The organism is Novosphingobium lentum NBRC 107847 (assembly GCF_001590965.1).
GTDB lineage: Bacteria > Pseudomonadota > Alphaproteobacteria > Sphingomonadales > Sphingomonadaceae > Novosphingobium > Novosphingobium lentum.
This window is the reverse complement of sequence record NZ_BCTW01000004.1, coordinates 57,672-173,014: the sequence shown is the minus strand read 5'-3', so window position 1 is coordinate 173,014 and position 115,343 is coordinate 57,672. Positions and strand designations below refer to the sequence as shown.

General features: G+C 64.8%; 103 protein-coding genes and 2 tRNA genes (2 of these 105 cut by a window edge). 40 read left to right on the top strand and 65 right to left on the bottom strand.

Translation table 11 applies throughout. The features are described 5' to 3' along the window. Window positions 1-385: the end of an aldehyde dehydrogenase gene (aldA, locus tag NL2_RS04795; RefSeq protein WP_068072332.1), read on the top strand. It extends 1,055 nt beyond the left edge of the window; the window shows 385 of its 1,440 coding nt (coding positions 1,056-1,440); its start codon lies beyond the left edge, outside the window; the stop codon is at window positions 383-385. A 41-nt stretch (window positions 386-426) separates the two neighbouring features. Here aldA and NL2_RS04790 read toward each other — a convergent pair whose 3' ends face one another. Continuing rightward, window positions 427-1,428, bottom strand: a complete 1,002-nt coding sequence (locus tag NL2_RS04790) for an AraC family transcriptional regulator (protein ID WP_169799468.1) — start codon at window positions 1,426-1,428, stop codon at window positions 427-429. A gap of 417 nt (window positions 1,429-1,845) precedes the next feature. Then, window positions 1,846-3,978: a molybdopterin-containing oxidoreductase family protein gene (locus NL2_RS04785; protein ID WP_068072327.1), complete on the bottom strand. Its 2,133-nt coding sequence runs from the start codon at window positions 3,976-3,978 to the stop codon at window positions 1,846-1,848. Here NL2_RS04785 and NL2_RS04780 point away from each other — a divergent pair. Genes NL2_RS04780 through NL2_RS21375 form a run of 3 tightly spaced genes read left to right on the top strand, consistent with a single transcriptional unit; the run spans window position 3,968 to window position 5,914 of the window. Beyond that, window positions 3,968-5,059 carry a hypothetical protein gene (locus NL2_RS04780; RefSeq protein WP_169799467.1) on the top strand — a complete coding sequence of 364 codons (1,092 nt, stop codon included), beginning with the start codon at window positions 3,968-3,970 and terminating at the stop codon, window positions 5,057-5,059. The two genes, NL2_RS04785 and NL2_RS04780, sit on opposite strands and share 11 nt — an antisense overlap. 4 nt (window positions 5,060-5,063) lie before the next feature. Continuing rightward, window positions 5,064-5,645 (top strand): cytochrome c oxidase subunit 3, encoded by a 582-nt coding sequence (locus NL2_RS04775; protein WP_068072322.1) that lies wholly within the window; start codon window positions 5,064-5,066, stop codon window positions 5,643-5,645. Beyond that, window positions 5,555-5,914: a cytochrome C oxidase subunit IV family protein gene (locus NL2_RS21375; protein ID WP_369405437.1), complete on the top strand. Its 360-nt coding sequence runs from the start codon at window positions 5,555-5,557 to the stop codon at window positions 5,912-5,914. Before NL2_RS04775 ends, NL2_RS21375 begins: the two co-directional genes overlap by 91 nt. A gap of 56 nt (window positions 5,915-5,970) precedes the next feature. On the opposite strand, the gene NL2_RS04765 is transcribed toward NL2_RS21375, so the two are convergent. Genes NL2_RS04765 through NL2_RS04755 form a run of 3 tightly spaced genes read right to left on the bottom strand, consistent with a single transcriptional unit; the run spans window position 5,971 to window position 9,524 of the window. Then, on the bottom strand, window positions 5,971-6,735 hold the full coding sequence (locus NL2_RS04765; RefSeq protein ID WP_068072316.1) for an SDR family NAD(P)-dependent oxidoreductase: 765 nt from the start codon (window positions 6,733-6,735) through the stop codon (window positions 5,971-5,973). A gap of 1 nt (window position 6,736) precedes the next feature. Continuing rightward, window positions 6,737-7,168 carry an ester cyclase gene (locus NL2_RS04760; protein ID WP_068072313.1) on the bottom strand — a complete coding sequence of 144 codons (432 nt, stop codon included), beginning with the start codon at window positions 7,166-7,168 and terminating at the stop codon, window positions 6,737-6,739. Window positions 7,169-7,202: 34 nt separating this feature from the next. After that, window positions 7,203-9,524: a TonB-dependent receptor gene (locus tag NL2_RS04755; protein WP_169799465.1), complete on the bottom strand. Its 2,322-nt coding sequence runs from the start codon at window positions 9,522-9,524 to the stop codon at window positions 7,203-7,205. A gap of 316 nt (window positions 9,525-9,840) precedes the next feature. Here NL2_RS04755 and NL2_RS04750 point away from each other — a divergent pair, with 316 nt between their 5' ends. From NL2_RS04750 to NL2_RS04720, 7 genes are read left to right on the top strand one after another with little or no spacing between them, the layout of a single operon-like run. Continuing rightward, window positions 9,841-10,257, top strand: coding sequence for an ester cyclase (locus NL2_RS04750; RefSeq protein WP_068072307.1), 417 nt, complete (start codon window positions 9,841-9,843; stop codon window positions 10,255-10,257). A 7-nt stretch (window positions 10,258-10,264) separates the two neighbouring features. Then, on the top strand, window positions 10,265-10,579 hold the full coding sequence (locus NL2_RS04745) for a Rieske (2Fe-2S) protein (protein ID WP_068072304.1): 315 nt from the start codon (window positions 10,265-10,267) through the stop codon (window positions 10,577-10,579). Continuing rightward, the gene (locus tag NL2_RS04740) at window positions 10,576-12,003 is read left to right on the top strand and encodes an FAD-binding oxidoreductase (protein WP_218006093.1); all 1,428 of its coding nucleotides are present in this window, start codon (window positions 10,576-10,578) and stop codon (window positions 12,001-12,003) included. The genes NL2_RS04745 and NL2_RS04740 overlap by 4 nt, the downstream gene beginning before the upstream one ends. Continuing rightward, on the top strand, window positions 12,003-12,710 hold the full coding sequence (locus tag NL2_RS04735; RefSeq protein WP_068072298.1) for a glutathione S-transferase family protein: 708 nt from the start codon (window positions 12,003-12,005) through the stop codon (window positions 12,708-12,710). Before NL2_RS04740 ends, NL2_RS04735 begins: the two co-directional genes overlap by 1 nt. Beyond that, window positions 12,703-16,170, top strand: a complete 3,468-nt coding sequence (locus NL2_RS04730; RefSeq protein ID WP_068072295.1) for an indolepyruvate ferredoxin oxidoreductase family protein — start codon at window positions 12,703-12,705, stop codon at window positions 16,168-16,170. The genes NL2_RS04735 and NL2_RS04730 overlap by 8 nt, the downstream gene beginning before the upstream one ends. Window positions 16,171-16,181: 11 nt before the next feature. Next, window positions 16,182-17,315, top strand: coding sequence for an SDR family oxidoreductase (locus NL2_RS04725; protein WP_157083031.1), 1,134 nt, complete (start codon window positions 16,182-16,184; stop codon window positions 17,313-17,315). Further along, window positions 17,303-18,058 (top strand): EthD domain-containing protein, encoded by a 756-nt coding sequence (locus NL2_RS04720; protein WP_068072289.1) that lies wholly within the window; start codon window positions 17,303-17,305, stop codon window positions 18,056-18,058. Before NL2_RS04725 ends, NL2_RS04720 begins: the two co-directional genes overlap by 13 nt. A 194-nt stretch (window positions 18,059-18,252) precedes the next feature. Here NL2_RS04720 and NL2_RS04715 read toward each other — a convergent pair whose 3' ends face one another. From NL2_RS04715 to NL2_RS04705, 3 genes are all read right to left on the bottom strand, one after another. Beyond that, window positions 18,253-20,232, bottom strand: coding sequence for an oxidoreductase (locus NL2_RS04715; protein WP_068072286.1), 1,980 nt, complete (start codon window positions 20,230-20,232; stop codon window positions 18,253-18,255). Window positions 20,233-20,314: 82 nt separating this feature from the next. Then, complete coding sequence (locus NL2_RS04710; protein WP_068072280.1) at window positions 20,315-21,109, bottom strand: SDR family NAD(P)-dependent oxidoreductase; 795 nt, start codon at window positions 21,107-21,109, stop codon at window positions 20,315-20,317. Next, a complete protein-coding gene (locus tag NL2_RS04705; RefSeq protein WP_084355867.1) occupies window positions 21,106-21,606 on the bottom strand; it encodes a nuclear transport factor 2 family protein in 501 nt (166 codons plus the stop codon). Before NL2_RS04705 ends, NL2_RS04710 begins: the two co-directional genes overlap by 4 nt. Window positions 21,607-21,866: 260 nt before the next feature. On the opposite strand from NL2_RS04705, the gene NL2_RS04700 reads away from it, so the two are divergent. Further along, on the top strand, window positions 21,867-24,278 hold the full coding sequence (locus NL2_RS04700) for a membrane-bound PQQ-dependent dehydrogenase, glucose/quinate/shikimate family (protein ID WP_218006092.1): 2,412 nt from the start codon (window positions 21,867-21,869) through the stop codon (window positions 24,276-24,278). A gap of 11 nt (window positions 24,279-24,289) precedes the next feature. On the opposite strand, the gene NL2_RS04695 is transcribed toward NL2_RS04700, so the two are convergent. Together NL2_RS04695 and NL2_RS04690 are read right to left on the bottom strand one after the other, a co-directional pair. Then, window positions 24,290-24,916: an O-methyltransferase gene (locus NL2_RS04695; protein WP_084355866.1), complete on the bottom strand. Its 627-nt coding sequence runs from the start codon at window positions 24,914-24,916 to the stop codon at window positions 24,290-24,292. Next, the gene (locus NL2_RS04690) at window positions 24,913-26,229 is read right to left on the bottom strand and encodes a cytochrome P450 (protein ID WP_157083030.1); all 1,317 of its coding nucleotides are present in this window, start codon (window positions 26,227-26,229) and stop codon (window positions 24,913-24,915) included. The genes NL2_RS04695 and NL2_RS04690 overlap by 4 nt, the downstream gene beginning before the upstream one ends. 174 nt (window positions 26,230-26,403) lie before the next feature. Here NL2_RS04690 and NL2_RS04685 point away from each other — a divergent pair, with 174 nt between their 5' ends. Then, a complete protein-coding gene (locus NL2_RS04685) occupies window positions 26,404-27,465 on the top strand; it encodes a maleylacetate reductase (RefSeq protein ID WP_245647571.1) in 1,062 nt (353 codons plus the stop codon). A 9-nt stretch (window positions 27,466-27,474) separates the two neighbouring features. Continuing rightward, window positions 27,475-28,344 carry a dioxygenase family protein gene (locus NL2_RS04680; protein ID WP_068072563.1) on the top strand — a complete coding sequence of 290 codons (870 nt, stop codon included), beginning with the start codon at window positions 27,475-27,477 and terminating at the stop codon, window positions 28,342-28,344. 53 nt (window positions 28,345-28,397) lie between these two features. On the opposite strand, the gene NL2_RS04675 is transcribed toward NL2_RS04680, so the two are convergent. The 9 genes from NL2_RS04675 to NL2_RS04635 all read right to left on the bottom strand — a co-directional run bounded on the left by NL2_RS04675 (window position 28,398) and on the right by NL2_RS04635 (window position 37,852). Beyond that, window positions 28,398-29,279, bottom strand: coding sequence for an AraC family transcriptional regulator (locus NL2_RS04675; protein ID WP_084355865.1), 882 nt, complete (start codon window positions 29,277-29,279; stop codon window positions 28,398-28,400). Window positions 29,280-29,385: 106 nt separating this feature from the next. Continuing rightward, entirely contained in the window at window positions 29,386-29,964 is a 579-nt protein-coding gene (locus NL2_RS04670; protein ID WP_068072261.1) for an aromatic-ring-hydroxylating dioxygenase subunit beta, read from the bottom strand. Window positions 29,965-29,988: 24 nt separating this feature from the next. Further along, window positions 29,989-31,353, bottom strand: coding sequence for an aromatic ring-hydroxylating oxygenase subunit alpha (locus NL2_RS04665; protein WP_169799464.1), 1,365 nt, complete (start codon window positions 31,351-31,353; stop codon window positions 29,989-29,991). 52 nt (window positions 31,354-31,405) lie between these two features. Continuing rightward, a complete protein-coding gene (locus tag NL2_RS04660) occupies window positions 31,406-31,939 on the bottom strand; it encodes a VOC family protein (protein WP_068072254.1) in 534 nt (177 codons plus the stop codon). A gap of 93 nt (window positions 31,940-32,032) precedes the next feature. Further along, the gene (locus NL2_RS04655) at window positions 32,033-32,548 is read right to left on the bottom strand and encodes an ester cyclase (protein ID WP_068072251.1); all 516 of its coding nucleotides are present in this window, start codon (window positions 32,546-32,548) and stop codon (window positions 32,033-32,035) included. A gap of 41 nt (window positions 32,549-32,589) precedes the next feature. Further along, window positions 32,590-33,822, bottom strand: coding sequence for an acyl-CoA dehydrogenase family protein (locus NL2_RS04650; protein ID WP_068072249.1), 1,233 nt, complete (start codon window positions 33,820-33,822; stop codon window positions 32,590-32,592). Between the two features lie 149 nt (window positions 33,823-33,971). Beyond that, entirely contained in the window at window positions 33,972-35,207 is a 1,236-nt protein-coding gene (locus NL2_RS04645; RefSeq protein ID WP_245647570.1) for a cytochrome P450, read from the bottom strand. Between the two features lie 26 nt (window positions 35,208-35,233). Beyond that, window positions 35,234-36,928 (bottom strand): FAD-dependent oxidoreductase, encoded by a 1,695-nt coding sequence (locus tag NL2_RS04640; RefSeq protein ID WP_068072247.1) that lies wholly within the window; start codon window positions 36,926-36,928, stop codon window positions 35,234-35,236. A 174-nt stretch (window positions 36,929-37,102) separates the two neighbouring features. Further along, window positions 37,103-37,852, bottom strand: a complete 750-nt coding sequence (locus tag NL2_RS04635; protein WP_068072244.1) for an SDR family NAD(P)-dependent oxidoreductase — start codon at window positions 37,850-37,852, stop codon at window positions 37,103-37,105. A 226-nt stretch (window positions 37,853-38,078) separates the two neighbouring features. Here NL2_RS04635 and NL2_RS04630 point away from each other — a divergent pair, with 226 nt between their 5' ends. Further along, window positions 38,079-38,789 carry a CoA transferase subunit A gene (locus NL2_RS04630; protein WP_068072238.1) on the top strand — a complete coding sequence of 237 codons (711 nt, stop codon included), beginning with the start codon at window positions 38,079-38,081 and terminating at the stop codon, window positions 38,787-38,789. A 21-nt stretch (window positions 38,790-38,810) separates the two neighbouring features. On the opposite strand, the gene NL2_RS04625 is transcribed toward NL2_RS04630, so the two are convergent. Further along, a complete protein-coding gene (locus tag NL2_RS04625; RefSeq protein WP_068072236.1) occupies window positions 38,811-39,608 on the bottom strand; it encodes an SDR family NAD(P)-dependent oxidoreductase in 798 nt (265 codons plus the stop codon). A 389-nt stretch (window positions 39,609-39,997) separates the two neighbouring features. On the opposite strand from NL2_RS04625, the gene NL2_RS04620 reads away from it, so the two are divergent. Further along, on the top strand, window positions 39,998-42,379 hold the full coding sequence (locus NL2_RS04620; protein ID WP_068072231.1) for a TonB-dependent receptor: 2,382 nt from the start codon (window positions 39,998-40,000) through the stop codon (window positions 42,377-42,379). 524 nt (window positions 42,380-42,903) lie between these two features. Here the strand turns inward: NL2_RS04620 and NL2_RS04615 are convergent. Further along, window positions 42,904-42,994: transfer RNA gene (locus NL2_RS04615), tRNA-Ser, on the bottom strand. A gap of 105 nt (window positions 42,995-43,099) precedes the next feature. Here NL2_RS04615 and NL2_RS04610 point away from each other — a divergent pair. Then, window positions 43,100-44,140: a peptidylprolyl isomerase gene (locus NL2_RS04610; RefSeq protein WP_068072228.1), complete on the top strand. Its 1,041-nt coding sequence runs from the start codon at window positions 43,100-43,102 to the stop codon at window positions 44,138-44,140. After that, complete coding sequence (locus tag NL2_RS04605) at window positions 44,140-44,499, top strand: DUF1905 domain-containing protein (RefSeq protein ID WP_068072224.1); 360 nt, start codon at window positions 44,140-44,142, stop codon at window positions 44,497-44,499. The genes NL2_RS04610 and NL2_RS04605 overlap by 1 nt, the downstream gene beginning before the upstream one ends. 133 nt (window positions 44,500-44,632) lie before the next feature. Here the strand turns inward: NL2_RS04605 and NL2_RS04600 are convergent, their stop codons facing one another. The 5 genes from NL2_RS04600 to hemF form a co-directional block, all read right to left on the bottom strand. Next, complete coding sequence (locus tag NL2_RS04600; RefSeq protein ID WP_068072221.1) at window positions 44,633-46,726, bottom strand: RelA/SpoT family protein; 2,094 nt, start codon at window positions 46,724-46,726, stop codon at window positions 44,633-44,635. Between the two features lie 89 nt (window positions 46,727-46,815). Continuing rightward, window positions 46,816-47,460 carry a GNAT family N-acetyltransferase gene (locus NL2_RS04595; protein WP_068072218.1) on the bottom strand — a complete coding sequence of 215 codons (645 nt, stop codon included), beginning with the start codon at window positions 47,458-47,460 and terminating at the stop codon, window positions 46,816-46,818. A 4-nt stretch (window positions 47,461-47,464) separates the two neighbouring features. Next, window positions 47,465-47,626 carry a hypothetical protein gene (locus tag NL2_RS21370; protein WP_169799463.1) on the bottom strand — a complete coding sequence of 54 codons (162 nt, stop codon included), beginning with the start codon at window positions 47,624-47,626 and terminating at the stop codon, window positions 47,465-47,467. Between the two features lie 252 nt (window positions 47,627-47,878). Next, window positions 47,879-48,250 carry a hypothetical protein gene (locus NL2_RS21020; RefSeq protein ID WP_157083028.1) on the bottom strand — a complete coding sequence of 124 codons (372 nt, stop codon included), beginning with the start codon at window positions 48,248-48,250 and terminating at the stop codon, window positions 47,879-47,881. A gap of 36 nt (window positions 48,251-48,286) precedes the next feature. Beyond that, entirely contained in the window at window positions 48,287-49,162 is an 876-nt protein-coding gene (gene hemF / locus NL2_RS04590) for an oxygen-dependent coproporphyrinogen oxidase (RefSeq protein ID WP_068072215.1), read from the bottom strand. Window positions 49,163-49,208: 46 nt separating this feature from the next. Between hemF and pdeM the strand changes: the two genes are divergently transcribed. The 10 genes from pdeM (at window position 49,209) to NL2_RS04540 (ending at window position 59,262) form a co-directional block, all read left to right on the top strand. Further along, window positions 49,209-49,970: a ligase-associated DNA damage response endonuclease PdeM gene (pdeM, locus tag NL2_RS04585; RefSeq protein ID WP_068072212.1), complete on the top strand. Its 762-nt coding sequence runs from the start codon at window positions 49,209-49,211 to the stop codon at window positions 49,968-49,970. A gap of 135 nt (window positions 49,971-50,105) precedes the next feature. Next, a complete protein-coding gene (gene infC, locus NL2_RS04580) occupies window positions 50,106-50,627 on the top strand; it encodes a translation initiation factor IF-3 (protein ID WP_068072209.1) in 522 nt (173 codons plus the stop codon). A gap of 255 nt (window positions 50,628-50,882) precedes the next feature. Beyond that, entirely contained in the window at window positions 50,883-51,563 is a 681-nt protein-coding gene (locus NL2_RS04575; protein WP_157083027.1) for a hypothetical protein, read from the top strand. Beyond that, window positions 51,563-52,318 carry a DUF4331 family protein gene (locus NL2_RS04570; protein WP_245647569.1) on the top strand — a complete coding sequence of 252 codons (756 nt, stop codon included), beginning with the start codon at window positions 51,563-51,565 and terminating at the stop codon, window positions 52,316-52,318. Before NL2_RS04575 ends, NL2_RS04570 begins: the two co-directional genes overlap by 1 nt. Before the next feature lie 31 nt (window positions 52,319-52,349). Next, window positions 52,350-53,717 carry a tetratricopeptide repeat protein gene (locus tag NL2_RS04565; protein ID WP_157083026.1) on the top strand — a complete coding sequence of 456 codons (1,368 nt, stop codon included), beginning with the start codon at window positions 52,350-52,352 and terminating at the stop codon, window positions 53,715-53,717. 185 nt (window positions 53,718-53,902) lie between these two features. Continuing rightward, window positions 53,903-54,565, top strand: a complete 663-nt coding sequence (locus NL2_RS04560) for a hypothetical protein (RefSeq protein ID WP_068072199.1) — start codon at window positions 53,903-53,905, stop codon at window positions 54,563-54,565. Beyond that, complete coding sequence (locus NL2_RS04555) at window positions 54,565-55,317, top strand: DUF4331 family protein (protein ID WP_068072197.1); 753 nt, start codon at window positions 54,565-54,567, stop codon at window positions 55,315-55,317. Before NL2_RS04560 ends, NL2_RS04555 begins: the two co-directional genes overlap by 1 nt. Window positions 55,318-55,418: 101 nt before the next feature. Next, window positions 55,419-56,714, top strand: a complete 1,296-nt coding sequence (locus tag NL2_RS04550; protein WP_068072194.1) for a HupE/UreJ family protein — start codon at window positions 55,419-55,421, stop codon at window positions 56,712-56,714. Between the two features lie 69 nt (window positions 56,715-56,783). Further along, window positions 56,784-58,094: a cystathionine gamma-synthase family protein gene (locus NL2_RS04545; protein ID WP_068072191.1), complete on the top strand. Its 1,311-nt coding sequence runs from the start codon at window positions 56,784-56,786 to the stop codon at window positions 58,092-58,094. A 115-nt stretch (window positions 58,095-58,209) separates the two neighbouring features. Beyond that, the gene (locus NL2_RS04540) at window positions 58,210-59,262 is read left to right on the top strand and encodes a potassium channel family protein (protein ID WP_245647568.1); all 1,053 of its coding nucleotides are present in this window, start codon (window positions 58,210-58,212) and stop codon (window positions 59,260-59,262) included. 48 nt (window positions 59,263-59,310) lie between these two features. Here the strand turns inward: NL2_RS04540 and NL2_RS04535 are convergent, their stop codons facing one another. Next, complete coding sequence (locus NL2_RS04535; protein ID WP_068072184.1) at window positions 59,311-59,688, bottom strand: winged helix-turn-helix transcriptional regulator; 378 nt, start codon at window positions 59,686-59,688, stop codon at window positions 59,311-59,313. Between the two features lie 80 nt (window positions 59,689-59,768). Between NL2_RS04535 and NL2_RS04530 the strand changes: the two genes are divergently transcribed. Then, window positions 59,769-60,140 (top strand): MAPEG family protein, encoded by a 372-nt coding sequence (locus tag NL2_RS04530; RefSeq protein WP_068072180.1) that lies wholly within the window; start codon window positions 59,769-59,771, stop codon window positions 60,138-60,140. A gap of 86 nt (window positions 60,141-60,226) precedes the next feature. On the opposite strand, the gene NL2_RS04525 is transcribed toward NL2_RS04530, so the two are convergent. The 12 genes from NL2_RS04525 to ccoN all read right to left on the bottom strand — a co-directional run bounded on the left by NL2_RS04525 (window position 60,227) and on the right by ccoN (window position 73,234). Beyond that, complete coding sequence (locus NL2_RS04525) at window positions 60,227-63,034, bottom strand: phosphoenolpyruvate carboxylase (protein ID WP_068072178.1); 2,808 nt, start codon at window positions 63,032-63,034, stop codon at window positions 60,227-60,229. Continuing rightward, the gene (gene eda, locus NL2_RS04520) at window positions 63,031-63,645 is read right to left on the bottom strand and encodes a bifunctional 4-hydroxy-2-oxoglutarate aldolase/2-dehydro-3-deoxy-phosphogluconate aldolase (RefSeq protein WP_068072175.1); all 615 of its coding nucleotides are present in this window, start codon (window positions 63,643-63,645) and stop codon (window positions 63,031-63,033) included. Before eda ends, NL2_RS04525 begins: the two co-directional genes overlap by 4 nt. Before the next feature lie 165 nt (window positions 63,646-63,810). Further along, a complete protein-coding gene (locus NL2_RS04515) occupies window positions 63,811-65,172 on the bottom strand; it encodes a radical SAM protein (RefSeq protein WP_068072173.1) in 1,362 nt (453 codons plus the stop codon). Continuing rightward, a complete protein-coding gene (locus NL2_RS04510; RefSeq protein WP_068072168.1) occupies window positions 65,162-65,428 on the bottom strand; it encodes a hypothetical protein in 267 nt (88 codons plus the stop codon). The genes NL2_RS04515 and NL2_RS04510 overlap by 11 nt, the downstream gene beginning before the upstream one ends. Beyond that, the gene (ccoS, locus tag NL2_RS04505) at window positions 65,425-65,574 is read right to left on the bottom strand and encodes a cbb3-type cytochrome oxidase assembly protein CcoS (RefSeq protein WP_068072165.1); all 150 of its coding nucleotides are present in this window, start codon (window positions 65,572-65,574) and stop codon (window positions 65,425-65,427) included. Before ccoS ends, NL2_RS04510 begins: the two co-directional genes overlap by 4 nt. 13 nt (window positions 65,575-65,587) lie before the next feature. Then, window positions 65,588-67,726: a heavy metal translocating P-type ATPase gene (locus NL2_RS04500; RefSeq protein WP_068072160.1), complete on the bottom strand. Its 2,139-nt coding sequence runs from the start codon at window positions 67,724-67,726 to the stop codon at window positions 65,588-65,590. Further along, window positions 67,723-68,217: a FixH family protein gene (locus tag NL2_RS04495; RefSeq protein ID WP_245647567.1), complete on the bottom strand. Its 495-nt coding sequence runs from the start codon at window positions 68,215-68,217 to the stop codon at window positions 67,723-67,725. The genes NL2_RS04500 and NL2_RS04495 overlap by 4 nt, the downstream gene beginning before the upstream one ends. Beyond that, window positions 68,214-69,698, bottom strand: coding sequence for a cytochrome c oxidase accessory protein CcoG (gene ccoG / locus NL2_RS04490; protein WP_068072154.1), 1,485 nt, complete (start codon window positions 69,696-69,698; stop codon window positions 68,214-68,216). The genes NL2_RS04495 and ccoG overlap by 4 nt, the downstream gene beginning before the upstream one ends. Then, window positions 69,695-70,648, bottom strand: a complete 954-nt coding sequence (gene ccoP, locus NL2_RS04485) for a cytochrome-c oxidase, cbb3-type subunit III (protein WP_068072150.1) — start codon at window positions 70,646-70,648, stop codon at window positions 69,695-69,697. The genes ccoG and ccoP overlap by 4 nt, the downstream gene beginning before the upstream one ends. Continuing rightward, window positions 70,641-70,811, bottom strand: a complete 171-nt coding sequence (locus tag NL2_RS04480; RefSeq protein WP_068072146.1) for a cbb3-type cytochrome c oxidase subunit 3 — start codon at window positions 70,809-70,811, stop codon at window positions 70,641-70,643. The genes ccoP and NL2_RS04480 overlap by 8 nt, the downstream gene beginning before the upstream one ends. Then, the gene (gene ccoO, locus NL2_RS04475; RefSeq protein WP_068072141.1) at window positions 70,811-71,563 is read right to left on the bottom strand and encodes a cytochrome-c oxidase, cbb3-type subunit II; all 753 of its coding nucleotides are present in this window, start codon (window positions 71,561-71,563) and stop codon (window positions 70,811-70,813) included. The genes NL2_RS04480 and ccoO overlap by 1 nt, the downstream gene beginning before the upstream one ends. A gap of 12 nt (window positions 71,564-71,575) precedes the next feature. Further along, on the bottom strand, window positions 71,576-73,234 hold the full coding sequence (gene ccoN, locus NL2_RS04470; protein ID WP_068072139.1) for a cytochrome-c oxidase, cbb3-type subunit I: 1,659 nt from the start codon (window positions 73,232-73,234) through the stop codon (window positions 71,576-71,578). A gap of 225 nt (window positions 73,235-73,459) precedes the next feature. On the opposite strand from ccoN, the gene NL2_RS04465 reads away from it, so the two are divergent. Further along, window positions 73,460-74,158, top strand: coding sequence for an OmpW/AlkL family protein (locus tag NL2_RS04465; RefSeq protein WP_068072134.1), 699 nt, complete (start codon window positions 73,460-73,462; stop codon window positions 74,156-74,158). Window positions 74,159-74,256: 98 nt separating this feature from the next. Here the strand turns inward: NL2_RS04465 and NL2_RS04460 are convergent, their stop codons facing one another. The 6 genes from NL2_RS04460 to cysD form a co-directional block, all read right to left on the bottom strand. After that, a complete protein-coding gene (locus NL2_RS04460; protein WP_068072131.1) occupies window positions 74,257-74,955 on the bottom strand; it encodes a Crp/Fnr family transcriptional regulator in 699 nt (232 codons plus the stop codon). Window positions 74,956-75,201: 246 nt separating this feature from the next. Then, a complete protein-coding gene (locus NL2_RS04455) occupies window positions 75,202-75,687 on the bottom strand; it encodes a flavin reductase family protein (protein ID WP_068072127.1) in 486 nt (161 codons plus the stop codon). Between the two features lie 73 nt (window positions 75,688-75,760). Next, on the bottom strand, window positions 75,761-76,498 hold the full coding sequence (locus tag NL2_RS04450) for a 3'(2'),5'-bisphosphate nucleotidase CysQ (RefSeq protein ID WP_084355858.1): 738 nt from the start codon (window positions 76,496-76,498) through the stop codon (window positions 75,761-75,763). Then, on the bottom strand, window positions 76,495-76,776 hold the full coding sequence (locus NL2_RS04445) for a DUF2061 domain-containing protein (protein ID WP_068072124.1): 282 nt from the start codon (window positions 76,774-76,776) through the stop codon (window positions 76,495-76,497). Before NL2_RS04445 ends, NL2_RS04450 begins: the two co-directional genes overlap by 4 nt. A gap of 58 nt (window positions 76,777-76,834) precedes the next feature. Continuing rightward, window positions 76,835-78,790, bottom strand: coding sequence for a sulfate adenylyltransferase subunit CysN (cysN, locus tag NL2_RS04440; RefSeq protein ID WP_068072118.1), 1,956 nt, complete (start codon window positions 78,788-78,790; stop codon window positions 76,835-76,837). After that, a complete protein-coding gene (gene cysD / locus NL2_RS04435) occupies window positions 78,790-79,710 on the bottom strand; it encodes a sulfate adenylyltransferase subunit CysD (RefSeq protein WP_068072115.1) in 921 nt (306 codons plus the stop codon). The genes cysN and cysD overlap by 1 nt, the downstream gene beginning before the upstream one ends. 93 nt (window positions 79,711-79,803) lie before the next feature. Here cysD and NL2_RS04430 point away from each other — a divergent pair, with 93 nt between their 5' ends. Then, window positions 79,804-80,928 carry a LuxR family transcriptional regulator gene (locus NL2_RS04430; protein WP_157083025.1) on the top strand — a complete coding sequence of 375 codons (1,125 nt, stop codon included), beginning with the start codon at window positions 79,804-79,806 and terminating at the stop codon, window positions 80,926-80,928. Between the two features lie 67 nt (window positions 80,929-80,995). On the opposite strand, the gene NL2_RS04425 is transcribed toward NL2_RS04430, so the two are convergent. Further along, a complete protein-coding gene (locus NL2_RS04425; RefSeq protein WP_068072106.1) occupies window positions 80,996-83,290 on the bottom strand; it encodes a TonB-dependent receptor in 2,295 nt (764 codons plus the stop codon). 169 nt (window positions 83,291-83,459) lie between these two features. Beyond that, window positions 83,460-83,813: a DUF6481 family protein gene (locus tag NL2_RS04420; RefSeq protein ID WP_068072104.1), complete on the bottom strand. Its 354-nt coding sequence runs from the start codon at window positions 83,811-83,813 to the stop codon at window positions 83,460-83,462. A 262-nt stretch (window positions 83,814-84,075) separates the two neighbouring features. On the opposite strand from NL2_RS04420, the gene NL2_RS04415 reads away from it, so the two are divergent. Beyond that, complete coding sequence (locus NL2_RS04415) at window positions 84,076-86,190, top strand: catalase (RefSeq protein WP_068072102.1); 2,115 nt, start codon at window positions 84,076-84,078, stop codon at window positions 86,188-86,190. 1,062 nt (window positions 86,191-87,252) lie between these two features. On the opposite strand, the gene NL2_RS04410 is transcribed toward NL2_RS04415, so the two are convergent. Beyond that, complete coding sequence (locus NL2_RS04410; protein WP_068072101.1) at window positions 87,253-88,167, bottom strand: CmcJ/NvfI family oxidoreductase; 915 nt, start codon at window positions 88,165-88,167, stop codon at window positions 87,253-87,255. Window positions 88,168-88,315: 148 nt separating this feature from the next. Here NL2_RS04410 and NL2_RS04405 point away from each other — a divergent pair, with 148 nt between their 5' ends. Beyond that, window positions 88,316-88,801, top strand: coding sequence for a MaoC family dehydratase (locus NL2_RS04405; protein ID WP_068072100.1), 486 nt, complete (start codon window positions 88,316-88,318; stop codon window positions 88,799-88,801). A gap of 140 nt (window positions 88,802-88,941) precedes the next feature. After that, window positions 88,942-89,367 carry a hypothetical protein gene (locus NL2_RS04400; RefSeq protein WP_068072099.1) on the top strand — a complete coding sequence of 142 codons (426 nt, stop codon included), beginning with the start codon at window positions 88,942-88,944 and terminating at the stop codon, window positions 89,365-89,367. A 119-nt stretch (window positions 89,368-89,486) separates the two neighbouring features. Here NL2_RS04400 and NL2_RS04395 read toward each other — a convergent pair whose 3' ends face one another. Together NL2_RS04395 and NL2_RS04390 are read right to left on the bottom strand one after the other, a co-directional pair. Further along, window positions 89,487-89,894 carry a hypothetical protein gene (locus tag NL2_RS04395; RefSeq protein WP_068072097.1) on the bottom strand — a complete coding sequence of 136 codons (408 nt, stop codon included), beginning with the start codon at window positions 89,892-89,894 and terminating at the stop codon, window positions 89,487-89,489. 137 nt (window positions 89,895-90,031) lie between these two features. Further along, on the bottom strand, window positions 90,032-90,313 hold the full coding sequence (locus tag NL2_RS04390) for a hypothetical protein (protein WP_068072095.1): 282 nt from the start codon (window positions 90,311-90,313) through the stop codon (window positions 90,032-90,034). A gap of 240 nt (window positions 90,314-90,553) precedes the next feature. On the opposite strand from NL2_RS04390, the gene NL2_RS04385 reads away from it, so the two are divergent. Beyond that, a complete protein-coding gene (locus tag NL2_RS04385) occupies window positions 90,554-91,327 on the top strand; it encodes a hypothetical protein (RefSeq protein WP_068072093.1) in 774 nt (257 codons plus the stop codon). Between the two features lie 102 nt (window positions 91,328-91,429). Continuing rightward, window positions 91,430-91,642, top strand: coding sequence for a hypothetical protein (locus NL2_RS04380; protein ID WP_157083024.1), 213 nt, complete (start codon window positions 91,430-91,432; stop codon window positions 91,640-91,642). 94 nt (window positions 91,643-91,736) lie between these two features. Here NL2_RS04380 and NL2_RS20645 read toward each other — a convergent pair whose 3' ends face one another. The 3 genes from NL2_RS20645 to NL2_RS04370 all read right to left on the bottom strand — a co-directional run bounded on the left by NL2_RS20645 (window position 91,737) and on the right by NL2_RS04370 (window position 99,605). Further along, window positions 91,737-94,904: an STAND family AAA ATPase gene (locus tag NL2_RS20645; RefSeq protein ID WP_369405439.1), complete on the bottom strand. Its 3,168-nt coding sequence runs from the start codon at window positions 94,902-94,904 to the stop codon at window positions 91,737-91,739. A gap of 169 nt (window positions 94,905-95,073) precedes the next feature. Next, window positions 95,074-96,876: a translation elongation factor 4 gene (gene lepA, locus NL2_RS04375; RefSeq protein WP_068072091.1), complete on the bottom strand. Its 1,803-nt coding sequence runs from the start codon at window positions 96,874-96,876 to the stop codon at window positions 95,074-95,076. A gap of 56 nt (window positions 96,877-96,932) precedes the next feature. After that, window positions 96,933-99,605, bottom strand: a complete 2,673-nt coding sequence (locus NL2_RS04370; RefSeq protein WP_084355857.1) for an EAL domain-containing protein — start codon at window positions 99,603-99,605, stop codon at window positions 96,933-96,935. A gap of 204 nt (window positions 99,606-99,809) precedes the next feature. Between NL2_RS04370 and NL2_RS04365 the strand changes: the two genes are divergently transcribed. Both NL2_RS04365 and NL2_RS04360 read left to right on the top strand, forming a co-directional pair. Beyond that, the gene (locus NL2_RS04365) at window positions 99,810-100,649 is read left to right on the top strand and encodes an alpha/beta fold hydrolase (RefSeq protein WP_068072088.1); all 840 of its coding nucleotides are present in this window, start codon (window positions 99,810-99,812) and stop codon (window positions 100,647-100,649) included. 93 nt (window positions 100,650-100,742) lie between these two features. Next, the gene (locus NL2_RS04360; RefSeq protein WP_068072086.1) at window positions 100,743-102,059 is read left to right on the top strand and encodes an FAD-dependent oxidoreductase; all 1,317 of its coding nucleotides are present in this window, start codon (window positions 100,743-100,745) and stop codon (window positions 102,057-102,059) included. A 220-nt stretch (window positions 102,060-102,279) separates the two neighbouring features. Here NL2_RS04360 and NL2_RS04355 read toward each other — a convergent pair whose 3' ends face one another. After that, a complete protein-coding gene (locus NL2_RS04355; RefSeq protein ID WP_157083023.1) occupies window positions 102,280-102,594 on the bottom strand; it encodes a hypothetical protein in 315 nt (104 codons plus the stop codon). Window positions 102,595-102,850: 256 nt separating this feature from the next. On the opposite strand from NL2_RS04355, the gene NL2_RS04350 reads away from it, so the two are divergent. Both NL2_RS04350 and NL2_RS21015 read left to right on the top strand, forming a co-directional pair. After that, window positions 102,851-104,614 (top strand): N-acyl-D-amino-acid deacylase family protein, encoded by a 1,764-nt coding sequence (locus NL2_RS04350; protein ID WP_068072081.1) that lies wholly within the window; start codon window positions 102,851-102,853, stop codon window positions 104,612-104,614. Between the two features lie 57 nt (window positions 104,615-104,671). Then, window positions 104,672-105,175 carry a hypothetical protein gene (locus tag NL2_RS21015; protein WP_157083022.1) on the top strand — a complete coding sequence of 168 codons (504 nt, stop codon included), beginning with the start codon at window positions 104,672-104,674 and terminating at the stop codon, window positions 105,173-105,175. Between the two features lie 542 nt (window positions 105,176-105,717). On the opposite strand, the gene dnaN is transcribed toward NL2_RS21015, so the two are convergent. The 11 genes from dnaN to NL2_RS04290 all read right to left on the bottom strand — a co-directional run. Continuing rightward, complete coding sequence (gene dnaN, locus NL2_RS04340; protein ID WP_068072077.1) at window positions 105,718-106,845, bottom strand: DNA polymerase III subunit beta; 1,128 nt, start codon at window positions 106,843-106,845, stop codon at window positions 105,718-105,720. A 176-nt stretch (window positions 106,846-107,021) separates the two neighbouring features. Continuing rightward, window positions 107,022-107,789 carry a 3-oxoacyl-[acyl-carrier-protein] reductase gene (gene fabG / locus NL2_RS04335; RefSeq protein ID WP_068072551.1) on the bottom strand — a complete coding sequence of 256 codons (768 nt, stop codon included), beginning with the start codon at window positions 107,787-107,789 and terminating at the stop codon, window positions 107,022-107,024. A gap of 14 nt (window positions 107,790-107,803) precedes the next feature. Next, window positions 107,804-108,739 (bottom strand): ACP S-malonyltransferase, encoded by a 936-nt coding sequence (gene fabD / locus NL2_RS04330; RefSeq protein WP_068072075.1) that lies wholly within the window; start codon window positions 108,737-108,739, stop codon window positions 107,804-107,806. Window positions 108,740-108,766: 27 nt separating this feature from the next. After that, window positions 108,767-109,600 (bottom strand): LD-carboxypeptidase, encoded by an 834-nt coding sequence (locus NL2_RS04325; RefSeq protein WP_068072072.1) that lies wholly within the window; start codon window positions 109,598-109,600, stop codon window positions 108,767-108,769. 61 nt (window positions 109,601-109,661) lie between these two features. Then, window positions 109,662-110,720 carry a GTPase ObgE gene (obgE, locus tag NL2_RS04320; protein WP_068072070.1) on the bottom strand — a complete coding sequence of 353 codons (1,059 nt, stop codon included), beginning with the start codon at window positions 110,718-110,720 and terminating at the stop codon, window positions 109,662-109,664. Window positions 110,721-110,859: 139 nt separating this feature from the next. Beyond that, window positions 110,860-110,935: transfer RNA gene (locus tag NL2_RS04315), tRNA-Ala, on the bottom strand. A gap of 123 nt (window positions 110,936-111,058) precedes the next feature. Next, window positions 111,059-111,787: a hypothetical protein gene (locus NL2_RS04310; RefSeq protein WP_068072068.1), complete on the bottom strand. Its 729-nt coding sequence runs from the start codon at window positions 111,785-111,787 to the stop codon at window positions 111,059-111,061. 165 nt (window positions 111,788-111,952) lie between these two features. Next, window positions 111,953-112,705, bottom strand: coding sequence for a Bax inhibitor-1/YccA family protein (locus NL2_RS04305; protein ID WP_068072065.1), 753 nt, complete (start codon window positions 112,703-112,705; stop codon window positions 111,953-111,955). A 143-nt stretch (window positions 112,706-112,848) separates the two neighbouring features. Then, window positions 112,849-113,670: a pyrroline-5-carboxylate reductase gene (gene proC / locus NL2_RS04300; RefSeq protein ID WP_068072063.1), complete on the bottom strand. Its 822-nt coding sequence runs from the start codon at window positions 113,668-113,670 to the stop codon at window positions 112,849-112,851. 6 nt (window positions 113,671-113,676) lie between these two features. After that, complete coding sequence (locus NL2_RS04295) at window positions 113,677-114,180, bottom strand: type III secretion system chaperone family protein (protein WP_068072061.1); 504 nt, start codon at window positions 114,178-114,180, stop codon at window positions 113,677-113,679. Between the two features lie 173 nt (window positions 114,181-114,353). Continuing rightward, on the bottom strand, window positions 114,354-115,343 hold the 3' portion of the coding sequence (locus NL2_RS04290) for an SPOR domain-containing protein (RefSeq protein ID WP_169799461.1). Its footprint extends 1,674 nt past the window's final position; only the last 990 of its 2,664 coding nucleotides appear in the window; its start codon lies beyond the right edge, outside the window; it ends in the stop codon at window positions 114,354-114,356.

Genomic DNA, 115,343 nt, shown 5'->3' with positions numbered 1-115,343 from the left:
CGGCGGGACCGCCGAAGCGCGCGGTGGCGGTTATCACTATGCAGCGACGGTCCTTGCGGGCACCACGCCCGACATGCACGTGGAGCAGCGCGAACTGTTCGGCCCCGTGGTGATGGTGCACGAGATCGACGATCTCGATCATGGCATCGCATTGGCCAACGACAGCGAATATGGCCTGACCTCTTCGATCTTCACCAACAGTCTCAACGCGGCGATGAAAGCCATTGCCGAATTGCGCTTCGGCGAAACATACGTGAACCGCGAAAACTTCGAGGCCATCCAGGGCTTTCACGCCGGCGTACGCAAGTCGGGGATCGGCGGTACGGACGGCAAGCACGGCCTTTACGAGTACACCCACACCCAAGTGGCCTATATCCAGACGTGAGCGGGCCGCGCCGGGCTGGCGGATCGGTCAGGCCGGCATGATCAGGCGGTGCTTTCCTTCCTGTGGCCTTGGGCGATCACTCCGGGCCGGCGACCCGTCCAGCGCTTGAACGCCCGCGAAAACGTGTTCTCATCGGAAAATCCGAGCATGTAGGCGACATCGCTGACGGTAATGCCAGGGCGCCGCAGGTACTGGAACGCCAGTTCCTGCCGCACGTCGTTGAGCACGTCGACGAAAGTCGTGCCCTCGGCCTTCAACCTGCGCAGCAGCGTGCGCTCGGTCATGTTGAGTTGCCGCGCGACGCTGGATTTCGACACTGCCCCGTTGGGCATCGTCGCGATCAGCAAGTCGCGCACGCGCACCGCCATGCGCCCCGACATGCGCTGTTCGAGATAGCGGTTGGCGACGCTGTCGAGCATCGAGGCCAGCTCCTCGTCGGCAGCCAGAATCGGGCGGTCGAGGTCGGCAGTCTTGAACACGATGCAGTTCTGTGAAGCGCTGTACGTGATCGGGGCCCTGTAGAATGCCTGATAATCCGCGTCGTCGGCCGGGGCCGCGTGCTGCAGACGCACTTCGAGCGGTTCGATCTGTTCGCCGCTGATCCACCGCGCAAATGCCAAGGTGCCGGCCAGGACAGTGTCGATCGTCTGGTAAATCAGCGGCGTGCCGCCGGTATCGAACAGGAATTCGATGGTCGTGGCCTCACCTGCCTCGCTGATGGTGGCAGTCGCAGAATCCGAAATCAGGCGGCAATAGAAAGCAAAACGATGCAGCGCGCGTGCCAGGGTGGCGCTGCAACTCATGGCATAACCGACGACATGGAACGTGGCGGGCCGGATCTCGGCCACGACCTTGAGGGCGAAGTTCGTTTCTCCGCTCAATTCGATCGCCTTGCGCCACAGCTGGCTGATCTGTTCCTGCGAATAGCGGCTGTATCCGCCTTCGAGCAGCCCGCGATCCATGCCGATCTCGGCCAGAACGCCTTCGACATCGATGTCCAGGCCGCGCATCGCGCGCACCATCGCCAGAACCCACCCGGTCAATCCCGATTTGCCTACTTCCACCATATGTCCGATTGCACCAACCTCTCCATCAGAGGCTATATCGCCTTGGTGCCCGAAATGCCACTGTGGCACATTCGTACCGTCGATGCCGTCCGTCATGCTGGCATGAGACAGACCCTGCGACGCCGACATCAATCGCGAAACCCGCACCGCAACGCCGTTCAGCACCGAATTGACCGAGGGTCGGTCGAACAGCTGTTCATCGATCACCGCATTGCGCATCGTCCCACGCCGCCTGTTCCAACGTGCCGTTGCGGTTGATCGACGGCAGCTTGACCACGTCCGGATCGCGGTGAAGCGCTTTCATCGCCCAAGCTTTGAGGCAGACGCAGTGGTGCGTCGAACGACCCTCGGCCCTGTCCAGGCCTGTTCTCCGGATGGCAGGCGACCTGACCGTCAGCTGGCGTTGGCGGGCCACGGCCGCTTGACCGCTTGCGGTGCGATATTGACCGGGATCGCAGACATTCTGGGCATGGCATTGAGCGGATCGGCATGACGGTCTGTCGTGATCAGCATGTTGGTCGATGAGCCGTGGAGCGCCGGATCGAGATTTTCCCCGGGCAGGCCCCCCCATGCCACGGCCATCGAGACCACGCCCGGTCGAACCGCCGAATCGGCTTCGACGATGGCCTCGATGCTGGCGTGATCGGAACTGATCGTCACGTGATCGCCGCTGGCAAGGCCCATTTCTGCCAGATCGGCGGGATTGAGATAAGCCGGGTTGTAGGGGTTGCGATTGCGGGTGCCTGCCAGATGCATCCCGATCGAATTGTAGAAATTCCGCATCCGTCGGGTCGATAGCAAGTGGGTGAACGGGGACACTTCGCTGGCCGCAAGTCTGGTGCGCGCTATTCCGGCGGCGACCGCCGCAAGCTCCTCGAACACGTCGTCGGGCATGACATCGAAAGTTGCCGTGGCTTCCGGGCGCGGAGGCTGGACGATGGTCTGTGCTTCGGTGAAGACCTTGCCCGAAGGGTGCCGCTTGATCTCGTCCAGCGGGGCCAGCGGATGGTTGCAACGAATGGCCAGCAATTCGTCAGTAGTAGGCGGCACGTCACGATCGAGCGCGGTCCCGCAAAAATTCAGCGACTTGCCCAGCCGCTTGGCGATCGCCCAGAAGAAGTACCATTCCTCCATCACGTCCGAGCCTTGGGGCGGCTGCAGGATCGCTGGCGAATAGCCGACCCAGGACTCCGGGAAAAAGGCAAAGCCATAGGCGCTGACCGGAAGGTCGGCACGTTCGTACTGCATCAACGGGGGGATGACATAGTCGGCCAGCCGGACGGTGTTGCTCATGTACGGATCGATGGAAACCTTCAGATCCAACGCCTCGAAAGCCCGCAGCATCTTCTGCTGATCGGGCATCAGGCTGGCGAGATTGCCGCCGCACGAAATCAGCACCCTGACCTGCCCGGCCCCCGGCGTAAGAATTTCATCGGGCAAAGTTCCCGTGGTCTTTTCACCCGCCAGCGATCCCACGCCGCGGATCCGGCTGGGCGGCGCGTTCCATGACGTGCGCGACGGCGGAATGACCTCGGCCCGGAACGTTGCCGGCGGGGTCATCATGTCCACGCTCAGCACCCGGTCACCGGCGCGAATGAAGCGGCCGCAGACCACGTTGAGGCAATCGGCCAAGTGCTGCATGAGGTTTGAATGCGGTGCCATGCTCGGTCCCGTGCCGGTGTAGGCAGCGCCCTGAACGGAATCGCGCGCAAACATCGCCGCCACGGATCTGAGATCACCGCGCTCGAGCCCGCTGGATGCCTCAACCGACGCATCGTCGAACGGCTCCACGGCCGTACGCAACTTGCGCATGGCTTCAGCGCCGACATACCGCTCGCAGAATGCCTTGTCCTCCCATCCCTCGTCGAGGATGATGCGGATCATGGCCGCCAGGATGGCGGAATCGTTCCCCGGCAGCGGCTGGATCGCCAGATCGGCGAAGCCTGCGGTCTCCGTCCGCCGCGGATCGATGACGATCAGCTTGAGCCCTGCGGCCTTCGCTTGTTTCAGGCGCTTGGTCGGATCGGACGCAAGAAAACCGAGCAGCCCATGCGAGAGCAGCGGGTTGGTGCCGATCAACAGAATCACATCGCACTGCTCCAGTTGCAGGTTGCCCCCGGCCCAGCCCCCGAGACGCTCGAACGACAGTGTCTTGGCGGACTGATCGATCGTGTACGAAGTAAACCGCGACCGTGAGCCGATGGCATCGAGGAACGAGGCCTGCATCGAGACGGCGGTCGAATTGAATATCGAACCATTGCCGAAATAAACGCCGACGGAATCGGGACCGTAACGCTCGATCGATTGTTCGATCTGCTGCGCAATTTCGTCGAGTGCCGCTTCGGATGCGATCCTTGCAAACTCACCTTGGTCATTCTTGCGCAGGGGATGAAGAAGTCGGGCAGGACCGTGATGCGCCTCTTCGGCCTGCAGGCCCTTGAAGCAGGCATATCCGCGCGTCAAAGGATGCTCGCGATCCCCGCGAATATCCACGATGCGATCATGCTGGTCGATCGTGAGCTGCATGCCGCAGTGCCCAAGGCAAATTCGGCAGAAGGCGTGCTCGGTCCGCAGGGGCTCGTCCATCAACATCCTCTCGCACCCGGATTTTGTGCCGGCCTGCAAGATCAGTCTTTCGCTAAAGCCCCCGTCAGGCAAGCGCCCGACGGGACAGCGACCGACCCAGCGAGACAATCTTGTCCGGCACGCAAAACGCGGCGGCGCGGCGATCTGGTTTGGGCGTCGCACGGCCAGGCCCCGATTATGGCACGGTCGGTTGGAAGCTGTCCCGTTCCGCACTTACGGGCGCCAGGCAATATGGAACAGTGTGAAGTGTCCCGGCGTGCGAAGGCCAACATCGACGATGACGGGCAATTCGGAGAGGACCGAAATGCACAACCCCTACCGATATGTCCGCTTTTGCGCATGGATGGGACCGGTTTGCCTGGTGGCGCTGATCCTTGGCTGGGGTGTCCTGGGATACAACATACCACCATATTCGGCCGCGCTCGATGCGCAGGCGATTGCGGACCATTTCAAGCAACACCAGACGCCGGTGCGCATCGGCATGGTGCTCACCATGATGTTCGGCGTGCTGTACTTCGTGTGGGGCCTGGCGATCGCAAAGGTGATGGAAGCGGTGGAACGCGACAACGACGTTCTTTCGCGCCTCCAGACATGGGGTGCGGGCTTTACGACGATCGTCCTCGTCCTCCCGGCATCGATCTGGCTGACCGCAGCTTTCCGGCCCACGGTGAACCCCGAGATTCTGCAGCTTCTCTATGACCTTGGCTGGATATTCTTCGATCTGGCGTTTTCCCTGACCATGCTGCAGCTGATCCCGTTGGGCATCTGCTTCCTTTCGGACCGCAGGCAGCTGCCGCTGGTCCCCAAATGGGTCGGGTGGTTTGCCTTGTGGGTTGGCGCGATGTTCGTCGTCCTGGCGCTTATGCCCTTTTTCAAGACCGGGCCGTTCGCTCGAAACGGATTGTTGAACTACTGGGTCGAATTCAGCCTGTTTTTCTGGGTTATGATCATCCTCTCGATCTACCTGTTGCGCGCGCTGCGGATCCTCGATGGCGAGCAGGCCGCCTTGGCCAAGGCCTGAAGCGGTGCCCGAAGGGGCGGCAATCGGAACGGCAGAGGACCGTGCGGTCCCCAGCATCCTGCTGTTCATCGGTGCCGACATCGCCAGTTTCATTCTCTTCTTCGCCGTGTTCATGGGCGAGCGGCTGGCGCAACCGGTCCAGTTTGCCCGATCAGCCGCCCAGCTGGATGCCCGCCTCGGGCTAGCCAATACGCTGATCCTGGTTTCCAGCGGCTGGCTGGTGGCACGAGCGGTCAGAGCGGGTACCCAGGGCAACCGGCACGGGGCACGCCGGCAACTGTTCGCCGCGCTGCTGGTCGGGAGCGGCTTTGCGGTGATCAAGCTGGTCGAATACACGGCCGATTTCCAGCGTGGCCTGACGCTGCTGACCAATGACTTCTTCAGTTTCTACTTCGCGCTGACGGGCGTCCACTTGCTGCACTATGCAATCGGCATGGTTTTGCTGGGTTACGTGGCGCGCATGGCACGTACATCGACCGACCCGGAATTCGAGACGTGGCTTACCGGGGTTGGCCTTTACTGGCACATGGTCGACCTGCTGTGGCTGTTCCTGTTTCCGATGTTTTATCTGCAGGGCCTGTGGTGAACGGAAATCGGCCCGACCGGCTGACAATCGTCTGGATAGCGTTGCTGCTCGCGACCGTTGCGGGGTTCGGCACAGCCGGACTGCACAGCAGCGCGGGGCTCGCTTTCGTGATCGTGATGCTCGTCGCGGCGTTCAAGGCGCGCCTCGTCATCCGGCACTTCATGGATTTGCGTCTGGCGCCGCGCCCTTGGCGATGGGCCTTCGACGGGCTTGTGGCGGCAGCCACCTGCGTCATCATCGGCTTTCACCTTGCGGCACTGGCTGGCTGACGCTGGCGAAGCCCGACGGGGCGCGCGATGCGGCCTTGGGCGACGGCGCAGCCGGTTCAGCCCGACGTGGACAGCGCCAGTTCGATCCCCTTGATCGACGGACCGGTGCTCCAGCCGCCATCGACCAGCAGTGTCTGGCCGGTAATGTAGCTGGCATCGTCGCTGGCCATGAAGTGCACGGCGGCGGCCAGTTCTTCCGGGCGGCCGATGCGGCCGAGCTGGGTGAATACCGCGGCGTTGCGGGCGACCATATCCGGTGCTTCCGCCATTGCCATCGGGGTTTCGATGATGCCCGGAGCCACGCAGTTGACGCGGATCCCGGCCGGTCCATATTCCACCGCTGCCGTCTGCGTCAGCGAGATGATCCCGGCCTTGGTCGCGGCATACTCGCCCCAGGTGACGAACCCGCGCACGGCGGTGATCGACGATATGTTCACGATCGCGCTGCCTGGCTTCATGCGTGCGCCCGCCTCCTTGATGCCGCTCTGAACGCCCAACGTGTGCACGCGCCAGAACCGTTCCGAACGCGCCGGGTCGGCATCGGCAAGCGGGGCCGCGCTGGCGACGCCGGCATTGTTCACCAGGATATCGAGCTTGCCGAACCGGTCGACTGCGGCCTGACACAGCGCTGCCATCTCTTCGGGTATGGACACATCGGTCTGGCGGAACTGGCAACCCCAGCTTTCGACCAATGCGCCGACGTCGGCGATGTCGGCGCCGAGCACAAGCGCGCCGGCGGCCTTGAACCGTTGCGCAATGGCAGCCCCGATACCCGATCCCGCGCCCGTGACGATAGCGGCCTTGCCGGTCAGATCGAACATCTCAGAACTCCAGTTGCATGGGCGCATCAAGGCCGAGTTGGCGCATCAGGGCCGCCGTATCCCACAGGCTACGCTCGATGATGATCTTGCCCGCAGCGTCGAACGCATGGATCGTCAGGCCACGGACATGGGTGGTCTTGCCGGCGGCGGGAAGGCCGAGGAAATCCGTCTTGTGACGGATTTCCCAGGTCCATTCCAGTGTACCGCCGCGTTCATCGCCATGGTAACGCGTAGCGTTGAAGAAATGCTCCGAGGCATCGGGATCGACGTTCTCGAAGGTCTTGAACAACTCGCGCAATCTCGGCTTGTCGTTGGTAATCGTCACGCCGAGATTCATGTCTTCGTATTCGAACGTGTCGGTATAGTTTTCCATCAGCCGATCGAGATCGTCGTTGAACTGTTCGAGCCAGCTTTGCTCCCACGCGAGATTCATAGCTGCTCTCCCCGTTCCGATCTTTCAGCGGCGCTTAGAAATCGAGCCGCGCCTCGATGCCGTATGTGCGCAGTTCGGCCGGATAGTTCACGGTGAACGAACCGAGCAACGGCACGATTTCCTGGTAATAGTGCTTGTTGAACACGTTATCGCCATACGCCGAGATCTGCCACTTATCCCCCTTCTTGAGCGTCAGCCGGGCATTGACGAGGCTGAGCGGGTTGCGCTTCGTGCCGGGGGTGTTGTCCACATCCCACCACACGGAGCCGTAGTGGTTGTATTCGACGCGCGGCACCAGCTGGAGTTCGCCGAGATTGAACGATTGGGTCGCGCCCAGCGTCAGCGTCGATTTGAACGAACCCGGCGCACGGTTGCCGACGAACGACGGGTTGGGGGCGAACGCCTTTACCTTGGCATCGGTATAACCATAGCCACCGAACAGGCGCAGGCCGGTCGGCAGCAGCAGGTCGGCATCGAATTCGAAGCCGCGGCTGCGGACCTTGTCGATGCTGACGGTGGTTTGCAGGCCCACGCTGGGGAAGAACTGGAACTGTTCGGCGCCGGCGATGTCGGTCGTGAACGCCGCGGCATTGATCGAAAGCCGCCGGTTGAACAGTTTCGCCTTCGCCCCGACTTCGTAAGTGGTCGAGACTTCCTTCTGGTACTGATCCTGCACGAACACGGTGGCGGGGTTTCCGCCCGCCGCAGACACCGCCGCCTGCAATGTCTGACGCGACCCGATCGGGTTGAAACCACCCGACTTGAAGCCGCGACCGTAGCTTGCGTAAATGCTGCCCAGGTCATCTACATCGTAGGATATGCTGGCCTTGGGTTCGAACTGCTTGAACGTCTTGGCATCGCGGCACTGGTCGAGCGACCGGCCGGTCAACGCCACACAGTTGTTGTAGCTCGCCCCGGTCAACGGGTTGATCTGCGTGGGTGTGGCATTGCGGATGGTGCGCCGTTCGGTGTCATACCGGCCGGCAAGGCTGACGTGGAGCTGGCGCGTCACGTCGTACTGTACGCTGGCAAACGGGGCATAGCTGGTCGTGCGGTAGATGGGGTTGTCGTACGCGACGCTCGGGTTGGGGTCCGAAGGCGTGTAGAGCTTGCGCGGATCCTTCGGCAGCATCAGGTTCGTGTTGAGTTCGATGTTGCTGGTCTGATTGCGATCGAACCGCAGGATATAGAACCCGAGCTGCCACCGGAACCGTCCGTCGCTGGGCGACGTCAGGCGCAGTTCCTCCGACAGGTTGCGGTCCTTGTACGCGTATTGCTGAACCGTGGCGGTGCCCGGGATATACGGCGGCGACTGGCTGCCGAAATATTCGTGCAGGCTGTTCGCGCCGGAGATCGACGTGAGCTTGGCAAAGCCCATGTCGAACTCGACCTTCAGGCTCGCATCAAGGAACCGCTCGGTGAACTGGTGGGGCACATCGGAGGTAAACGGAATATTGGTGTTGTTCGCATCCAGCTTGGTGCCGTCGAAGCCGCCGATCGGAAGCCCCACGAATTGCGTGATCAGCGAAGACCCCCCGCCGACCGAGCGATAGCCGTCGACCTTGAGATCGACCACGAGATTGCTGTGGTTGTCGTAAACCAGCCGGCCGCGCAGGCTGTAATTCTTCGAGCGCTGGACTTTTTCGCCGGTCGTGATGTCGGTGTACGAGCCGTCGGTGTGACGGTAGGAACCGGCTACGCTGAAACCCAGGTTCGGCGTCAGCGGGCCCGACAGGCTCGCATTGCCGCGATAGGTGTTGAAGTTGCCGCCAGCCCCCAGGATATGGCCTTCGAGCGTGTCGCCCGGGCGCTTGGTGGTGATGACGATGGCGCCAGCGGCCGCGTTGCGCCCATAAAGCGCGCTTTGCGGTCCTTTCAGGACTTCGATTTGCTGGATGTCGAACAGGTCCTGGTTGAAGCCCTTGACGCTCGAGAGGGTCACGCCATCGATCACGAACGCGACGTTCGGGTCCGAACTGCGCGTGGCGGTCTGGCCGCGGATGTTGACGTAGGCTTCACCGGCATTGTCTTCGATGAACGTGACGTTGGGTACGCTCGCCAGAAAATTCGAAGGCTTGACGATGCCGGCGTCCTTGATCGACTGTTCGGTGAAGACGCTGACCTGGATCGGAACCTTGACCAGGCTTTCGTTGCGCTTGGTCGCCGTCACCACGATGTCGGCAGGAACGTTCGATTCCCTGGACACCGCATCCGCCGAACCCGGCTGCATCGCCCCGGCTTCGGGCGCGGGGGTCGATTGCGGCCCGGCAGTCGTCTGCGCGCTGGCAGACGCCGCAATGGCGCATCCGATTATCGCACCAAGCGACATGTACATACAACGGTGGCGCTGGATCATGGTGGTCCCCTCCTGTGGGTTATTGTTGATTTCGCTCTTTCGTCTTTCGACGCGGCGTGTGGGGCAGGATAGACACGAAACCGGCCAGCGCTCGGAAGAGCCTAGCGTGACAGCTTCCGCCCTTGCGAGACAAAGATGCCCAATGCCGGAATCCGGGGCGATGGAGAGCCGCTTTGGACTTTTGTCACGGACGGCGCGCTGTCGGCACATCCGGCTCTTGGATTGAAGCGGCCTCGTGTGCACTTCATAGTCCACAGGGTCCGGAACAGGACCCGACCAGGCCGTTGGCCACAAAACATCAAGCGGGAGATGGGCTATGAATCGCGATTGGGCGCAATATTGGATCAATCTGTTCTCGTCCAAGACCGACGAGCTGATGTCGCTGTATTCGCCGGAAATCCATTTCGAAGATGTCAATTTCGGCCTGACGATCGATAAGGATCTGGGCGCGCTGCGCGGCTTTTTCGAAAACTTCGTCAATCCGGATCGCTCGGTCAGCTACAACGATTTCGACGTGTTCGACTATGTCGGTGACAACCGCCTGGGATCGTTCCAGTGGACCTGGGAAACCAAGCATGCCGGAGATTTTCTCGGCGTTCCCGCCGCAGGAAAGGTCACCAAGACGCGCGGCGTCACGGTGATGGGTTGGGACGAGAACGGCAAGATCGTGCTCGAGCGCAGCATCTGGGATGCGATCCCGGTCATGCAGCAGCTCGGCGCCATCCCGGCTTGACCCGGTCATGAGCGGCGAAACCGGGGAATACCGCGTCGGCTCGCTGGCGGCAGTCGAAGCGGGTGATACGACCCTCGCGACCATCGGCGATACCGATGTTGCGCTGTTCCTCTGCCGTGGCCAGGTCGTGGCTACACAAGGGCAATGCCCTCACGCGCAAGGCCCCATCAATGAAGGCGATGTGGATGGAACCACGCTGACCTGCCCGTGGCACGGCTGGAGCTTCGATCTCGAAACGGGTGCATCGGGCGAGGACGAAAACCTGATGCTGCGGCGCTATCCGGTACGTGTCGATGGCGATGACATATGGGTAACGCTGTGAGCGAACCTGCTGCCATAAAGACCGTCGAGGCAAGCCTGCTCGACCGGCTGCGGGCGATCACCGGCGATGGTGGCGTGCTGACCGGGCCCGACGTATCGTCACGTTATCCCGGCTACTTCATGGACAAGATCGAAGCCGCCGCGATCGTTCGCCCGCGCACCACCGAGCAAGTTGCCGAAGTCATTGCCGCCTGCAACGCCGCACGCCAGCCCGTGGTCGTCCAAGGCGGGATGTCGGGATGGGTGCGCGCGACACAGACGAACGCCGACGAAATCGTCCTGTCCCTCGAACGGATGAACACGATCGAGCAGATCGACCCGGTCAATCGCACCGCCATGGTCCAGGCAGGAGTGATCCTGCAAACACTGCAGGAAGCGATTGAACCGCTGGCGCTGAGCTTCGCGCTCGATCTGGGCGGGCGCGGATCATGCCAGCTTGGCGGCAATGCCGCGACCAACGCCGGTGGATTGCGCGTGGTCCGCTACGGCATGATGCGCGAGCAGGTGCTGGGTCTGGAGGCGGTGCTGGCCGACGGGCGGATTGTCTCGTCGATGAACCAGATGATCAAGAACAACGCCGGCTATGACCTCAAGCAGCTGTTCATTGGCAGCGAGGGCACACTGGGTGTCATCACCCGGCTGGTCCTGCGACTGCGCGAAAGTCCGGTCAGCAGCAACACCGCGCTGGTTTCGGCCAGCAGTTTTGACCAGCTTTCGCGGTTGTTGCGCCATTGCGACGGGGCGTTCGGCGGCCTGCTCAGTGCATTCGAGCTGATCGACAACAGCTTTTACCGGGTCAATACCGCAGAGGGTCGTCACACGGCGCCGCTTGCTGCGGACAAGCCGTTCTACGCCATCGTCGAGGCGCTCGGGTCCGATCAGGAGCGTGATGCCGAATTGTTCGAACGCGTTCTGGGCGAGGCATCGGAGCTGGGCCTGTTCGACGATGCGATCCTCGCCCGTTCCGAGCGCGATCGAACCGCGATCTGGGCCATCCGCGAAGACCTTGAATTCGTCGTTCGCGATTTCCAGCCGTTTTACGCATTCGACGTCAGTCTTCCGGTTGGCGACATGGCCGGTTACATGGAGGACGTCGCCGCCCGGCTGCGCGCTCGCTGGCCGGACGGCAGGATCGCGTTCCTCGGCCATGTCGGGGACGGCAACCTGCATGTCGCCATCGGCGCCGGGGGCGACGATGACCGCCATGCCGTGGAAGGCTGCGTCTATGAACCGCTGCGCCAATGTGGCGGGTCGGTATCGGCCGAACATGGCATCGGCCTGGAAAAGAAGCCCTGGCTGTCGATCAGCCGCAGCGCCGAAGAACAAGCGTTGATGATCGACATCAAGCGATTGCTCGATCCCAACAACATCCTCAATCCCGGCAAGATCTTCGACAGGCTGCCAGTCGCGCCGCGGGCCGCGTGATGACGTCCGCGCTCCGCCTGCACGGCTATCCGGTCAGCAATTATTTCAACATCGCACGCGCCGCGTTGATCGAAAAGCGCCTGGTTCACGACATCGTCACCGCCCGCGCGGCGCAGGACGATGCGTTCCTGGCGATGAATCCGATGGGCAAGATCCCCGTCCTGGAAAGCCCCGACGGCTGGATTTCCGAAACGGTCGCGATCACCGAATACCTCGATGACCGGTTTCCCGACCATTCGCTGCGACATGCTGACCTTGCCGATCGCGCCACTGCGCGGCAAATCGTCAACATCGTCCAGATGTACCTTGAAGCACCTATCCGCAGCCTGTTTCCCGGCGTGTTCGCCAACGGCGCCAACGATCAGCGCACCGTGGATAGTGTGGCGGCGACGCTCGACCGCTCGACGCGTGCGTTGAGAATGCTGTGCCGCTCCGATCCGTTTCTCGTCGGAAGCGCCATCAGCCAGGCCGATCTCTTCGCATTTTACAACTTCGACATAGCCGAGCGCGTCGGCCACTTCGTCTATGGTCGCTCGGTCATCGCCGAGGCAGGCCTGGCGGCATGGTTCAACGGCATGGCGAAGCGCGACAGCAGCCGCCTGATCATGGCCGACTTCGAACTCCATTTCCGCCAATATCTTGCGGACCACGACGCACCTTATCGCGCCCCGCCGCCATTCTTGTCAGGACAGCAGACCCATGCGTGACGTCACGCTGAACGATAAATACGAAGTCCAGGACGATACGGTCCTGATGAACGGCACGCAGGCGCTGGTGCGCCTGCCAATGCTGCAGCGCGAGCGTGATCGGCGAAACGGGCTCAACACCGCTGGTTTCATTTCCGGCTATCGTGGCTCGCCACTGGGCAGCTACGATCTGGAACTGTGGCGCGCCAAGGATCATCTGGCCGCGCAGGACATCGTCTTCCAGCCCGGCGTGAACGAGGATCTCGCGGCCACTGCGGTGTGGGGCACACAGATGCTCGCGACCCTGCCTGGCGCCAATCGCGATGGCGTTTTCGCCATCTGGTACGGCAAGGGTCCGGGGGTCGATCGTTCTGGCGATCCGTTCAAGCACGGCAACCTGGCCGGCACCCATCCCAATGGCGGCGTGCTGATCGTTGCCGGCGACGATCACAGCGGCAAATCATCGACCGTGGCGCATCAGAGCGAGATGGCGTTGATGCACGCCGGGATGCCCATCCTTGCGCCGTCCAACACGCAGGATGTTCTCGATCTTGGCCTGCTGGGCTGGGCAATGTCGCGCTACACCGGGCTCTTCACCGGGTTCAAGCTGTGCAACGAAGTGCTCGAGCAGACCATGACGGTACGCATCGGCGTTGGCGACAACGGGCCCGTCCTTCCTGAGCGGGGCCAGGCGCCCGCCACCGGATTCCACAACTTTCCCACGCATCTCGATCGCGTCCAGTCAGAGATCGTGGCCAAGCGCTTTCGCTGGCCGCTCGTCGAAAAATTCGTCCGCGCCAACCGCATCGACCGGGTGTTGTTCGATGCCCCGAAGCGTCGCCTCGGCATCGTATCGTCGGGCAAGGCAGTGCCCGACGCCCGGCAGGCGCTTACCATGCTCGGCCTCGACGATGCGGCTGCGGGCGCCTTGGGCATCTCGTTTTACAAGCTCGGCTGCGTTTATCCGGTAGAGCGCGAAGGCCTGTACGAGTTTGCCCGGGGCCAGAACGAATTGCTGTTCATCGAGGAAAAGGACGGGCTCACCGAAGCGCAGGCCAAAGCGGCGCTCTATGGCCGGCCCGATGCTCCGCGCATCGTCGGCAAGGTCGATGAAGACGGCGCATTCATGATCCCGTCGGACGTCCAGTTGGAAGCGATCCAGTTGGCCATCGTCATCGCCGAACGCCTGCGCCGGCTGGGTATCGACGCGCCGGACGCGTTCGACCGTGCCGACCGGCTTGGCCGGCAGATCGTTACCGTCGGCGCGATGAAACCGGCCGACGCGGCGCGCTCGCCCTATTTCTGCTCGGGCTGCCCCCACAATACGAGCACGCGCTTCCCCGAGGGCAGCAGCGCCGCTGGCGGCATCGGCTGCCACGCCATGGCGATGTATTCGGGACCCGACATGCTGCCCAACGCCCAGATGGGCGGCGAAGGGGCGCACTGGTATTCGCAGGCCCACTTCACCGACATGCCGCACATCTTCCAGAACATGGGTGACGGCACGTATTACCACTCCGGGCTGCTTGCCGTGCGCGGTGCGGTGGCGGCCAAGGTCAACATCACCTTCAAGATCCTGTTCAACGATGCCGTCGCGATGACCGGCGGCCAGTCGGTTGACGGTCCGTTATCGGTCGGCGACATCACGCGCCAGGTCATGGCCGAGGGTGCGGTGCGCTGCGTTGTCGTGACCGACCGGCCGGAACTGTACGGCAGCGACAGCGGCCTTGAGCCCGGCGTCCAGGTCCACCACCGCGACGAACTCGACACGATCCAGCGCCAATTGCGCGATGTCGCGGGCACCACGGTCATCGTCTATGAACAGACGTGTGCCGCCGAAAAGCGCCGCCGCCGAAAGCGTGGCAAGTTTCCGGACCCAGCCAAGCGCATGTTCATCAATGCGGCCGTCTGCGAAGGCTGTGGCGATTGCTCGGTCCAGTCCAATTGCGTCAGCGTGTGGCCGCTCGAAACCGAGCTGGGGCGCAAGCGCCAGATCGACCAGTCGAACTGCAACAAGGACTACAGCTGCGTTAAGGGCTTTTGCCCCAGTTTCGTGACCGTGCTCGATGCCGAGCCGCGCAAGCCCAAGGCATCGGCGCTGGCCGGCGAGGCGATCACCGGGCTGCCGGATCCTGCCGTCGTGCCGCTGGATGGCGAATATTCGATCATGGTATCGGGTATCGGCGGAACCGGTGTCGTCACAATCGGCGCGTTGCTCGCGATGGCCGCACATCTGGAGGGCAAGGCCTGTTCGGTGTTCGACATGACCGGGCTCAGCCAGAAGAACGGCGCGGTCTTCAGCCATGTTCGCATAGCCGCCTCGGTCGAAGCGCTCGGAGCGCAGAAACTGGGCGTGGGCGATGCCGATCTGGCGCTTGCTTTCGATATTGTCGCTGCACTCGCCAAGGAGCCCGTGGTCAGCTTCGATCCCGAACGGACGCGCACCGTGGCCAACGCGCGGATCACCCCGACACCGTCCTTCCAGCGCAACCCCGACATGACGCTCGACCAATCGCTGATGTTGAAGCGGCTCGAACGCCTGTCGCGCGAAGTCCATGCCGTCGACGCGACCGGACTGGGCCTGGCCTTGTTGGGCGACACGATCGCCGCAAACCTGTTCATGCTCGGCTACGCCAGCCAGCTGAGCCTTTTGCCCGTCGGCCCCGCGGCAATCGAACGCGCCGTTGAGATCAATGCCGTTTCGGTGCCGTTCAACAAGGCGGCCTTCAACCTCGGGCGACTTCAGGCCGCGGACCGGTCGCGGATCGACGTGGCGGTGGCGGGCAACCGCCCGCTGCCCGAATTCGTCCCGCTGACCGACCTCGACGAGATCGTGGCGCACCGCAGCGCTCTGCTGACCGCCTACCAGAACCCAGCCTATGCCGTGCGGTACCGCGCACTGGTCGATCAAGTTTCGGCAGCTGAAGCGCAAGCCCTGCCTGGCAGCAGCGCTTTGGCGGTGATGGTCGCTCGCAACTTCGCGAAACTGATGGCTTACAAGGATGAATACGAGGTCGGCCGCCTCCATTCCGACCCGGCGTTCAAGGCGCAGATCGCCGCAGCGTTCGAAGATGGCGCAAAGTTGCGCTACAATCTGGCGCCGCCGTTGTTCGCCAAGCGCGATCCGGCGACCGGGCAGCTCAAAAAGCGCGAGTTCGGGGCGTGGATGGCCACGGGATTCGCCGTGCTGGCAAAGCTCAAGGGCTTGCGCGGCACCGCGTTCGATCCTTTCGGCCGCACTGCAGAACGGCGCATGGAGCGCCGCCTGATCGATGAATACGAAACGCTGATGCGCCGCGTTGCCGCCGCCCTCCAGCCTGCCAATCACGCCACAGCGATAGAGCTTGCCAGCCTGCCCGGGCAGATCCGGGGCTTCGGCCACGTCAAGGAAGCCAATGCCGCCAGTGTCGCGGCGCTGCGGGCCCAGACGATCGCCCGGTTCGATGCCCAATCGTCGGCAAATGCGCAGCGCGCCGCGTGAAAGGAACCGACATGACCACGCTGGTCGTTTGCATCAAACGCCGCCACGGAATGTCGGCGGCCGAGTTTTCGACCTATTGGCGCGACGTCCACGCCCCCCTGCTTGGCGCCTGCACCGATTTTACGCGGCACCTGATCAGCTATGTCCAGCATCACTTTGTCGATCGCGCATCGCCAGTGGCCGCGATGTTCGGCGTCTCCGGCGATTACGATGGTGTCGCGGTGCTGACCTTCCGGAATGCCGAGGCTCTGGCGCAGGCCTTTGTCGAGCCGCGGTATCTCGCCGACATCCGCCCGGACGAGCCCAACTTCGTCGATCTGACCAGTTCGCTGTCGTTCGTGACCGAACCGCATGTCGTGATTTCCCCGCCCGCCGACCTGTTTTCGATCGCTGGCAAAGTCGCGGTCGTCACCGGCGGCGCCAAGGGTGTTGGCGCCATGATCAGCACCGCGTTGGTGGATGCTGGCGCCCGCGTCCTGATTGTCGCGCGCGGCGGCACCGAGAGCGAGGCGTTCGCCGCTGCCTTGGCGCAGCGGGGCAGTTGCACCCTGCTGTCGCACGATCTGTCGACCATGGACGGAGTGCGCGCCGCGGCAGAAGCGGTCCAGAGCCACACGGACAAGGTTCACATCCTGGTCAACAACGCCGGAACATTCACCGCCGCGCCGATCGAGGCTCTGGCGGCAGACCAGTGGGATCGCGAAGTGGCGCTGAACTTGCGCGCGCCGTTTTTCCTGGTTCAGACACTGTTGCCGCAGCTCAAGGCCGCAGCCGGCGCGGGCGATCCGGCACGCGTGATCAACATCGGCTCGATTGCCGCACTGTGGGCAAAAAGCAGCATGGCCTATGCCTACAGCGCGACGAAAGGCGGGGTGCACCAACTGACCCGCGCGCTGGCATCCGATCTCACGCGGCAGGGCATCACGGTCAATGCGATCGCGCCGGGCTTTTTCCCCAGCGATATGACCACGGGCTTTTTCGATGCCGTCCCGGGCCTGAAGGAGCAGATGATCGAGGGAATTCCAGCCCATCGGCTCGGTTCGCCCGATGACATCGGCGGCACGGTCATTTTCCTGGCGTCGCGTGCCGGAGCCTACCTTTCGGGCGCGATCCTGCCGGTGGAGGGTGGACTATGGTCGGCGTAACGACAGTCGCCTTGCTCGAGCGCAAGCCGGGCATGTCGCGTGACCTGTTCTCGCGGTATTGGCGCGACATTCATGGCGTGATGGCCGCGCGGATTCCTGGGTTTGCCAGCTATACCCAGCATCATGTGACGCCGTTCTCGGCGGAGGCGGAGCCATTCGAAGGCATTGCGATCGTGACCTTCGCCAGCGAAGATGATCGTCAGGGGCTGGCCACCAGTGCCATGACCGGACACATTCACCGCGACGAACAGAACGTGTTCCGTCGCGCCTTGCTCTACAATCTGACGGCGGGGGCCGATACCCTCCTGATCGACGGCGAGCGCGAGCACGGCCAGTCTGCGTTCGTGGTCGTACCGCGGGGTGTCGATCCAGTTGAAATTTCGAGCGTTCTACTGGCGTCCGGCCCGACCTTTCTGGCGCGTTTCAACCTGACCACCGGCGACCCCGCCGCGTGGAATGCAACGGACGTCGACGAAGGCGGACGAGGCCGGCGCTTCGCCACGCTGCTGCAGGGCGTCTGGCCCGACGCAGGATCGGCGAGCGGCGCATTGGCCCGAGTGTCCGAAACGGCCGCCGCAACTTATTGGCTCGATCAGACGTTCGTCCTGGTCGAGTCCGGTCGTGCCACGCCAGTGGGCCTGCGCGGTTGGGACGCCGTTCGCACGATCGACGAGGCCGGCGCCGACAACCAGTTGACGATGGAGGTCGAGGACGCCTTGTACAAGCCGGGGTCCGGTGGGTGATAGCGCAGCAAGAGCGGAAAGCGCACGTACATCATGGCCACGAAGGGGATCCCTAGGGCGATGCGTTGAAGTAGCGGAACGGGCTGGCAGGCTTGCGGGGGCGGGGCATGAGAGCCCCTGCCCTTATCGGGTTACCAAGCGATGCGTACCACGCTGACAGTGCGGCCGGTCCTGCCGTTGGCCAACCCCGCTGGTCACACCATGGCGCGCGTCAGCCGGTGGCCTTCCTGAATGGCGAACTGCAGATCGCGCGGGGCGCGGGCATCGCCGACGATGGTCAGGTTTTGCCCTTGCACGAAGCCCTTTTCACGCAACGCGTCATAGACGTCGCGCTGGGGCTGCTTGGCGTTGATGAAGACGGTGATGTCGGCCGGGATCGTGCGGCTTTGCCCCTCATACAACGTCTGGGCCTCGCACACCCCGTTGCCAAGGCGCAGGATGCGGCTGCGGATCATCAGATCGAACCGGCCGGTTTCGGCAAAACGGCGGAAGGCGGGATCGACGCGCGTGACCGAATCGAGCAGCGGCGCGACCGTTTCGAACCGCGTGACAAACGTCACCCTCAGCCCTTTGGACAGCAGGTATTCGGTGGCCGCCAGCCCTTCATAATGGCCGACATCATCGAACACGACGGCGGTTTCCCCCAGATCCATCTGCGGCGACGCCAGCAGTTCGACCGCCGACACCGTGCGGGCGGTATCGAACCCCGGGACGGGCTCCGCCGGATAGCGGTACTGCACGCCGTTGTCGCGCGGCACTGCGCCGGTGGCGATCACCACATGATCGGGGTTTTCGGCGGCCACATCGTCCGCATCCCAGTAGTTCGAGGTGCGCACATCGACACCGAGGCGGTAGATTTCCTGTTCCAGCCAGAAGGCAATGTCGCCGATGGTGTGCAGGAACGGCGCGCGGCGGGCCAGCACCAGCTGGCCGCCCAGCGATGGCCCCGCTTCGACCAGGATCACCTCGTGGCCCTTGAGGCGGGCAATGCGCGCCGCCTCCATCCCGCCCGGACCGCCGCCCACGACGATGACCTTGCCCGGCGTCTCCACCGGCATCACCAGGTCTTCGGACAGCGTTCCTTCCAGCCCGGCGGCCGGATTGATCGTGCACGACATCGGATAGCCCAGGTTGGTCGCCTGCCAGCAGGCCTGGTTGCAGCCGATGCACGCGCGCACCTGTTCGGGATGGCCAGCTTGGGTCTTGCGCACGATATCGGGGTCGGCGATGTGGGCGCGGTTCATGTGGACGATATCGGCGATGCCATCGCGCAGGATCTGCTCCGCCTCGTCCAGCGTGCGGAACCGCCCGATGACAAAGCGCGGCACTTCGGGCGTGGCGGCGGTGATCTTCCGGGACGATTCAAGCTGGTAGCCCATCGGCTGATCCATCGCCGCGACGAACTTGAAATTGTAATAGTCGCTGTAGCTGACATCGAGGAAGTCGATGAAATCCTCGTCGCGCAAGGCGCGCACCACGGTGTTGATCTCGTCCTCGTCCAGCCCGCCCGCGCCGGTGCTGACCGAAACGCGCATGCCCACCGGATAGTCCGATCCCACTTCGGCGCGTACCGCATGCATGATCTCGCGCAGGAAGCGCATCCGGTTTTCCAGCGATCCGCCATAGCGGTCCGTCCGCTGGTTGGTCAGCTTGTTCAGGAACTGCATGATGAGGTAACCGTGCGAGGCATGGATTTCGACCCCGTCGATCCCGCCTTCGCGGCACCGCCGGGCGGATGCGGCAAAGGCGGCGATCACTTCCTCGATCTCGGCAATGCCCATCGGATTGGGCACGATGCCGGTGGCCGGATTGGGCACCGCCGATGCGCCCCATGGCGGGGACTGATCCATCACCGGATAGATATGTCCGCCGTGCCAGATCTGCTGAAACACGCGCATGCCGTGCGGGCGGATCGCCGCCATCAGCTTCTGATACCCGCCAATGACGCTGTCATCCATGTTCGACAGGCTGAGCACCGAGGACGGGTGCACCGTGGCGGCTTCGAGGATCGACAGGCCCACACCGCCCTTGGCGCGGGCCACATGATAGTCGATCAGACGATCGGTGATGGCGCCATAGTTGCTGAGCATGGTGCCATGCGCCGGGCGCGCGATCCGGTTCCTGATCTCCAGCCCCTTGATCGTCAGCGGTTCATAAACCAGTTTCAGGGCCATGCTTGTCTCCCATGCCGCAGGACCGGCGCATTTTGCCCGTCGCCCGTGCCGAATTCGTCGGTAAGTTCTTGGCCGCGCCGGATCAGCCGCCTGCCAGCATCGCTTCAAAATCGGCGACATAGGGCTGATGCGCGGACAGCCCGCCATCGACATGCAGCACGGTGCCGGTGATGTAGCCCGCCTCATCCGACGCCAGATAAGCCACCGCCGCCGCCACATCGTCGGGCGTGCCAACACGCGGCGACAGGATCTGCTTCATGAACGGTTCCAGGTTGGTCTGGCCCGAATTGGCGAAGGCAGGGGTCATGATCAGGCCCGGGGCGATCGCATTGCAGCGGATGCCCTCGGCGGCATGCTGGGTGGCGACATAGCGGGTCAGCGAGACCACCGCGCCCTTCGACGTGCCATAAGCCACCCGCGCCAGATCGCCCAGAAACGCCGAGCCTGAAGCGGTGTTGATGATCGACCCGCCACCGGTGCGCGCCATGTGCGGAATGGCAAAGCGGCAGCCCACGAAATAGGCGCGCAAGTTGATCGCCATGGTCTTGTCCCACAGATCGTAAGGGATGTCGGTGACCTTGGAATCGCGCGCCAGATCAGCGCCGACATAGGCCGCATTGTTGTGCAGAATGTCGAGCCGGCCGAAATGCTGCGCCGCAAATTCCACCATCGCCTCGACCGAGTCGTTGTCGGCCGCGTCAAAGGCATAGCCGTGCGCCGCGTCGCCAATCGCTGCAGCGACCGCCTCGGCCGCTTCGTGGGCGATATCGGCGACCAGTACTTTCGCGCCCTCGCGCGCCAGACGTCGTGCGGTGGCCGCACCAATGCCGCCCGCGCCGCCCGTCACGATGGCGACTTTGCCTTCAAGCCTGTTCATTGCCCAATTCCCCGGTTCTGCATGCTATCCTGGTCCGCCGCGGCGATCGGCACGGCGTTGACCCATTGCCGGATCAGCAGCAGCGAACGGATCCGCCAGATGCCGTCATCCCGCTGATATTCCTCGTGATAGTGACCACAGCCTTCCAGCGCGGCGAGGCCCAGCCGACTTTGCCCGCCCGGCTGCCACCACAGCCGATCCTGCATCGCCCAGATGCCGCGCGCGGTGGTGGGCGTGTCGATCTCGATTTCGGGCATATGACCGTGATGCACGCTGACACTGCCTTCCATGCCGCTGGCGATGAAGGCGATCGACGCTTCCAGGTCGAGCGGCGCATTCTGGGCCTCGGTGAAATGCAACGTGGCGTCGGGCGTGAACAGCGTCCGCAACGATGCCCAGTCGCGCGCGTCGATACAGCGGAAATAGCGCGCCTTCAGTGTGTGGATCGCCAGAACGGCGGCCACGCTTTCCATATCCGCGAGCTGAACTGCGCCCATAGGCTGCCTGCCTCTTCACCATAAGCCCGGCTTGCCCGGATCCGGCAATCTAGCTGGCGCAGCCGGGGCGGACCCGCAAGCCATCCACCCCGCTCATGACCTCCACAAGCGATGCTTGGCCGACGCGCGATGCGCGCGCCGTCGTGGCTGTGCGGACATCGCTATGCGTCATCGGCCAAATCGGCCTGCCGGCATTCGGCAGCCCGCCGCAATCGGCTAGGGCCAGCCAAGCCGTCAGGCCAGAATGCAAGGATCCGCAAGTGACGACAGTGTCTGGCGCCCCAGCGCCCTCCGATCGCGCCACAGCCCCGCAGGGCGCAGCCCGGGGCGGCACGCTGCTGCGCCTGCTGCTGGCCTTGATGCTGGCGGCGGCCGGTGGCGATCTGTGCGTCGGCGGGCTGGCGCTGCTGCGGCTGGGCGGGTCGCCCTATTATATCGCGGCGGGCGCTGCGCTGCTCGTCGTGGCGCTGCTGATCGTGCTGCGCCACCCGGCGGCGCTGCCGGCCTACGCCCTGATCTTGCTGGCAACGCTTGGCTGGGCGCTGGCCGAAGTCGGGCTGGACTGGTGGCAACTGGCGCCGCGCGGCGGGGTGCTGGTACTGTTCGGCATCGTGCTGCTGCAGGGGCCGGTGCGGCGGCGGATCGCGCGTGGCGACGCGTTGCGGGCAACATCGACTTTTACCGCGCTGCCCTTGCAAACGGCGATCGCGGCCGCGATCGGCATCGCGATCGCCGCATGGATCGCCGCCCCGCAGACCACAACCGGCGCCTTGCCCGCCGCCGCGCATGCCGATGCCGCAACCAGCGGCGACTGGCCCGCCTATGGTGGCGACGCTGCAGGGCGGCACTGGTCGCCCCTCACCCAGATCACCCCGGCCAATATCGCGCGTTTGGTGCCCGAATGGCACTATCACACTGGCGACTGGCCGCGCCCCGGCGATCCGCTGTCGGTGACCTACGAAGTCACCCCGCTCAAGATCGACGGGGCACTCTTTTTGTGCACGCCCCATGCCCAGGCCATCGCGCTTGATGCCGAAACCGGCCGCGAGCTGTGGCGGTTCGATCCCCACGCCGCGATCAGCGCCAGCGCGCCGTTCCTGACTTGCCGGGGCCTGTCCTACATGCCGCCAGCGCGGCCGGGCGATACCGGCCTTTGTGCAGCGCGCCTGTTCCTGCCCACGCCCGACGCCCGCCTGTTTGCGCTGGACGCACACAGCGGGCAGCCTTGCGCCGATTTCGGCAAGGACGGCGCCGTCGATCTTGCCATCGGCATGGGCGGCATGCAGCCAGGGATCTACTATTCCACCTCGCCGCCGGTCGTGGCGGGCGGGCTGGTCGTCATCGGCGGGCAGGTGGATGACAACCGCTCGGTCCACGAACCTTCCGGCGTGCTGCGCGCCTATGACGGGCGCACCGGCCGGCTGGTTTGGAACTGGGATGCGGGGCGCCCGGATGGCACTGCGCCGCTGCCCGCCGGCACGACCTATACCAACAACTCTCCCAACAGTTGGAGCCTGTCGAGCTACGATCCGGCGCTGGGGCTGATCTTTGTGCCGCTCGGCAACGCCACGCCCGATGAATTCGGCGGCGCGCGCACGGCCACGGTCGATCGGCTGGCAACGTCGGTGGTGGCGCTCGACGCGCGCACCGGCGCCTTGCGCTGGGCGTTCCAGACCGTGCACCATGACCTGTGGGACATGGATGTCGGATCGCAGCCCATCCTTGTCGATCTCGACATGCCCGGTGGCAAAGTGCCCGCGCTGGTCCAGCCCACGAAAACCGGCAATATCTTCATCCTCGACCGGCGCACCGGCAAGCCGATCCTGCCGGTGCGCGAAGTCAGCGTGCCCAGCGGAACGGTGCCGGGCGACCATGCGGCGCCCACCCAGCCCGTCTCGGCGCTGAACCTCCTGGCCCATTCGCGCGAAACGGAAAGCGGCATGTGGGGCCTGTCCCCGTTCGACCAGATGCGCTGCCGCATCGCCTTTCGCCGATTGCGCTATGAAGGGCCGTACACGCCGCCCTCACTGCAGGGCACGCTGGTCTATCCCGGCCATCTGGGTGTGTTCAACTGGAGCGGCATCGCGGTCGATCCGGTGCGACAGGTGGCCATCGCGACACCCAACTACATGGCCTATGTCGACAGGCTGATCCCTCGCGCCGACTACGCACGGGCTACGGCAGCGGCCGGCGCTTCGGAATTCGGCAACAGCCCCAATGCCGGCGCGCCGTACGGCGTCAACATCATGCCGTTCCTGTCGTCGCTGGGCCTGCCCTGCCAGGCGCCGCCATGGGGCGTGATCGCGGGCATCGACTTGCGCTCGGGCAAAGTGGCGTGGCGCCATCCCAACGGCAGCGTGCGCGATCTGACACCTCTGCCCCTGCCGTTTGCGCCGGGAGTGCCCGCGCTGGGCGGTCCGGTGGCGACGGCAGGCGGGGTCGTCTTTTTGTCGGGCACGCTCGATCATTACGTGCGCGGCTATGATGTGACGACCGGGCGCGAACTGTGGCGGTCGCGCCTCCCGGCTGGCGGGCAGGCGACGCCGATGACCTATCTGGCACCGCACAGCCACCGGCAGATGGTGGTGGTCGTCGCCGGCGGCTACCGGGCCATCGGATCGACACCGGGCGACGATGTGATCGCCTTTGCGCTGCCGCATCAAGGCCTCTGATCAGGCCCGGTTTACGGCAGGCGTCGGGTCACCTCGATCCCGGCGCCGATCGGCAGCAGCACGCTTTCAAAGCGCGCGTCGGCCCGGATGCGGGCGCGGTAGGCGACCGCGTTGTCGGCGTTATCGGGCGGGAACGTCATGTTGTCGGCGATGACGATGGCACCCGGCGCCAGCTTGTCGGCGATCCGGTCGAAGCACGGGATATAAAGGTCTTTCCAAAGATCGATCAGGACAAAGCCGATCTCGCCCGCGAACGCCTCGAGCGAGGCCAGCGCATCGCCTTGGACAAACCGCACCACGGGATCGAGATCGACCGACGCCAGCATCGCTTTCGCCGCCGCGATCTTGCCGGCGTGGATTTCGAACGAAACAACCTTGCCGCCCACCGCGCGCGCCGCCTCGGCCAGCCACAAGGTGGAGTAGCCATAAGAGCTGCCGATCTCGACCACGACAGCGGGGCGCAACGCGCGGATCAGGTCGTTCATCAGCCGCCCGGTTTCCGGTCCGACCGGCAGCAGGTAATCATCGACTTTCGCATAGGCATCGGCGCGCGACAGGCTGGCCTGCTCGGCCTGCTCGCGCTGCCAGCGGGCTTCCAGATCGTTCAGCAGCGCGGTGATCGCAATGTCCATGGTCATGTCACGTTCCACAGCAGGGGCACGGCGCCCGGGTTACGGAACTGCAGGCCGCGAACGACCGGCGCCGGCTGATCGGGGTCCAGCCGCAGGCCCGGCAGATTCAGCAGGAAATTGGCAATCGCCTCCAGCTCCAGCTTGGCGATCGGCATGCCAAGGCACATGTGCACCCCGTGGCCAAAGCCGAAACTGCGCCGGAACGGGCGGTCGATATCGAACGCATCGGGGTGTTCGAACACCGTCTCGTCGCGATTGGCCGAACCGATCACCAGCGAAACGGCCGCGCCCCCGGGGATCGCCACGCCGCCCAGTTCGGTGTCGCGGGTGGCGCGCCGGGCGAGATAGCCGGCCACCGGTTCCAGCCGCATCGATTCGGTGATCGCCTTGCCCAGCAGGCCGCGATCGGCGCGCACCCGTGCCAGCACGGCCGGATTTTCGAACAGCAACGTGAACAGGTTGGCCACCGTGCGCGTCGTCGTCTCGGCGGCGGCGGGCAGCATCATCCGCACGATACCGGCGATCTGTTCGTCGGTGAAGGTCACGCCATCCAGTTCCGCATGGATCAGCCGTTCGATCATCGTGTCGCCCGCGGCAGCCGCCGCGCGCTTTTCGCGGACGATCGCCTTGACGCTCTCGTCCAGTTCGGCGGCGGCGGCAAAGGCACCGGCCATCGCGGCCTCGGCCTTTTCGGGATCGATCTGCGGCCCGTTGAGGATGCGCAGCGCCTGATCGGCAAAGCGCGCCATCGAGACCGGATCGTCCGGAAAGCCCAGTACGGTATAGATCGCGTGGATCGGGAAAGGCAGCGCGATATCCTGCAGCAGCTCGGCGCGGCCCAGCCCCCGGATCCGATCGCCATACTGCCGCTCGATCAGCGGCATGATCAGTGTTTCCTTCCAGCGCCGCAGCGCATCGGGGGCAAAGCAGGTCTGCAGCAGGCCGCGCAACTGCCGGTGCGATCGCCCGTCGCGCGCGCTCAGGAACATCTCGCCCAGAAACGTGCCCAGCCCGTCGGCCAGAAGATCGCTTGACCAGGTGACATCGTCGCCCAGCACCGCCTCGACATCGGCATGGCGGTACACGGTAAACACCTGCCGCCCGACATTGGCGTAATCGGCCTGCGAGGGAATGCCGTAGCGGGCAAGGATATCGCCCGGCATCACCGGCTCATCCCGCCGCGCCGCCGCATACAGCGGATACGGGTCGGCCATGCCGCCCGCGCCATACGTCGCGCTGACCGAAACGAAGGCGTCTGGCTGGAACGCGTCCGGGGCGGGTGTTTCGCCGGCGAGCGTATCGCCCATGGCAGCTGTCACGAGGGTCGATCCTTGGTTTGTTCGCGCTTGGGATCGGCTGGCCGGCGCATGGGGTCAACGCGGTCGCCTGTAGGCTATCGGACAAGCGGATGCGGGATCGGTCAAGGCCACCGCCGGGTGTTGAGCGCGGCGGTCATGCATCCTATCGCCCAAGCAGCGACTGCGGGAGTTCCGGTGCAAGCCTTTCAATTCGAAAACCTGGCGACCCGCGTCCGCTTCGGCAGCGGCAGCCTGCTGCACTTGCGTGAGGAAGTGGCCCGGCTGGGCGCAACGCGGGTGATCGTGCTGACCACGCCCCAGCAGATTTCGCTCGCCGACCGGGCCGAACACTTGCTCGGCGATGTGGCCGTCGCCCGCTTCACCGATGCCGCCATGCACACGCCGCAGGCGGTGACGCAGTTGGCGCTTGAACGAGTGCGCGAGGCCGGGGTGGATGGCATCGTGTCGCTGGGCGGCGGATCGACGATCGGGCTGGGCAAGGCCATCGCACTGCGCACCGGCCTGCCCCATATCACCGTGCCGACGACGTATGCCGGTTCGGAAATGACCCCGATCCTGGGCGAAACCGATGCCGGGCGCAAAGTGACGCAGCGCCAGCCCGTCATTCAGCCCCGCGCGGTGCTCTACGACGTCGATCTGACTCTCAGCCTGCCGATTGCGGCGTCGGTCACCTCCGGCCTCAACGCCATCGCCCATGCGGTCGAGGCGCTTTATGCCGCCGAGGGCAATCCGATCACGTCGATGCTGGCCGAAGCGGGCATCCGCAGCTTTGCCCAGGCGCTTCCCCGCCTGCACACGGACCCGGCGGACCGCGATGCGCGCGAACAGGCGCTGTATGGCGCGTGGCTGTGCGGCACCTGCCTCGGCCAGGTCGGCATGGCCCTGCATCACAAGTTGTGCCACACGCTGGGCGGGACGTTCGGCCTGCCGCATGCCGAGACGCACAGCGTCGTCCTGCCCCATGCCATTGCCTATAACGCGGTGGCCAGCGTTGCCATGGACCGGATCGCACGCGCGCTGGGCACCGATCAAGCCCCGGCATTGGCGCTGTTCGAACTTGGCCAGCAACTGGGCGCACCTGCTGCGCTGCGCGATCTGGGCATGCCGGAAGCGGGGATTGCGCAAGCCGCCGATCTTGCCGCGGCCAATCCCTATCCCAATCCCCGCCCCATCGAACGTGATGCCCTCGAGGCGCTGCTGCGCCGCGCCTGGGCGGGATCGCCGCCGCTTGCCTGAGGACCTATGATGCGTGAATTCGACGAAAGCAGCATTACCGATGCCGTGGTAGCCAGGATGGCCGGTTCACGCAGCGAGCGGACGCGCCAGATCAGCGAGGCGCTGGTCCGTCATCTGCATGCCTTCGTGCGCGAAATCCGCCCCTCCCCCGCAGAATGGGAAGCCGGCATCGGTTTCCTGACGGCGACCGGCCAGAAATGCGATGACCAGCGTCAAGAATTCATCCTGCTGTCCGATACGCTGGGCGTGTCCACCCTGGTCGACGCGATCAACAATCCGGTCAGTGGCGATGTGACCGAAACGACGGTGTTCGGCCCATTCTACGTGCCCCCGCCCGAGTTCGGCCATGGTGACGACATCGGCACCGCGATCGAGGGGCTGCCGATGCTGGTCTCGGGCCGGGTGCGCAAGGCCAGCGGCGCGGCAGCATCCGGCGCAATCGTCGATGTGTGGCATTCCGACGAAGCCGGCTTCTACGACGTCCAGCAGATGGACAAGACCGGCGGTCTGGCTGGTCGCGGCCGCTTTACTGCCGATGCGGACGGGGCCTTTCATTTCTGGACGCGCCGCCCCGCTGCCTATCCGATCCCGACCGATGGACCGGTGGGTGCCATGCTGGCGGCGCAAGGCCGCCATCCGTGGCGCCCGGAACATATCCATTTCAAGATCACCGCGCCCGGCTGCCGGCCGCTGGTGACCCATGTCTTTGCGCAAGGGGACGTCTATCTCGATTCCGATGTCGTGTTCGGAGTCAAGGAATCGCTGATCCAGCCTTATGTCATCCACCCCAGCGGCGACGTGGCGCAAGGCCGGACCATGTCGGGCACATGGGTATCGCTCGATCACACTTTCGTGCTGGATGACCAACGGCAGGCATGAAGCCTCGTCTGCCGCCCTGGCGCCCTGCCGCATGGTGCGGCAGCGGCGCGCGGTCAATTCAGCCGGGCAACGCGATATTGCTGCGGGGTCAGGCTGGTGGCGCGGCGAAAGGCGGAGGAAAAGCTGGACGAGCTTTGAAATCCGCAACGAAACGCGATTTCCTTGATCAGCAGCCGTTCCTCGCACAACAGGCGCATCGCCCGCGTGATACGCACTTGCGCCGCGTATTCGCTCACTGTCTCGCCGGTCGAAGCGCGGAACAAGCGCGAGAAATGACGCACGCTCATCCCCTCGTTCCGGGCGAGCTGGGCGACGGTAATCGGGTTCGAAGCGTCCTCGTCCTCCAGACTTTCGCGAATCCGGCGCAACTCGTTGTGGCTCAGCCCGCCCTCGCCTTCGACCGGCGCATCGTCCTTGTCGAGCACGTCGAAATGCCGGCGCAGTTCTACCGCCAGCGCGGTGCACAGTGATTCGATGAGCAGGCTGCTGGCAAACTGCGGTTCCAGCGCTTCGGAGACGAGGCGCATCATCGTGCCGCGAATGATCCCGTTGTCGATACTCAGGCTGGCGACCAGCTTGCGATCACCCCAATCGAAATCGAACAGATCGGACACGCTGGCCGGATCGAACACGCAGCACATCGAACGGCGAGCGCCGCGATCCCAGCGGCTGTGCAAGGTGTAGCCCGGCGGCATGAACAGAATATCGCCCACCCGGCGCGATTCCGGCCGCGACAGTTCCAGAAAGGAGCAATCCAGACTGGCCTTGCGACGCGACAGCACGATATCGATGATCGGCGTATCGGGCTTGAACAAGGCTTCGCACGGCTCGTCCCAGCTATAGCGGTTGATCTGGATCACGCTCGACGGGCTACGCGCCTCGCATTCGACCGTTCCGGCCAAGCTGCTGGGCTTGGGCAGGCAATCAACAATCATCTCACTCTCCCGGATGGGCTTGGCCCACACCTTTATATTTTGCCGGGATTGATGGCACAAAGATTCCTGAAAGGGCAACCACGATTGCTGTCGCGGGCACGCCAATCTAGAGAAAAACCGCAAGGTTGTGGGTGCCGATCGTGGACTGATCGGCGATTATCTTGCGATCTCGCAGCAACGGCGTGCCATCGGCGGCAAACCGGACGCGGTCGAACCTTTCGGCCGTCAAGATGTCCGTGCGGTAATCATCGTCTGCCGAGCGGACGAGGAGCAGCGAACTGGTGACATCGAAAACATCGGGCGTGGCCCCTTGCCAGACGCGTACCCCGGTCACGAAACGCCGGGCACGAGTTGGAGGATCGGCGGCCCATGCCTGGGTTTCCACAAAGCGCCGGATGCGAAAGGCGATCGACAGATAGTCTTCATCGAAGTGCATCGTTGCCGTCTCGAAGCTCTCGCCGCTATGGCGTTTGCGCGTGACGCAGACCGGCATGCGATAGACGATGGCCTGATCCAGCATGGCTTTCCAGCCGATCAAGTCGTCGCGATCGAGGACCGATGCCTCCTCCCACAGGAAATCGAGCACTTCCATGTAACGCGGCTCGGTCGCGCGCAGGCGGCGCCCCGCGCCGAAAGCCGGCACGCTTGCATCCGATGGCTGGTCTGGGTTCAAGGTTTCGGTCACCGGTCCGCCGCTCCACTCTGGCACTCAGTTGCTCATCACTTCGGCATAACGCTTCCACCAGGCCCATTGCGCGTCATCCCGGCTGAAACCGGCATGGACATCGCCGCCGCCATGAAAATCGTCCGGCTTCACAATGCCAACCTGTGCCTGGTACTTGCCGGTAAGCTTGCGGCCGATGGGTCCTTGCACGGATTTCTGGATGCCCTGCCATGCCTCGGCGTCGTCCTGTTCGATATAACCGCTGATCCCGAAGTTGCGCACCGTCGTGCGTTTGGTTTTCTCGCGCAATTCCTCGGGCGCGTCCTTTTCCACGAGAATCCAGGTCAGCATCTCGAACAGGTCGGGCGCGCGCGGGATCCAGGTGCGCGCGACCATGACCGGCCCGTGGCTGCCGTCTTCAGACCCGCTGACGCTCATCAGGGTGAAAAAATCGGTGCCCGGAAACAGCCCCATCACCAGCGGCGGTGTATCGGCGATCAGCGCGATCTGGCCGTCCGACAGGTTCTGCCCGAATTCCTTGACCATCTCCGGATTGGCACCCGGCGGCGGAATCGCGGTCAACCGCTGCTCGGCCGTGGATTCTGCGGAAAGGCCTTCGAAATTATAGGCCAGGCGCATGTCGATGCAGCGCAGCGTGTGACCGCCCGGCGTGCTCACGTTGATCCCGATCAGGCCCCAGGACGCGGGATCGTTGGGATTGTGCCCCAGCGTGCCCATATCACCGGCTGACTGGTGCAGCGCACGAGCATGATAGCCATCGGCCAATTGCTCGGCGAGCAGCTTCCAGTTGGCGCGCATGATGTGGCGCTGCGGCGGTCCGACCACCTCCAGCCCGCGATTGGTCCGCTCCAGCGCGGCCTGAAGATACCAGGCGAAATCACCGAGATAGTCCTGAAAACTCTCCGCGTCGTGATCCCAGTTCGCAAAGATCATGCCGGCCAGCATACCGGTCTTGGCGGTGACCAGCCCCAGATCGTCGGCATCGCGGCGCAACTGGTCGCCGTACATCTGCTTTTCGAACGGTGCCGCCATGAAGCGGCCCTCCTTGCTGAACGCCCAGCCATGATAGGGGCACTTGAAATTCGCTGCCCGGCCCTTTTCCTCGCGGCACAGCGCCATGCCGCGATGCGAGCAGGCATTGAGCAAGACCGAAATCCGGCCATCGTCACCACGCACGACGAGGCATGAATCCTGCCCCATGTAACGGCGCACGAAATCGCCGGGATTGGGAATTTCGCTTTCGTGCGCGACGGGCAGCCAGGACTTTGCGAAAATCCGTTCCATCTCCAGCTCGAAGATTTCGGCATCGTGGTGCACGCGCAACTGCACTTCGCGCTTATCGTGATTGAACAGGTCGCGGACCAGCGTTCCATCTTTCAGACGTGGCATCGTCCCTCCGTCCCCAGCCGCATCGCTCGCCGTCATGCCATGCTCCATACGATCACGTGAGCGAAACCTGCTCACCGCGCTTCATCTGTTCGAAAATCTTCAGGACGTGCGGGGCAGACCAATACAGTTCGGTGTAGCAGCCGAGTTGGTCCACCGTATCGAAATAGGCCCACACGCCGGTATTCTCGATCTCGCCGCCCATTGCCAGCGGTGCGCCCTGCGCCACGAAGCTGGCCGCCGCGGCGTCGTATTCGGCGCGCGTATCCAGTCGGAACCCAAGATGATGCAGGCTGGGACCACGGGTGTCGAGCCAGTCCTTGTAGATGCTCCGCCCGTCATCATGCTGGCACAGCTCCACCTGCAGATCGCCGACATAGGCATAAGCGCAGCTGAACTGGTAATCGCCCGGCGTGCCGCGATAGGCCTTGTTGATCTGGCCATCGGCCAGATTGCGCCAGACATTCCAATTCGAAATGCCATACAGCCCGCCGAATTTTTCCTGCGCAGGCTCCAGCCGGTCGACCACGAACGCGACCTGATCGAACTGCTTGCCTACAAACCGCGCCGCCGCATCGGACATCTTCATTCTCCATGACGGGGGTCTGACGCCCCCATGGTTGGGGGCGGGCGATCCTTGCAGAACCACTCGCCCCCACCGGATTTACGTTTAGGGCCGGACTTACTTGTAAGGGTCGACCGGCTGCTTGTCCTTGGGGATCACGCCGATATCGATCAGCATGGTCAGCACGTCCGAGATGGAATAGATGTTGATGATCTTGTCGTCCTTGAAGGTCAGCACCGAGAACCAGTGGACGTTGATCTTCTGGCCGACCGGCGGGATACCCATGTAGGGTCCGCCCGTCTGCTCGCCCTGATGGTTGCAGAACACGCAGATCTTGTCCTCGCCCTTGCCGTAGACTTCCAGCACGCGATAGACCGAGGGCGGAAAGGTCTTGTACAGCGCGACCGGTGAGGTCTTCCACTGCACATACGGCCCCAGATCCAGACGGTTGGGATTGCTGTAGGTCATGTCGGGATGGAAAAATTCGTCCATCTTGACGAAATCGCCGACATTGAAGGCCTGATCGAACAGATCCATCCAGTGATTGGCCATCTTGGCCTGTTTGTCCGTCAACCCTTGCACCAGTTGCGTGCGCCGTTCCGGCGTGTGGTTGAACAATTCCTTGTCGATCATTGCTGTGCATCCTCTCGCGTGAATAGGGTCTGGGTCGTGCCTCAGTACATGAACGGCGGAACGACACCGGGGGGCAGGCCCACCAGCGACCGGCCATAGACTTCATGGCCGACCGAGGGGATATTGCCGAAATGGCGCGCGACCATGTTGAAGTCCCGCCAGTACCGGGCGGCGACATTCGCATTGTTGAACGCCGCTGAACCCGCGACATTCATCAGTGAATGCACCGCCTCGCCCAGGATCTGCACGGCATAGTTGGCCTGCGCCTTGTTGCGGGCTCGCTCGCGCTCGGTCAGTCCGCGCAAGGCCAGCGCCGCCGCGTCGATCACGCCGGTGGAATCCTCGATCAGCAAACGCGCCGCATCGATCTTGATCGCCGCCTCGCCGATATCCCTGACAATCACCTGGGAATCGATCTGGCGGGCATAGACGGTGCCGACCATGGGCTTGATCTGGGCCGTTTCGCTGACCGCAGCCAGCAGTCCCTCGGCTGCGCCGAGCGGCGTGCCGGTCATCGTGCGGTGGACGAAGGCCATCTGCGCAAAATAGTCCGAAGCCGCGCCGTAATGGCGCTTGCCCGGCTCGACGAAGTTGTACGACCTGGCCGCATGGACGACGCGGTTTTCCGGCACGAACACGTCCTTGGCCACCGCGGTGTCGGACCCTGTGCCCTGCAGCCCGGTGACGTACCAGGTATCCTCGATGGTCAGCTCGTCGGTGGGGATGTAGCAGAAATTTCCCGGCACTGCGGTGCCGTCGGGATGCACGATCTTGATGCCCCACTGGCTCCACTGGGTATGCCGGATCGCCGAGGCATAGGGCCAGGCGCCGGTCACGCGATAACCGCCTTCGACCGGCGTTGCGGTGCCCGGGGGATTGAACGCGCCGGCGATGCGCGGCACGCCATCGGCGAATATTTCATCCTGCAGCGCATCGGGCCCGATCGAGGTGACCCAAGTGGTGCCGTTGATGATCTGCGATACCCAGGCCACGGAAGGATCGCCCTTGGCCAGTTCGGCGCCCATGCGCGTCAGCGCGGTGGCCGAAGCGCCGCGCCCGCCAAGCCGCTTGGGGACGGCGACCGCCCACAAGTCGGCGGCGGTCAGCGCGTCAATCACCCGTTTGGAGGGATAGCGCTGGATATCGCCGTTGCGAGCCTCGGAGCGCAGCAGTTCCCGCAAGCCGATCGCGGCCTGGATCGCATCTTCACCGGCCTGTTCGTCAAAGCCGAAGGTATCGGTCGAAACGGCTGCCGCTGGCGCAGTTTTAAGCATCAATGCCTCTCAAGGTCGGTAGATAGGCCGGGATGCGAGGCTCCCGGTCGATCCTATTATTGGCTGGCCTGATTTCTGTGCAATCCCGGCCAGCGTAGTAGATCGGCCATCGGTGTAGGGCAGCGGACGGGTTATCATTTCGCCGCAACTCAAGGCCGATTCCAGACCAGCGGCAACGTCTCGGGCTGGATGATCGGCCCCAGCGTGGACACGATGGTCGCGCCCGGCTCGATCCGGAATTGCGGGATCGCCGCCAGCACTTCCTCCAGCGCGCAATGCATCTCGCGGCGGGCCAGATGCATCCCCACGCAGCGGTGCGGCCCGAAGGCAAACGCTTCATGTTGCGGCCCGCGATCGAATCGGATTTCGTGGGGATTGTCATATTTGCCCTCGTCGCGACAGGCCAGTGTGGTGCTGAGCGCCACCCGGTCGCCGGGCATCACCCGCGCGCCATTGATCACCACTTCGCGCGTGCAGATGCGGAAAGTGGTGACCGCCGCATAGGCGCGCAGCAACTCCTCGGTCGCCAGCGGAATCCGATCGGGATGGGCTCGCAGCGTCGCCTGATGATCGGGGTTTTCGGCCAGATGCCGGAAATGCAGCGCGATGTTGGTCGATACCGTATCGAGCCCGCCGGTGTAGAAATTGAACGCCATGCCGACCTGCTCGTCGCGGCTCAGTGCGCGATCCGCCAGCCGGGCACTGGCGATGAAGCTGATGAAATCGTCGCGCGGATTTTTGGCGCTTTCGTCCAGTTTCACCAGCAGGTAATCGCGCACCGACCGTGTCGCGGCGGCGATCTTCATCACATCGGGTTCATGCAGCAGGCCCATTTCCCAGGTGAGCAGCTGATCGACATCCTCGTGCGGCAGGCCCATCAGTTCCAGGAACACCGCGATGGGAAATTTGAACGCGAATTCGCTCATGAATTCGCAATAGCCCCGGTCCTTGAACAGCGAAATGTAGTGGCGGGCGTAATTGCGCACTTTGGCATCCAGCGCGATCATCCGCGCGGGCGACAGCAGCGGGTTCAGCAGCGCGCGCAAGGGGCCGTGTTCGGGCGGATCGTATTCGACCGGCACCTGATACCAGCTGTCGCCGATCAGCCCGCTGAAACTGGCCCAGCCGCGCGCGGTGAAATTGTCGGTGTCCTTGAACAGGCGCCGGACGTCGGCGGCGCGGCGGAACACCCAGGCCGCATCGCCCGTCGGCACCGCACCGGGGGCATAAAACGCATCGGGCCACGACGCGACCTCGGGGATGATCCGGTCGAACGGGTTTTCGGTGGTCTTGCGCGAGACGATCAGCGGATAATCGAACACCAGTTCGGGTGGCACGTGATCCGGGATGGCGGGCCGGGGTGGTGCGACGATGCTGTCGTTCATCTGATCAACTCCGGTTGAAGTCGCGCTCATCTGTTGGCGCCCATGGCGTGACGCGCGGCCAGATAGCCGAACGTCATCGCCGGTCCCAAGGTTGCCCCACCGCCGGGATAGGACCGCACCATCGGCGAGGCGACGAGGTTGCCGGTGGCATAAAGGCCCGCGATCGGCTTGCCCGCCTGATCGACCACCATGCCTTGCGTATCGGTGACCAGTCCGCCGTTCGTGCCGATATCACCGGGATAGATGCGCAAGGCATGGAACGGCCCTTTGGCCACGGTGGCCAGCGCGGAATTCTTGGGCAACCGTGGATCGCCGAACAGCGAATCGTAGAAATTCTCGCCGCGGTGAAAATCCTCGTCCCGCCCGCGTTCGACATGCGCGTTGAAGCGCGCCACCGTCTGTTCCAGCACGGCCGGATCCAGCCCCAGCTTGCGCGCGAGGCCGCCAATCGTGGCATCGCGAAACAGGATCGAGCGGACCGCCCTGGGCAGCATCCACACCGGCAGCATCGGCATCACCGGGCCCATCGGGTAACGCCACTTGAACACCGCATCGAAGATCACGAACGACGGCGAAGTGCCCGCGCCCGGACGGTCGTTGTCGACCATCGCCTGCCCGGCCAGATGATAATCGGTCGACTCGTTCATGTAGCGCTGGCCGGCCTGGTTGACGATGATCGCGCCAGGCAGCGAGCGTTCGATGAACAGCGGCCGCGCGCGATCTTCGCCCGGCACATGCACCGCCGGTGCCCGCCAGGCCGAATCCAGCCGGTCCGTTGCCGCGCCCACCGCCATCGCCGCGACCAGCGCGTCGCCGGTGTTGCAGGGCTGCGATCCGCTCCAGTCAGGATTGGGCGATGCCTTGAGATATTTGCCGCGCAGTTCCTTGCTGCGTTCAAACCCGCCTGCGGCTAGAATAACCCCGCGCCGTGCGCCGATGGCCACCTGCCGCCCGCCTTGTTCTGCAATCACCCCGATGATCCGCCCGTCCCCATCGCGTACCAGTTCGCGCAAGGCCGTCCCGGTCCGGATCACCACACCGCGCTTGTCGAGCGACAGCTTGAGCCGCCCGATCAGCGCATTGCCCCCGGTCAGATAGCGCGAACGCGACGATTTCAATCGCTGGCCGACGTCGGAATAATAGCGCCACAAGGTGCTCGCCATCGCCTTCATCCAGCCCGGCGTGCGGGTGATCAGCTTGGATGCCTCGGCGGTATTCCAGACATATTTGCCGAACAGCATGTTGGACGGGTGGGTGCGCTGCATCCGTTCCAGGTCATCACCCAGCACCCGCCCGTCGAGCGGTTCGACATCGTGATTGCGATAACCTTTTTTACCGCCGGTGCGGTGGCTCTGGTAATCGGGATAGGGGATCGCGTTATACTGCACATCGCTATGCTGCATCATGTAGCGCAGCATTTCGCGCGCCTGTGTTACATACGTGCGGATGAGATCGTCCGATCCTTCCTCGCCCGCCACGTCCTTCACATACGCAAAGGCTTCCTCGACGCTGTCCTGCGCGCCGGCCTGTTCCGCCAGATAGCTGGCCGGGATCCACAGGACGCCGCCCGACGTCGCCGAAGTGCCGCCGAACAGTTCACCCTTTTCGATAACGATCACTTGCGCGTGGTTGTCGGCGGCCACCACCGCCGCTGTCAGCCCGCCAGCGCCCGATCCGACGACCAACACATCGCATTCGTGATCCCACACCTGTCCGGCCATTGCCCGCGCTCTCCCGTCATGGCGCGGGCATTCCCTTGGGGAACTTGTCCGTCGCGCAATTTCGGGGCCGATTAAGACGCCGGGCCGGGTGTGCTGCAACTGCCGAACGCCCCGATCTTCGCTCAACGACAGCAATGTCCGATCAAAGCCACATTGCGGAACCGGACCGGCGCCTCACGGCGTGGCGCTCTGCCCGCCATCGATCGAGATCGCCTGGCCGGTGACATAGGACGAGCGTCCCGAGCACAGCCACGCTGCCAGTTCGGCAACTTCCTTCGCCGTGCCGATCCGCCCCATCGGCGCGTTGATGATCTGCGAAAAATCGGTGCCGGCCGCCGCCAATGCGGCAATCGGCGGCGTGTCGATCACGCCCGGACAGATGGCGTTGGCCCGGATTCCGCGCGACGCATATTCCACCGCCACCGTCTTGGTAAGATTGATCACCGCCGCCTTGGACGCGCCATAGCCACCCAGCATCGGCGTGCCGTGCGTACCCGAGTTTGATGCGGTGTTGACGATCGCTCCGCCACCCGCCTTGACCATGTGGCGCAATTCCGCCTGCATCGACAGCAGCGTGCCGGTGGCGGTAATAGCCATTGTGCGCTCCCACACGGCCAGCGGCAGTTCTTCGACCGGGTGCAGCGGATGCGCCACGCCGACATTGTTGAACGCAGCATCCAGCCGGCCCAGCCAGGCGACCGCGTCATCCACCATCCGGTCGACCTGGACCGGGTCGGACGTGTCCACCGCAAGCGCGATGGCAGAGCCGCCAACGGCTTCGATGGATTCAACCACCGCTTGTGCGGCGGCGAGGTCGATGTCGGCGACAGCAACGCGAGCGCCATAACCGGCGAACAGTTCTGCCGCTGCCCGCCCGATGCCGCTGGCACCGCCCGTGATCAGAATGCCCAATCCTTCAAGCATGACGGTCTCTCCCTGAATGCGCCGCACCCCGGCATGCGGGCGCTTGATTGCGCGCGGGACGTTCGTCCACAGCCCACAGCCGTTGTCAATCGGGGCCGGCAGACGGTTCCCCGCGATGTTACGTCGGCGCGATGCTTGTCCGCCAGGCGACATCGAATGCCAAAGGAGCGGCCAGGCAAATCATGCTAGGCGCGGCCGTGCCAAACGCGCGCGATGGGAATGGACGATGGCATCGAAGATCTACGAAAGCCCCGCAGCCGCGCTGGACGGCCTGCTGTTTGACGGGATGACGATCATGTCGGGCGGCTTTGGCCTGACCGGCAATCCCGAGAGTCTGATCCCTGAAATCCGGGCAGCAGGGGTACGCGGGCTGATCGTCATTTCGAACAACGCCGGCGCCGATGGCTTTGGCCTGTGGATGCTGCTGCAAAGCCGCCAGATCGCGAAAATGATTTCCTCGTACATCGGCGACAACAAGCTGTTCGAAGCGCAATACCTCTCGGGCGAGCTGGAACTGGAACTCAGCCCGCAAGGCACGCTGGCCGAACGGATCCGGGCCGGTGGCGCCGGCATCCCGGCGTTCTATACCAGGACCGGGGTGGGAACGGTGGTGGCCAAGGGCAAGCCGGTAGAAACCTTCGACGGCGAAGTGTACGTTCGCGAAAACTGGCTGAAGGCCGACCTCGCCATCATCAAGGCGTGGCGGGCAGACCCGGCGGGCAACCTGATGTTCCGCAAGACCGCACGCAATTTCAACCCCGTCATGGCCACCGCTGCCACGGTGACGGTGGTGGAGGCAGAGGAAATCGTCGCCGAGGGCGATCTCGATCCCGATCACATCCACACGCCCGGCATCTACGTGCACCGCATCGTGCGATCGACCGTCAACGAGAAGCGCATCGAGAACCGGACCGTGCGGCAGCGGGCGACGGGGTGATCCGCACAACGGTGCGACCGTTCACATCGCGGTGATGCCGCCATCGACGACCAGTTCGGCACCGGTCATGTAGCTGCTGTCATCGCTGGCCAGAAAGGCAATGACGCCGGCGATTTCGCCGGGTCTGGCCATGCGGCCGATCGGCACGCACTGTTCGGTCATGGCGACCAGCGCGTCGCTGTCGATCCCCGACTGCGCTGCGACCCGCGACAGGCCGTTGCGGAGCATGCCGGTGTCGACATACCCCGGATGCACGCTGTTGGCGCGGATCGGCACGCCGGCTTTCGCGAATTCCACCGCGATCGATTTGGTGAACAGACGCACCGCGCCCTTGGCCGTGCTGTAGGCCGATGTATTGGGCAGTGCGACCAGCCCCATCATCGAACTGACGTTGACGATGCTGGACCCACAAGGTGTCAGACCGCCCGTTTGCGCCAGCAGCGGCTGGAAGGTCTTGACCCCCAGAAACCCGCTTTCCACGTTCATCGCCATCATCCGGCGCCACTCTGCCAGATCCATGTCCTGCACCGGAGATGAGGTTTCTGCGCCGACATTGTTTACCAGTATGTCCAACCGACCGTAATCGCGCATCACACGGTCTCGCGCGGCCTGCCACGCGGTCTCGCTCGTGGCATCGAGCTGCAGGTACCGTGCGCCCGGCAAATCATCGGATATGGCCAGCGCTGCATCCCCGTGCGGATCATCGACGTCCGAGACAACGACGGAGGCGCCGTCGGCATGCAGCCGATCGACCACCGCCCTGCCGATCCCGCGCAGCGATCCGGTGACCAGCGCCACGCGCCCGGCGAGACGTGTCATGGTATCCTCTCCCAGCAACTTTCGCGTCAGCGGTGTCGCATCAGCTCTGGCGCAGTTGGTAAGACCAACTGACAACGGTCCAAATGATAATATCGTTTCAGACAGGACAAATGTATATCTAACAAGACAAAATTGCCGATTCTTCGCCTATCATGCCCATCATTATGAAATTTGCGTAACTATAAAGTTCCACATATCGAAAGTGGACCCTCAAGATCCAAGCGTTTGGTAAATTGCTCTGACCGGACAATTGATGATACGGTAGGACAAGCTCTTTCATACGCCCCTGCTTTGTGTTCCCTAACCGCTTCCCGCAAGCGAAACCAACCAATTGGTCTGAGCGGAAGAGGAGAGGGCTTATGCGTTTTCATTCAGTTATCTGTAGATCCATGCTCGGAGCAGCAACCATCATCGGCGCGCCGGGCCTCGCCCATGCCGGAGCCGCGACCGCCGCGACGGCGGAGGCCGATCCCAACGACCAGGGCCTGAAAGACATCGTGGTGACGGCCCGACGGTCCTCGGAAAACCAGCAGCGCACCCCTGTGGCCGTGACGGCGGTATCGGCGGCGCAGATTCAGGAAAAGCAGATCGTCCGCCTGGGCGATCTCACCCGCACCACGCCGGGTTTTGCCTCGCTCGGCGGCGGCACCGCCGGCCCGCTGGTCGCGAACTTCTCGATCCGCGGCCAGAGCCAGGCGAACCCGGGTTCGGGCAACGATTCGCCTGTCGGCATCTACATCGATGGCGTCTATCAGGCGCGGCCCATCCTGGGGAACTCGGGCGTACTGGATCTGGCCAGCGCCGAGGTCCTGCGCGGACCGCAGGGCACGCTGTTTGGCCGCAACACCACCGGCGGCGCGATCAACATCACCACCCAGGCGCCCAAGGATGCGTTCGAAGGCTACCTCAAGCTGGGCTATGGCAATTACGCGCATTATTCGGCGGAAGGCGTGGTCAACATTCCGCTGAGCGAAACCGTCGCCACGCGGTTTGCCGGCCGCTATGAAAAACGCGACGGCTACGTCCAGAACCTGACGACCGGGATGCGCGAAAACGACATCAAGGGCAACTATCAGGGCCGCGCCTCGCTGCTGTGGCATCCCGATAGCCTGCCGATCAAGCTTCTGATCAGTGGCGACTTCACCGATTATCGGGACAATGGCCTCGCCTCGGTCCAGATTTCGGACGATTTCGGCCTGGGCAAGACATTCTTCGGAACCTCGCTCGTCAACACCAAGGACGATTTCTACAAGAGCTACAGCCGCACCGTGGGTGCCGGTTCGTACGTCAACACCGTACTGCACGTTCCCGTCGGCACCGGGGCGAGCGGCAACCCGGCCATCGATCAGGCCGGCGACAAAGTGGTGTCCAAGGGCATCAACGCCAACCTCGATATCGATTTTGGCGCTGTGCATGTAAAGTCGATCACCGCCTATCGCACCGACCGCAGCACCAGCAACGTCGATATTGACGGCAGCCCGGCACGCGGCGTCAGCTTCTCCAGCGACTACGGCAACAAGCAATTCAGCCAGGAAATCCAGGCGTCGGGGAAGCTCGGGGAACTGGACTGGATCGTGGGCGCCATCTATTTTCAGGAAAGCGGCAAGGAAGACACCGTTTCGGACCAGCAATTCTTCGGCGGCAACCCCTTCCCGTTTGCGCGGGATTCAACCGATTACAAATCGCTTTCGCGCGGCATTTTCGCCCAGCTGAACTACCATGTGACCAGCAATCTGCGGGTCACGGGCGGCATTCGCTACACATGGGACAGCCGCGACGCGGTACGCCATGGCCGCAATGGCGGCGTCTTGCCCGATTTCAGCGACTCCGCCTGCGCCGTGGTTTCCGGGTTTGTGCCCACGCCAACCGTGCGCGATCCGGCTGGTGGCTGCAACGACGCGCGCGGCGGCAAGTTCTCCTACCCTGCGTGGTTGGCCAGCGTCGACTATCAGGTCAGCCCGGTGACCTTCGTCTATCTCAAGACCAGCGGCGCCTCGCTGGCCGGCGGCATCAACTTCCGCGCGACAGCCCCCGGCCTGGAATCGATCGGCCCGGAAACTGTGCGCGATATCGAAGCCGGAGTGAAGACCGACCTGTTTGACCGGCATGTCCGGCTGAACCTGTCGGCCTTCCATATCTGGCGCAGCTCGCTGCAGGAAAACGTCAACCCGATCATCGCTGGTCGCACCACCCAGTTCCAGATCAACGCGGGCAACGCGCGCCAGTATGGTGGCGAACTGGAATCCACGATCCTACCGTGGGAGGGCATGGAACTGACTGGAAACGTTGCCTACCTCCATTCGAAATACGTGGCCGGCAGTTTTCTGGCGCCCACCGGCGTTGCCGCCACGCCGTTCTATGACCGCAGCGGAGAGCCGGTTCCCGAAGCGCCCAGGTGGACCTGGTCGATCGGCGCGACGCAGACTGCGGACGTGCCGGGCGGCAAGATCTCGCTGCACGCCGATTATTCGCATATTTCGACGTTCGCCTTCTACGCCAACAGCTTCAACCCGACCAATCCCGCGCTCACACCCGCGCTGATTTCGCGGCTCAACGATCTTGGCCTGGTGAAGGGCCACGACAACATGAATGCGCGCCTCACCTACAATCTCGCCCACCCCGACATCGAACTCGCTGTGTGGGGCCAGAACCTGACGCAGGTAAAATACTACGATGCGCCGTTCACCGGGCTTTACCAGCTGGTCGGCATTGCCACATCCAGCATCAGCGCACCGCGCACTTATGGGGTGACCGCAACGTACAGATTCTGACGTTCTTTCTTCCGGCGATAATCGACCCCCATCGGCTGCGAGACAGCCGGTGGGGTTTTGCATGTCTTCGGGCGTAAAAGGCGGTCAGCAGATTTTGGGCGCCGGCACGTGACTGACGGGATGGCGTGGACGGCCCCTGCACCAGCGTCGCAGTGCAATGATGCGGCCGGTGCCCGAGCGTGGCCGGTGCACAGTCGGCTTCAGCTGCCGACAGTACGCTCCACGTGAGGGACAAGGTGCCGGGACGCCAAGGAAGGGGCTCAACGATCCTGGGTCTCGCGAGTGGTGCGGCTGAACTTCCCGGCTCCGCAGCTGACCGAGCCGACCCGTGGCATCGGTGATCCATCTTTGGTCTCCTGAAAGTACCACGATTTTCGACCGAACGTGCCACGATCTCGCCCCTCCGATTCGGTGGATGGGCCTGGACGGGCAAGGACGGGCGAGGCCGAACCTGTCTGCTAAGCATCGGTAATCAGGAGGAAGCCATCCCCATTGTCCATTTCGGACCACTGAGAACAGGTCCGTGGCGGAGCGGGAGGGATTCGAACCCTCGATACGCTTTTGGCGTATACTCACTTTCCAGGCGAGCGCCTTCGACCACTCGGCCACCGCTCCGCATGCTCTGGAAGGCGTGCCCGTAGCGGCATGGCTGCGTCAGCGCAAGGTGGGCTTCCGCAAGCCGCGCTTCCCTTGCGCGGCGCGGTTTGGCACAAGGTGGGGATGATCAGGACCTTGCTGGCGCCCTTCGCGCTTGTTGCCGCCGCGCTGCCTGCCGCGGCGTCCGAAGCCCCGCCGCCCTCACCGGCTGCGACACCGGCCAAACCCGCGCTTGCCCCGAGCGAGATCGTGGCGGGTGCGCCGGCTTCGGACTGGGTGGGAATGGCGCCAGCGGACTTGCTGGTGATGGAACTGGCGCCCGACGCCAAGGGCCGCACGCGCCGCGTGGTGATCCAGCTGATGCCGCCGCCGTTCTCCCAAGGCTGGATCGGCAATATCCGCAAGCTGGCCGCCGCGCACTGGTGGGACGGGACGAGCGTGAACCGCGTGCAGGACAATTACGTCGCGCAGTGGGGCGATGCCGATGGCGAGGACAAGGCGAAGGCCAAGGCGTTGCCGACGGGGTTGGTGAAGGTGCCGGAGAGTCAGTATATCTCGTTCTCAGCACATCAGATTTATTACACGGTTCGCACACTAGTCACTCCTTCCAGAATCAGACCGAAAGATGCCTACGCGCCGATAAGTACTTTTGTTCGAGGCTGGCCAGTTGGCGTCAATGACAGCGGCTATCGATTTAGAGGGAAGATTCCGCGTGGCGTCGTCGCGGACCCGCCTCCCCCGCCATCACTATGGCCCATCCACTGCTACGGCATGGTCGGCGTGGGGCGCGATCTGTCGCCCGATACCGGCTCGGGCGCCGAACTCTACAGCGTGATCGGCACGCCGCCGCGCCATCTCGATCGCAATATCGCACTGGTGGGCCGCGTGATCGAGGGGATCGAACACTTGTCCTCGCTGCCGCGCGGGACCGAGGTGCTGGGATTCTACAAGACGGCTGACGAGCGCACGCCGATCCGCTCGATCCGGCTGGCGTCCGAACTGCCCGCTGCCGAGCAGCCGCGCTTCGAGTACCTGTCGACCGAGAGCGCCAGCTTCGCCCGCTATGCCGATGCGCGGGCCAACCGGCGCGATCCGTTTTTCATCCGGCCCGCAGGTGGTGCGGACATCTGCAATGTGCCGGTGCCGGTGCGGCGGGCGAAGTGATGGCCCGATCCTTCGACAAGCTCAGGACGAGCGGAAATGGGGATGAACAAGACGTCGTAACCCACACCGGCCCGCTGTGGCGCTGGACCAGCCCGGGTGCGCCGGCAGCGTGGCACTTCCTGACCGTCGACGGTGCGGCGGGCGAGGCCCTGTCCGCCACCGCGCTGATGCGGCGGCTGGAAGGGCTGGCGCGCGGGTTCGGCTCGCTCAAGGTCACCGCCACGATCGGCGACACACGGTTTTCCACCTCGGTGTTCCCGTCGAAGGACGAAGGCTGGATGCTGCCGGTCAAGGCCGCGGTGCGCAAGGCCGAGGGGATCGGCGAGGGGGATATGGTAGCGGTGATGCTGGAGGTTTAGCGGTCTTGGCGGTCGGGGTCCGCCGAAACTCACCTGCGCGCCCGCGAAGGCCGGGGCCTCGGGCGGGGCAAGTCAACCGCGCATACCTGCCTGAGGTCCCCGCCTTCGCGGGGACGCATGGTGCCATGACGCCCTAAATCCGGTCCGCCTGCGCCACCGCGTCGCTTCCCCGCAATGCGCTGACGATGCGCGTGAGGTGGGCCAGGTCGCGCACTTCGAGGTCGACCTCATAGGTGTGGAACGGGTCGTCGCGCTGGGTCATTTCCAGGTTGACGACGTTGGCGTGGTTGAGCGCGAAGATGCCGGCCATTTCGGCCAGCGTGCCCGGGCGGTTGTAAAGTTCGGCGCGCAAGTGGCCGACCGCGCCGTCGGTGCGCGCGTCCCACGACAGGTCGATCCAGTCGGCATCCACGCCGCTGGCCAGCGTCATGCAGTCGATCGAATGGACTTCCACGCCCTTGCCCGCCTGGCGCAAGCCGACGATACGATCGCCCGGCACCGGATGACAGCATGTCGCCAGCTGGAACGCCATGCCCGGGGTCAGCCCGCGCACCGCGATCGCGCGGCGCTGCTTGGGCCATTGATCCTCGTCGGGCAGCCCTTCGGCGCTGCCGGGGACGAGCGCTTCCATCACTTGCCGGTCGTCGATCTTGGCCGATCCGATCGCAACCATCAGGTCTTCCTCGTCGGTCAGCTTCAGGCGCTTCAGCGCTTCCTTCAGCGCTTTCTTGCCGATCTTGCCCGGCAGCCGCTCGACGATCTCCTCGTACAATCGCTGACCGATGGCGGCGATGTCGGCGCGTTCCTTCATCCGCACCGAACGGCGGATCGCGGCGCGCGCCTTGCCGGTGACGACGAAGCCCAGCCACGACAGCTGCGGTTCGGACGTGCGGCTGCGGATGATCTCCACCACGTCGCCGTTGCCCAGCTGCGTACGCAGCGGCACATGGCGGCCGTTGATCTTGGCCCCCACTGCCTGCGCGCCGAGATCGGTGTGCACGGCAAACGCGAAGTCGATCGGCGTCGCCCCCTTGGGCAGCTGGAACAGCGAGCCCTTGGGGGTGAACGCGAAGATGCGATCGGCATAGATCGCCAGCTTGGTGTGTTCGAGCAGTTCCTCGGCATCATGGCTGGCGTCGAGGATTTCGAGCAGATCGCGCACCCAGCCGACTTGCCCGTCGGGCTGTACCCCGCCCTGCTTGTAGGCCCAGTGCGCGGCGAGCCCGTATTCGTTGGTGCGGTGCATCTCGTGCGTCTTGATCTGCACTTCGACGCGCATCGAATTGCGATAGATCAGCGCAGTGTGGAGCGAGCGGTAGCCGTTCATCTTGGGCGTGGAGACGTAGTCCTTGAACCGCCCGGGGATCATCTGCCAGGTCTGGTGCAGCACGCCCAGCGCCTTGTAGCAGTCCGCCGCACTGTCGGTCAGCACGCGGAAGGCCATGATGTCGGTGATCTGTTCGAAGCTGACGTGGCGTTCGGCCATCTTCTTCCAGATCGAGTACGGGTGCTTCTCACGCCCCGAAACTTCCACTTTCAGCCCCGCCTCGGCCAGCGCCTTCTTCACTTCCAGCGCGATGGCATCGACCTGCCCGCCCTCGTCGCTGCGGATCGCGGCGAGCCGCCCGGTGATGGTGGCATACGCCTCGGGCTCGAGCTGTTCGAACGCGAGCAGCTGCATCTCGCGCATGTATTCGTACATGCCCACGCGCTCGGCCAGCGGGGCGTAGATATCCATCGTCTCGCGCGCGATGCGCTTGCGCTTGTCGGTGCTCTTGATGAAATGCAGCGTGCGCATGTTGTGCAGCCGGTCCGCCAGTTTGACCAGCAGCACGCGCAAGTCCTCGCTCATCGCCAGCAGGAACTTGCGCAGGTTTTCCGCCGCGCGCTCGTTCTCGGTCAGCGTCTCGATCTTCGACAGCTTGGTCACGCCATCGACCAGCCGCGCCACGTCGGGGCCGAACAATCGCTCGATCTCCTCGATCGTGGCGAGCGTGTCCTCCACCGTATCGTGGAGCAGCGCGGTGACGACGGTGTCCTGGTCGAGCTTCAGCTCGGTCATCAGGCCCGCCACTTCGACCGGATGGCTGAAGTACGGATCGCCCGATGCGCGCTTCTGCGTGCCGTGGCGCTGGACGGTATAGACATAGGCGCGGTTCAGCACCGCCTCGTCCGCGTCCGGATCGTAGGCGAGCACGCGTTCGACAAGTTCGTACTGGCGCAGCATCTTGGGCCTAGATGGGCAGACCTGACGCGCAAGGGCAAGAGGCGATGCGTTCGGATGCGTGCTTTTGGCTCAGAAGCCGAAGAATGACCTCAAATCTCGATGAGCGGTTCGCGCGCGGCCGCATCCGGCGGCAGCAGCCCGGCATGGCGCGGATCGGGCAGGATTTCGACCGAGCGGGCAAAGGCGGTGAAGCCCTGCCGGATGTAGAACCCCAGCGCGCGCGGATCGTCGAGCGTGCAGGTGTGCACCCATACGCGGCCCACGGCGGGCATCCCGCCCTGCTGCGGCCGCCACGCCAGCTGCAGCGCACGCTTCATCAGCCAGCGGCCCAGCCCGCGCCCGGACGCCGCGCGGGTCAGCCCGAAGAACGCGATCAGGCATTCGCCCGGGGTGCGGAAATCGAGTTCGAGCATCCCGACCTCCATCCGCGCCGCATCGGTCACGACGAAGACTTCGACCGCCGGATCGTTGAGGATGGCGCCGAGCGCGACATCGTCCACCCGCAACCGCGAGGACCACAGCCACGGCGCGCCGATGGCCACGAACAACGCGCGGTACTTCGCCACATCCGGCGCCCGCCACCGCGCCATCTGCAGCGGCACGTCGGTTTCCGGCGACAACCGCCGCAGTCCCGCCGGCGGCACGGTCATCTCCAGCGCCGTCACGATGCACGCCAGATCGGCCGGATCGACCGCGTGGAACCCATGCGCCAGCGGAGGTCCGGTCACGTCCATCGGCCTATTTCGCCGCCGTTTTCTTGGCCTTGTGCTCGGCGAGCAGGCCATCGATCTCGACGATGCGCAGCCGCTCGGGCGTGTCACGCGGCAGGCCCTTGAGGCGGCACGTGGCCCACAACGCCTTGCGTTCGGATTCGAGCGCCTTGAGGTAGAGATCGGCCATCGGGGTTCCTTGTGCGCGCAGTTCCGGCGCAGCTTGCTTGGCGTTTAGCCGATTGCGGCGCGGGACAACAGCGATGCGACGAACATAAATCCGTCGCTCCAGCGCAAGCTGGAGCCTATCCGGGCTCGCCGCTGAACGCGGACTGGGTATCAACTAGGACAGCGTGGATGGGCCCCAGCCTGCGCTGGGGCGACGGAGATTAAACGATAGGGATTTGGGATTTCAGCGCGGATCGATATTGGCGAGACTGGATCACCCAGCCCGCTGAAAATAGACATTACGAATGACATTTCGCGCCTCGCAACTACGCCAATAGCACGCGATCAAGACGAGGTCGTTTCCCACCCTGTAATAAGGGCGTGAGCCTTCGCGAAATGTGTTGAATCCATAATCGCCCGGATGTTCGAACCGATATTCATCGCTCTTGCAGCCTTTGGAAATGGCTTCGCCATTCTGATAGGCCTTATCCTGACAATTCGCGGGCGCAGCATACTTTGCAGCCAAGATATGCGGGAATGGCTTTAACTTGTGGTTTGCCGAGGCCACCGCAGTGACGACCAATCCGGCACAAATCACCCAACTGAACGGATTCACATGTCGTTTTGGCGCTGGCGATTTGGTCATGAATTCAGCGCTTAAGACACTTCGGTTAATATCCCATCAACTCCAAACCGCCTCGGGCGGCAAACTCATCAGGATCGCGTCGATGTTGCCGCCGGTCTTCAGCCCGAACAATGTCCCCCGGTCATAGACCAGGTTGAACTCGGCATAGCGCCCGCGCCATTGCAGCTGGGTGAGCTTGTCCTCCGGCGTGAACTCCATCCCCATGCGCCGCCGCACCAGCCGGGGGTACACGTAGAGGAATGCCTCGCCCACGTCGCGGGTGAAGGCGAAGTTGGCGTCGAAGCCCGCGTCATCGGCGCATTCGAGGTGGTCGTAGAAGATACCGCCAACGCCGCGATGGACCTTGCGGTGGGGAATGTAGAAATAGTCGTCTGCCCACGCCTTGAACCGGTCGTAGTAATCGGCCCCGTGCGCATCGCACGCCCCCTTGAACGCGGCGTGGAACTCTGCGGTGTCGTCCGTGTAAGGGATTGGCGGGTTGAGATCGCCGCCGCCGCCGAACCACGCCTTGCTCGTCGTCAAAAACCGCGTGTTCATGTGGACGGCGGGCACGTGCGGGTTGGCCATGTGCGCGACCAGGCTGATGCCGGTGGCGGTGAAGCCGGGATTGTCCGCCGCCGCGCCGTGGATCGTGCCCGCGAATTCGGGGGCGAACGCGCCGCCCACGGTCGAGACATTGACGCCGACTTTCTCGAACACTTTGCCCTTCATCACCGCGCGCACGCCGCCTCCGCCATCGGTCACGGCAGCACCATCGGCCTCGCGGTCCCACGCGGTGTATTCGAACGCGGCATCGCTGCCCGCCTCGCGCTCGATCGCCTCGAACGCAGAGCAGATGCGGGTGCGCAAGGCTTCGAACCAGCTGCGCGCGCGCTCGGTCCTGGGGGTGGCGGGGTCGGTCCAGTCGGTCATCGCCCCAGCGCTTGCCAAAGGACGGGCGCTGCGGCAAGAGCGCTGCATGGTTCCCCTTTCGTTCGCACCGTTCGACTTTGCCGGGCAGGAATGGCTGCTGTCGCCCGGGCGCGCGCTGTACTGGCCGCGCGAGCGGGCGCTGCTGGTGGCGGACCTGCACCTCGAAAAGGCGAGCTTCTTTGCCCGCCATGGCCAGATGCTGCCGCCCTACGACAGCCGCGAGACGCTGGAGCGCGTGGCGCTGGCGATCCGCGCCACCGGTGCGCGGCGGGTGTTCTGCCTGGGCGACAATTTCCATGACAGCGCCGGGCCCGAACGGCTCGAACCGCATGCGGCGGGGATGCTGTCGGCGCTGACCCGCGCAACCGACTGGGTGTGGATCACCGGCAACCACGACGCTGGCCTGGGTGGTGAGGCGTACGGCGCGGCCGACAATCTCGCCGGCGGCACGCTCGCCGATGAGCTGGCCGTCGCGGGCGTGATCCTGCGTCACCGCGCGAAAGCGGGCGAGACCGCGCCCGAACTCTCGGGCCACTACCACCCCCGGCTGCGCGTGGACGTGCGCGGGCGGCGGATTGCGCGGCCATGTCTGGTGGTCGCCACGCCATCCACCGACCTTGCCGGCAACGACCGTGCGGACCACCGGGGCGGGCGGATGATCCTGCCCGCGTTCGGTGCGCTGACCGGGGGGATGGACGCCGGCGATCCGGCGATCCTTTCGGCCCTGCAGCCCGCGCGTGCGATCGACGCCTTTGTTCCCGCCGCCGGACGTCTGGCGCAGTTCCCGCTGTGGCGAGCGGCCGCCTGACGCGCCCGCAAACGCCCCGGCCCGCTTAGCGCTTTATCTGTGGCCGCTTTGTGATATGAGCGCGCCCAGTCAAGAGATTCCCGCCAGTCCCGAAATCGTTACGGAGAAAGACTTATAGCCCCCCCACCCCGGCGTATGATGACGCCCCCCGTCAAGAGCGGGCCACGCTTCAATACCATGATCACGTCCGACAAGGTCCGCGTGATCGATGAGAACGGCGAAAACATCGGTGTCATGTACACCCGCGAAGCGATTGCACAGGCAGCCGAAGTAGGGCTCGACCTGGTTGAGGTTTCGCCCAACGCCGATCCGCCGGTGTGCAAGTTCCTCGATGTCGGCAAGTTCCGCTACGAAGCGCAGAAAAAGGCCAACGCCGCGCGCAAGTCGCAGAAGACGCAGGAGATCAAGGAGATCAAGATGCGTCCCAACATCGATGACCACGATTACGATGTGAAGATGCGCAACGTGCTCCGCTTCATCGACGATGGCGACAAGGTCAAGATCACGCTGCGGTTTCGCGGGCGCGAACTGTCGCACCAGCAGCTGGGCATGAACCTGCTCAAGCGCGTGCAGGAAGATGTGGCCGAAGTGGCCAAGGTCGAAGCCTTCCCGCGCATGGAAGGCCGCCAGATGCTGATGGTGCTGGCGCCAAAATAACACGCTGCTATCGATACTTGCACAAGGCTGGCCTGCGGCACACCCGCCGGCTTCGCCTTGTGCGGTGTCGCAAAATCATTGCTGATAGTTAACATTCCGCTTTGCCCGCCGGTTCTATCTGGTAGGCTTGCGTCAAGTCCACCGACGGATTCGCGACGTTCCATCGTCCGCCATGTGCCTTCCCGCACAGTGGATCCGTCAGAATCGGGCAATAAACGGTCGTCGTTGATGTTTTTCACAGACCGGAGGCTTGCCGTGCGCAGGATCACGAAGTTCATACCAAAAGGGATCGTCCCCACGGGCAAGGCCGGTGTCATCGGCCTGACCGCGCTGCTGCTTGTTCCCGGCAGCCTGGCCTTGGGCGCCGATCACCTCGACCCGCCCGGCCGCACCGATGCGGCGGTCGATACCACGCCTGATGTGCCCGCCGACATTGCCGACGTATTCGCCTGGCACAGCAACGGCACGGTCAAGATCGCGATGACCTTCGCCGGGCCGCAACCGGTCGGTGCACCAATGTTCTATGACCGCAACGTGCTCTACAAGATCAACATTTCCAACGCCTTGCCCGCTGACACCGCCGACATCGTGATCAAGGCGCGGTTCGGCAAGGGATCGGGCGCGAACGACTGGGGGGTGCGTTTCGAAGGTATTCCCGGTGTCAACGGCACGATCGAGGGACCGGTGGAACAGACATTGGTCAAGGACGGGGTCAAAGCCCGCGTCGGCCTGTTCGACGAACCGTTCTTCTTCGACCTGATCGGCTTCCGCGAGACCAAGTCGCTCTCGACGATCCGCATCCGCAACGACCGCAACTTCTTCGACGGCCAGAACGACACCGCGATCGTGCTCGAAATTCCCGAGGCCAACTTCGGCACCAACCCCACGCCGCTGGGCATCTGGGGCCAGACTCTTCGCTTCGGAGGGCAGCTGTGATGAACACCAACCGTTTCAGCGCTTTGCGCCGCCCGCTGGGCCGCGCGATGTTCGCCGCCACGCCGCTGGCGCTGGCCATGATGCTCGCCGCCTGCGGAGACCAGGGTGCCGGCAGCATCGTCGTCGTGCCTGCGCCTGCGCCATCCACTTCGGCGCCCACCCCCACGCCGTCCACAACTGGCACTGCCGTGAAATACGATGTGCTGCCCTGCTTCAATCAGGTGATCCCGGGAACCGGCGGCCAGACGCCGCTGTCGGTGATCATCCCCGATACGCTCAAGCTCGACCTGACCAAGGCGTCCGGTTTCCCCAACGGCCGCACGCTGACCGATCCGGTGGTCGATGTCACGTTGGCGGTGCTGTTCCTTGACGTCAACGCCGGCGGGCAGAGCCCCAAGACGCTGGCCAACATCCCGCTCGATCCGCCCGGCAACGACCGGCCGTTCAGCCTGACCTTCCCGTACCTGGCGCCGCCGCAGGGCACGCCGGCGGTGGCCAGCGGCGTGGGCAGCAACTTCGACTTCCGCTCCGATGCGGACAGCGCCTACGTCAACGTCGATCGCATGGGCAACCCGGCGGTCGCCACCGCGCTGATCAGTTCGTCGATGAAGGCGGCGTACAACGATGCCAACCCGACCGTCGACGCCACCCAGAAGTTCGTCCCCGAAGAAGCATCCGAGCTGACCAAGCTGTTCGATGAAATCGGCGACGACCTGACCGGGCTCGGCCTGAAAATCTGCGCGAAGACATCGTGATGAACGGGCTGGCCACGCGGGGGACGTCCTGATGGCCAGTCTGGCGGGACCACCTCCCACCACGCGGCGGTTGCCCGCGTGGTGGCTGCTCCCGGCAGCGGCGCTGCTGGTGGCGGTGGGCGGGCTGGCGGAACAACGGTGGCACGACCATTTGCGTTCCGCCGATCCCGATCCGGTGACGATCCATCCGGGCTATGGTCCGGGCAGCTACAGCGTGGCGCTCGCGGCGGTCAACGTGCGGGTCGATGGCGCGCGCCAGCATCTTCTGCTCGGGCCCGGAGAATGGCTGCGGCTGGAGGCGCTGGGCCGCGCACTGATCGCGCGGTATCGGCTGACCGGCAGTTACGAGGACATGGCCGAATCGGACAAGGTACTTGATACCGCGATGGCCGCCGCGCCGTCTCCGGCGGGCCCTTCGCTGTCGCGCGCGGCGGTGTCGCTGCTGATCCATCGCCTGCCTGCGGGCGAAACCGCGCTGGCCCGGTTCGATGCGCAGAAGCAGGCGTCGGGCGACGACGAGATCGCCGAAGCGACCGCGCTGCGCGGCGATATCGCGATGCAGCGCGGGCAATTGCAGAACGCCGCCGATCACTACACCGCCGCCGCCAAGCTGACCGACAGCCCCGGCATCGTGCTGCGGCGCGCGATGCTGGCCCAGCGCACCGGCGACCGCGAGACCGCGCGCAAGCTGGTCGATCCGCTGCTTGCGGCCAAGCGCCAGTCGCCCGGCCTGCTGACCGAAGTGGCGTTGCAGCGCGCCGGCATCGCCTATTCGCAGGGCGACTGGCAAACCGCGGGCCTGTGGGTGCGCGAGGCCGACCGCGTGTTTCCCGGTCGCTGGCTGAGCCAGGCCTATCTGGCACAGCAGCTGGCGGTGGAGGGCAAGACCGACGCCGCCGCAAAGCTGTACACCCAGATCGCCACCCGCACGCAGGCGCCCGAAGTGATGGACGCGCTGGCGCACCTGCTGCGCCTGCAGGGCCGCGCTGCCGAAAGCCGCGCATGGGCGAGCCGCGCCGGAGCGATCTGGGACGCGCGGATGAAACTGCTGCCCGAAGCCGCCGCCGCGCACGCGGTGGAACACGAACTGGCGGTCGGCGATCCGCAACGCGCACTCGGCTGGGCCCGCGACGATGTGGCGCGCCGTCCCTATGGCCAGACCATCGGGCTGTATGTCCGCGCGCTGCTGCTCACCGGCAACCCCGCCGAAGCGCTGCGCTGGATCGAGCGGGCCAAGGCGCAAGGCTGGCGCACCGGGCTCATGGCGCTGCAGGAAGCCGAAACGCTCGAGGCGCTGGGCCGCACCGACGATGCCGCGGTGGCGCGCAAGCAGGCGCTGCGGCTCAACCCGCACATCGCCGACCCCGCCGCGCTGTATGTGTGGTTTGGCCACGACTGATCGAACATAGATGCATTCGATTGCCAAATCGATGCCTGCTTGCACAGTCGAGATAATCTTACGATTGTCAGGAACCAATATTCGGCTGCGCGCTTGGAAACATGAGAAGATTAACGGCAGATAAATAAATTTGCATCCGGTCGAGGTCGCTCGCCGTATCTCCCACGTCTAGCAAGGGGATTGTCATGCAAAGACCGACCAGTCGCTTCATCAAAGCCGGAGGGGGTGGCATCGCCGCCGTCGCTGCTTTGCTTCTGGTGACGGGCCAAGCCGCCCGCACCGCCGACCACCTCGATCCGCCGGCCCGCACCGATCCGGCAGTCGATTCCACGCCCGATACACCCGCCGACATTGCCGACGTGTTCACCTGGTATGACGCCACCAACGTCAACTTCGTGATCACCTTCGCCGGGCCGAGTTCGCCGACGCAGCCCGCGTTCTACGATCGCGATGTGCTCTATACGCTCAACCTCTCGACCCAGAAGGCGGGAACCACTGCCGACATCCCGATCACCTTCCGCTTCGGCAAAGGTGCGGGCGCCAACGATTTCGGCATCCAGGCCAGCGGCATTCCCGGCGTGACCGGCACGCTGGAAGGACCGGTCGAATCCACGCTGACCAAAAGCGGGGTCAGCCTGCGCGCCGGGCTGTTCGACGATCCGTTCTTCTTCGACCTCCAGGGGTTCAAGGACACCAAATCGACCGGCACGCTGATGTTCAACAAGACGCGCAACTTCTTCGACGGCAAGAACGACACCGCCATCGTGCTGTCGATCCCGCGCGCCAACTTCACCACCAGCAACATCAGCGCGTGGTTTACCACCGCTCGCTTCGGAGGGCAGCTGTGATGGAACACCGTAACGCAACCGCCCGCGCCGCGCTTCGCCGCGCCGCCTTGCTGCTCGCGCCGCTGGCCCTGCCTTTCGCGCTCGGCGCGTGCGGCGGGGACTACAACATGAGCGGCGTCGTCGTCATGCCCAGCCCGACACCGACCCCCACGCCAACCCCCACACCGACGCCGACCGCCACCGGCGCAAGCTACGATGTGAGCGCCTGCCTCAGCCAGGTCATCCCCGGCACCGGCGGCGCAACGCCGGCCTCGCTGGTGGTGCCCGATGTGCTGAAGCTCGACTTCACCCAGCCGTCGGGCTTTCCCAACGGGCGTCAGCTGGCCGATCCGGTGGTGGACGTAACGCTCGCCGTGCTGCTGCTCGACGTCAACGCGGCGGGACAGAGCCCGGCGACGTTCGCCACCCTGCCGCTCAATCCACCGGCGAGCGACAAGGCACCCTCGGCTACGTTCCCGTTCCTGGCGCCGCCGCAGGGCACGCCGCAACTGGCCAGTGGCACCGGCACGGGGTTCAACTTCCGCACCGATGCGCCATCGGCCTACGTGCGGGTGGATCGGATGGGGATGCCCGCAGTCGCCACGGCGCTGATCGGCAGCGCCATGAAGACCGCCTACAACGACGCCAACCCGTCCGATGATGCCGCGGGCACCTTCGTCCCCGAGCTCAAGGCCACTTTGACCACGCTGACCAACGAGCTGGGCGATGACCTGACCGGACTGGGCTTGAAACCCTGCGCCAAGCCGAACTAGCAAGGACCGAACCAGGACCGTTTCGTCCGCCGGTGCCGGACCGGTTGCCTTCCATGGCAACCGGTCCGGCACCGGATGTCCTTTTCGCAGGAGCCCGGCGCTTGCATCGATCGACCGGTATTCGCCTGCTCGCCGCCATCGCCGCGCTGTTGCTGGGCGTGACGCTGTGCGGGCCGGCGGCGGCGCACCTCACGCCCAATTCGGAAATCCGGCTCGATTTCAGCCCCGGCTCGGTCGCCGCCGACATCGTCGTGCCGCAAAGCGAGTTCGGCTATGCCACCGCGCTGCCGACCGACAATTCGCCCGCCAGCCTTGCGCAAGCGCAGCGCTATCTCGAACGCAACGTCGCGGTGATCGCGCCCGACGGGCGGCACTGGGCGCTGACCATCGACAAGATCGAATTTGCCGAGATCATCGGCCCGCCCGATCTGCACGCCACCGCGCACATCACCCCCCCGCCGGGCGCCACCGACCGCCGCTTCACTTTCGAATGGCACGCATTGACCCGCGAAGTGCCAACGCATTTCGCGCTGCTGGTGATCGGCGAGGATCTGGCCGGGCACACCACCGGCGGCCGCGAACTGGTCGGTGCGCTCACCGCCGCGCGGCCGCTGCTCAGCGTCGATCGCGGCACGCCGAGCAGCCTGCGCCTGCTGGTCAACGCGTTGCGGCTGGGCGCGCAGCACATCGCGGGCGGGCATGACCACTTGCTGTTCCTGCTGGCGCTGCTGCTGCCCGCGCCGCTGCTGGCGGCGGGATACGCCGGGCCGGGCCGGTGGAGCGGCCGCTGGGGTGGCCCGCGCCCGTCGCGCGACACGCTGCGGCGGCTGGCGCTGATCGTCACCGCATTCACTTGCGGGCACAGCCTGACGCTGATCGCGGCCGCCCTGTTCAGCGCGCACCTGCCCGCGCCGCCGGTCGAAGCGGGGATCGCGCTGTCGGTGCTGATCTCGGCGGTCCACGCGGGCAAGCCAATCTTTCCGGGGCGCGAGCCGCTGGTCGCGCTGCTGTTCGGGCTGGTGCACGGGCTGGCTTTCGCCACGGTGATTTCCAACTTCGGACTTGATGCGAGCACCCGCGCCATCGCCATCCTCGGCTTCAATCTGGGGATCGAGGCGGTGCAGCTGCTGGTGGTGCTGTGTGCGCTGCCCGCGCTGCTGTTTGCCGCCAATTCCAGCCACTACACCCCGGTGCGGGTGACGCTGGCGACGCTGATCGGGATCGCTGCGGCAGTGTGGCTGGTCGAACGCGTCAGCGGCACCACCACCCCGCTGTCCGCCGCGTTCGAGGTGGCGATCCCGTGGTGCTTTGCCGCAGTCGTTGCCGCCTCGGCTTTGGTGCTGCTGCGCTCCGCCGTGTTGCGCCTGCCTGCGAGGGGGCTGGCCAGGCCGGTCTAGACAGGTTACAATTGCAACCATTACGGCATGCCTTGCGTGCCGCCCTCCCCTGTTGCGGATACCCCTGCCATGACCGACCTGCCCACGTCCCGCCGCCTGCCCAAGGCGAAGATCGAAACGCTCGGCGGCCGCCCGCTGAAGCCATCGACGCTGATGATGGGCCACGGCTATGATCCCACATTGTCCGAAGGCGCGCTCAAGCCGCCGATCTTCCTGACCTCGACGTTCGCGTTCCCCAGCGCCGCCGACGGCAAGCGCCACTTCGAGCAGCTTACCGGCAAGCGCCCCGGCGACGCGGCGGGCCTGGTCTATTCGCGCTTCAACGGACCCAACCAGGAAATCCTCGAGGACCGGCTCTCGGTGTGGGACGGGGCGGAGGATTCGCTGGTGTTCTCCAGCGGCATGTCGGCCATCGCCACGCTGCTGCTGGCGTACTGTTCGCAAGGCGACGTGATCGTCCATTCGGGCCCGCTGTATGCCGCGACCGAAAGCTACATCGCCAAGATCCTGTCGCGGTTCGGCATCGGCTATGTCGACTTTCCCGCCGGCGCCACGCGCGATGAACTCGACGCGGTGATCGAGCAGGCGCAGGACCTCGCCGCCCAACAGGGTGGCAAGATCGCGATGATCTACCTCGAAAGCCCCGCCAACCCGACCAACGCGCTGGTCGACATCGAAGCGGTCGCCGCCGCGCGCGACGCGGTGCTGGGTGAGGATGGCGCCGCCGCCACCCCGATCGCGATCGACAATACCTTCCTGGGACCGCTGTGGCAGCGCCCGCTCGATCATGGCGCGGACATCGTGGTCTATTCGCTGACCAAGTACGCGGGCGGACACTCCGATCTTGTCGCGGGCGGCCTGTCGGGCGGGCAGCGCTGGATGGACCCCGTGCGATCGTTGCGCAACACGATGGGCACGATCTGCGATCCCAACACCGCGTGGATGCTGTTGCGCAGCCTGGAAACGCTGGAACTGCGCATGACCCGCGCGGGCGAGAATGCCGAGAAAGTCTGCGCGATGCTGAAGGACCATCCCAAGGTTGCGGGGCTGGGCTACCTCGGCCTTAACTCCGACGCGCGCCAGCAGGACATCTTCGCGCGCCATTGCACCGGCGCGGGCAGCACGTTTTCGCTGTTCATCAAGGGCGGCGAGGCGGAAAGCTTCGCGTTCCTCGACGCGCTGCGCATCGCCAAGCTGGCGGTGAGCCTGGGCGGGACAGAGACGCTCGCCAGCCACCCGGCGGCGATGACGCATCTGTCGGTGCCCGATGCGCGCAAGGCGATGCTGGGCATCACCGACAACCTGGTGCGCATCTCGATCGGCATCGAGGATCCCGACGACCTGATCGCGGACTTCGAGCAGGCGCTCTCGATGGTCTGACGCCCTCACCCGCTGGACAAGCACGGCGCGCCGGTCCACCATCCGGGCGGCGGATTTCCGGGGGTCTTACGGGTTGGGCAAGAACGGATCGACGTTCGCGAACGAGGCGAACACCGTGCTGGGTTCGCCGCAGCGACTGCTGGCCGGAACGCTGGTCTATGTGCTGGTGGTGTTCCTGGCCGCCACGGTGGGCTACATCGCGGCGGGCTGGCCGCCGGGCGATGCCGCCTACATGGTGCTGCTTACGATCTTTTCGGTCGGCTATGGCGAAGTCCGGCCGCTCAACACCGATTACCTGCGGCTGCTGACCGCCGTGACGATCGTGCTGGGCTGCACCGGCATGATCATCCTCACCGGTGCGCTGGTGCAGGTGTTCACGCTTTTTCAATTCCGCAGGCTGCTGGGGACCGACCGCATGATGAACGACATCGAAAAGCTTGAGGATCACGTGATCGTGTGCGGCTATGGCCGCATCGGCGTGCAGCTGGCCAAGGCGCTGCACGAGGCGCGGCGCGGGTTCCTGGTGCTCGAACGCAGCGCCGAAAAGGCGGCGGAAGCGCGCGCGCACGGCTTCCTGTGCCTGGTCGGTGAGGCGACGGACGAGGACGTGCTGAAGCTGGCGGGCGTGATGCGCGCCAGCGTGCTGGCGACGGTGCTGCCCGACGATGCCGCCAACGTGTTCATCACGCTGTCCGCCCGCAACCTCAACCCGTCGATCGAGATCATCGCGCGCGGCGAGGCGCCGACCACCGAGAGCAAGCTGTTCCACGCCGGCGCGACCGAAGTGGTGCTGCCCACGCACATCGGCGCCGAACGCATCGTCGAGCTGATCCTCTACCCCGCGACCAGCAACGTCATGACCGATTCCGCGCAGATGTCGGAGATGAAGCGCAGCCTGCACGATTTCGGGCTCGATCTCGAAGTGGTCGAGGCCAGGCCCGATGGCGCGCTGACCGGCGAAAGCGTCGGCGACGCCGAGCGCCGCTCGAACGGCGGATTCTTCATCGTCCAGATCGACCGCGCCAACGGCCAGTCGATCGCCCACCCCGGCGAGGATGTGCGCATCGAACCCAATGACACCGTGCTGCTGGTGGTGCGTGGCAGCCGCCTGGCCGCCGGCGCGCTGTTCTCCGAACCCGCCCGGCCGATGCGCATGGGGCGGGCGTAACGCGCATCCGCTGCATGTCGTGGCCGGGTTGACCGGCTTTCCGGCGGTTCAGGACCGATCGGTCGCAAGGTCCGAAGCAACTATCGCATAGAACCGCTCGGGTGGTTGCCAGCGATCCGCGAGGTGCTTCTCTCCCCAACGCGCGAGTTCCTGGACGACCGGCAACAAGTCCGCACCCTTCGGCGTCAGGCGGTAGGCCCCCCGGATCGAGCCCTGCCGCACGCGGTCGGCGACGATCAGGTCACAGGCTTCCATCCGCGACAGACGATCGGACAGAATGTTGGTCGCGATCCTTTCCGGCTGACGCGCGAGATCGGAATAACTCGTCGCGCCCATCATCATCGAGCGCAAGATCACCAGCGTCCATTTGTCGCCGACAAGATCGAGCGCCGAAGCAATCGGGCAGCCGGAGCGAAAGTGCTTCATATCTCCTCGATGGATTCTAACTTGCAAAATGCAAGAACAAAATCGATGATCAGGCAACGATTCGGAAGGGGAACATTGCGATGCTGCCGATTACGACCTTGCTGGCCGCGCTTGCTGCGGTGGCCCTCGTCGGCCTCAGCTTTTCGGTAAGCCTGAAGCGGATGAAAGCGGGAACCGATATCGGCACGGGCGACGATCCGGGCCTGCTGCGCCGCATCCGTGCCCAGGGCAACTTTGTGGAATACGTTCCGCTGGCGCTGATCCTGTGTGCTCTCGCCGAATTTCGCGGAGCCTCGCCAGCCGCGCTCTGGACATTGGCGGGGCTGTTGGTGGTGGGGCGCGCAGCGCATGCCACAGGAATGCTGTCGGGCTCAACGCCGCTGCGGGCCATCGGCATAATGGCCACGTACGGAGCGTTGCTGACCGGCGCCGTCGCAGCGCTTTCGGCCTGATCGCCCGTTTGCCCGGTCGGCAGACGAGGGGCGCGGGACGGACGGGAAGAACCGTAACGCGGGTTGGGTAACCCCGGCGTTGCCCGCTACCCGTGCGCGCCGAAGTGGTTGGCGATGGCCACCGCGATGCGCAAGTTCAGCGCCTGCGCGCGTTCGATCGGATCGATGAACCGCGCGCGGATCGCGCCGTAGTCTTCCGCGCCATGGTCGGGATAGTCGCTCGGCTCGTCCACGCTGAAGTCGGTCACCTCGGGCTCGACCACCGGATAGGCGCGGCGCAGTTGCGCCAGCGCATCGTCGACGCGTAGCGACAGCACCATTTCCAGCACGTCGTCGCGGCTGACGTCGTTGCTGCGCGAGAACGGCGGCACCTGTACCGAGCGCAGGAACATGTGCATCAACAGGCACAACCGCAGCGCCTGCAGCAGCGCGATCGTGCGGCGTTCGTCATCGGCGGTGCGATAGCCCTCGTCGGGTTCGGCCGGGACCAGCGCCAGCAGGCGGTGCAGCTTCATCCAGTCCACCCGCAGCCGCGACACCAGCCGCCGGAAAACGCCCGCGCGATCATCCTTGGTGAGGTATTCGGCCAGCGCGAGGCAGGCGGATTCCAGCTGCGTCTCGGTGCCGCGATAGGGGCGGCTGGCCCAGTAGGCGGAGTTGAACAGCTCGCCATGCGCGGCCACGGTCTTGATCGACGCCAGCCCGTTGGCGGCGCGAAGCAGGCGCACCAGCTGGCGGCCGCGCCCCGAGCGGCCGAGCAGTTCGGCGATCGCTTCCGCCTCCTCGCCCGCCGCCGTGCCCGCGCCGGCGATGATGTTGACCGGATAGCCCAGCTGCTGGAGGATGGCGTTGTGCGGGATCGCGCGGATCTGGCGCAAGCTCATCGTGCGGTCGCCGCCAAGGTCCGACTGGCGGCGCGACACGCGGCTGCCGGTGACTTTCAGCAAGCCCAGCCCGAACGCGGTGACCGCGCGCGAATAGGTCGCGCTCTCGAGGAAATCGCGCTGCACCCGGCGGATCGAGCGGTAGAAATCGAGGCTTAGGTCGGTGCGGTCGTAGAACGGGTCCTGGCCCGTCTCGACCGCCAGCGCCTGTTCGGCCTCGACGATGCGCGCCAGCGTGGCGAGCGCGAGGTCGGGGCTGCGGAAGAACAGGTAGCCGTCGCCGCCCTGGAAGCTCGCCTCCGGTTCCAGCGGGATGCCCGCCTTGGTGAACCGCCCGCGCGCCCAGCGGCTCAGCGGCCACGACAGCCGGTCGGAAAATCCGGCAGGATGCGCCCCGCGACCCATCGATTCGCCGTGGGTGTTGAACACCAGCGCGGCGACGTCGGTCAGCCCGTTGGCCTTCATCGCCTCGGCCAGCCGGCCTTGCAGCCGCTCGATCGCCAGCGCTGCGGGCAATTGCCCGATGAACCGCCCGGCGTCGGAAAAGCCCGTCTGGATCGCCACACGCCCGCGCACCCGCGCGTAATCGCGGTAGGCCTGCTCGCTCAGCAGCGCCTCGAGGAAGCGGCCGCCGTGTTCCAGCGCGGTCTCGGTCTCGAACAGCGGCGAGACGTCGACTTTGTCCTCGATCCCGAACAGCCGCGCGAAATACAGCGCGGCGAGCACGGTCTGCGGCTGCTCGCATTCGGCGATCAGCATGCGGATCGGCGCATCGGCATCGATGTGGTGGAGGATCTGCGCCATCGCCAGGAACTGGCGCAGCGCGGTGGACGTCTCGATCGCCAGCGTGGCGAAGTTGATGCGCAGCGGCGTCACGTTGGCCAGCAGCTCGCGCAGTTTCGACAGCGCCCCCTTGCTGCCAAGGTCGAGCGTGCCCTCGGGGTCGATCCGGCGGCGCAGCGCATTGTGCAACTGCGAGGAATTGACGCGGAAGTGGATCCAGCCCAGCCCCAGTCCGTCGGCGCGCATCGCGGCGGCCAGCCCGGCCAGCGCAATGCCCGTTTCGCCCGCGCCGACCGCGTCGGCTTCCAGCCGTTCGATCAGCGGGGTCAGGCTGAGCAGCTTGGCCGGATCGTCCTGCGTCAGCTGGTTGGCCGCAACCGACATCGCCGCAGGATCGTCGAGCGGAACCGCGAACAGCCCGGCCATGGTCGCGCTGTGCGCCTGCGCCGCCTCCAGCGTGGCGACGAGCGGATGACCGGCGTCGATGGAGCGCAGCGTGGCGGCATAGCTATCCAGCCGTTGCGCCTTTTCGCGCAGGCGGAACGACAGGCTGGTGGTCCAGCCGATATCGGTGCGGCCGTCCATGTCATAGCCGACCCAGGTGGCGAAGCGGAACGGCAGCGGACGGAAATCGTGCCAGCGCTTGGGCCAGCGCGTGCGCGCGTGCGTCAGCAGCGCGGTGTTGATCGCGTCGCGCGCGGCGGCGGCGCGGGCGATCGCGGCGGAGACTTCGGCATGCTCGAACTCGAGCGTGATCTTGGGCCCTTCAGCGCTGGCATCGCACACCGCGACTTCGGCGGCGTCGCCCGCGGTCACGGCGGCGGCGACCGCGTCGGACTGCGCGGGGCTGAGCAGGAACGTGGGGTGCGCGGTGAACACCGCGTGCATCAGCGGGCGTTCCCAGCGCGCGCGGAACGCGTCGAACCCGTCCTCCTCGTTCAGCAGCCCTTCGATCCGCGCGATGTTTTCACCCGCATCGGTCGGCGCGACCAGCCGGCGCAGGCGCCGGGCGCGGCTGCGCAGCGCCTCGCACTCCAGATCGGCGACGATGGCCTCCATGGCATCGAGCCCGAACGGGCCGTCCGCACCCGGCCCGCCTTCGAGTTGACGCGACAGGTCGTGGCTGAGCTGGAACACCGGGTTGAACAGCGGGGTTTCGGCAGTCCGAGCGTGCAGGTCCTGCAACCGGTTGCGCAGTTCGTCGACGGTGCGCATCGGGCCGCTCATGAGCGGAGTGCCACGGCGGCGCGGGCAGCGGCCTCGATCGCCGCCTCGTCGGGCACGCCCTTGGGTACGACCCAGCTGCCGCCGACGCACAGCACTTTGTCGAACGCCAGCCATTCGGGTGCGGTGGCCACCGTGATCCCGCCGGTGGGACAGAACAGGCACTGGTGGAACGGCCCGGCGAGCGCCTTCAGCGCGGGCAATCCGCCCGAGGTCGAGGCGGGGAAGAACTTGAAGTGGGTGAGCCCCAGATCCATGCCGCGCATGATGTCGCCCGCCGTCGCAGTGCCCGGCAGGAACGGAATGCCGCTGGCGACCGCCGCCTTGCCCAGCGGCTTGGTCAGCCCCGGCGAGACGATGAATTCCGAGCCCGCGTCGATCGCGCGCGACAGGTCATCGGGGTTGTTGACCGTCCCCGCGCCGACAATCGCGCCGTCCACCGTCTTCATCGCCCGGATCACGTCGAGCGCGGCGGCGGTGCGCAGCGTCACCTCCAGCACGCGCAAGCCGCCTGCCACCAGCGCGCGCGCCACCGGAATGGCGTGGGCCACATCTTCTATCACCAGCACCGGGATCACCGGAGCCGTCCGCATGATGGTCTCGACAAGCTTCATCGCGGGGGCTCCTTGGCGCTCGGGGCGGAGGGGGAGCGCGCAGCCTATCGCGATTCGTCCGATTGTGCACCTGCTAAGAACCCGTGCGCACCTGCCGCATAGCTATGCGCGTCGCGCGGCGTACGGCGGCGTCCGGACCGTTGGTTTTCAGAGGCTTGGCGTTGTTCAGACCGCCGAACTGAAGCTGCGGACCTCGCTGCGGTAGCTGTCGAACACCGCTGCGATCGAGCGGGCATAAGCCTGCGATCCGCGCTGGAGGATAACGCGGTTCGCATCGAGTCGCACCAGATCGTGCGCAATGAACGGCGCGAGCCGGCCGGCGACCGTGTCGAGCAGCGCGGCCTCGACCGTCGCATCGCCCCGGCACAACAGCGCCTCGATCACCGCGCCGCGCGCGCGATCGTCGGCGCTGCGTTCGATCCCGCGCGTTCCCGACAGCCGCCCCGCCGCGGTCGCCGTGCGATAGGGGCCGGCGTTCTTGTCGTTCTGCACGAACAGGCCGGGGAACGCGCTGATCGCCGAAGCACCCAGCCCGATCAGCACCGGCGCGGGATCGTCGGTAAACCCCTGGAAGTTGCGCCGCATCGTGCCCGCCGCGCAGGCGCGGGCCAGCCCGTCGTCGGGCAGCGCGAAATGATCGAAGCCGATCGCGCGATAGCCTGCCGAGGTCAGGTGCGCGTGGCCTTGCGCCGCCATGCGGAAGCGCGCCCGCTGGTCGGGCAGGTTGCGCGCATCGATCCGCGCCTGCCGCGCGATCAGGTGCGGGACATGGGCATAACCGAACAGCGCGACGCGATCGGGCGCCATGGCGATGCTGCGGTCGATGGTGTCGGCCAGCACCGCGTCGTCCTGCCCGGGCAGCCCGTACATCAGGTCGAAGTTCAACGAACGGACGCCCGCGCGACGAAGGCCGTCGACCGCGCGGGCGATGGTTGCGGCAGGCTGCACGCGCCCGATAGCCTGCTGCACGCCTGGATCGAGCGTCTGCACGCCCAGGCTCGCCATCTCTATGCCGATGCCGCGGATGGCGGTGAACCAGTCGGCATCAAGGCTGCGCGGATCGAGCTCCAGCGACAGCACCGGTGCGTCCAGCCGCAAGTTGAGCACCAGCCGGTCGATCAGCCGCACGAAATCGGTCGGCGCGATCGCGTTGGGACTGCCGCCGCCGAACGCGATGCGCGACACGCGCACCGACGAATCGAGCTCACCCGCGACCAGTTCGATCTCGCGGTGCAGCGCCTCGAGGTAATGGGCGAGCCGCTGCGTGCGGTTGGCGGCACCGGTGTTGCAGCCGCAGTACCAGCAGATCCTGTCGCAATACGGAATGTGCAGATACAGCGAGACCGGGCCGCGCAACGCGCGCAGCCCCGCCAGCTGCGCGGGTGCGAAATCGTCGTCGCGAAATTCGGCGGCAGTGGGATAGCTGGTGTAGCGCGGCACCGCGCGTTCGAGCAGATCCGGGTAATAGGCCCAGCCCGCGAACGTCTCCGGCTCCGCTGCCCGATCAGGTGACACCTCAGGCGACATCGTCGTCCTCCTTGGTGCAGCAGCCTAGGTCGCCCGAGCGCTTGCGCATTGCGATATGACAAATCTTGGCGCAGCAGGTGCCGTCGTCGCGCGCGGGCTGGCGCAAGGGCAGCACGGGCAGCCGCAACGTGACCACGCGGCCACCGGCATGATCGCACAGCGGCACCAGCAGCACTTGCGCGCCGCTGGCCGGGGTCGGCGCGGCGATCTGCACCAGCGCGAGCGCGCCCAGCCCGCCGAGCAGCTTGCGTTTCACGGCAGGTCGTCCTCATCGATCAGGATGCGCGCCGCCGCGCCGTCGAGGTCGCTGAACTGCCCGCGCCGCAGCGCCCAGAAGAACGCGGCGAGGCCGAGCAAACCCATGCCCAGCGCGATCGGGATGAGGATGGCGATGCCGGTCATGGTCGTGGCCCGGTCATTTCGGCAGCCGCGCCAGCCGCAGCGAATTGGCGACCACCACCAGCGAGCTGATCGACATCGCCGCCGCCGCGATCAGCGGGTTGACCTTGCCCAGCACCGCCAGCGGCACCGCGCAGAAGTTGTAGCCGATCGCCAGCGCGAAGTTCTGCCGCACCACGCGCCCGGTGGCGCGCGCGGTGGCGATGGCGCGCGGCAGCGCCAGCAGCGAATCGCCGGTGAACACCACGTCCGCCGCCTGCCGCCCGACGTCGCTGGCGCTGCCCGGCGCGATCGAGGCGCTGGCGGTGGCAAGCGCGGGTCCGTCGTTGAGCCCGTCGCCGACCATCAGCACTTTCCAGCCGACGCGCTGAAGTCGCAGGATCGCCTCGCGCTTGTCGGCGGGCGAGGCGGCGGCCTGCGCGGTCAGCCCGGTCTCGCGCGCGATCACCGCGACCGAGGGCACGGTATCGCCCGACAGGATCGAGCAGCCGATGTTGAGTTGGTCGAGCCGCTTCAGCGCCTCTGCCGCGTCGGGGCGCAGCCGGTCGGAAAAGCCGATCAGCCGCGTCGGACGCCCGGCGATCGCCAGCGCCACGGCGGTGCCCGTGGCATAGCTCGGCCGGCCCAGCGTGACCACCGGCGCAGGCCCGCCGTCGTCCGCGCCTTCGGGCCAGGTGCCGCCGATGCCCCAGCCGGGTTGCTCGACCACGCCCGCCAGCACCGCCCCGCGCACCCCGCGCGCCGCCAGCGCGCGCGCCAGTCCCAGCGAAATCGGGTGGCGGCTGTGGCTCGCCAGCGCCAGCGCGACCGAGGCTTCGGCGGGCGACAGCGCATCGATCGCGGCGGCGTCGGGCGTCGGGCGGCCCAGCGTGAGCGAGCCGGTCTTGTCGAGCAGCGCGCGGTCGATCTCGGCCAGCCGTTCCAGCGCGGACCCGTCCTTGACCATGATCCCGCGCTTCATCAGCGCCCCGGCGGCGACCACTTGCGCCACGGGCACCGCCAGCCCCAGCGCGCACGGGCAGGTGATGATCAGCACGGCGATGGCGATCACCAGCGACTGGTGCCACCCCGCGCCCGCCACCAGCCAGCCGACCAGCGTCAGCGCCGCCAGCACATGCACCACCGGCGCATACAGCCGCGCGGCGCGATCGGCGATCCGCACATAAGTCGATCGCGATTGCCCGGCGGCCTCCATCAGCGCGGCGATCTCGGCCAGCGCAGTGCCGCGCCCGGCGGCGGTCACCCGCACATCGACCGGAGCATCGATGTTGAGCATCCCCGCCAGCACCGCCGCGCCCGGGCCTGCCGGAACCGGCGCGCTTTCCCCGGTGAGCAGCGACTGGTCGAAGCGCCCCTCGCCCGTCACGATCTCGCCATCGGCGGCCAGCCGCTCGCCGCTGGCGACGCGCATGACCATGCCCGGCAGCAGCGCCCGCGCCTCGACCCAGCCGGTTTCCCCGTTGGCGGCGATCACGGTCGCGCCCGCCGGTGCCTGGCGCAGCAGCGCATCGACGCCCGCGCGCGCCTTGTCGCGCATCGCCGCATCGAGCGCGCGGCCCGCGAGCAGGAACAGCAGCAGCATCAGCGTACCATCGAACCACGCGTCGTGCCCGCCGGTGATCGTCTCGTACAGCGACAGCCCGGTGGCCAGCGTGACCCCGATCGAGATCGGCACGTCCATGTTGGTGCGCCCGCGCCTGAGCGCGCCCAGCGCCGAGGCGAAGAACGGGCGCCCGGCAAACACGATCGCAGGCACGCCGATCGCGGCGGACAGCCAGTGGAACAGCGCGCGCGTCGCGCCGTCCGCCCCCGACCAGATGCTGACCGACAGCAGCATCACGTTCATCGCGGCAAACCCGGCCACCGCCAGCGGCGCGAGCAGCGGGCGCACGGCGGAGACGGGTGGTGTGCTCGCCTCGCGCGGCTGCGCCTCGAACCCGGCGGCGGCGAGCGCGGCGACCAGTTCGGGCGTAGCGAGGGCCGGATCGTGATCGACGCCCACGCTGCGCGCGGTGAGGTTGGCGCGCGCGGCGTGGACTCCCGGCAGCGCGGACAGGCCGCGCTCGATCTTGGCCATGCAGCCCGCACAGTGCATCGCCGGCACCGCCAGCTCGCTGTGCGTCCACGCGGGGTTGGCGGTCCGGGCGGCGGTCATGAAATGTCGCCGACCGTGCGCCACGTGCGGCCGTGGCTGACCAGCGTCAGGTGCAGCCGCCAGCGGCCTTGCGGCAGCCGCGCCGAATAGGTGCCCGGCGCATATTCGTGGAACGCCATCGGCACATCGGGGCGCTGGCCCAGCGGATGTTCGGCCAGGCCCTGCAGGGTCGCGCCCACGATCGGCTTGCCCGTGCGATCGACCGGCTGGACCACCGCCTCGCCCATCGCGCCGCGCGCGATCGTCACCTTCCAGCCCAGCGCTTCCTCGGCGCGGGCCTCATCCAGCCAGCCGTTGAACTTCTGGCTGGCGACATAGCTGTTTTCCACCACCGTGCCGCCGAAGGTGGAGATGGCAAAATGCGCCAGGGTAAAGTCCACCCCAATCACCACCGCGAAGAACGCCACGATCATCATCGCGGCGTGGCGTCCGGTCAGCGGTCCGGTGGTGAACGCGCGGATCATGCCGAACCGGCGGGCCCTGACGGTCATGGTGCGTCTCCCTGCGAGGTGGTGAAGCTGGTGTCGCGGCGCGCGCCGCCGCCTTCGCTGTCGAGCGCACGCAGCACCATGCCGAAATGCTGCGGCACGGCGTGCGCGCGGTCGGCCACGGCATAGACCCGCACGGTGCGCGTGGCGTCGGCGGGGACGGCGAGTTCCAGCACGCGGGTCGCGGCGGCAGCATCCATCTCGTCGTCATACAGCGCACCGCCGGGCAGGCCATCGAGCGCCAGAGTCATCCGGCGCGGGCGGTCCTCCATGTTGCGCAGCTTGATCGTGTAGCCGTTGCGCACCGAGCCGTTGCTCAGCGTCACGAACTGCGGGTTGCGGTCCTTGGCCACCGACACGTCGATCCGGGTGCGCGCGCCGAGCATGAACAGCATCGCCAGCCCGAGCGCGGACCACACGCCGAGATAGACGAGCATGCGCGGGCGCAGCAGCGTGCGCAGGATCGGCGTGGGTGCCTCACCACGTTTTTCCCGCACCGCATCGTCGAGCGTGGCGTAATCGATCAGCCCGCGCGGACGCCCGGTCTGCACCATCGCCCGGTCGCAGGCATCGATGCACAGCCCGCAGGTGATGCAGCCGATCTGCGGCCCTTCGCGGATGTCGATGCCGGTGGGGCACACCGCGACGCACTGCAGGCAATCGATGCAGTCTCCCAGCTTCTCGGCACCCAGCTTGGCATCGTCAGCCTTGTGCGCCTTGACCGAACCGCGCGGTTCGCCGCGCCAGTCCTTGTAGGTCACCAGCAGCGATTTCTCGTCGAGCATCGCGGTCTGGATGCGCGGCCACGGGCACATGTAGATGCACACCTGCTCGCGCATGAACCCGCCCAGCACGAACGTGGTCATCGTCAGCACGAACACCGTGGCATAAGCGACGGCGGCCGCCTGCCCGGTCCAGAAATCGTGGGTCAGCGTCGGCGCGTCGGCGAAATACAGGATCCACGCGCCGCCGGTCCAGAACGCGATGGTCAGGTAGATCGACCACTTGAGCAGCCGCCGCGCGATCTTGGCAGGGGTCCACGGCGCGGCCTGCAGGCGGATCTGCGCGTTGCGATCGCCGTCGATGAAGCGGTCGACATGCTGATAGAGGTCGGTCCAGACGGTTTGCGGGCAGGCATAGCCGCACCACGCCCGGCCCACCGCGCTCGTCACCAGGAACAGCCCGATGCCCGCCATGATCAGCAGGCCCGCGACGAAGTAGAACTCCTGCGGCCAGATCTCGATCGCGAACATGAAGAACCGGCGATGCGCCAGATCGACCAGCACCGCCTGGTTGGGCGCATACGGCCCGCGATCCCAGCGCAGCCACGGCGTGGCGTAATAGACCAGCAGGCACAGCGCCATCATTAGCCACTTGAACCGCCGGAAGCGCCCGTCGATCTTGCGCGGGAACACGCCCTTGCGCTTCTGGTAGTAGCCGATCTCAGATGCGTGATCGGTGGGGACAGGTGCGGGGCTGTTCATTTTGCCGTGCCCGCCGGCGCGGTTGCCGGAGCGGTCGGGGCCGATGCCGCTGGCGCATCCTCGCCGCCGCCCAGCGAGTGGACATAGGTCGCCAGCATCTTGATCGTCACCGGGCTGAGCCGCGCGCCCCAGTTGGGCATCTGGCCGTAACGCGCGTTGGTCACCGTCTCGGTCAGCGTCGCGCGGTCACCGCCGTAAAGCCAGATCGCATCGGTCAGGCGCGGCGCGCCCACGCTGCGGCTGCCCTCGCCGCCCGCGCCGTGGCACACCGCGCAGTTGGCGGCGAACAACGCCGTGCCGCGCGCCGCCGAAGCACCCGGCTTGTCCTGCCCGCTGATGACGCGCACATGGCTGACCACGTCCTGCACTTGCGCGGCGTTGAGGATGCCGTCGCGCCCGAATGCGGGCATCTGGCTGGTGCGGGTCTGCTTGTCGGCATCCTGCCGCACGCCGTGGGTCAAGGTATATTCGATCGCCTTGGCATCGCCGCCCCACAGCCAGTCATCGTCGTTGAGGTTGGGATAGCCCTTGCCGCCCGCCGCCCCTGCGCCGTGGCACTGCACGCAGTTGACCTTGAACGCGGCGCGCCCGCCGTCGATCGCCGCGCGCAGCAGCTTGGGATCGTTGGGCAGCTGCTCGATCGGCACGGCGGCCAGCGCCGCCATCTGCGGCCCGCGCCGCGCGTCCTCGGCCTGTATGTCGGCGGCCAGCGCGCCGCGGCTCGACCAGCCCCACAGGCCTTTCGACCCCGAATGGAGCATCGGGAACGCCGGGTAGACGATCACATAGCCGATCGCGAACGCGATGCAGGCGTAGAACGTCCACAGCCACCAGCGCGGCAGCGGGGTGTTGAGTTCCTCGATGCCGTCCCATTCGTGGCCCATCGTCTCGGTGCCGGTGGGCTCGTCGATGCGCTTGCGCGAATTGGCCCCGGTGTGCGGATCAGTCATCATCGTCGTCCTCGAAGATGGAAGTGGCGGCGGCCTGGTTGCGGTTGCTGGCGCCGGGCCGGAACGGCCACGCCACGAACAGGGTGAAGAACACCCCCATCGCCACCAGCCCCCAGCTGTCGGCCAGATGCCGCAGCGCGTCGTAGGTCTGCGTCGCGGTCATCACCGACCGCCCTCCTCGCCCGACTGCTCCTGCGCGGCGGCGGCGTTGACGTCGACCATCGCGCCCAAGACCTGCAGGTAGGCGACCAGCGCGTCCATCTCGGTCAGCCGGCCGGGGTTGCCGTCGAAGTCGCGGATGTTCGCCTTGCCATAGCGCCTGGCGAAATCGCCCGCGTCGAGCGTCGGATCAGCCTGCGCCTTGAGATCGTCGTTGGCCTTGGCGATGTCGGCCTTGGTGTAGGGAATGCCCACGTCGTACAGCGTCTGCAGTTCGGCCACCTGATCGCCCTGTTCGAGATCGCGATCGGCCAGGAACGCGTAGGTCGGCATTACCGATTCCGGCACCAGCGAACGCGGGTCTTTCAGGTGCTGGACATGCCACGCATCCGAATAGCGCCCGCCGACGCGCGCCAGATCGGGCCCCGTGCGCTTCGATCCCCACTGGAACGGATGGTCGTACATGCTCTCGGCGGCCAGGCTGTAGTGGCCGTAGCGTTCGACCTCGTCGCGGAACGGGCGGATCATCTGGCTGTGGCAGAGGTAGCACCCCTCGCGCACATAGATGTCGCGCCCGGCCTGTTCGAGCGGGGTGTAGGGGCGCATCCCCTTCACTTTCTCGATCGTGTTGTCGATCCAGAACAGCGGCGCGATTTCCACGATCCCGCCCACGATCACCGCAAGGAAGGCGAACACCGCCAGCAACGTGACGTTGCGCTCAAGCGTCTTGTGACGCTCCATGATGGACAAAGCCATGGGTTGCCCCCCTCAGTTGGCGGTTGCGGGAACGAGCGGACGATCGGCCGCCGGATCGTAAGTGGCGTCGCGCAGCGGCGCTTCCTCGCGCAAGTGGCCCAGGATCGTGCGCCAGATGTTGATGGTCATGACCACCGCGCCGGCCAGGTACAGCAGCCCGCCGAAGGCACGCAGCGCGTACATCGGATGGATCGCGGCCACGGTGTCGGCAAAGCTGTTCACCAGATAGCCGTCGGCCCCGTATTCGCGCCACATCAGCCCCTGGGTGATGCCCGCCACCCACATCGCGGCGATGTAGAAGACGATGCCCACGGTCGCGAGCCAGAAGTGCCAGTTCACCATGCGCAGCGAGTACAGCCTGGTCCGGCCCCACAGCCGCGGCGTCATGTAGTACAGGCAGGCGAACGTGATCATGCCGTTCCAGCCCAGCGCGCCCGAATGGACGTGGCCGATGGTCCAGTCGGTGTAGTGCGACAGCGCGTTGACGCTCTTCACGCTGAGCATCGGCCCTTCGAACGTGCTCATCCCGTAGAACGCCAGCGCCAGCACCATCATGCGGATGATCGGATCGGTGCGGACCTTGTCCCATGCGCCGTTGAGCGTCATCAGTCCGTTGATCATGCCGCCCCAGCTGGGCATCCACAGCATGATCGAGAACACCATGCCCAGCGTCTGCGCCCAGTCGGGCAGCGCGGTGTAGTGCAGGTGGTGCGGGCCCGCCCAGATATACAGGAAGATCAGCGCCCAGAAGTGGATGATCGACAGTCGGTAGCTGTAGATCGGGCGCTCGGCCTGCTTGGGCACGAAGTAGTACATCATCGCCAGGAAGCCGGCGGTCAGGAAGAAGCCGACCGCGTTGTGGCCGTACCACCACTGCACCAGCGCGCCCTGCACCCCGCCGAAGATCGGATAGCTGCGCGATCCGACCCAGCTCACCGGAATGTTGATGTTGTTCACCAGGTGCAGCATCGCCACGGTCAGGATGAACGACAGGTAGAACCAGTTGGCGACGTAGATGTGCGGTTCGGACCGGCGCACCAGCGTGCCGACGAACACCGCGAGGTACGACACCCACACGATCGTCAGCCAGATGTCGACGTACCATTCGGGCTCGGCGTATTCCTTGCCCTGGGTGATGCCCAACAGGTAGCCGGTCGCGGCCAGCACGATGAACAGCTGATAGCCCCAGAACACGAAACGGGCGAGGCCGGGGAAGGCCAGCCTCGCCCGGCAAGTACGCTGAACCACATAGAACGACGTGGCGATCAGCGCGTTGCCTCCGAAGGCGAAGATCACGGCAGAGGTGTGCAGCGGCCGCAGCCGCCCGAAGCCGATATATTCGATGCCGAAGTTGAGCGCGGGCCAGGTCAGCTCCAGCGCGATGTAAAGGCCCGCCAGCAGGCCGGCCATGCCCCAGAACACCGTGGCGATCACGCCCCAGCGGATCACCTCGTCGTCATAGCGCCCCGGATCGGCGGGCGACCGGATGATGCCTTTGGCGATGGCTTCGCCGTCGACCTTGTACAGCATGAAGCCCAGCCCGATCGCGGCGGCGATCGCCACGATGACCATGTGCACGCCAAAGCCGAAATCGACCGAAACCGCGCTCGCCATAATCGCGAGCACGAGCACCACAAGCCACAGGCCTGCGCGCGAGAGTACCGATTCCATGGAGCCTTCCCTTCCATGAGTAATGTCGGGGCAAGGCGTGGGCCGCATTCGCAGTTGCAACATTGATCCGTGTCAAAATTACCGGACCTGGCAATAAAATTCTGAAATTACGTAATTTTGCGCTTGGTCAAGGAAAGCACATCAAGGCGATCCCAGTAAGCAGACCGCGCCGTGACAACGACGGTTCCGCGAGGGGCGGGACCATCACGGCAAGGGATATGAGTCATGACGAAGTTTGCTCGCAAAGCCCTCCGCGCCGCGCTGTGCACCGGATTCGGCGCCGCGCTGTTGACCGCCGCGCCCGCGCTGGCCGCCGGCAATCCGGCGGGCAAGATCCAGGTCAAGCTGCTCGGCACCGCCGTGCTGCCCGACGGCAAGATCACGCGCATCGAGAAGGACCTGATCGGCCTGCCCGCCGGCACGCAGACCGAGGCGAACGACAACTACGTGCCGACGATCGCGATCGAGTACTTCCTCACGCCGCAGATTTCGGCCGAGACAATCTGCTGCGTCACCCGCCACAAGGTGACCGGCACCGGCGCGCTGGCCGGCGCGGGGCTGGTGTCCAACGCCAACATCATTCCCGCCACGCTCACGCTGAAGTACCACTTCACCGGCCTGCCGGGGTTCAAGCCCTATATCGGAGCGGGGCCGAGCTACTTCATCTTCGTCAGCGAAAAGCCCGGCGCCACCGCCGCGGCGCTTGGCGCCACGCGCCAGCGGATGAACGATCACTTCGGCTTCGCGCTGCAGGCGGGCGCCGACGTGCCGCTGGGCCAGAGCGGGTTCGGGCTGACGCTCGACGCCAAGCGCTATTTCCTGCGCACCTCCGCCCACTGGTTCGCGGGCACCACCGAAGTGCTGGTCACCCGCCACAAGATCGACCCATGGGTGCTCAGCGCGGGCGTGGCGTACCGCTTCTGAACCCAGAATAGCTGTGTCGTCCCGGACTTGATCCGGGACCGCGGGCCGGAAAGCGCTTGTCCGCCAGCGGTCCCGGGTCGAGCCCGGGACGACGAATCCTACCCCGCCTGCGCGGTCAGCGCGCGCCGGTCGAGGATTTCGACATCGCGACGCGAGGGCAGGTCGATCACGCGGTCGGCCTTCAACCGGCTGAACTGGCGGCTGACCGTCTCGATCGTCAGCCCCAGCACATCGGCCACCTGCTGGCGCGAGAACGGCAGGGCAAAGCGCGTCGCCGGGCCCGCCGCCGCCTGGCACCCGCGATTGTCGTCCAGCCGGTCGGCCATTTCGAGCAGGAACGTCGCGACTTTTTCCGCCGCGTTCTTGCGCCCCAGCAGCATCATCCAGCTGCGCGTGCGATCGAGTTCGGCCAGCGTGCGTTCCAGCAGCTTGTGCTCCAGCGCGGGATGTTCCCCGGCAAACCGGTCGAAATCGCGCCGCGCGAACACGCAGACTTTCGCTTCGGTCAGCGCGACGACGCTGGCCTTGGTCGTCTGCCCGAACGGGCGGCCGATGAAATCGGATGGATAGGCCACGCCGACGATCTGCTCGCGCCCGTCCTCGGTGCTGGTGACCAGCTTGAGCACGCCGTCGATCACGTTGGCGACCAGCAGCGAATCGTCGTCTTCCCAGATCAGCGGTTCGCCGGCGGCAATCGTGCGGCGGCGGCCGATGGCGTTGAGCGTGACCAGTTCGGCATTGTCGAGCCCGGCGCAAATGGCGCGGTTACGCACGACACAGGTATCGCAGGAGCTCATGGCGTTGCCGTAGCACGTTGGACCACGCTGCGCCAATCGGGCTTTGGCCTATCCCGCGTGCGACCGGGAAAGAGAGGCGACCAGCCGAAGCCGGTCGCCGCGAGTTGGGGAGAAAGACGCAATCGCGCGGCGGGCTGCCAGGCAACTGCGTCGCCATGGGTCTTGCAACCCCGCGCGCCATCCCGCGTTGATCCCGGTCAAATCAGCACATTTTCAGTCGATCAGGCCGGCAGACGTGGCGTCGGCTCAATCGGTCAGGCAGGCCAGATCGTGATAGGCGCCGCGATAGAACACCAGCGGCGTGCCCGCCTCGCGCTTGTCCAGCGCTTCGACATGCCCGACCACCAGCCAGTGATCGCCGATCTCGACCACGCGCTCGATCGCGCAGTCGATCCACGCGATCGCCTCATCCAGCCGTGGCTGACCCGACGGCGTGTGGCCGTGCGCGAGTTCGGCAAACTTGTCGTCGGACTTGGCGGCGAACCGCTTGCACAGCTCGAGCTGGTCCGATCCCAGCACGTTGACGCAAAACCGCCCGGTGCGCTCGATCGCCGGCCAGCTGGACGAGCGCTTGTCGGGGAAGAACCCCACCAGCGGCGGATCGAGCGAGATCGAGCTGAACGAGCCGACCACCAGCCCGTGGCGGCCGCCGGCATCGTCGCTGGCGGTGATGACGCAGACCCCGGTCGGAAAGCTGCCGAGCACGGTGCGGAACTGGTTGGGTTCGATCATGGCCGGTGCCTTGTCATCGGGCGGGTGCCTGTCAACCTGCCTTTGGAGGGGAGCGGGCTTGGCGCGGGAAAAATCAGGCGGCCAGTTCGCGCGTCAGCCGCAGCACATCGTCCGCCAGCTCGGGCCGGCAGATCAGCAGGTCGGGCAAATACACGTCCTCGCAGTTGTAGCACAACGCGCTGCCGTCGATGCGGCTGACGTGCAGGCCGGCGGCTTGCGCCACCGCGACCGGCGCGCAGTTGTCCCATTCGTACTGACCGCCGGAATGCAGGTAGATCTCGGCCTGGCCCAGCACGACCGCCATCGCCTTGGCCCCGGCGGAGCCCATCGGCACCAGTTCGGCGCCCAGTGCTTCGGCCACGGCGACCGCTTCGGCGGCGGGGCGCGTGCGGCTGACCAGCATGCGCAGCGGGCTGGCGGCGGGCGACAGGCCCACCGGTGCGGCGCTGTCCAGCGTCACGCCCTGCCCCGGCAGCGCCACCGCGCCGACCGCGGCCTTGCCGTCGATCGCCAGCGCGACATGCACCGCCCAGTCGCCCCGGCCCTCGCCATATTCGCGCGTGCCGTCGAGCGGATCGATGATCCACACCCGGCGTTTGGCCAGGCGCGCGGGTGTGTCCTTGGTCTCTTCCGAGAGCACGCCGTCATCGGGCCGCTGCAGCGCGATCTGGTCCATCAGCCAGGCATTGGCGCGGGCATCGCCCGCCTTGCCCAGTTCCTTGCCTTCAAGGCCGCCCTCGGCGCGCAAGTCCATCAGGATGCGCCCGGCGCCATCGGCCAGTTCGCGGGCCAGCGTTGCGTCGTCGGTCATGTCGGGGCGTGCTCCAGTTCGTCGTCGGCGGCAGCCGCCATTTCGGGTGGCAGGGTTTCGGGCTTGAAGCCCCAGTGGACCAGGCTCCACGCCCGCTCATGGAAGTAATACAGCGCGATCTTGGTGATGACCTCGGTTCCCGCGATCGACGCCGCGATCTTGGCATTGCCCGAGAAGATGAAGCTCAGCACGAACGTGTCGATACTGCCCAGCGCCCGCCAGCTTGCGGCTTTGACGATGGAGCGCGAGTGTGTCTCGTGGCCCCTGAATAGAAACATCGCATTCCCCCTGAAAAGTCGCTCGCGGCACCCGTCGTCCGAAACCGGACGGCGGGTCCTACCAGCCCAGCAACCTTTCGACTATCATGTCCGCCGCCTGCTCCGGCGTCATCTTTGTGGTATCGATGCGCACTTCGGGCGCATACGGTGCCTCATACGGGCTATCGATGCCGGTGAAGTTCTTGAGCGCGCCGGCGCGGGCCTTCTTGTACAGGCCCTTGACGTCGCGCGCCTCGGCTTCGGCCAGCGGGGTGTCGATGAACACCTCGAGGAACTCGCCGTCGGGCATCATGGCGCGCACCATTTCGCGTTCGGCGCGGAACGGGCTGATGAACGCGGTGATCACGATCAGCCCGGCGTCGATCATCAGCCGCGCGACTTCGCCCACGCGGCGGATGTTCTCGATGCGGTCGGTCTCGGTAAACCCGAGGTCCTTGTTCAGCCCGTGGCGCACGTTGTCGCCATCCAGCAGGAACGTGTGCCGGTTCATCCGGTGCAGCTTCTTTTCGACCAGATTGGCGATGGTCGACTTGCCCGATCCCGACAGCCCGGTGAACCACAGCACCGCCGGCTGCTGGTTCTTCATCCCCGCGTGCGCTTCACGCGTGATGTCGAGCGCCTGCCAGTGGACGTTCTGCGCGCGGCGCAGGCTGAAGTGGATCATCCCTGCCGCCACGGTGGCGTTGGTGATCTTGTCGATCAGGATGAACCCGCCCAGCGTGCGGTTGGCCTCATAACTTTCGAACACCACCGGCTTGTCGGTGGAAACCTCGGCCACGCCGATCGCGTTGAGCTCGAGCGTCTTGGCCGCCAGATGCTCCATGGTGTTGACGTTGACGACGTACTTGGGCGCCTGCACCGTGGCCGAAACCAGCTGCGTGCCGAGCTTCAGCCAATAGGCGCGGCCCGGGATCAGCGCTTCGTCGGCCATCCACACCACGCTCGCCTCGAACTGGTCGGCGGCCTGCGGCGGGGCATCGGCCATGGCGATCACGTCGCCGCGCGAACAGTCGATCTCGTCGGCAAAGCACAGCGTGACCGACTGGCCGGCGACGGCCTGCGGCAGATCGCCGTCGGTTGCGTCCTTGCCCGGCATCGTCACGATGCGGCTGATCGTGCTGGTCTTGCCCGACGGCAGCACGCGCACGGCATCGCCCGGCTTGACGCTGCCGCTGGCGATCAGCCCGGAAAAGCCCCGGAAATCGAGGTTGGGCCGGTTGACCCACTGCACCGGCATGCGGAACGGCTTGGCCTGATCGGCGGTGGCGTTGACCTCGACCGTTTCCAGGTGCGCGATCAGGCTTATTCCAGCGTATTTGGGCCCGGTGTACCACGGCGTGTTCTCGGAAGGCGCGGTGATGTTGTCGCCCTTGAAGCCCGAGATCGGCATCGCGGTGAACGCGGCGATGCCGATGCTGTCGGCAAACGCGCGGTATTCGGCCACGATCTCGTCGAAACGGGCCTGCGAATATTCGACCAGGTCCATCTTGTTCACCGCCAGCACGATGTGGCGGATGCCGATCAGGTGCGCGAGGAACGAATGGCGGCGCGTCTGGGTGAGCACGCCCTTGCGCGCGTCGATCAGGATCACCGCGAGATCGGCGGTGGAGGCACCAGTGACCATGTTGCGCGTGTACTGCTCATGCCCCGGGGTATCGGCGACGATGAACTTGCGCTTTTCGGTGCTGAAGAAGCGGTAGGCGACATCGATGGTGATGCCCTGCTCGCGCTCTGCCGCCAGCCCATCGACCAGCAGCGCGAAGTCGATCTCCTGCCCTTGCGTGCCGACGCGCTTGCTGTCGGCCTCGAGCGCGGCGAGCTGGTCCTCGAAGATCATCTTGCTGTCATACAGCAGCCGCCCGATCAGCGTGGACTTGCCATCGTCGACCGAACCGCAGGTGATGAACCGCAGCATCGTCTTGTGCTGGTGCACGTCGAGATAGGCGTCGATGTCCTCGGCGATGAGCGCTTCGGTCTGGTACACGGAATCCGTGGTGGTCGGGGCCTCGGTCATCAGAAATACCCCTCCTGCTTCTTTTTCTCCATGCCGGCACCGCCCGCATCCTTGTCGATCGCGCGGCCCTGCCGTTCGGACGTGGTCGTCAGCAGCATTTCCTGGATCACCTGCGGCAGCGTCGCCGCCTCGCTCTCCACCGCGCCGGTCAGCGGGTAGCAGCCCAGCGTGCGGAAGCGGATCGAGCGTTCGACCGGCACTTCGCCGGGTTCGAGCGGAAAGCGGTCGTCGTCGACCATCAGCAACATGCCGTCGCGCTCCACCGTGGGGCGCTTGGCCGCGAAATACAGCGGCACGATCGGGATGTCGTTGAGGTGGATGTACTGCCACACGTCAAGCTCGGTCCAGTTCGAGATCGGGAACACCCGGATGCTCTCGCCCTTGGATTTCTTGGCGTTATACAGGTTCCACAGCTCGGGGCGCTGGTTCTTGGGGTCCCAGCCATGCGAAGCGGTGCGGAACGAGAAGATGCGCTCTTTCGCGCGGCTTTTTTCCTCATCGCGCCGCGCGCCGCCGAACGCCGCGTCGAAGCCGTATTTGTCGAGCGCCTGCTTCAACCCTTCGGTCTTCCACATGTCGGTGTGCAGCGCGCCGTGGTCGAACGGGTTGATCCCGCGATCCATCGCCTCCTGGTTGTGATAGACCAGCAGGTCCATGCCGCTTTCTTCCGCCATGCGGTCGCGCAGCTTGTACATCTCCTGAAACTTCCACGTCGTGTCGACGTGCAGCAGCGGGAACGGCGGAGGCGAAGGATAGAACGCCTTGCGCGCCAGATGCAGCATCACCGCGCTGTCCTTGCCCACCGAATACAGCATCACCGGCTTTTCAGCCTCAGCCACCACTTCGCGCAGGATGTGGATGCTTTCGGCTTCGAGCCGCTGGAGATGCGTCAGGGTGTTGCCCGACGAGACCTCGTTCATGTGATGCCTTTCCCATGGTGCGGTGGACCGCTTGCCATATGCGATGTGCCCCCCGGCGCTTGACCTCGATACTCCCATATGGGAGCAAGCGGTATGAGTCTTTCTTGGGGCGATGAAAGGGAATTGCTGCTGCCGCTGTGGCAGGAGCTGGACCAGCGCCCGCTGTGGCCCACGTTCCTGCGCCGGTTGCTGGCGCGCACGCGGTCGAGCCACGCCATCGTGCAACTGGCTCGCGCCGACGAGCCCCACGCCATCGTCGCCACGCGCTTTGCCGGCGCCGATCTGGAGCGCCGCTTTGCCGCATCGGCCGCCGCGATCGGACAGACCGACCCGCTGCCGTATGCCGCTATGCGCCCGGGCCGCGTCTATGCGCCCGAGGAACTGCTCGATTTCGACAATCCCGCCCATCGCGCGTTCCAGCAGGACTACATCGATCGCCTCGGCATGACCGAGGGCCGCCTGATGCGGGTCGAATCGGCGCCGGGCCTCAGCGGCTGGCTGACCATCGCGCGCGAACGCGGCACGTTTGGCGCAGCAGACAGCGCGCTGCTGTCCGCGCTCGCCCCGCATCTGGCGCTGGCGCTGGCCACCTTGCGCCGGTTCGAGGATGCACGGCTGGTCGCTGCCGACGCCGCGCGCCCGCTTGCCCGGCTCGGCATCGGCGTGCTGGCGTTCGACGGCGGGGCTCGCGTGGTGCGCTGCGACGATCGCGCCGCCGCGCTGCTGTCAGGACACGGCATCGCGCTGTCCGCCACTCCGGGTGGTCGGCGCCTGCCCCTCGCCACCGAAGCGGACCGCGTGCTGGCGCGCGGCTGCGCTGCGTTCGCGCTCGATGCCAGCGAGCCGCCGCGCCTCATCGCACTGGGCACCGACGAACCGCTCGACCTGCTGCTGCAACCCGCGCTGCCGGATGGCGAAGCGACCTTGCTCGCCCCTCGCGCCATTGCGATCGGCACGCTGCGCGCCGCACCCGGCTCGGCAGGACAAGCCGCGCGCGAGCAGGCGGTGCTGGCCGCGACGTGGCACCTCTCGGCCAAGGAAGCGGGGCTGGCCCACGCACTGGCCAGCGGGCGCGGCATCGTCGAGGCCGGCACCGCGCTGGGCCTCACGCCCGAGACCGCGCGCAACTATTCCAAGCGCCTTTACGCCAAGACCGGCGCGCGCGGTCAGGCCGATCTGGTGCGGATCGTCCTGACCGGGCTGGTGCCGCTGGCGTAGTGTTTGAAGTCTGTCTCAGCGAGGCTGAAACAGGGCGGTGCCGCTTCCACGATAGCGGAAAGGACTCTTACAGCCCGATCTTCAGTGTCACCAGCACCTGGCGGGGCGAGCCGGCCAGCAGCGTCTGGTTGTCGCCGCTGTTGCCGAAGCCGTTCGACCCGATCGTGGAGATATAGGCCTTGTCGAACAGGTTGCTGGCGTTGAGCTGGATTTCCGCCGTGCGCAACCCGGCCAGGGTGAAGCGATAGCCCAGCGTCGCATCGACCAGCGCGCGGCCGGGGACCGACTGGTCGTTGAGGTAGGTGAAGTACCGCTTGCTCATGTAGTTCACGCCGACCCGGCCGAACAGCGTGCTGCTGTCATAGACCAGTTCGGCCTTCGCGAGATGTTCGGGCGCGTCGACCGCGCGCTTGCCCGCGGTTGCCGCCAGCACGGTGCCGACCGCGTTGACCACGTCGTTGCGATACGTCGCGTCGTTGTAACTGTAGGTCACCAGCCCACTCAGTCCGTTGCCGAACTTGTAGGCCAGCGCCGCCTCGACGCCCGCCGAGCGCACGCCGCCCACGTTCTGCAGCACCGCCGGGTTGCCGATGATCCCGGCGCCGGTGGTGATGCCCAACAGGCGGTTGTGGAAGTTGACGAGGTAGCCGCCGATCGAGGCGTTGAAATCGCCGCTGCGCACGCGCGCGCCGACTTCGTAGGTGTCCGACGATTCAGGCTTCAGCGTGCCCTTGATCGCATCGAACCCGGCCTGCGTGGTCGAGAACGGCCCGGCGGTGAACGCCGAGACATACGCCTCGGTCGATTGCGAGAAGCTGGCATAGGCCTCGACCATGTCGCTCAGCTTGTAGTTCACGCCCACGCTGGGCTGGAACCAGTCGGTCGCCTTGATCGATCCGGCGGCGCGGCCGGCCTGGATCACCGGGGTGGCGGTGTTTTTCACGGTGAAGCCCTTCCAGCCCAGGTCGATCGTGGCGGCACCCAGCGCGATCTTGTCCTGCACGTAATACTGGACGATGTCGGTGGTGTAATCGAACTCCCACTGGGTGAAGAACGGGTTGGCCTGGAACTGCAGCGCCGAGCGGGTCGGCACGGTGCGGCTGTCGAGCGCGTAGAACCGCCGCGCCTGGTGGAAATCGTTGCGTTCGTACCAGCCGCCGACGGTCAGGTTGCTCCAGCCCAGGTCCGCCGTCACGTCGCCGAACGCGCCCTTGCGCTTGATGTCGTATTCGGTCGTGCGGACCGAGATCGGCACGCCGCTTGGCGAAGGGACGTACGGGGTGAACCACGTGCCCTGCCCGTGGTTGTTGTGATAATATCCGGTCAGCGACACCGCCACCTTGTCGCCCAGCGGCGCGGTGACGTTGAGCGAGCCGAGGTAGTCGCGGCGCAGGCCCGAGGCATCGAAGTACGAATCGTCGACCGTACCGGCGGCGCCATACGGCGCCGGGTAGACCTTGCCCGCTGCGGGGTTGAGCGCGGGCGCGCCGCTTTCGCCGCGATTGGCCGCGATGTCGGCCAGCAGCACCGCCAGCGGGAAGTTGCCCGCGATGTTGTCGAGGTTCAGCCCCAGCCGCTTGATCTGGTCGAGGCTGAGATCCTGGTAATCCTGCTCGCGCCGGTCGGAAAAGTCAAAGAAGCCGGTGATCTTGGCCGATCCGGCATCGATCACGCCCTTGGCGTTGACCTGGTGCTGGTACTGCTTGCCCACGCCCTTCCACTTGTCGGTGCTGAGGTAGCCGTACGACAGCCAGGCGCGCGCGGTGTCGCCGCCGGTGTCGATCCGGGCAAAGCCGCGGATGGTGTTGTGGTTGCCGTACGATCCGTTGGCGTCGATCGCGAACTCACGCGAGGGGTCGCGCGATCCGATCTCGATCGTGCCGCCAAGGTTGTTGGTCGCCTGCGTGCCGACCGAACCGGCGCCTTGCGTCAGCCGCGTCGTCGCGACGTTTTCGGGGCTGATCGCGCGGCTGGTGTGCAGGCCGTTGTTGTTGCCGTAGTTCTGGTTGCCGAGCGGAATGCCGTCGAGCGTGAAGCCCAGACGGCTCTGGTCGAACCCGCGCACGGTGATGCGTTCCGACCATTCATAGGCGCCGAACGGATCGGCCGACTGGAAGTTGACGCTGGGCAGCTTGTCGAGCGCCTTGAGCGCGGTCGTGCCGGGCGCAAGGATGGCGATGTCGGCCTGGCTGATTTCGGACACCTGCCGCGTCTCGCCCTTGCCGAACACGATGATCGCCGAGCCTTCGCCGGCATCGGCCGCGGCATCGGCTTCGGCGGCCGGGAGCACCGGGGCGTCGGCCCACGCGGGCACGGCCCACAGCGCGGTGCCGGCAAGAATCGAAGCGATGGTCGTGCGCATGAAGGAAGCCCCCTGTTATGGTCGAGGGCTTCCGATAGGTTCGTCACATGACGGTATCGCGCGATTTTGGTGGCACCGCAGTGACGGAACGATGGCAGTTTTGCGTCGATCCGTTGCAACCGGCAACTTGAAACGCAACGGCTGTGCCGTCACGCCGTCGGGTGTGCGATTACCGTCCCTTGCGCTTCTTGCGCGCGGCATAGCGCGCGTCGCGCAGCGCCTTTTTCTCTTCTTCGGAGAGCACCGGCGCCTTGATCGAGGCGGCTTCGATGCGCGCGGCTTCCTCTGCGGCGGCCTGTGCCTTGGCGGCTTCGCGCTCGGCCTTCTCGGCCTCGCGCGCGGCGATCTTTTCGGCGCGGGCGGCGGCCTGCGCGGCCTCGCGTGCGGCTTGTGCGGCGATCCGCTCGGCCACTTCGGCCTCGCTCGGCGGCGCCTTGGCCTTCAGCTTGTCGAGCGCGGCCTGCCTCGCCTTGGCGGCCAGCGCGGTACGTTCCTGAAAGCTGGGCGGTGTATATGACGGCATTAAGCTACTGGGCCCCCGGGCTAGGTGTTGAACGGGACTCAGCGCGCGGCGCGCCGAAACCCGGCCCGCCCATAAGCCAACCGGCGCCGAACGCAAAGCCATGCGTGCGCCAACCGGACATTACCGGCGCGGGCAGCGCGCGGGCAGTGCCGATGATCGGGCGATCCACCCACAGTGATCGATCAATTTATTCGGCCGGCGGGGAACGTGCGGAGCGTCCGTCCGTCTCGCACAGGACACTTTATCACTTGGAGAGATCCCGATGGCCCAGAAGCCCGACAGCCCCGGCGGCGACGCCTTTGCCTTCCAGCGCGGCCCCGGTGGCGAGACGCACCAGCAGGTTGCTGCCAAGGGCGATCACGCCAGCGAAACGTCGCACCTCACCACCAACCAGGGCCTGCGCATTGCCGACAACCAGAACAGCCTGAAGGCCGGCGCGCGCGGGCCCACGCTGCTCGAGGACTTCGTGCTGCGCGAGAAGATCTTCCATTTCGACCACGAGCGCATTCCCGAACGCATCGTCCACGCGCGCGGGTCTGCCGCGCACGGCGTGTTCGAATGCACCGATCCGATCCCCGAGCTGAGCAAGGCCTCGCTGTTTGCCACCAAAGGCAAGCAGACGCCGCTGTTCACGCGGTTTTCCACCGTCGCGGGCGGCGCGGGCAGCGTCGATACGCCGCGCGATGTGCGCGGGTTCGCGGTCAAGTTCTATACCGACGAAGGCAACTGGGATCTGGTCGGCAACAACATCCCGGTGTTCTTCATCCAGGACGCGATCAAGTTTCCCGACCTGATCCACAGCGTGAAGATGGAAGCCGATCGCGGCTATCCCCAGGCGGCCAGCGCGCACGACACGTTCTGGGATTTCATCGGCCTGATGCCCGAGGCGATGCACATGGTGATGTGGGCGATGAGCGACCGCGCCATCCCGCGCTCGCTGCGGATGATGGAAGGCTTCGGCATTCACACCTTCCGGCTGGTCGACGCCAAGGGCAACGGCACGTTCTGCAAGTTCATCTGGAAGCCGCACCTTGGCGTGCAGTCGACGGTGTGGGACGAAGCGGTCAAGATCGCCGGTGCCGACCCCGACTACCACCGCCGCGACCTGTACGAAGCGATCGAGGCCGGCGGTTTCCCCGCATGGGACCTGTACGTGCAGGTGTTCGACGAGGCGTTCGCCGCGTCGCTGCCCTATGACGTGCTCGATCCGACCAAGCTGATCCCCGAGGAAGTGCTGGCGCCGCGCAAGGTCGGCACGATGACGCTCAACCGCAACCCGGACAACTTCTTCGCCGAGACCGAGCAGGTCGCGTTCTGCCCGACCAACATCGTCCCCGGCATCGACTTTTCCAACGATCCGCTGCTGCAGGGACGACTGTTTTCCTACCTCGACACGCAGCTCAAGCGGCTGGGCTCGACCAACTTCCACCAGCTGCCGATCAACGCGCCCAAGTGCCCGATGCACAACTTCCAGCGCGACGGGCACATGCAGACCGCGGTGCCCAAGGGCCGCGCCAACTATGAGCCCAACAGCCTGGCCGACGCGGGCGAGGACGGCGGCCCGCGCGAATGCCCCGCCACCGGCTTCGCCTCGTTCCGCGCGAACGACGAGCGCAACGACGGCGGCATGAAAGTGCGCGAGCGCGGCGAACTGTTCGCCGATCACTACAGCCAGGCGCGATTGTTCTACCGCTCGCAGACCGAAAACGAGCAGGCGCATATCGCCAGTGCGCTGACCTTCGAGCTGAGCAAGGTGGTGATCGAGGCGATCCGCACGCGCGTGCTCTCACGCCTGCGCAACATCGACGAGGATCTGGCGACGCGCGTCGCCGCCGGCCTTGCCATGCCGCTGCCGGCCAAGGCCCCGGCGGCGCGCGAACCGCTCGACATGGACGAAAGCCCCGCGCTGTCGATCCAGAAGAACCACGCGCCCGACATGAACGGCCGCAAGATCGCGATCCTGTTCGATGAAGGTTCGGACAAGGCCGCGATCGACGCGATCAAGGCGGGCGTGGAAAAGGCCGGCGGCACCGCGTTCCTCGTCGCGCCCAAAGTCGGCGAATTGAAGCTCAAGGGCGGCGCGCTCAAAGCCGACGGGCAGCTGGCCGGATCACCCTCGGTGCTGTTCGACGCGGTCGCCGCGATCCTGATGCCCGACGCCGCCGCGAAACTGGCGATGGACGGCGCCGCGCTCGGCTGGTTCATGGATGCCTTCGGCCATTGCAAGACCATCGGCTACTGCCCGGCGACCAAGGCGAAAATCCTCGACAAGCTGGGGATCGAACCCGACGCCGGCGTGGTCCCCAACGGCGAATTCCTCGCCATCGCCCCGGCCCGCCACTGGGACCGGGAGCCAAACGTGCGCATGCTGGCGTGACTGGTGGGGGCTGGGATGGTGCGTTGCTGAATGTCTGGCGGGGCGAAGCGAGCCATGAGTTGCGCCTCACCTGGTCTCTGGCAATTGCGGCACGGAACCCATCGTGTAAGTCAATAAGTACGCCATCGTGACTCGGGGCTCGGCGGCGTTTCTCATAAACGCGTCACGTCCGCAGACCTGCCGAGGCTCGATGTGATTCGAAGCAGTTCGAAACACATCGAGTCGGGAGTGTGGATCATTTTTGCGGCGAAGTTCAAACCACGCAGCTCCCTAAGTGATTAGAACGTCAATAAAATGAAATGTGATAAAAAAGTTTAGACTTCGCTTTCGATTCGTCCAAAAATATGATAGTTTATTTAAAATAACAGACGCATAATCGGGTCATTTTTGAAAATTTTTATAGTATCCTAGTGAAATATAGGGGGCTGTATGTTCAAAAATGTAGCATTGGCGCTGTTATGCGTCAGCTCTTTATCCGGCTGCACATCGTCTCTTCAAACATACTTAGAAAGAAGTACAAGAACTGAGCCAGTCGTAAGAGGGCCAACACACCATAATGGAGATGCTCCCGTAGCCGGCATATCCTTAAATTCCAATCGCAGGTTGGTCGTCTCTAATCGCAGCGATAGCTCAAGATTTACTTGCTCGGAACCTCCGCCCGATACAGGCGTAAATCAGGCCACTCAAACGGCGTTATCTGCGTCAGCCAATTCAACGGCTGACGATAAAAAGCCGAATGCATCGTTTTCGGATTCTGCGATTCTGACAAGTATTATTCTATCATCTAGGACAGAGATGGTTGAGATGTGGCGAACAACGTCATATAATTACTGCTTGCTACTCATGAATAACGCGAAAACTGAGGCTGATACCTACCTGATTCATGGAACAGTGGCACTTATTGCAGCTTCACAAGCTTCGACAGAGAAAGTGAATGCTGCGCTCGCCCAGGAAACTGCAAAGCGCGACGCGGCGGAAAATAGCTTAAACAACATAATAACTGCGATTAAAAATTTGAACACGCCCCCCGCCAAAACTCCGTAGGGTCAGTATTATCGCTCCCTAATCAAAAAACGCGATCGACCTTACTTCAATGCTCGATCGCGTTCTGGTGTCGGGCAGGCTGGTGTCGTGGAACGCGGTGTGCGGGCAGCGCCAGGTGACGGAATGGTCGCTGTCGAAGAACTTGAACAGCAGCGCATCGTCGGCGGTCATGTTGGAGAAATACCACCAGCGGTGCGCGGCGCGGTGGCGGAAGATGGTGGCGGCGATCATCGTGTCCTCGCCCGGCACCGGCGCGGTCAGCGCGTCGCCGGTGGGAAATTCGTCGACCACGAACAGCGTGTTGCTCTTGCCCTCGGCGGCGGCGACGGTGCGGCCGTCGCACACCGCCAGCGGCCAGTCCTGCGGGCCGGGCGAGAACGTGCGCCACAGCGATGTGGCGATGAAGCGCGAAAAGCCCGGCCCGTCGGGAAACCGTTCGGCATAGATGCGCTGCGCGGCGCGGTGGGCGGTGGCTTCGTTGTAATCGACGTGCGCTTCGCCCGCAGGCGGCTGGATGCCGCCGACGTGCTGGTAGCCCTCGACCTTTTCCTGCGCGCGGGCGGACAGATCGGCCGAGGTGCGGATCATCCAGCCTTGCGCGGCGACCTGGCTGGCGCCGGTCAGGCGCTGCACCAGCCGCTCGGTCTCGGCCATGTACAGCCGGTCGATGGTGTCGCTTTCAGTGAAATCGGTCACCGCCGTGGGGCTGGTGGCGAGCATGAAGCCGTGGGTGTGGAAGGCGAAGTGATCGCGGATCGGCATGCCATCGCGCACCACGGCGGCATGGTCGAAATACTCGCCGGTGTTGATCTCCGCCCCGCGGCTGACATAGCGCCGGGTGACGTAGTCGCCATCGCCCAGATAGCGGATGAGCGCCGGGGCCTGCCGTGCGCGGTCCTCGATGCTGTCGGTGTCTTCTGCCAGACTCGCCATTATGCGCGCTCCATCCTGCTCCGCGCCGATCGTACCATTCGTTAGTGTTACTTACAATATCCGCGCGCTGCGGGAAAACTTTCGACAGTCGGGAGAGGTGATAGTAAGCTGGCGCACAAATAACCCGGCCACTATACTGGAGCGCCCCATGACCCGCCTTATCCCGCTGCACGACGTCGCCGGCCTGGTCGGCCAGGAGCTGGGCGTGTCCGACTGGCACACCGTCAGCCAGGACCAGATCGACGATTTCGCGCAAGCCACGGGCGACAAGGAATGGTTCCACATCGACGTCGAGCGGGCCACCCGCGAGATGGGCGGCACCATCGCGCACGGGTTCCTGACGCTGTCGATCGTGCCGGTGCTGTGGGGCACGATCGCGCGGATTACCGAGTTCAAGGGCGGCTACAACTATGGCATCGACAAGGCGCGCTTCACCGCGCCGGTCCGCGCCGGCGCGCGCATCCGGCTGCGCGCAACGATGCGCGAACCGCAGCAGCGCCGGGGCGGCACCATCGTCAGCGTGGGCTGCGTGATCGAGGTCGAGGGTGAAGACAGGCCCGCGCTGGTGACCGACTGGTCGGAAATCTTCTACTCCGAGGAGGAGGTGCAGGGCCGCGCGATGCCGGTCACCTGAACGCCTGCGACCGTTCACAACTCGTCGCGGTTTCCTGAACCTGCGCTAATCGTAGCGTTCAGGCCGCTACCAGCCTGGCGTGGATATTCTGCCTTGCATGATGCCGGACCGCCGGCGTCGCCAGACGGAGGAGAACCGCCATGAACAAGACCATGCTTGCAATTGCCTCGCTCGCCACGGCGCTCACCGCCGCCGCGCCCGCATCCGCCCAGCAATGGGGCGTGCAGGTGCGCAGCGGCTGGGGCAACCCAGGATACCAGGGCTATGCCGGCAACTATCGCGGCGGCTACGACCGCGGCGGGTACGACAACGACGATGCGCGCGACATCTGCAGCGGCCAGCGCGCCCATGCGCTGGAAGCGCGGATCGGGCACGAACTGGACGAAGGCGACATCGATCGCGGCACCGCGCGCTATCTGCACCAGATGGTCGACCGCACCGAGGACCAGCAGCGCTATGCCTGCCGCTCGGGCGACCGCTGGCGCCTGCGCGAGATCGACCGGCGCTATGACGAGATCGGCCACCGCATCGGCCACGAGGAACGGGAAGGCCGGCGCGGCTGGTAAGGCGCAAGGGGTGGGCGGCTGGTAACGGTCACCCGCCCCATCCGCTGCGCACAAAACGAAACGGGCCGGGAACCGCTGGTGCAGTTCCCGGCCCGTCGTGTGTTCACGCGATCAGGCGATCAGCGGCGCTGCCAGGTGCAGGTGCGCTCGCGGTGACCGTGGCGCCATACGTTGCGGCACACCTTCACTTTGTTCCAGCCGCGATGACGGCCCATGTTGTCGTGACGGCCCATGTTGTCGTTGCGGCCCCAGTCGCGGTGGTCGCGGCTGTCGGACACGTCGCGACGCACGGTGCGGCTGTCGCCCATCGTGTCGGTCTGGCGGTGGACGACGGTGCGCGAGCCATCGGGACGGTCGACGGTGCGGGTGGTGGCGGTGCCGCCGGGGCCTTCGACGTGGCTGGTGGTGCGCACGTTGCCGTTGGGCATCTGCATCGTGGTGCTGGTCTGGTTCGACATCTGGGCGCTGGCGGCGCCCGCCGTGCCCAGCGACAGCATCGCTGCGCCGATCAGGATAAGTTTTTTCATGGGAAGTTGCCTTTCAAAACGCGATCACGCGGTTGTTGTTGTTGCGTGTCACGCTGCGAACGAAGCGCGGGCGTGACGGTTCCGTGAAAAGCCCCCGGCGCCGCACGGATATTCGCAGCAGCACCGGGGGCCGTCATTCAGCGGCGATAGTCGCGGCGGTCGTCGTGGCGATAGTCGCGATGCTCATCGCGGCGGTCCCAGCCATGGTGACGGTGGTGGCGCGCCCATTCGTAGCGCTGCCGGTCGCTGCGCCAGTCGTCGCGGCGGGAAGCGTGGCGGTAGTTGTCGCGATAGCCGTTGCCATACGCGTTCTGGCTGTAGCCGTAACGCTGCGTCTCGTGCGCCTGCGCCGGAGCGGCCGCAGCCAGCCCGCCGATCGCCAGCACGAGGCCGAGCACGCTGTTCCTGATGATGGTCATGATACGTCTCCTGCAAGGCCCTGCGCGGTGACGTGTTCGCCGCGATCGGGGTCTTCGCTGACCGGTATCGGCTCCCCGAGGTGAACCGCAGAGACACGGTATCGGCAGAATCCGTTCATAATTGAACGCAATTGTATTAACAGTCCGGACCCCACGACGGTGCCCCGCAAAAAACAACTGTCCTACAGGTCCCTTTTTGTTCCACGCTGCGCGCCTTTTCGCGAAAAGGACGCCGCTGCCATGCCCTCACCACCGCCCTCCCCACCGCCCTCACCACCGCCCGCACCCAAGCCCCTGCTTCCCGCCTTCGCCCCCGTCCCGCGCGGCACCACCCGGCACGATGGCTGGACGCCGGAACGCCAGCGCGGTTTCATCGAGGCGCTGGCGGACCTCGGCAGCGTACGCGCCGCCGCGCACACCGTGGGGATGACGCCCGAAGGCGCGTACCTGCTGCGCCGCCATGCCGAGGGCGGCCCGTTCCGCAAGGCGTGGGAGGCCGCGCTCAAGCTGGGCGTGAAACGGCTGGAGGACGTGGCGATGGAGCGCGCGCTCCACGGCACCGAAGTGCCCGTCTACCACTTCGGCCAGATCGTCGGCACACGCCGCGTCTACAACGACCGCCTGCTGATGTTCATCCTGCGCAACCGCAGCGCCAATCGCTTTGCCGCCGACAGCCGCCCCAACGCGGCGACGCGCGGCATGCTCAAGCGGATGAAGAAGGAATGGCGGCGCGAATGGGAACAGGAACGCGCCCGCGCCGAACACGTCAGCGTGAAGCAGATCAACGACAGCATCCTGCGCAAGGTCGCCGCAATGCGCGACAAGGTGATGGCGCAACGCGAAGCGGAAAAGCAGGACGCGATCCGCGAGGCCGTGGCCAAAGCGCTCGCCGCCGCCGGCGTCGCCCCGCCGCCCGAGCCTGCGCCGCAGGACCATGAGCCCGCACCCACCCTGCCCGCGCTCGCCGCGCCACCGGAAGACCGCCCCCCCCAGGGCCCGCGCATCCATCCCTAGGCGCGCTCCCGACTGTGCGTCCCCGCGAAGGCGGGGACCTCATGCCATCAAAGCGCAACCCCCGCACCCCACCGCCGCGCAAAGCCAGAAAGCCCCACCCCGATGACGCTCACGAGCCTCCCCGACGACTGGATGAAGGCCGCCACCCCGCTTTCGGGCCAAGCCTGGCCCGACCGCCCGCGGCACAAGGCCATCCGCTTCCCCGAACTGCCCCCACCCCCATCCGCCGACGGCCACAACCCGGCGGTGCAGGCAGAACGCGCGGCGCTGGAGTGGCTGGCGCATGTGGAAGCGGGGCGGATTGGTGGGGGATAAAATTATGTGTGTACTTGCTAACTGTAAAGTTACTATCAGTCAAAAGCCTTACAAGCAAAACCGTACGACGCAATTCGTACCATAACAACCTCTCCTATTCTTTTTCCTCTGTAATCTTCTTGATTGTAGCCATTCCTCGAATTTCTTCTATCACGGAAGATTTTTTCTCGTTGGACCAACCAAAGCGTGATTCGATAGCATCGACAACTTTAATCACCCGCCGATCCTGATCACTATCCAATGCTTTCCGATTGACGCATCGCCAGAGCCTATCGACCAACGCATCAATTTCGAAAGGAGTGGAATCACCCTGATCAATCACGCCCTTCCATTTATCGGGCCATGTCGGATCATCAGCATCCTCAAGCAGCATCAAGCTAATCAATTTCTTGCCAGTGACCAAAGAACCACTTGAATCCAGCTCATGTAGAGATTCACAAAGTGCAGGAGTCGAAAGATCGGAAACAATCCCTTCAGCGATAACTCCAAATAACATCTTCGCGATAATTGTTACCAACGTCTCAAACTCTTGCTCCGTTAGTTTATCTTTCTGCTTATCCTCCAACCTTTCCAAAATCCAACGTAGCTCTGCAGTCAACATGACGTGAATTCTGCACCAAGCATCAAGTAGACGATCAACAGCAGGGCCCTTGACCTCAAAATCGGTATGGTCTGAATTACGGAGTACCCGAGCTAAAATCGTTAGTCCCGCCATAAATGTGCCTGGCCGAAGATTTTCCGAATCTGAGTCAACATCCATCTTTACCGCTTCAGCTTGACGAAGTGAGGCTGCTCCTACTAAATCTCCACCAGATTCTTCTAAACTTTCACTTAACGGCCGATCCCCGCGCGAGGTCGCCCGGTCATCAAGTGCATCCATTACCTGATCCAGTTGATCATCAGTAAGTCTCGTACGTCTAATACTTCGCATTCTGTCCCGAGTTACGAAAGCCTTTGAGGTGCCAAAGGCTGCGGATTCGAAATCTGCGTATGTTACTTTCGCTAAATCTCTGGGAGTTCTTTTCTCCAGAACGTCCAAAATATTTTCAATGAGCGAATTATTTTCGGACTGCAGGCCCGACAATAGTTCAATCTCTCGTCCTCGACGAAGAAATTGCAGGCCACTCGACTTGTTATCGCGCTCAACCGGGTCAATCATTCCCAGAGCTATGTAAAATTCCTGAAAACATTTATATCTAAAAGATATATCACCATTATCTCGTTTCAATATGCCACAATTCACGAGATCACCCACGACATCAACTGAATCATGACGCAGCTTCTTTTTTGAAAAATATTCCTCCACCCATACCACCAAATCACCTGATCTAACAGATCCACCGGCTTGATCTAGTTTATTAGCGATAGTGTTGAGGAGCAATTCCCTGCCTTTCGTGGTCAGACTACCACGCTTTGCAGAACGGAAATCTGATCTTCCGAGCAAATGATCTAGTACATTTTGAAGTAAGATGGCCTCATTTAGACGGTCTCCCTGCTGACCCTGCTTAGCTGCCCAAAGTAATAAGCCAACCATGTAGGCCGTTTTTGGCAAACCATCTCTATTAATTTGCCCTACAACCAAATCAAATTTGCTTTTTCCTTCAACGCCATCACCAAACCAAGTATGAGTCATTTTTCGAATTGCACTACGAGTCAGTTGGCCCAACCCCACACCAACAAACTCGGGCAGAAGTTTTTTAAAATGCCGCTGTTTAGAAAGTGAATTTTCGTCTGGACATCCAAATGCGAACGTTCGACAGGGTTTGAAATTTTCGGAGAATTTATTCAGCATCCGCAAGCTATCATCGTCCATCTGGCCGATATCTTCTATTAGAAAGACAAATTGACCATTTTTTACAGCGCTTTCGAATTCAAATTTATTAGGAATATCATAATCTCTTTGAACAGCTCTTCTAATTCCATAAAGATTATAAGAAAAATCATTAGCATCAATAAAGACAGGGATTTTTAAATCACAGCCAATGCCAAGAGCGTATCTGTAAGCAACGTGTAGCTTCAGTCCGGTTTTTCCTGACTGCCTACTTCCATGAAAAAATACATTTTCCGGGAGTTTTATTATTTCATCGAGCGATTTTTTCTTAAAATTTTCAGTTAAATTACCCGCTTCGTCTAATTTTGTTTCATCAAGCGTATATAGCTTTGGACAAGCATAGCCGTCTATGAATGATTTTTGATCATCAATTTCGTTATGCGCAAAATTCAGATGGTCGATGAATTTATCTGAAATAATGCCTCTATTGTTCTGTAGCATTAACTCTATTTGATCGGCAGGATTTCTTATTTTCACTGCAAAATTTAGAATCAATGGATCAGCGCTCGTAAGGTTTGCTGCAGCGGCAAAACGGTCAGTTAATTGAAAATATTCACGGCAATATATTGAGGTTGTGTCTTGCACAAAATCAATTTCAATTATTTGATAGCCGTTAAACCATTCTGACCCAGCGTACAGGCTGCCCGCCGAACTCCGGACACTTGATCCGTAAATGTCTTCGACTCGCTCTGGTCGAGGGCGATGCGTGTGGCCGCTGCAAACCAGATCAAATTCTTTTGCGATCCGCGCTTCAACAGAAACTCTGTCAAAATGTAGCAGATTTTCGAATGGGTGATGGAGTACGCATATTTTATAGTCGCATTCGCCCAAATACGAGACCGCTCGCTCGACATTTTCAAGGCCCACTATGAGGTTGCCATCATCGACATCACCCGCTTCACCGGTTGCACGCCAAGCACTATTTAGAAGGACAACACCGATAGTTTTCGTGCCGATTTTCAATTTTCTAATTCGACAGAAATTGCCTATCTTGTAATCAATCGGGAATTTTTTATCATACCATTCGTAAAAATTTTGCATTCGCCATAGAGCAATAATGGCAACATCGTTGTTTTCACGGTATGATCTAAAGAATTTTTCCAGACCATGTTGCTCACTTAATTGAACCTTCAATCCACTTTCTAGTGTTTCTTGTTTACGAGCTTCCAAACGCGAAATGTCATGATTTCCGGGGCTCACCAGTAGGTTAGCAACCTCTAAATTGCATTTGTGCAATATTGGGGTGAGGACCTCCCTGTCGGCACACGCAAAATCAGTTAAAGCATCTCCGGATTGAACTAGATCGCCAGAAAAAATTACGCAGTCTGGATTTACTCCACGCTCAGCCATTGCAACTAAGTCTTTTTCGAGACTGGAAATGATCTTCATTTGACCTTGTCTGGTCCGCGAGCTCCAATGCACATCCGACAAGTGGATAATGGTGAGCTTGCTCAAATGACATTCCCTCTTAGCGATAGATAAAAGCCTGAACCAATCATTGGCATTTGGCTAATTATGCGTCTGTAGCTAGAAGGGATTATCGCTAAAAATCATTAAAGTGCAAGGGCGGGGCGGCTCCCACTTTTGAGTTTATATGTACCTACTCCTCGCCCATCCGCAGCGCCGCGATGAACGCTTCCTGCGGAATGCTGACGTTGCCGTACTCGCGCATCCGCTTTTTGCCCTCCTTCTGCTTGTCGAGCAGCTTCTTCTTGCGGCTGATGTCGCCGCCGTAGCATTTGGCCGTGACGTCCTTGCGCATGGCGCTGATGGTTTCGCGGGCGATCACCTTGGCGCCGATCGCGGCCTGGATCGGGATCTTGAACATGTGGCGGGGGATGAGGTCTTTCAGCCGTTCGACCAGCCCGCGTCCGCGCGCGTCGGCCTGGCTGCGGTGGACGATCATGGAGAGCGCATCGACGGGTTCGTTGTTGACGAGGATGTTCATCATCACGAGGTCGCCTTCGCGCAGGCCGATCTGCTCGTAATCGAAGCTGGCATAGCCGCGCGATATGCTTTTCAGGCGGTCGTAGAAATCGAACACCACTTCGTTGAGCGGCAGTTCGTAGCTGACCTGGGCGCGGCCGCCGACGTAGGTCAGGCCGGTCTGGACGCCGCGACGGTCCTGGCACAGCTTGAGGATGCTGCCCAAGTATTCGTCCGGCGTGTAGATCACCGCCTTGATCCACGGTTCCTCCATCTCGCGGATCTTGACCTGGTCGGGCATGTCGCTGGGGTTGTGGAGGTATTGGGTGGAGCCGTCGTTCATGGTCAGGCGGTAGACCACCGACGGCGCGGTGGTGATGAGGTCGAGATCGTATTCGCGGGTCAGGCGTTCCTGGATGATTTCGAGGTGGAGCAGGCCGAGGAAGCCGCAGCGGAAGCCGAAGCCCAATGCGGCGCTGGATTCCATCTCGAAACTGAAGCTGGCGTCGTTGAGGCGCAGCTTGCCGATGCTTTCGCGCAGTTTCTCGAAATCGGCGGCGTCGACCGGGAACAGGCCGCAGAACACCACCGGCTGGACTTCCTTGAAGCCGGGCAGCGCGATGGTGGCGCCGTTCTTGACCGTGGTGATGGTGTCGCCGACTCGCGCCTGCGCCACTTCCTTGATCTGCGCGGTGATGAAGCCGATCTCGCCCGGGCCCAATTCGGCGAGCTGTTCGATCTTGGGGCGCATGCAGCCGACGCGGTCGATCAGATGTTCGGTGCCGCCGGCCATGAAGCGCACCTGCAGGCCCTTCTTGATCACGCCGTCGATCACGCGGACGAGGATGACCACGCCGAGGTAGGGATCGTACCATGAGTCGACCAGCATGGCGGTGAGCGGGGCATCGCGGCTGCCCGTGGGCGGGGGGATGCGGGTGACGACCGCCTCGAGCACTTCCTTGATGCCGATGCCGGCCTTGGCGCTGGTGAGCACCGCGTTGCTGGCGTCGAGCCCGATGATCTCCTCGATCTCGGCCTTGACCTTTTCGGGTTCGGCGGCGGGCAGGTCGATCTTGTTGATGACCGGCACGATCTCGTGGTTGTGCTCGATCGACTGGTAGACGTTGGCCAGCGTCTGCGCCTCGACCCCTTGCGCGGCATCAACCACCAGCAGCGCGCCCTCGCACGCGGCCAGGCTGCGGCTGACCTCGTAGGCGAAGTCGACGTGGCCGGGGGTGTCCATCAGGTTGAGCTCGTATTCCAGCCCATCGTCGGCGGTATAGGCCAGACGGACGGTCTGCGCCTTGATGGTGATCCCGCGTTCGCGTTCAATGTCCATGTTATCAAGGACTTGCTCGCTCATCTCGCGCGCGGTGAGCCCGCCGGTGAACTGGATCAGCCGGTCGGCCAGCGTCGACTTGCCATGGTCGATATGGGCAATGATGCTAAAATTGCGGATCAGGGATAATTCGGTCATGCCGCGCCGTTAGCAGTGGTGTTTGGCCGAGTCAGCCCCCGCGCTTGCCGACGTCGTCAACCAACCTTGCGCTGCGGCGTGGATTCAGGCTCCGGCGTGGGTGCCTTGCCCGCCACCGCCGCGATCCGCCCTTGCGCATCGAGCCGCAGCGGCGCGGAGAATTCCAGCCCCATGCGATCGTCATGGCTCCACCGCGATGTCGCCGTCACCGCATGGCCATCGGACAGCTGGACGCGGAAGATCGTGCCGGCGGGAACGTTCCACAGCCCTTCGATCAGCGCGCCGGTCTGCGAGATGTTGCGCACCGTGCCATTGTAGCGATGGCCGCCGTGATCGAGCACGACCTTGCGCAGCATCGACTGCCGCGCCGCCCGCGCCGATCGCGGCCCCTGGGCAATCGCCATCAGCCCGGTGGAGAGCCGTGCGGTGGCGTTCATCGTCGACAGCGGGCGCTCGTAGATATAGCCCTGCACATGGCTGCAGCCGAGCATGCGCACCAGATCGAGTTCGTCGAGCGTCTCGACACCTTCGGCGGTGGTTTCCATCCCCAGCGCTTCGGCCAGGCTGACGATCGAGGCGATGATCGCGCCGTTGCGGCTGCCCGGTTCGGTGGCGCCGCGCACAAAGCTCTGGTCGATCTTGATCTTGTCGAACGGCGCTTTCTTGAGATAGCCGAGCGAGGAATAGCCCGTGCCGAAATCGTCGAGCGCCAGCCGCACGCCAATGCCCTTGAGCGCCTTGAACATCGCCTCGGTGCCCTCATCGTCGTTGAGGAACACGCTTTCGGTGATTTCCAGCTCCAGCCGGTCTGATGCGACCTGGGCGCTCGCCAGCGCGTTGGTGACGATCGTGGGCAGCGACGGGTTGGCAAACTGCAAGGCCGAGACATTGACCGCGACGCGAACGTCGTCGGGCCAGCGCGACAGCGCCTGGCAGGCGGTGCGCAGCGCCCATTCGCCGATCGTGGCGATCATGCCGGCATCTTCGGCCACGGGGATGAACCGCGCCGGCGAGATCCAGCCGAGCGTCTTATGGTTCCAGCGCAGCAGCGCCTCGAACCCGGTGATCTTCTCGGTCGCGGTCTGGACCACCGGCTGATAGTACAGTTCGAGCCCGCCATGGGCGACCGCATCGCGCAAGTCGTCTTCCATCTGGCGGCGTTCTTCGGCGTCGCTGTGCAAGTCTGCGGCGTAGAAGTGGTAGCGCCCGCGTCCGCCGTCCTTGGCGGCATACAGCGCCAGATCGGCGTTGCGGATCAGTGCCTCGCTCGTCACTCCGTCGTCGGGCGCGATCGCGATGCCGATCGACGCGCCGATCGTCACCCGGCTGCCCTCGATCGAATATGGCTGTGACAGCGATTCGATGATCTGCGCGGCCAGGTGGCCCATTTGCTCGCGTTCGATCTTGCCGGGAATGATCACCTGGAACTCGTCGCCGCCCAGGCGCCCCACGCGACCCACTTTGCCGACGACGCGCTCCAGCCGCTGCGACACCTGCTTGAGCAGCGCATCGCCGGCCGGATGGCCCAGCGTATCGTTGACGCTCTTGAATCGATCGAGATCGAGCAGGAACACGCTGCAGGCGCGATGTTGGGCCTGCGGCGCGTTGAGGATCTTTTCCAGCGTCTGCGACATGCGGAAGCGGTTGGACAGCCCGGTCAGCGAATCGAAATGGGCGAGCCGCGAGGCATGTTCCTGCGACCGGCGCTTTTCGGTGAGGTCCGAACCCGAGCCACGGAACCCCTGGAAGTTGTTGAAGGTATCGTAAGTGGGGCGTCCGGTGACCGACCACCAGCGTTCGTCGTCGTCGGCCGTGGCCGCCCGCACCGCCAGTTCGCTGAACGCGGACCGGGCCGAAAGGTGGAAGGCCAGCGTGCGCTCCCCCTCGCCCGACAACGCCGCAAGGTTGAACAGTTCGGCAAAGGGGCGCCCGACCAGTTCCTCGACCGGGCGGCCCAGTGCTTCCGCCACGGGGCGCGACAGGTATGAAATCGCGCCCTTGCGATCGGTTTCCCAGAACCAGCCCTGCCCGGTTTCCTCGTAATCGGCGAGAATTTCCTGGGCGCGGGTCTGGACGCGCTGATCCTGTTCGGTCTGTTCGCGCAGCTTGGCGTCGATCGCGGTCTGCCGCACGAACGCGGTCAGCGCGATGGCCGCCCCCACCGCCAGCGTGATGAACCCGCCCAGCTTGCTGGTGACGCACGCCACGCCGGCCCACATTCCCACTTGCGCCGCCAGCACACCAGCCAGCCGCCCGGACTCGATCACCGTCGCCAGCAGCGAAATGGTGATCAGCAACGCGAACGAGTAGTACCACAGGTCGGCCTGGGCGTGGGCCCAGATGCCGACGCTCGATCCGAACAGCAGCAGCGGCAGCGCGACCACCAGCCCCATCAGCGACATGCGCAGGCCGGTGCCGTGATCGGTCGCGACGTCGAATCCCTGAACCAGCCGTGCCGAACCGGCGATGGCGACAGCCACCACACCCAGCACGATGCTGACCACCGGCGGGACCGACCAGCCCATCAGCCCAAGCAAGACCAGCCCTGCGGCCATGGCCACGGCCATTTGCGGCCATTCGGGTGCGATGAACTGGGTCGGGGTGCGGATCGCCGGTTGGCCGGGCGACGTTGAACGGTCGCGCCTGCGTGCTGTGCGCGCAAAATCCGGCGCACCCTTCGGGGCAGCAACCGTCTGCTGTTCGCTGATCTGCGGGACCGTCTCCGACATGACGGCCTCTTGCACCACAAGCGTTTGATAAACGGTTAAGCATTCGGGGCCGAGCACGTATTGTCGCTGCCCCGGGGCCCCGATCCAGCTGGCGGTAAGAGACCTGTACCCGGGTTGGGCCATGATGCGCTGTTGCGGCCAACCCGACCGTGTTAATCGGCGCAGGAATCGCCGCCATTTGAAGGAAACAGGACCTTGGTCGCAATGCCGGCAAGCTATTCGATGGTCGGCGCGGCGGGGCGGCGCCTGCGCGTTGCGCGGTGGCATCCCGGCGCGGGCGGCCAGGGGTTGCCCGACGGGGCGCCCGCGCGTCGGCCGCTGCTGGTGTTCAACGGGATCGGCATCAACCTGGAACTGTTCGAGCCGGTTGCGCTCGACCTGGCCGAACGCGAGGTCATCAGCTTCGACATGCCCGGTGTCGGCAAATCGCCCGACCCCATTTTCCCCTACACCATCCCGTGCATGGCGCTGACGGCGATCGCGCTGCTCGATCAGCTGGGCGTGGACCGGGTCGACGTGATGGGCATCAGCTGGGGCGGCGCCATCGCCCAGCAGTTTGCGTTCCAGCACCGCGCCCGCACGGGCAAACTGATCCTCGCCGCCACCGGCGCGGGCTTCGTGATGGCGCCGGGCAACCCCAACATGCTGCGCCATCTGGCCGATCCGCGCGAATACACGGTCGAACGCACGTTGCGTCGCAACCTGGCCTCGCTGTATGCGGGCGGCGGCAACGGTGCGTTCTCGCTCAATTCAGTGACACCGCCGTCGCCGCTTGGCTGGGCCTGCCAGGTGGCCGCGTTCGCCACTTGGACCAGCATTCCGTTCCTGCCGCTGATCGACGTGCCGGTACTGGTCATGGCGGACGAGGACGATCAGATCGTCCCGCCCGCCAACGGGCGGTTCCTGCACCAGACCATTCCGGGCAGCCGGCTCGAAATGTTCGCAGGCGGCGGCCATCTGTTCATGCTGGCGCTGCGCGAACGGTTCGTCGCTGCGGTGCGACAGTTTCTGGACGAGCCCGACCCTGCCTGCGCGAACGGCTAGGTTGTTGGCGAACGCCGCTTTCCTTTTCCGCTTCATGCGATAGCATCACCCCCAAGAATCGGCGGCAGTTTCAGTAACCGCGCGGGAGAGCGCATGCGGCATATCGCGATAATCGGGTCAGGCCCGGCAGGGTATTACACGGCCGAAGCGGCGCAGAAGCATTGGGGGGACGACGTCAAGGTCGATATCTTCGACATGCTGCCGGTGCCGTACGGGTTGATCCGCACCGGCGTGGCGCCCGATCACCAGTCGATCAAGGCCGTCTCGCGCCGTTACGAACAGACCGCGCTGTCGGACAACGTACGGTTCGTCGGCAATGTCGCGGTGGGTGAGGATGTCTCGATCGCCGAACTGCAATCGCTGTACGATGCGGTCGTGCTGGCCACCGGCGCGCCCAACGACAAGCCGGCGGGCATCCCCGGCGAAGGCGCCGAAAACGTGTTCGGCAGTGCCTCGTTCGTCGGCTGGTACAATGGCCATCCGCAATTCGCCAAACTGGCCCCCGACCTGTCGGTCGGCACCGCCGTGGTCATCGGCAACGGCAACGTCGCGCTCGACGTCGCGCGCATCCTGGCCAAGACCACCGCCGAATTCACCGGCAGCGACATCGTGGGCCACGCGCTGCACGCGCTGGAAGCCTCGCATATCGATCATGTCGTGATCCTGGGGCGGCGCGGGCCGCACCAGATCGCGATGACGCCCAAGGAACTGGGCGAGCTGGCGCACTTGTCGCGCGGCTGCCCGCGCGTCGATCCGGCTGACCTGCCCCCGCGCGAGGATGACGCGCTGCTCGAACCGGGGCAGCGCAAGTCGGTCGATCACTTGCGCAGTTTCGCCGTGATCCCCGAGGATTTCCGTTGCGACAAGCCGGTCGAGATCGAATTCGACTTCTTCGCCTCACCGCTGCGCATCGTGGAACAGGATGGCCGCGTCCGCGCGGTGGAGGTCGAACGCACGCGGCTCGACGAACAAGGCCGCGCGGTCGGGACGGGCGAGACCTACCAGATCCCCTGCGGACTGGTGGTGACCTGCATCGGCTACAAGACCTCGCCCATCGCCGGCGTGCCGTTCGAGGAAGCGGCGGGGCGCTTTGCCAACCACGAAGGGCGCATCGTGCCGGGGCTGTATTGCGTGGGCTGGGCGCGGCGCGGGCCGTCGGGCACGATCGGCACCAACCGCCCCGACGGCTTCGGCGTGATCGAGCGGATTGCCGAGGACATCGGCAGCGGCGGCGGCAAGCAGGGTCGCCCCGGCTTCGATGCACTGGCGCAGGCGCGCAAGCTGGATGTGGTGACGTTCCGCGACTGGAAGAAGATCGAGGAAGCCGAGGCGGGCCGCGCCCGCGAGGGCGCCCCGCGCGAAAAGTTCACCGACGTGGCCGAGATGATCGCGGCGCGCGAGACGCCTTGATCCACAGGCCTTGCTTCCCTCATCCGAGCCCATCGCCAAGCTCTGGACAAGCTTCGTTCCTTAGGGCTGAAATCGAGGAACGCCGCGCCAGGTTCGCCTGTAGCGCAACGTGTCTCGACTTCGCTCGACATGAACGGTGATCAAATCAAACACCGCGGAGGCGAGCCGCCGGCCCGCCTCCTTGCAAATCCCCGCCTCTTTGCAAAGCGCCGTCAGGCGCTCACTGACCCGGGGGCGGCGTGGCAGGCGTTGCCGGATCCGCCGGGGTGGCCGGCGTTGCAGCGGGAGCCGTGGGCGCAGTGGAATCGGGCATCGCAGCCGGGGCCGGCGCCGTGGTTGTCGTCGTGGTGGTGGTATCGGTCATCGCGGCGGCGGGCGCCTCGGTCGTGGCGTCCTTCTTGCCGTGCTTGGCATGGCTCTTGTGAGCGGTGGTGGTCGTGGCGGCACCCGGTTCGGTCCCGGCAGTCGACTGCGCCATCGCGCCGGTAGAGGCAAGTCCGGCTGCCATAACGGCCGTGAACATCAACTTACGCATGTGAGTACTCCGTGAATAGCTTTCGCGCTGATTGGCGAAGTCTCACTATAACAACGAATTGCGCTTGGTGGGCTCGTCTCGTCGCATGGTTTGGGTCGGTTCGTCCGTACTGTCCCGCAGATGAACGAAACTGTAGTTTCCTGTTCATCGACTGGGCGACGGAGCGGACCGCTTCACCGCCAACGATGCTCGACACCCGTCCGATTCGCTGCGAGACTGCCGGCAAAGACTGGCCCCGGAGAGAAGGAGCACAACGATGCCCGCCTATGACCTGATCATCCGCCATGGCACCATCGTCGATGGCACCGGCGGCGCCCGCTTTGCCGGAGACATCGCGATCAAGGACGGCCTCGTCGCCGCTGTCGGCACGGTCCACGGCGATGCCCGCGAGGAAATCGACGCGCACGGCCTGATCGTCGCGCCCGGCTGGGTCGACATCCACACGCATTACGATGGCCAGGCCACGTGGGACGCCGAAATGGCGCCGTCATCGTGGCACGGCGTGACCACCGTGGTCATGGGCAACTGCGGCGTCGGCTTCGCGCCCGCCGCGCCCGATCGGCACGACTGGCTGATCGGGCTGATGGAAGGCGTGGAGGACATTCCCGGCACCGCGCTGGCCGAGGGCATGACGTGGAACTGGGAAACCTTCCCGCAATACCTCGATGCGCTGGAGGCGATGCCGCGCACGGTCGATATCGGCACCCATGTGCCCCATGGCGCGGTGCGCGCCTATGTCATGGGCGACCGCGAAAAACCCGGCGCGGTGCCCACCGACGCCGATATCGACGCGATGTCCGCCATCGTCGAGGACGGCCTGCGCGCGGGCGCGCTGGGCTTTTCAACCAGCCGCACGGTGATCCACAAGTCGGTCGACGGCGAGCTGGTCCCCGGCACCACCGCCACCGCCGACGAGCTGATCCGCATCGGCCGCGCGATGGGCCGCGTCGGCCACGGCGTGTTTGAAATGGCCAGCGACATGCGCCGCGCCTGGAACGAATTTGCGTGGATGGGCGCATTGAGCCGCGAAACCGGGCTGCCGGTGACGTTCGCCGCGCTCCAGTCGATCGCCAAGGAACTCTCGCTCGACGAACAGATCGCCGCGATGGAGCACGAGAACGCCGCTGGGGCCAACATCGTCGCGCAGATCGCCTTGCGCGGCAACGGCATCGTCATGGCGTGGCGCGGCACGGTCCACCCGTTCCGCTTCCGCCCGAGTTACGTCGCCATCGCCGACCTGCCGTGGGACGAACAGCGCGCGTACCTGGCCGACCCGGCGTTCAAGGCGCGGCTGCTGGCGGAAACCAACGAATACCCGCAAAGCGACATCATCGGCCTGCTTCGGATGGTCGGCGAAGGCTGGACCAACCAGTTCGAGATGGACGACACGTTCGATTACGAACCGCAGCCCGAGGCCAGCATCGCAGCCCGCGCCGCGCAGGCGGGCGTCTCGCCCGCCGCATACGCCTATGATCTGATGAGCGCGGGCGACGGCAGCGGGTTCATCTACCTGCCGATCCTCAACTACGCCGACGGCAACCTCGATTTCCTCGAAAGCCTGCAGGCGCGCGACGATTGCGTGAACTCGCTGTCCGACGGCGGCGCGCACTGCGGCACGATCTGCGATGCCGCCAGCCCCACTTTCATGCTCCAGCACTGGGTGCGCGATCGCCCGCGCGGGCGGGATCGGGTGGGCGGCCGGATCAGCCTGGAACAGGCGGTCAAGCGCCAGAGTCACGACACCGCGCGGCTCTATGGCCTCAACGATCGCGGCGTGCTCGCGCCCGGCATGATCGCCGATGTGAACTTGATCGACTTCGACCGCCTCGCGCTGGGCAAACCCTGGCTGGCGTTCGACCTCCCCGCCGGCGGCAAGCGCCTGCTGCAAAAGGCCGAAGGTTACGTCGCCACGATCAAGGCCGGCGTGGTGACGTTCCGCGAAGGTGCGTGGACGGGCGCGACGCCGGGCGGGCTGATACGGGGGCCGCAGCGGGCGGAGCTGCTGGAGGCGGCGGAGTAGGGGTGGGCGCGAGGCTAAAAATTAGCGCTCGATTTAGCATCAGAGACAGTGTGTGCCATGGCCCAAAAGCCCCAGCAGAAATCGTCAAAACCACCGGCTCCGAAACGCGGCAGATGGACGGCCGATCCTTCGCGAATCTTATCTGTAATGGCATTGTCGGTTTCTGTTGCATCGTTCGCCTTCAGCCAAATTAATTTCAATCGTTCTGAACGACTAGCAATCCAGCCTTCACTAGTTTTCGAATACGAACAAAATTATGGTTGGAAGGTGAGGAATATAGGGGCCGGGCCAGCGTTGAACCCTTTAGTTCAGTTGGCTTGGGATGATAAGCAATGGGAAAATCCGGTGCGAATTCCTTCAATTCCAGTCAATGCGAGTTTTTCATTGCAATGGGTTGGTTCTGACAATGTCAGAATGCTTGGAGCGACTTATAATGATAACAATGGCCGAATATATTCTACCGTTACAAAAAATGATCTCTCCTCAGTGCACACAGGATCGACACTCCCGATGTGGACTGAGAGTAAGATTAGAAAATATTGGGAACTTTCAAAGCCATAATCTCTAAAATTTACATTGTTTTGACGAAAATCTTAGCGCATCTACCAGATGTTCGAACACGCCGTTCACGCGCTCGCGGTGCGTTGCGCGGAAATTGAACTCCGACCGATAGCACTGCATATGCTCGCCGTTGTTCTGCACATGGGTTGACCGGATCGAAGCGCTGAACAACCGCCAGAAGCGTTCGACAATATTGACGTAGAACGTGTTGCCGCCGCGGTTGCACACACCGCATATTCGCCCTTGCCATGACTTACGCGGCCATGCTCGAAGCCGCCACTCTTGCGTAAGCTGTAGCTGTAGAGTTCGACGGTTGAGCCGGGCTCGACGTTATCCAGCACCGCCCCGCGCCGAATTTTCCTACAAGCTCCGCCCGCGTTATCATCGCGGAGATGCCGAAGACGCGCCCAACCATTTGCCAAACCACGATATTCTCGCCCACCGCCACGACTCGCTGCGATAAACATTCCCTGCGCGATACGGGCAAACATAGAGAAGATGCGGAAGCCGGCGGCCGCTTTCCGTCGCCGGTTGTGGGTGCCCTACACCCGCATCGGCATCAGCACGTAGAGCGCGGGGCTCTTGTCGTCCTGGCGGATCAGCGTGGGGGCGCCGGCGTCGGCGAGGTGGAGTTCCACGGTGTCGCCGTCGATCTGGCTGAGGATGTCCTTCAGGTAGTTGGCGTTGAAGCCGATCTCGAACCCGGCGGCGCTGTATTCGGCGGCCAGTTCTTCCGCCGCGGTGCCGTTGTCGGGGCTGGTGACCGACAGCGTGACCTTGTCGGGTTCCAGCGCCATCTTCACCGCGCGGGTCTTTTCGGTGGCGATCGTCGCCACGCGGTCCACGCCCTGGAAGAAGCTGCGCGGATCGAGTTTCAGCAGCTTGTCGTTGCCGGTGGGGATCACGCGGCTGTAATCGGGGAACGTGCCGTCGATCAGCTTGCTGGTGAGCACCACGCCGTTCTCGCCGCCCAGGGTGAAGCGGATCTTGCTGGCGGAAAGATCGACCAGCACGGCGGTGTCGAGCACATCGTCGAGCAGCTTGCGGATTTCGGCGACACATTTGCGCGGCACGATCACGTCGGGCATGCCCTGCGCGCCGTCGGGGCGTTCGATGGTGTAGCGGGCCAGGCGGTGGCCGTCGGTCGCTGCGGCTTTCAGCACCGGGCGGTCTTCTTCCGACACGTGCAGGAAGATGCCGTTGAGGTAGTAGCGCGTTTCCTCGGTCGAGATCGCAAAGCGCGTGCGGTCGATCAGTTCGGCCAGCACGCGGGCGGGCACTTCGAAGCTGGTCGGCAGGTCACCTTCCACGATCACCGGGAAATCGTCGCGCGGCAGCGTGGGCAGCTGGAAGCGGCTGCGCCCGGCCTTCACCGTCATGCGGTTGTCGGCGGTTTCGAAGCTGACCTGGCTGCCGTCGGGCAGCTTGCGCGCGATGTCGAACAGCAGGTGCGCCGACACGGTGATCGCGCCGGGGCTTTCGACCGAGACCGCCACCATCGTCTCGATGATCTGCAGGTCGAGGTCGGTCGCCATCAGCTTGACCGCGCCGCCGGCCGAAGCTTCGATCAGCACGTTGGACAGGATGGGAATGGTATTGCGCCGTTCCACCACGGACTGGACGTGGGACAGGCATCGCAACAGGGTCGCGCGTTCGATCGTGGCCTTCATTGCGTACAACGTCCCCCTAGGGCGAACGCAGGTCCGGAATCGGCCCCGCGCCGTCAATTCGGACCACCTTCCTTAACGCGGGCGGCCCGCTCGGCAAGCGCGAAGCCCGGTTGGAAGGGCGAATCTGGGGATAAATGCCGGAAATTCCCGCATTGGCCCCACGCTCTGCCGCAGCGTTACGAGATCATCGCCATGCCGCCGTTGACGTGCAGCGTCTGCCCGGTGACGTACCCGGCCTCACGGCTGGCGAGATACGCCACGGCCGCGCCGATATCGCTGCCCTCGCCCATACGGCCCATCGGGATGCGGGCGTTGAGCAGGTCCTTCTGCGCATCGGGCAGCCCGTCGGTCATCGCGGTGCGGATGAAGCCGGGCGCCACGCAGTTGACCGTGATGTTGCGGCTGGCCAGCTCCTGGCCCAGGCTTTTCGACATCGCGACCAGCCCGCCCTTGGCCGCCGCGTAGTTGATCTGCCCCGGATTGCCGGTGGCGCCGACCACGCTGGTGATCGAGATCATCCGGCCGAACCGCGCCTTCATCATCGGCTTGGACGCGGCGCGCATCAGCCGGAACGCGGCTTCGAGATTGACGCGGATCACCGCGTCCCATTCCTCGTCCTTCATCCGCATCGCCAGGTTGTCACGAGTTATGCCAGCGTTGTTGACGAGGATGTCGAGCTTGCCGAGCGAATCCACCGCCGCCGGAACCAGCTTCTCGACGTCGTCGGGATTGGACAGGTCGCAGGTGATCGCCACGTGATCGACCTGCTGGATGTGCTGCGGACTGTGCTCGTCGAGTTCATCGCGAAACGCGCGCAGCTTGGCGGCGTTGGAACCCGACACGGCCAGCCGCGCGCCTTGCGCGGCCAGCGCGCGGGCGATCGCGGAACCGATGCCGCCGCTGGCGCCGGTCACCAGCGCCGTCATGCCGTGCAGATCGAACATGCGGTGTTCCATGGTCACAGTTCCTTTGCGAATGCTTCGATGTCGGCCATGCCGATCACGCTGGTGACCGCAACATCGGCCACGGTGCGCCCGATCATCGGGCCGAGCACTTTGCCGCCCAGTTCGACGAATTGCTCCACCCCTGCCGCCTGCATCGCCAGCACGCTTTCGCGCCAGCGCACACGGCCGGTCACCTGCTCGACCAGCAGGCGCTGCACGTCCTGCGGATCGGTGACCATCGCGGCGGTGACGTTGGCGAACAGCGGCACGCGCAAGCTGGCGGGCGGAGTCTTTTCCAGTGCGGCGGCCATCGCATCGGCGGCGGGCTGCATCAGCGAGCAGTGGAACGGGGCGGATACCGGCAGCGATATGCCGCGCTTGATCCCGAAGTCCTTGACCAGCGCGATGGCGCGCTCGATCGCGCCCGTGTGCCCCGACAGCACGACTTGCGTCGGATCGTTGTCATTCGCCACGGCGCACACGTCATCCTCGGCCGCCGCATCAGCCAACGCCTGCGCCTTGACGATGTCGGCGCCCAGCAGCGCGCACATCGCGCCGATGCCCACCGGCACCGCCGCCTGCATCGCCTGCCCGCGCAGCTTCAGCAGCCGCGCGGTGTCGGCCAGCGAGAACGCGCCCGCGGCACACAGCGCGGTGTATTCGCCCAGGCTGTGCCCGGCGACGAAGTCCGCCTTGTCGGCCAGCGTGATCCCGCCTTCGATTTCGAGCACGCGCAGCACCGCGATGGCGTTGGCCATGATCGCCGGCTGGGCGTTTTCGGTCAGGGTTAGCTGGTCTTCGGGACCATCGCGCAGGATCGCGAACAGCTTTTGCCCCAGCGCATCGTCGACTTCCTCGAACACCGCGCGCGCTGCCGGACTGGCACCGGCCAGTTCCACGCCCATGCCGACTTTCTGGCTGCCCTGCCCCGGGAATACAAATGCACGCATCGTGACCTCTCCTTATGCGCCGCGCGGTTATGGGCGTTGTGTCGCCCCTGCAACCCCGAACGGGACAATCTTGTTGGCAGCGTCGTGCCCGATGTCGGCCCTTCCGAGGAAAGCGATGCCGGTCCGCGCGCACCAATCGCGCACCATGTCTGCGGGTTCCATGCCGAACGAGCGGTCGTTTTCGGGCACGTCGCTGACCCGGCCGAGCCGCAGCCCGGCGATCCCCATCGGCGCCAGATGGGCGGTGACATGAAACAGCAGCCGGTCGACAGCATAGAGATATTCGCTGACTTCCTCGATCAGCACGACATGCCCGGCAAGGCTGGGCATCAGATCGGTGCCGACCAGCATCGCCAGCGTCATCAGGTTGAACGCCACTGTGGGGCGACCGTCGAGGTCGGGTTCCAGCCCTTCGCCCGAACCGCACAGGAAACCCAGCGCGCGCAGCACCGCCGCCTCGCCCCCGTCGCGGCGGATATCGCCCGACATCGGCCCATGCACCGGCCTGCCGATGCCCGCGCGGTACAGCGCCCCCAGCAGCATGCCCCCGTCGGAATAGCCAAGGTATGTCTTCTCGCCCGCAGCCGGGCCAAGCCGGGCTATCGCCTCCCCTGCAATCCGCCCCGCGCCATAGCCGCCGCGGACGAACCACACCGCCTGCGTACCGGGATCATTGGCGCATTCGAGGAACGCCGTCAGCCGTTCGTCATCGGTCCCGGCGAAGTGGCCGTGTTCGGAAAAGCACTGATCGTGGAACCGCAGATCGGCCTGCGGAAATGCCGCCTCCGCCAGCGCGATGACACGCGCGGCATCCTCTCGGGTGAACGGCGTGGACGGCGCGCAGATGGCAATGCGGGACATGAGGACGCTCTAGGATCGAAATGCGATCAGGTCACGCCCGGATGGCTACCGCGGCGATGGCTTACAGCGGCGACCATTCGATGGCCTCGCCGGGATCGTTTGATGCGACTTCTACAGTGCCCGGCTTGGGCACGCCCTCGCCCATGGCCTCCAGCAGCTTGTCGCACACCCAGTCGACGCCCGTGCCCGCTGCGGCGGACACCGGAATGACCTCAACGCCGCTGGCTTCTTCCAGTTCGGCGCACAGCACGGCGATCAGTTCATCGTCGAGCATGTCGATCTTGTTGAGCGCAACCACCACCGGCTTGTCGGTCAATCCCGCGCCATAGTTTTCCAGTTCGTCGCGCACGATGCGATAGCTGGTGGCGACATCCTCGTCGTTGGCATCGACCAGATGCAGCAGCACGCGACACCGCTCGATATGCCCCAGGAACCGGTCGCCGATACCCGCGCCGTCGGCCGCGCCTTCGATCAGACCCGGAATGTCGGCCACCACGAACTCGCGCTGCTTGTACAGCACCACGCCCAGCTGGGGGCGCAACGTGGTGAACGGATAATCGCCGACTTTGGCCTGCGCGTTGGTCACCGCGTTGATGAACGTGGATTTGCCCGCGTTGGGCAGGCCGACAAGGCCCGCGTCGGCGAGCAGCTTGAGCCGCAGCCACACATACATTTCCTGGGCCGGCCAGCCGGGACCAGACTGGCGCGGCGCACGGTTGGTGCTCGACTTGTAGCTGGCATTGCCGCGTCCGCCATCGCCGCCGCGCAGCAGCGTCACGCGCTGGCCCACCTCGGTCATGTCGGCGAGCACCGTCTCGCGATCATCGTCGAGCACTTGCGTACCGACGGGCACCTTGATGACCAGATCCTCACCACCCGCGCCGGTGCGGTTCTTGCCCGCGCCGCCGGTGCCGCGCCGGGCCTTGAAGTGCTGGGTGTAGCGGAAATCGATCAGCGTGTTCAGTCCGGCGATCGCCTCGAACACGATGTCGCCGCCCTTGCCGCCGTCACCGCCATCGGGGCCGCCATATTCGACGTACATCTCGCGCCGGAAGCCGACCGCGCCGGGGCCACCCGCGCCCGATTTGATGAAGATTTTGGCCTGGTCGAGAAAATGCATGTTCGGGTCCGGTGGTTGGGCGAAATCGTCGCCTTGCCCCGCGCCGTCCGCCGGGCCGGTGCCGTTCGTGGATCGGGCATTTGCCTGATCCAGTCAACGCACTGGCCAGTCAACGCTCCGGCCGGTCAACGCACTGGAATGGTGGAGCCGAGGGGGATCGAACCCCTGACCTCGTCATTGCGAACGACGCGCTCTCCCATCTGAGCTACGGCCCCGTTCCAGTACGAGCGCGAACGACCACAACGTGGGGCCGCGCGCGAGAGCGGACCCCTTAGCGAAGCGGACCGCCGCTTGGAAGAACTAAATTCGCAGGCCGGTCCAGCCCCCGGGCGTCTCCGTTACTGCGTGTGGCCGGGCGCGGCCTGCACCATCGGCCCGGAGGCGACCGGCTGGAACACGATCGCCGGCGGCGGCGGGCCGTACCGCGCCTGCCACGCAGCCAGATTGGCCAGGTATTGTTCGTACTGGCGATAGAAATCGTCGAACACGACTTCGATCGTCGGCAGGCTGCGGAACGAGAACGCATCGAGATCGGCGGGCTTGATCGTCAACGCTTCACGCCCGACGATCAGCGCCGCGTCGCAGAATGCGGGCAACGTCGGCGGCAGGGCAAAGTGGTTGTAGACCGAAGTCATGTAGGCTTCGCGATACGGAATGTACTTCGCGCCGTACGTCTTGCGGTACTCGGCATCGACCCGGGCGTTCGTGGATTTCAGCACCTTGCTCTGCGAAATCAGGAATGCCTTGTAGTTGGGCAGGATTTCCGCGTGCTTGGGGTTGTTGCAGTTGAGCGCGGCAACGTTGAACGCCGAACGCAGGTTCCATGTCATCTGCGCGGGCGTGATGTTACGATCCACGCTGCGGCGCAGCCCGTTCGCATCCGTCGGCGGAACCGGGATGCCGAGCGAGGCCCCGTACGGCGGCGTCGGCTTGGCCGGGACGGGAATCACCATCGGCGGGGGCGGCGGAGGTGGGGGAGGCGGTGGCGCCTTGGCGCAGGCGGCGAGCAACGCCGTGCCGAAGACGGCGGCGAACCTGCCACCCTTGTTCCACGAAAACCGCTGCATGTCGAAACTCCCTCAAGCGCGCAGGCATGCCCGCGTCCGCCTTGCTCCACGATGAATCGCCTCCCTAACCGCGTTGATCGACAAAGAAAACGCCCGGTGCGCCAAATGGCACACCGGGCGGGATAAATGATCGAATTCAATAGCGTATTTTGAAGCCTGATGGCGTTAACGACGATCGCCCATGAACTGCAGCAGGAACTGGAACAGGTTGATGAAGTCCAGGTACAGGCTGAGCGCGCCGAGCACGACGGCCTTGCCCACGAATTCGCTGCCGTTGATCTGGTAGTACATGCTCTTCAGGCGCTGCGTATCGTAGGCGATCAGGCCCGCGAAAATCAGCACGCCGAGGAAGCTGATGCCCCACTGCAGCCCGCTCGAGTGCAGGAACACGTTGACCAGCGATGCGATCAGGATGCCAACCAGCCCCATGATCATGAAGCTGCCCATGCCCGAAAGATCGCGCTTGGTGGTGTAGCCGACCAGGCTGAGGCCCGCGAACGCGCCCGATGTGGCAAAGAAGGTCGCGGCGATCGATCCACCGGTGAACATCAGCACGATGGTCGACAGCGAAAGCCCCATGACCGCGCAGAAGCCCCAGAACGTGGCTTGCAGTGCCGCAGTGGACAGCCGGTTGGCGCCAAAGCTCATGACCATGACGAACGCCAGCGGCGCCAACGCGATAAGCCAGCGCAGCGGACCACCGCCAAGCAGGATCTGCTGGCCGATCGCGCTGTTGGCAAACAGCATCGCGACCACGCCCGACAGCATCACGCCCGAAGCCATGTAGTTGTAGATCGACAGCATGTAACGGCGCAGGCCCTGGTCGACGGTCGTCGCCTGCCCCATGGAGCCACCGTTAAGGCCCGGGGACGCGCCAAAGCCCGTCCGAGTGGGCTGGGGGTCGTTCCAGTTTGCCATGGTAATCCAAACTCCGCATCCAGTCCGGGATCGGACCAGTCCCCTGCAATATCGGCGCACCGGGGGCGGGTTTCAAGCGAAACCGGACAAAGCCGATTGTCGCGGTTTGTCGCAGGTTGTCCCCGGGGCGGGCCCGGGGCGGTTCAGCCGCCGGTGCGGGCCTGCTCGGTCATCTCGGCGCTGCGATCGCGCGCGCCGCGCAAGGTGTCTTCCAGCAGGCGGGCGAGCCGGCGGTCGGCATCGAGCACATCCAGACCCACTTGCGTCACCCCGCCGGGGCTGGCGACGCGCCGTGCGAGTTCACCCGGCGCATGCGGCGAAGCGGCGGCCAGCGCCGCCGCGCCTTCGACCATCGCCAAAGCGAGCCTGTCCGCCTGTTCGCGCGGCAGGCCAAGCGCGGTCGCGCCTTCCGCCAGCGCATCGATGAAACGGTACACGAACGCCGGACCCGATCCCGCAAGCGCGGTGACCAGATCCATCTGGGCTTCGTCTGCCAGCCATTCTGCCGAACCGAGCGGGGCCATCAGCCGATCGACTTCGGCTTGCGCCGTGCGATCCGTGTCGCCCACCAGCGCGATCGGCGATTTGCCCAGCGCTGCGGAAAGGTTGGGCATGACCCGCACGATCGCGCCGGCCTGGCCGAAATGCTTGCGCAATGTGCCCAGATCAACCCCGGCAAGAATCGACAGCAGAAGCGATTGCGGCCCGATGTGGGCGGCGATGGCGGCGGCCGCACCCGGCAACTGCTGGGGCTTGAAGCCCAGCAGCACGACGTCGAACCCGCCCTGCCCGTTTGAACCGGCATCCGGAAGCTCGCGAAGCAGGCGCACGCCCGCCGGAGCCGCTTCGAGCAGCGGGTCGACAACGGTGAACTGCGCCGGATCGAAACCGCCGGCGAGCCACCCCGCCAGCATCGCACCGCCCATGTTGCCACAGCCGATCAGCAGGATCGAACGGTCCGCCATCGGTGGTCAGGCTTCGCCGGCGGCATCGACGAGCGCGCTCGCCAGCGCGTCGGCAGGCGATTTGTCGCCCCACAGGATGAACTGGAACGCGGGGTAGAACCGATCGCATTCATCCACCGCCGCCTCGATCGCGCCTTGTGCCTGGGTCAGGCTGAGCAGTCCCTCGTCGCCCAGCATCAGGCCATGGCGATACAGCAGCACCCCGCCGTTCGACCAGATGTCGAAATGGCCGAGCCAGACCTGTTCGTTGATCAGCGCCATCACCTCATGGACCGCCGTGCGCTTGTCGTCCGGAACGCGGATATCGGGCAGGCAGAGGATCTGCAGCACGTGGTCCTCCTCGCGCCAGATGCACCGCAACTGATAGTTGGCCCAGCTGCCCTGGACTTCCCCCAGCACTTCATCCTCGGACACGAATTCGCATGGCCAGCCACGCGCTTCGAACAAGGAAGCGATCATGTCGACGGGTGCGGCATCGTCGCGTTCACCGTCGTCGTGGCCCGTCTGCATGGTCCATCCTCTAAACACGGCAACTGTTCCGCTCGTGATGGTCCATGGGCGGGCATGGGGGGCGGCGACAATCGGCGGTTAACGCAGGCTTGGGCAAAACATGACAAGCCTGTTCACAACCTGTGGACAAGAACCGTTTCGGAGGGGTGAGCATGGTAAACCGCACCTCCCGTCTACTTCGCCGCCAGAGAATCGATCGCCTGGCCGGCCGGGCTGGTCCACATGAACCCGCCCAACTTGGCGCGCGTCAACAGGTTGAGGAAGTCCTGAGCTTCGGCGTCGCTTTCGAACGGCCCGGTCAGCAGGCGGAAGTTCTGCCGCCACGCGGTCACGAACGCATGGTGCCCGCGAAACGCTTCGGGCGCCTGCCGCGCCAGCCGCCGCCATTCGCCGTCCATCGCCTCGCGGTTCGCGCCGGTCGATACCTGCACCCAGATCCGGCTCGGATGGCTGGGCAGCGCGGCCTTGCCGCCCTTGCCCGCCGCGCCGCGCGATACTTCGGTGGGACCCTCGGGACGATCGCCCCGGGCAGCCTTGGCGTTCTTGCCCTTGGCGTCCTTACCCCTGGCGTCGCCCCCATTCGCATCGCCAACCGCATCAGGAGCGATCTTCGGTTCGGGTGGCTTGGGCCGGACGGGCTTGATCCGCGTGATGTCGACCGCAGCGACCCGCGCAGACTGCTCCTCCGCCGGTGGTTTGAAATCGCCGAACGCCGAGCTGAAATCCGCCGCAGCCGGGGTGGCGAGAGCAGCCGAGGTCACGGTGCCCGTCGCTGCCCCGCTTGCAGGTGCGTTGGCGGCGACCGCGCTGGTTGCCGATGGCGGAGGCGATGGTACGAGGCCGCTGGTAACCGTCGCGCCGGAGGACGATGCAACGGATGGTGACGCCGAAGCTGCGGGCGCGGACATTGCCGGTGCCGATGCCGTCGGCTGCGTCAACGTTGGCTTGACCAGCGCCGCAGCGACCGGCGTTGAAGCGAACGGCGTCGCAGCAACCGGCGCCGCTGCGACTGGTGCTGGCGCGAGCGCGGCTGATGACCCGGCGGGCGAAGGTGCTGGCGTGGACGCCAGTCGGGCGAGATCGAACGTCGATGTCGCGCCGGTTGCCCCGATACCTTGCGAGGCCGGCGGCGAGGTCGGGGCTGGCGCAACGGAAGCGGTACG

Coding starts and splice junctions, on each gene's coding strand:
- hemF (WP_068072215.1), bottom strand. CDS start 49,162: ATGACCGACTGGACCGACCCCGCCACCCCCAGGACCGAGCGCGCGCGC.
- NL2_RS21015 (WP_157083022.1), top strand. CDS start 104,672: ATGGCCCAAAAGCCCCAGCAGAAATCGTCAAAACCACCGGCTCCGAAA.
- NL2_RS04735 (WP_068072298.1), top strand. CDS start 12,003: ATGACGTCCGCGCTCCGCCTGCACGGCTATCCGGTCAGCAATTATTTC.
- NL2_RS04430 (WP_157083025.1), top strand. CDS start 79,804: ATGAGTCTTTCTTGGGGCGATGAAAGGGAATTGCTGCTGCCGCTGTGG.
- NL2_RS21020 (WP_157083028.1), bottom strand. CDS start 48,250: ATGACCAAATCGCCAGCGCCAAAACGACATGTGAATCCGTTCAGTTGG.
- NL2_RS21370 (WP_169799463.1), bottom strand. CDS start 47,626: ATGGCCGATCTCTACCTCAAGGCGCTCGAATCCGAACGCAAGGCGTTG.
- NL2_RS04565 (WP_157083026.1), top strand. CDS start 52,350: ATGGCCAGTCTGGCGGGACCACCTCCCACCACGCGGCGGTTGCCCGCG.
- NL2_RS04545 (WP_068072191.1), top strand. CDS start 56,784: ATGACCGACCTGCCCACGTCCCGCCGCCTGCCCAAGGCGAAGATCGAA.
- NL2_RS04445 (WP_068072124.1), bottom strand. CDS start 76,776: ATGTTTCTATTCAGGGGCCACGAGACACACTCGCGCTCCATCGTCAAA.
- NL2_RS04755 (WP_169799465.1), bottom strand. CDS start 9,524: ATGATCCAGCGCCACCGTTGTATGTACATGTCGCTTGGTGCGATAATC.
- NL2_RS04610 (WP_068072228.1), top strand. CDS start 43,100: ATGATCAGGACCTTGCTGGCGCCCTTCGCGCTTGTTGCCGCCGCGCTG.
- NL2_RS04650 (WP_068072249.1), bottom strand. CDS start 33,822: ATGCTTAAAACTGCGCCAGCGGCAGCCGTTTCGACCGATACCTTCGGC.
- NL2_RS04405 (WP_068072100.1), top strand. CDS start 88,316: ATGACCCGCCTTATCCCGCTGCACGACGTCGCCGGCCTGGTCGGCCAG.
- NL2_RS04365 (WP_068072088.1), top strand. CDS start 99,810: ATGCCGGCAAGCTATTCGATGGTCGGCGCGGCGGGGCGGCGCCTGCGC.
- NL2_RS04655 (WP_068072251.1), bottom strand. CDS start 32,548: ATGATCGACAAGGAATTGTTCAACCACACGCCGGAACGGCGCACGCAA.
- fabD (WP_068072075.1), bottom strand. CDS start 108,739: ATGCGTGCATTTGTATTCCCGGGGCAGGGCAGCCAGAAAGTCGGCATG.
- NL2_RS04480 (WP_068072146.1), bottom strand. CDS start 70,811: ATGACCGCGACGCAGACCTACGACGCGCTGCGGCATCTGGCCGACAGC.
- NL2_RS04465 (WP_068072134.1), top strand. CDS start 73,460: ATGACGAAGTTTGCTCGCAAAGCCCTCCGCGCCGCGCTGTGCACCGGA.
- NL2_RS04390 (WP_068072095.1), bottom strand. CDS start 90,313: ATGACCATCATCAGGAACAGCGTGCTCGGCCTCGTGCTGGCGATCGGC.
- lepA (WP_068072091.1), bottom strand. CDS start 96,876: ATGACCGAATTATCCCTGATCCGCAATTTTAGCATCATTGCCCATATC.
- NL2_RS04680 (WP_068072563.1), top strand. CDS start 27,475: ATGCGTGAATTCGACGAAAGCAGCATTACCGATGCCGTGGTAGCCAGG.
- NL2_RS04660 (WP_068072254.1), bottom strand. CDS start 31,939: ATGAAGATGTCCGATGCGGCGGCGCGGTTTGTAGGCAAGCAGTTCGAT.
- NL2_RS04635 (WP_068072244.1), bottom strand. CDS start 37,852: ATGCTTGAAGGATTGGGCATTCTGATCACGGGCGGTGCCAGCGGCATC.
- NL2_RS04725 (WP_157083031.1), top strand. CDS start 16,182: ATGACCACGCTGGTCGTTTGCATCAAACGCCGCCACGGAATGTCGGCG.
- NL2_RS04295 (WP_068072061.1), bottom strand. CDS start 114,180: ATGCAGACGGGCCACGACGACGGTGAACGCGACGATGCCGCACCCGTC.
- NL2_RS04450 (WP_084355858.1), bottom strand. CDS start 76,498: ATGACCGACGACGCAACGCTGGCCCGCGAACTGGCCGATGGCGCCGGG.
- NL2_RS04355 (WP_157083023.1), bottom strand. CDS start 102,594: ATGCGTAAGTTGATGTTCACGGCCGTTATGGCAGCCGGACTTGCCTCT.
- NL2_RS04500 (WP_068072160.1), bottom strand. CDS start 67,726: ATGACCGCCGCCCGGACCGCCAACCCCGCGTGGACGCACAGCGAGCTG.
- NL2_RS04420 (WP_068072104.1), bottom strand. CDS start 83,813: ATGCCGTCATATACACCGCCCAGCTTTCAGGAACGTACCGCGCTGGCC.
- NL2_RS04415 (WP_068072102.1), top strand. CDS start 84,076: ATGGCCCAGAAGCCCGACAGCCCCGGCGGCGACGCCTTTGCCTTCCAG.
- ccoN (WP_068072139.1), bottom strand. CDS start 73,234: ATGGAATCGGTACTCTCGCGCGCAGGCCTGTGGCTTGTGGTGCTCGTG.
- NL2_RS04745 (WP_068072304.1), top strand. CDS start 10,265: ATGAGCGGCGAAACCGGGGAATACCGCGTCGGCTCGCTGGCGGCAGTC.
- NL2_RS04640 (WP_068072247.1), bottom strand. CDS start 36,928: ATGGCCGGACAGGTGTGGGATCACGAATGCGATGTGTTGGTCGTCGGA.
- cysN (WP_068072118.1), bottom strand. CDS start 78,790: ATGACCGAGGCCCCGACCACCACGGATTCCGTGTACCAGACCGAAGCG.
- cysD (WP_068072115.1), bottom strand. CDS start 79,710: ATGAACGAGGTCTCGTCGGGCAACACCCTGACGCATCTCCAGCGGCTC.
- NL2_RS04460 (WP_068072131.1), bottom strand. CDS start 74,955: ATGAGCTCCTGCGATACCTGTGTCGTGCGTAACCGCGCCATTTGCGCC.
- NL2_RS04400 (WP_068072099.1), top strand. CDS start 88,942: ATGAACAAGACCATGCTTGCAATTGCCTCGCTCGCCACGGCGCTCACC.
- NL2_RS04380 (WP_157083024.1), top strand. CDS start 91,430: ATGACGCTCACGAGCCTCCCCGACGACTGGATGAAGGCCGCCACCCCG.
- NL2_RS04645 (WP_245647570.1), bottom strand. CDS start 35,207: ATGAACGACAGCATCGTCGCACCACCCCGGCCCGCCATCCCGGATCAC.
- NL2_RS04525 (WP_068072178.1), bottom strand. CDS start 63,034: ATGAGCGGCCCGATGCGCACCGTCGACGAACTGCGCAACCGGTTGCAG.
- NL2_RS04695 (WP_084355866.1), bottom strand. CDS start 24,916: ATGACCATGGACATTGCGATCACCGCGCTGCTGAACGATCTGGAAGCC.
- NL2_RS04605 (WP_068072224.1), top strand. CDS start 44,140: ATGGCCCGATCCTTCGACAAGCTCAGGACGAGCGGAAATGGGGATGAA.
- ccoG (WP_068072154.1), bottom strand. CDS start 69,698: ATGAACAGCCCCGCACCTGTCCCCACCGATCACGCATCTGAGATCGGC.
- infC (WP_068072209.1), top strand. CDS start 50,106: ATGATGACGCCCCCCGTCAAGAGCGGGCCACGCTTCAATACCATGATC.
- NL2_RS04620 (WP_068072231.1), top strand. CDS start 39,998: ATGCTCGGAGCAGCAACCATCATCGGCGCGCCGGGCCTCGCCCATGCC.
- ccoP (WP_068072150.1), bottom strand. CDS start 70,648: ATGACTGATCCGCACACCGGGGCCAATTCGCGCAAGCGCATCGACGAG.
- fabG (WP_068072551.1), bottom strand. CDS start 107,789: ATGTTCGATCTGCACGGCATGACGGCGCTGGTGACCGGCGCCAGCGGC.
- eda (WP_068072175.1), bottom strand. CDS start 63,645: ATGAAGCTTGTCGAGACCATCATGCGGACGGCTCCGGTGATCCCGGTG.
- NL2_RS04455 (WP_068072127.1), bottom strand. CDS start 75,687: ATGATCGAACCCAACCAGTTCCGCACCGTGCTCGGCAGCTTTCCGACC.
- NL2_RS04495 (WP_245647567.1), bottom strand. CDS start 68,217: ATGACCGTCAGGGCCCGCCGGTTCGGCATGATCCGCGCGTTCACCACC.
- pdeM (WP_068072212.1), top strand. CDS start 49,209: ATGGTTCCCCTTTCGTTCGCACCGTTCGACTTTGCCGGGCAGGAATGG.
- NL2_RS04530 (WP_068072180.1), top strand. CDS start 59,769: ATGCTGCCGATTACGACCTTGCTGGCCGCGCTTGCTGCGGTGGCCCTC.
- NL2_RS04765 (WP_068072316.1), bottom strand. CDS start 6,735: ATGTTCGATCTGACCGGCAAGGCCGCTATCGTCACGGGCGCGGGATCG.
- ccoS (WP_068072165.1), bottom strand. CDS start 65,574: ATGACCGGCATCGCCATCCTCATCCCGATCGCGCTGGGCATGGGTTTG.
- NL2_RS04305 (WP_068072065.1), bottom strand. CDS start 112,705: ATGGCAAACTGGAACGACCCCCAGCCCACTCGGACGGGCTTTGGCGCG.
- NL2_RS04600 (WP_068072221.1), bottom strand. CDS start 46,726: ATGCTGCGCCAGTACGAACTTGTCGAACGCGTGCTCGCCTACGATCCG.
- ccoO (WP_068072141.1), bottom strand. CDS start 71,563: ATGGCTTTGTCCATCATGGAGCGTCACAAGACGCTTGAGCGCAACGTC.
- NL2_RS04395 (WP_068072097.1), bottom strand. CDS start 89,894: ATGAAAAAACTTATCCTGATCGGCGCAGCGATGCTGTCGCTGGGCACG.
- NL2_RS04555 (WP_068072197.1), top strand. CDS start 54,565: ATGGAACACCGTAACGCAACCGCCCGCGCCGCGCTTCGCCGCGCCGCC.
- NL2_RS04385 (WP_068072093.1), top strand. CDS start 90,554: ATGCCCTCACCACCGCCCTCCCCACCGCCCTCACCACCGCCCGCACCC.
- NL2_RS04595 (WP_068072218.1), bottom strand. CDS start 47,460: ATGGACGTGACCGGACCTCCGCTGGCGCATGGGTTCCACGCGGTCGAT.
- NL2_RS04720 (WP_068072289.1), top strand. CDS start 17,303: ATGGTCGGCGTAACGACAGTCGCCTTGCTCGAGCGCAAGCCGGGCATG.
- NL2_RS04410 (WP_068072101.1), bottom strand. CDS start 88,167: ATGGCGAGTCTGGCAGAAGACACCGACAGCATCGAGGACCGCGCACGG.
- NL2_RS04785 (WP_068072327.1), bottom strand. CDS start 3,978: ATGCAGCTCACGATCGACCAGCATGATCGCATCGTGGATATTCGCGGG.
- NL2_RS04535 (WP_068072184.1), bottom strand. CDS start 59,688: ATGAAGCACTTTCGCTCCGGCTGCCCGATTGCTTCGGCGCTCGATCTT.
- NL2_RS04675 (WP_084355865.1), bottom strand. CDS start 29,279: ATGATTGTTGATTGCCTGCCCAAGCCCAGCAGCTTGGCCGGAACGGTC.
- NL2_RS04425 (WP_068072106.1), bottom strand. CDS start 83,290: ATGCGCACGACCATCGCTTCGATTCTTGCCGGCACCGCGCTGTGGGCC.
- proC (WP_068072063.1), bottom strand. CDS start 113,670: ATGGCGGACCGTTCGATCCTGCTGATCGGCTGTGGCAACATGGGCGGT.
- NL2_RS04515 (WP_068072173.1), bottom strand. CDS start 65,172: ATGTCGCCTGAGGTGTCACCTGATCGGGCAGCGGAGCCGGAGACGTTC.
- NL2_RS04350 (WP_068072081.1), top strand. CDS start 102,851: ATGCCCGCCTATGACCTGATCATCCGCCATGGCACCATCGTCGATGGC.
- NL2_RS04705 (WP_084355867.1), bottom strand. CDS start 21,606: ATGGGCGCAGTTCAGCTCGCGGATATGGAAAGCGTGGCCGCCGTTCTG.
- NL2_RS04710 (WP_068072280.1), bottom strand. CDS start 21,109: ATGAACAGGCTTGAAGGCAAAGTCGCCATCGTGACGGGCGGCGCGGGC.
- dnaN (WP_068072077.1), bottom strand. CDS start 106,845: ATGAAGGCCACGATCGAACGCGCGACCCTGTTGCGATGCCTGTCCCAC.
- NL2_RS04370 (WP_084355857.1), bottom strand. CDS start 99,605: ATGTCGGAGACGGTCCCGCAGATCAGCGAACAGCAGACGGTTGCTGCC.
- NL2_RS04665 (WP_169799464.1), bottom strand. CDS start 31,353: ATGCCACGTCTGAAAGATGGAACGCTGGTCCGCGACCTGTTCAATCAC.
- NL2_RS04750 (WP_068072307.1), top strand. CDS start 9,841: ATGAATCGCGATTGGGCGCAATATTGGATCAATCTGTTCTCGTCCAAG.
- NL2_RS04625 (WP_068072236.1), bottom strand. CDS start 39,608: ATGACACGTCTCGCCGGGCGCGTGGCGCTGGTCACCGGATCGCTGCGC.
- NL2_RS04570 (WP_245647569.1), top strand. CDS start 51,563: ATGAACACCAACCGTTTCAGCGCTTTGCGCCGCCCGCTGGGCCGCGCG.
- NL2_RS04560 (WP_068072199.1), top strand. CDS start 53,903: ATGCAAAGACCGACCAGTCGCTTCATCAAAGCCGGAGGGGGTGGCATC.
- NL2_RS04325 (WP_068072072.1), bottom strand. CDS start 109,600: ATGTCCCGCATTGCCATCTGCGCGCCGTCCACGCCGTTCACCCGAGAG.
- obgE (WP_068072070.1), bottom strand. CDS start 110,720: ATGCATTTTCTCGACCAGGCCAAAATCTTCATCAAATCGGGCGCGGGT.
- NL2_RS04360 (WP_068072086.1), top strand. CDS start 100,743: ATGCGGCATATCGCGATAATCGGGTCAGGCCCGGCAGGGTATTACACG.
- NL2_RS04715 (WP_068072286.1), bottom strand. CDS start 20,232: ATGGCCCTGAAACTGGTTTATGAACCGCTGACGATCAAGGGGCTGGAG.
- NL2_RS04630 (WP_068072238.1), top strand. CDS start 38,079: ATGGCATCGAAGATCTACGAAAGCCCCGCAGCCGCGCTGGACGGCCTG.
- NL2_RS04310 (WP_068072068.1), bottom strand. CDS start 111,787: ATGCAGCGGTTTTCGTGGAACAAGGGTGGCAGGTTCGCCGCCGTCTTC.
- NL2_RS04730 (WP_068072295.1), top strand. CDS start 12,703: ATGCGTGACGTCACGCTGAACGATAAATACGAAGTCCAGGACGATACG.
- NL2_RS04760 (WP_068072313.1), bottom strand. CDS start 7,168: ATGAATCTCGCGTGGGAGCAAAGCTGGCTCGAACAGTTCAACGACGAT.